The sequence below is a fragment of the Cellulomonas wangsupingiae genome, from assembly GCF_024508275.1.
Taxonomy (GTDB): Bacteria; Actinomycetota; Actinomycetes; order Actinomycetales; family Cellulomonadaceae; genus Cellulomonas; species Cellulomonas wangsupingiae.
The window spans coordinates 3,213,638-3,327,968 of sequence record NZ_CP101989.1 but is presented as its reverse complement, the minus strand read 5'-3'; the positions used below and the strand labels follow the sequence as shown (position 1 = coordinate 3,327,968).

Sequence of the window (114,331 nt, the reverse complement as noted above, 5' to 3'; positions counted from 1 at the left end):
CCGTCGTGCAGTACCGCTACGACGCGGCCGACCGGCTGCTCACCGTCCGCGGCCCCGACGCCACGGGCGACCAGCAGGTGCTGACGTACACGTACGACGCCAACGGGCAGGTCAAGGGCCGTCGCGACCCGCTGGGGCACGAGACGAAGCTCGAGTACGACCGCGCCGGACGCACGGTCGCGTCGACCGACGCCATCGGACGGCGCCGGGAGTACGTGTACGACGCGAACTCGAACCTCACACAGCTCGTCACGGCGCGCGTCGTCGAGGGCGACCCGCGGCTCGACCCGAACCGCGAGGCGCGCACCGTCGCGATGCAGTACGACACGCTCGACCGGCTCGTGAGCCGCAAGCTCGGCACCGAGGGTGAGCTCTTCACGTTCGGGTACGACGCCAAGAACCGGCTCGTCTCGATGGCCGACCCGCGCGGCGTGCGGGAGCACGAGTACGACACGACCGGCCGCCTGGCCGGGGTGACGCGCACCGACGTCGGCGGCGCGGTGGAGAAGTTCACCTACGGCTACGACGACCAGGACAACCTCACCGAGCGGACGTACCCGGACGGCACCAAGATCACGGCGTCGTACGACGTCGCGGACCGGCTGACGTCGCTCACGGCGGCGGGCGCGGGTCGCTCGGCGACCTACGGCTTCGGCTGGGACGTGGCCGACCAGCTCACGTCGATCACGTTCCCGGAGTCCACCGGGCTGACGGAGGCGCGCGAGTACGACGCCGCCGGGCGCATGACGCGCGTCGCGACGACCCGCGCAGGGGGCGAGGTCGTCTCGGCGCACGACGTGGTCCGCGACGCGGTCGGCAACCCGACGCTCATCACGCAGACGCGCAACGCCGGCGGACCGGAGGTCGTCGAGGCGACGTCGTACGCGTACGACAAGGCGCACCGTCTGACGTCCGCCTGCTACGGCGCCCAGAGCTGCGCACCGGGGGCGCCGGCCGCCGAGCGGTACGACTACGGCTACGACCTGGTCGGCAACCGCACGTCGCACGCGGTCACCACGGCGACGGGCAAGGCCACGACCACGGCGACGTACGACGCGGGCGACCAGCTCACCCGGGAGCAGACGACCGTGACCGGGACGCTCACCGGGATCCCGGACGTGAAGGCCGGGACGCGCGAGTTCACCTACGACGCCGAGGGCAACCTGACGTCGGACGGTGAGGAGACGTACGAGTACCACCTGGACCGCACGCTCGCCTCGGCGACGTCGGACGGGGTGCCCACGACGTACGCGTACGACGCGGCGGGGATGCGGTTGTCGTCGACGAGCACGGACGAGGCCGGCGCGACCGGGTCGACGGCGTGGGCGTGGGACGTCAACGGCGGGCTGCCGACGATCGCGACCGAGACGCGGACCGGAACGGACGGGGAGGGCACGACCTCGTTCCTGTACGCGCCGGACGGCTCACCGTTGGGTCTGGCCGAGGGCGGGGAGCAGTTCTCGCACTACGTGCGGGACTGGCTGGGCGGGACGTCGGCGGTGGTGTCGGCGAGCGGTGAGGCGCAGTGGTCCTACGACTACGACCCGTTCGGTGGAGCACGCGGCACCGACCTGGAGGCCGGTGGCCAGCAGCTGGCCGAGGACGCGCCGGGCAACCCGATGCAGTTCACCGGTGGGTACCGGGACGACACGCAGTCGGGTCGGTACCACCTGCGGGCGCGCAACTACGACACCGGGACGGGGCGGTTCGACTCGGTGGACCCGGTGGTGGGCTCGGGGCAGGTGACGGCGGTGTCGTCGTACGCGTACGCGTCGAACCGTCCGACGGCGATGACGGACCCCACGGGGAGGGAGCCGCGCCCGCACCACCTGAACGGGGCGCCGCAGCCGGAGGCGACCGATCCGTACGTGACGCAGCGTGCGGCGGCGAAGAAGGCGGTGGCCGAGGCTGAGGCGTTCGTCGCGCAGATCGGTGACGAGATCGTCGGGCTGGTGCTGGACCTGATCGGGTTCACCGATGCGAAGAAGTGCATCAGTGAGGGTGATGTCGGGGCGTGCATCTCGACGGCGTTGAACGCGGTGCCGTGGGGAAAGATGTTCAAGGCCGCGAAGGTCGCGATCAAGGCGATCGGTGTGGGCAAGCGTCTGGTCGAGGGGTACTCCAAGCTCAGGGCCGCGAGCAAGGCGTTGGCGGACATCCCGAAGTGGAATCCGAAGGTCGTGCCGGACTCGGCGGCGTTGAAGCAGGCGAACACGGCTGCGGAGCAGGCGAAGGCGGCGGCGAACCAGTCGCGCACGGTGGCGTCTCGCACGTCGCGGGAGGTCGATTCGGCGAAGCAGGCGAACGCACAGGCCAAGAAGCAGGCGGACAACAAGAGGCCCGAGTCCTGCAAGACGAACTCGTTCGTGCCGGGTACCGGTGTGGTGATGGCTGACGGGTCGGTCAAGGCGATCGACGACGTGGCCGTGGGCGACACGGTCGTCGCGGTGGCCGCGGACGGGACCCGCACGCACCGGCAGGTGGTCGCCACGATCACCGGTCACGGCGCGAAGGACCTCGTCGGGCTGACCTTGGTCGGATCAGGCGGTGGTGGGCCGCCGGCGGGCGAGACGATCACCGCGACCGGCGGTCACCTGTTCCTGACCGCCGGTGGTGAGTGGGTGCCGGCTGAGGATCTGCAGGTCGGGGACCAGCTCGTCGACCCCGACGGCACTCCGGTCACGATCGGGGCGGTCGAGCACGACACGGTCGTCGCGACGGTCCACAACCTGACGGTCGACACCGACCACACCTACACGGTCGTCACCACCGACGGCACCGACGTCGTGACCCACAATGAGAAGCCGAACATGCGCGGCGCCGTGGGACGGGCGCAGGACCACTGCAACGTGAACCCGGTGACGAGGTCGCAAGCCGATGACATCGCGACGCACCTCGGGTATACAAAGACGAAGCAGCGGTCAGCGACTGGAGCCGCCGTGTGGGAGAACAAGAAGGCAGGTGCGGGGCAGCCCAGGTTCATCACATGGGATCGAAACGGGCATAAGGGCGGGATATTCAAGGGATCCGACGACAGGAATCCCTTCCAGACCACGTCCAAGGCCGGTCGAGATGGGACATTTGACGTCGACATTGACGACATCGGGAACTTGAGAGGATTGACAAGGGTGGGTAATTGATCGAGGTCACCGTCGCTCCGAGCGACGAGGAGGTTGGGCTCGGCTTGTCGGAAGCTAGTGGTTGGGCCGCCTTTGAGCGCGACCTTCGACGGTTCCTCGCTGAATTCGCGTCCGTCATCCACGTGGACGGACTGGAAGTCACCGAACTGTTCGCAGGGGAACCGGTGGAGAGCACCTTCGCGAATGTTCGCAACGGCCTGATTGTTCCACTCGGCGCGGGGATCGACTGGGTGGTCCGGATGTGCTCCGGGCGTGGGCCATATTGCATCCTTGTTTCATCCATGTTGAAGATCGAGTGCACATGGGATGGCGTCGTCGTCCTGACCACAACGGAACGTGACGTGGCTGCGAGTGTAACGACAGGGCCCAGTCTCGATGTGCGCTTACGTGAGCTCCCAGGAGAGGCCGAACGGCCGCTCCGATCGGTCGAGACAGTTGCAGACGAGGCGTTTTGGTCATCCGTGGCAGAAGCCCCGGCCAAGGTCAAGTTGCTGCGAGAAAGATGGGCGTACGGGAAATTCGGGACGCACTGGTTCGACATCAACGGCGAGCTGGCACCCAGGGTGGGCCTATTGGTGCAGCCGCGGTCGATGGTGAGCGTCCTGATCGATCCGCGACTCGAGCTGGATCACCTTCACCTTGACGGACCTTTTACCGCTCTGGGTGATCTCAGTGGAAGCGTGGAGGTTCTCCACGAAGATTTCCCGTTCGGCGTCGACTCCATCGACGACATCAAGAAGGAAGGGTGGCGCTTCGGGGTCGACGAACGCGAGACATGGCGATGGGTGGCTGTCGTGCCCGACCCGGACGGGGTTGTGCGGGGACGCTGGCCCGTGCCGGACTGACGGACGTCCACAGGGTGGCGACTCCAGCAACTGGCGACGCCTATCGTGCAGCACCACCGGAGACATCTACGTGGAATACGAAGTGCCAACAGCGGTGCTGCGGCCGCACAGCCAAGGGGCGTCGATCATCTATGGCCCCGACTCGCTTCAGGCGCGGCTCCCTGGGCGGGCGCAGCCTGGTCCAGCCGCCTTCGGAACATCTCGATACCTGGCTGACGGAAATGGAAAAAGCCCCCTGCGGTCTTGTCGAAGCTGTCGTTGAGTGGTGCGATGAGCAAAGAGAACGTCTAGACATGCATTCGATCGAGATTCGACAGACAGGTCCCACGTCCGGGCGGCTAAAGAATTCGATCACTCTGGAGCTCATATCATCCGAGCGGCTCGTCGCGGTCACCATCTGGGAATCTGGTGAATCGGAGGTGATTACGGCACGGATCGGATCCGCAGATGACCCATCCGTTTCTCTCGCGCAGCTGAGAACCGTCAATGACGTCGCAGAGCTGCTCACGCGTGTCGCGATGACGATGTCAGAAGACGAGGTCTGACTGCGGGCGCGGAACCACGACACCGGGACGGGTCGGTTCGGCTCGGTGGACCCGGTGGTGGGGTCCGGGCAGGTGACCGCGGTGTCGTCGTACGCGTACGCGTCGAACCGTCCGACGGCGATGACGGACCTGACGGGGGATGGAGCCCTACCCGCACACGTGGCGCAGCCGCCGACCGGGTCGGCGAGCGACCGTACGTGACGCAGCGTGCGGCGGCGAAGAAGGCGGTGGCCGAGGCGGAGGCGTTCGTCGCGCACGCCCGACGGCACGTGGGTGCCGGCCGGCGAGCTGGAGACCGGTGACCTGCGGGTCGACCCCGACGGCGCACCAGTCACAATCGCGGCGGTAGAGCACGGCACGGTGCTCGCGACGGTCCACAACCTCACGGTCGAAACCGACCACAACTACGTCGTTGCCACGAGCGGTAGCGAGGTGGTCGTCGCGCGGCGCGGCAGGTGCTCCGGTGCCTCGGCGACGAGCACGCCCGGTACGTCGTCGCGGGGGAGAGGTGACCCGGGTGGACATGAGGGTGCGCAACCGGCTGACACGTCTGCGGCAACCCGTCACGCAGCGGTTGGCGGACCCGGACCCGCAGACGTGCGCGTGGATCTGGGTCCTGCCCGTCCCGGACGGTCGGGTCCGCGTCGCCCGGGTCGACGTGCCGCGCCGGTTCGTCGGGTCGGGGGAGTGCTCCGGTGAGGACGACCACGTGACGTCCGTGCCCTGCCTCGTCGACGTGGACGAGGTCGACGAGGCGGTCCGTGCGTGCGGTGGTGAACCGCTGTGCCTGGAGTCGCCGTGGCGGAACGAGTTCCCGCTGTGATCGAGCCACCACATCTCAGCGTCTTCGCCCTGCCAGGGGTCCCCCGGGACGTGGCCCTGATCCGGTGCTGGGACGAGCTGGAGCGTGCCGGGTGCACGTTCAGCGGTGACGTCGTCGTCACACGGAGCGCCTCGCCCTTCCGGTCCGTGACGGACGTCGAGCGCGACGCCATCTCGTACCGGGGCGCGGCCGCGCTCCTCGTCAGGGAGCACCGGGTGCTCGCCGTCGGTCTGCGGCACGCACGGTTCGGTGCGGTCTCGCTGTCCGTCGCGTCGACACGCGACGAGGACGAGCGGCACCCCCTGGAGATCACGGTGTACGCGGGTGGGCTCGCGTTCCCGGCCGCGCTCCGGTCGAGGGGGCAGAAGGGTGACGCGCGCACGCGGTGGCGCTGGGCGCAGAGCCTGCTCGTCGCGGCGTCCCTGCGGACCGAGGCCGAGTACGGAGCGGCCGGCGTCGAGGTGGTCTTCCCGTCATCCCGTGCGCTGGGTGGCGCGGTGGCGCAGCGGGTCCTGCGTCCCTCCACGTGGTTCGTCCCGGCGTCCACGGACGACCGGGCTGCCGACGAGCGTGTGCTGGCGGCGCTGCCGCAGTCGTCCCTCTCGCGGGGGCCGGACGGGTACGCGCGGGGGTCGCCGTGAGGCGACCCCCGCGCGTGGCGCGACGTACGTCAGGCGGGACGTGCGTCAGACGGTCCCGGTGAGGCGGTCGAGCTCCTCGGCGGTCAGCTCGAGGTCGACCGCGAGGACAGAGTCCTGGATCGACGCCGGCCGGGATGCGCCGGGGATCGGGACGACGACGTCGGCCTGCGCGAGCTCCCACGCGAGCGCGACCTGCTGCGGGCTGACGCCGCGCGCCTGCGCGACCTCGGCGAACGGCGCGAACCGGTCGCCCAGCTCACCGGCCCGGGCGATCCCGCCGAGCGGGCTCCACGGCAGGAAGGCGATGCCGAGCTCGGCGCACAGGTCCAGCTCCGGCTGCGACGAGCGGAACGCCGGGGAGTACTGGTTCTGCACCGACGCGAGGCGCCCTCCCAGCACCTCCTGCGCGAGCCGGATCTGCCCCGGGTTCGCGTTGGAGATCCCGGCGAGGCGGATCGTGCCGGCGTCGAGCAGGTCCGCGAGCGCGCCGACCGACTCCTCGTACGGCACCTGCGGGTCCGGACGGTGGAACTGGTAGAGCCCGATCGCCTCGACACCCAGCCGGCGGGCCGACTCCTGGGCGGCCTGCTTCAGGTACTCGGGCCGGCCGTTCAGCGTCCAGGACCCGTCGCCCGGGCGCAGGTGGCCGCCCTTGGTGGCGACGAGCACGGCGGAGGCGTCGCCGTGCCAGGTGCGCAGCGCCTCGGCGACGAGCTCCTCGTTGTGGCCGACCTCATCGGCGTGCAGGTGGTAGGCGTCCGCCGTGTCGATGAGCGTGACGCCCGCGTCGAGCGCGGCGTGGATCGTGGTGAGCGAGCGCTCGCGGTCGGGGCGGCCCTCGATGGACATGGGCATGCCGCCGAGGCCGATCGCGCTGACGGGGACGTCGGCGATGTGTCGTGTCTTCATCCGCCCATGAGACGCGAACAGGCGCGGGCCCGCACGCCGACGCGCCCGGACGCGTCGGCGTAGCGTGGCCTCATGGGCACCTCGTGGACCCCGGGCGACGCCGAGGACGCTCGCGTGCGCCTCGTCGGGATCGTCGAGAGCCCGCCGGACGCTGACGTCGCGCCCGACCCGGGCGCCCGACCCGCCCTCGACCCGTGCCGCGATCCGGGACGCCGACCACCCGGGCCCGCCGACGTGCGACGCTGGTCCTGAACCTGCCGCACAGATCCCCCAGGAGCCTCACGTGGTCGACCTCGCCTACGTCATCGCCGGATCCGAAGCCACCGGCGGCGCCGGCATCCAGGCCGACCTGCGCACCTTCCAGGAGCTGGGAGCGTTCGGTCTGGGGACGGTCACGTGCATCGTGTCGTTCGACCCCGCGAACGACTGGGGCCACCGCTTCTTCCCTGTCCCGCCCGAGGTGATCGCCCAGCAGGTGGAGGCGGCCACGGCCGCGTACGACCTCGACGTCGTCAAGATCGGCATGCTCGGCACGCCGGCGACCATCGAGGTCGTCGCCGAGGGGCTGCGGCGGCAGCCGTGGCGGCACGTCGTGCTCGACCCGGTGCTGATCTGCAAGGGCCAGGAGCCCGGTGCCGCGCTCGACACGGACAACGCGCTGCGCGAGCACGTCGTCCCGCTCGCGACGGTCGTCACGCCGAATCTCTTCGAGACCCGCGCGCTGTCCGGCATGGAGACCATCGAGACGGTCGAGCAGCTCACCGAGGCGGCGCGGCGCATCCAGCAGCTCGGCCCGCGCTACGTCGTCGCCAAGGGCGGGGTCGAGCTGCCCGGCGAGGACGCCGTGGACGTGCTCGTCGACGGCGACGAGGTCACGGTGCTGCGCACCCCGAAGGTCGGGCGTGAGCGCGTCGCCGGTGCCGGGTGCACCCTGGCCGCGGCCATCACCGCGGAGCTCGCGAAGGGCGCCGAGGTCGGTGCGGCCGTCGCGCGCGCCAAGGACTTCGTCACGGCGGGCATCGAGGGCCGCGTGTCCGGGCGGGCCCCGTTCGAGGTCGTCCGCCAGGGCGCCTGAGCCGCGTGCTCGTCCGGTCGACGCCCGACGCGCCCTGGCTGCCCCCGGGCGGCCGTGCCGACGTCGTGCGGTCGCCCGTGGCACCGGCGCCCGCCGGCCTCGTCCGCCTGCTCGTCCGCGACGGCGACGCCGTCTTCTGCGCACGGCGTGACGACGGCCGCCTCGACCTGCCCACGCGCGCCGTCCCCGCCGACGACCCCGACGGCAGCGCGACCGCTGCCCGGCTGGCGAGCGACGTCCTCGGTCCCGGTGCGCGTCCCGTGCCCGTCGGGTTCGTGCGCAACGTCGTGCCCGTGCCGCGCGCGGGCTACCCCTGGCCGACGCCGCTCGCGCACTTCACGGTGTGGAGCGCCACTGGGCGGCCGCTGTGCGAGGGGGACTGGTGCGACGTGCGCGACCCCGGCAGCGTGCTGCGCGACCGTCACTGGTGGCCGCTGACCGGCGTGGAGTGACCGGCGTCGTCAGCCCGCCCGCTCCCACGTCTCCACGTCCCCCGGCACGACGACGAACAGCGGGTGCGGCGTCGGGCCGCCCGCGCGCTCGGCCGCGGCGTACCGGTCGGGGGAGCGGACGGCGAGCTTGCGCAGCAGGTGGTGCCACTCGAGGTCGAGCTGGCCGTCGGTGACCGGGATCCGCGGCGTCGCGCGCGTCCGCGGGGAGTCCGGCACGTCCACGCGCGTCCTGTCGAAGCGGTAGCCGCGGGCACGGGCCTCGTCGGCCACCGGGTGCAGGTACGCCGCGACCGCGACCAGCGGCTCCGGCTGCTGCTGGAACCGCACGAGCTGCGGGTGCTGCGTGTACCCCCGCGTCCGGCCTGCCAGGACGGCCTGTGCGAGCAGGCCCTCGCGCCAGCACGCCGTCAGGCCCTGCCGGTCCAGCGACGACGGGTGCAGGGACCACAGCCTCACGCGCGCACCTGGCCGAGGACGGCCGCGGCGACGTCGGAGGGCCGGTGCTCCGGCAGCCAGTGGCCGACGTCGAGGTCGACGCGCGTGTACGGCGCGTCCACGTGCCCGGCCGTCGCCGCGACCGACGCGGGTGCGAAGAACGGGTCGCGGCGTGCCGACACGTACGTCGTGGGGACGCGGACCCGTCCCGTGCTGCCGCTGCTCGGCACGCCCAGCGCGCGGTACCAGGCCAGCGCGGCGGTCAGCGCGCCGGGGCGCGACATGCGCGCGACGTAGCGGTCCGCGCGGTGGGGCGCGAGACCGGTGCGGACCAGCGCGTCCCGCAGGCGGGCGCCGTCGTGCGCGAGCAGCGCGCGCTCCGGCAGGCGCGGGAGCTGGAACGCACCCACGTACCAGGAGCGCAGTGCCTGACCCCGCAGCAGGCCGGCGCGCATCGCCGCGGGATGCGGCGTGCCCAGGGCGGTGAGCGACGCGACCCGCCCCGGGCGCCGCGCGGCGAGGGCCCAGGCGACCGCGCCGCCCCAGTCGTGGCCCACCACGTGGGCCTCGGCCACGCCCGCGGTGTCGAGCAGCGCGACGACGTCCGCCACGAGCTCCGGCACGACGTACGGCCGTCGCCCGGGCGGGCGGGCGCGCGGGCTGTAGCCGCGCTGGTCGGGGACGAGCACGCGCACGCCCGCGTCGACGAGCAGCGGCACCACCGCGTCGTACGCCGACCCGTCCTGCGGGAACCCGTGCAGCAGCACCACGACCGGCGCGCCGTCGGTGGGGCCCTGGTCGCGCACGTCGAACCAGAGGGCGTCGCGCAGGTAGCCGTCCATCCCCGCAGCACAGCACGCGGGAGTCGGGCCGGCGAGCGGGGGCGCGGCCCTCGCAGGCGAGGTCGGCTCGACCGCCCGGTCGGGCGTCCCGCGCCCGCGCTGCGCGTGGGCGAAACACCCCTTACTGTCGGAAATGAGCCCCGTGTCCTACGGGGTCGCACTCAGCGGGGGGGCTGAACATGGTCACGAACACGCGTCGAGCCAAGCGGCACGAGGGTGAGCCCGAGGTCGTCGAGCTCAATCCGGTCTTCGCCCGGCCGGGGGAGGCCACCGCCATCCCCAAGTTCGACTTCCCGGCCGACGAGGCGCTGCCTGAGACGGCCTACCAGATCGTCCACGACGAGGCGATGCTCGACGGGAACGCGCGGCTGAACCTCGCGACGTTCGTCGGCACGTGGATGGACGAGCACGCGTCGCGGCTGTACATCGAGGCCGCCGACAAGAACATGATCGACAAGGACGAGTACCCCCAGACGGCCGCCGTCGAGACGCGGTGCTGGACGATGCTCGCCGACCTGTGGCACGCCCCGGACCCGCGGAACACGATCGGGACGTCCACCATCGGCTCCTCCGAGGCGGCGATGCTCGGTGGGCTGGCCCTCAAGCGTCGCTGGCAGCACGCGCGCCGTGAGGCCGGCAAGCCGACGGACAAGCCCAACCTCGTGCTGTCCAGCGCGGTGCAGGTCTGCTGGGAGAAGTTCTGCAACTACTTCGAGGTCGAGGCCCGCTACGTGCCGATCTCGCTGGAGCACAAGGTGCTCGACGGGCACGACCTGGAGAAGTACGTCGACGAGAACACGATCGGCGTCGTCGCGATCATGGGCGTGACCTACACCGGCATGTACGAGCCGGTCGCGCAGATCGCGGCGGCACTCGACCGCATCCAGGAGTCGACGGGCCTCGACGTGCCCATCCACGTCGACGGCGCGTCCGGCGGCATGATCGCGCCGTTCGTCCAGCCCGACCTGGAGTGGGACTTCCGCGTGGCGCGTGTCGCGTCGATCAACACCTCGGGCCACAAGTACGGCCTGGTGTACCCCGGGCTCGGCTGGGTGGTGTGGCGTGACCTCGAGTCGCTGCCCGAGGACCTGGTCTTCCGGGTGTCGTACCTCGGTGGCGACATGCCGACGTTCGCGCTGAACTTCTCGCGGCCCGGCGCCCAGGTGCTCCTGCAGTACTACCTGTTCATCCGGCTCGGCCGCGCGGGGTACGAGGCGGTGCAGCGGACGTCGCGGGACGTCGCGCTCTACCTCTCGGGCGAGATCGCGAAGATGCCCGCGTTCGAGCTGTGGAACGACGGCTCGGACATCCCGGTGTTCGCCTGGCGGCTGCGCGAGGGGCACACGGCCAACTGGAACCTCTACCACCTGTCCGAGCGGCTGCGGACGAAGGGCTGGCTGGTGCCCGCGTACCCGATGCCCGACGACCTCACGGGCCTCACCGTCCAGCGCATCGTGGTCCGCAACGGGTTCAGCCATGACCTGGCCTCGGCCTTCCTGGACGACCTGCGCGACGAGGTCGCCTACCTCGACGCCCTCACCGGTCCCATGCCGGCCGAGGGCCACCGCTCCGGCTTCCACCACTGAGCCAGGACAGGCAGGGGGAGACCTATGTCTGCGCAGAGCAGCACGCCCGCATCCGGTGGCACCGGTCCGCACGTCCGGGCTGACGGCACGCACGCGCCGTCCGCCGACCACGTCAAGCCGCACCCGTTCGGCAAGCCGGGCGCGCGCACGCCGCCCGATCACACCGGCCCCGCGATCGGCGCGCCGGCCGTCGGCCCGGCCACCTACATGTCCGTCCTGCAGCTCGCGATGCTCACCGTCGTGGTGGTCGCGTCGCTGCGCTCCCTCCCGGCGATCGCGACCTACGGGCTCGGGTCCGTGACGCTGTTCATCATCCCCGCGATCGTGTTCCTCGTGCCCACGGCCCTCGTCGCCGCCGAGCTCGCCACGGGCTGGAAGGGTGGCGTCTTCACGTGGGCGCGCGAGGCGTTCGGCGAACGCGTCGGCTTCGTCGCCATCTGGCTGCAGTGGATCCAGAACGTCGTCTGGTACCCGACGCAGATCGCGTTCATCGCGGCGAGCCTGTCGTTCGTCATCAACGACCAGGGCCTGGCGAACAACGGCCTGTACACGGCCGTGGTCATCCTCGTCCTGTACTGGGGGTCGACCCTGATCACGCTGGCGGGCGGCAACCTGTTCGCCAAGGTCGGGTCGTGGAGCGGGATCTTCGGCACGCTCCTGCCTGCGGTCCTGCTCATCGCGTTCGGCGCGATCTGGCTGGGCACCGGCGAACGGTCGGAGACGCCGCTGGAGGCGTCCGCCGTCATCCCGCCGTGGACGGGCATCGCGTCGATCGTGCTCATCGTGTCCAACGTCCTCGCGTACGCGGGGATGGAGGTCAACGCCGTGCACGCCAACGACATGAAGAACCCCGGCCGCGGGTTCCCCCGGTCGATCGCGATCGCGACCGGCCTCATCCTGCTGGTGTTCATCCTGCCGACCATCGCGATCTCCGTGGCCGTGCCCAAGAAGGAGCTGGGCGTCACCAACGGGATCAACCTGGCCTTCCAGGAGTTCTTCGACCACTGGGGTATCCCCTGGGGGACGCCGGCGATCTCCCTGCTGATCGCGCTCGGGGCGTTCGCGTCCGTCGTCACGTGGATCGCCGGCCCGTCGCGCGGTCTGCTGGCCGCGGCCCGCACCGGTCTGCTCCCGCCGGCGCTCCAGCGCCGCAACAAGGCCGGGGTGCAGGTCGGCATCCTCGGCGTCCAGGGCCTCATCGTCACGCTGCTGGCGCTGCTGTTCGTGCTGGTGCCGAACGGGAACACCGCGTTCATCGCTCTCGTCGACATGGCCGCCGCGCTGTACCTGATCATGTACATGCTCATGTTCGCCGCGGCGATCCGTCTGCGTCGTACGCAGCCGGACGTCGTCCGCACGTACCGGACACCGGCGATGAAGCTCGTCGCCGGCGTCGGCCTGGCCTTCAGCGCCATCGCGTTCGTGCTCGCGTTCATCCGGCCGTCGGGCTTCACCGGCCTCTCCGAGGTGGGGTACCCGCTCGTCGTGGGACTGGTGGTCATCGTCCTCGGCGGCCCACCGCTGCTCTTCTACGCGCTGCGCAAGCCGGCGTGGGACAAGCGCACCGCGGAGGAGCGCGCGACCACTGACAGCGTGCTCGTCAACCCCGCACCCGCGGGGTCGGCACCCTCCTCCGCGGGGTCGTCACCCCCGCCTCCGGGAACTGGGCAGCCGGGCACCGGCCGGCCCGCGACGAGCTAGCGGACGGCCGGACGCCGGGGACCCGTGACACGGGTCCCCGCCGTCCGGCACGTCGTCGGCCGACGGGGTCACGCGTGCACCCGGCCTCGAGACCGTCGAACAGCTCGCGCCGAGGAGTTCGTCACGGCCGGCATCGAGGGCCGGGTGTCCGGGCGGGCCCCGTTCGAGGTGGTCCGCCAGGGCGCCCGACGAGCGCGTCAGGTCGCCCGCTCCCACTCCTCGACGTCACCCGGGACGACGACGAGCAGGGGGGTGCGGTAACGGCTGGCCGGCCTGCACCGACTGCGTCCACCGCTCGGGCGAGCGGACCTCGAGCTTGGCGAGCAGGTGCCGCCACTCGAGCGCGAGCTGCCCGTCGGTCACCGGGATCCGTGGTGTGGTGCCGATCCGCTCGGATGCGGTGGCCTCGATGCGGGTCGTGTCGAAGCGGTAACCGCGGGTCTTCGCCTCGTCGGCGACGGCGTGCAGGTACGCGGCGATCGCGACCTCCGGCTCGGGGTGCGCACGGAACCGTGCGAGCTGCGGGTGCCGGGTGTACCCACGGGTGCGGCCCGCGAGGACGGCCTGCGCGAGCAGCGCCTCGCGCCAGCACGCGACGAGGCCGGCGCGGTCGAGGAGCGCCGGGTGCAGCCACAGCCTCACGGGCACACTCGCCCGCGGACGGCGACGTCGCCCGGTCGGTGCTCGGGCAGCTCCGTGCGTAGACGTCAGGCGACGTCGAGCCGACCGAGCCGTGGTCGGTCGGGGAGGTGCCGGCCGGGGTGACTGCTCGGGACGTGCAGGCCCGCGCGTCGAGCCACTCGGCCGCGGCCGAGAGGAAAGCCCCTCCACCCGCGCGAGAACTAGGACCTTCGGGCAGGAATCCGACCCTGGGGCCAGGCATATCGTGAAAACACGGGCTCGCGCCCGCGAGCTCGTAGCTCACAGGGGGAACCACCATGGTTACGAACACTCGCCGAGCGGCTCGTCGCCACGACGAACCCGACGTGGTCGAGCTGAACCCGGTCTTCGCCCGTCCGGGCGAGGCCACGGCTGTCCCGAAGTTCAGACTGCCGGACGAGGAATCACTACCGGCCACGGCCTACCAGATCGTCCACGACGAGGCGATGCTGGACGGCAACGCTCGCCTCAACCTCGCCACGTTCGTGGGCACGTGGATGGACGAGTACGCGTCGCGGCTGTACCTCGAGGCCGCCGACAAGAACATGATCGACAAGGACGAGTACCCGCAGACCGCGGCCGTCGAGACGCGGTGCTGGACGATGCTCGCCGACCTGTGGCACGCGCCTGACCCCGAGCACACGATCGGGACCTCGACGATCGGCTCGTCCGAGGCCGCGATGCTGGGCGGTCTGGCGCTCAAGCGGCGCTGGCAGCACGCGCGGCGTGCCGCCGGGAAGCCCACGGACCGGCCCAACCTCGTGCTGTCCAGCGCGGTGCAGGTGTGCTGGGAGAAGTTCTGCAACTACTTCGAGGTCGAGGCGCGCTACGTGCCGATCTCGTGGGACCACAAGGTCCTCGACGGGCACGACCTGGAGAAGTACGTCGACGAGAACACGATCGGTGTCGTCGCGATCATGGGCGTGACGTACACGGGCATGTACGAGCCGGTGAAGCAGATCGCCGCCGCGCTCGACCGCATCCAGGAGGCGACGGGCCTCGACGTCCCGATCCACGTCGACGGCGCGTCGGGTGCCATGGTCGCTCCGTTCGTCCAGCCCGACCTGGAGTGGGACTTCCGCGTCGAGCGGGTCGCGTCGATCAACACCTCCGGCCACAAGTACGGCCTGGTGTACCCGGGTCTCGGGTGGGTGGTCTGGCGTGACCTGGAGTCGCTGCCCGAGGACCTCGTCTTCCGGGTGTCGTACCTCGGCGGTGACATGCCGACGTTCGCGCTGAACTTCTCGCGGCCCGGTGCTCAGGTCCTGCTGCAGTACTACCTGTTCCTCCGCCTCGGCCGGGCCGGGTACACGGCGGTCCAGCAGACGTCGCACGACGTCGCGCGCTACCTGGCGGACGAGATCGCGAAGATGCCGGCGTTCGAGCTGTGGAACGACGGCTCGGACATCCCGGTGTTCGCCTGGCGGCTGCGCGAGGGGTACACGACGAACTGGAACCTCTACCACCTGTCCGACCGTCTGCGCACCAAGGGCTGGCTCGTCCCGGCGTACCCGATGCCGGACGACCTCCCCGACGTCACGGTGCAGCGGATCGTGGTGCGCAACGGGTTCAGCCACGACCTGGCCTCGGCCTTCCTGGACGACCTGCGTGAGGAGGTCGCCTACCTCGATGCCCTCACCGGACCGATGCCCACCGAGAGGCAGCGCTCCGGCTTCCACCACTGACGCACGGACGGAGGCTGTCATGTCCACCACCCGCAGCGTCCCCGTGCCCGGGGACGCTGGAACCTACGTGCGTGCCGACGGCACGCACGCCCCCAGTGCTGATCACGTCACGCCGCACCCCTACGGAGAGCCCGGGGCGCGGCAGCCCGCCGGTCACTCCGGACCCGCCATCGGTGCGCCCGCGGCCGGCCCCGCGACGTTCATGTCCGTGCTCCAGCTCTCGATGCTCACGGTCGTGGTGGTGGCGTCCTTGCGGTCGCTGCCGGCGATCGCGACGTACGGGCTGGGGTCGGTGACCCTCTTCGTCCTCCCCGCGATCCTGTTCCTCGTGCCGACCGCGCTCGTCGCGGCCGAGCTCGCCACGGGGTGGAAGGGCGGGATCTTCACCTGGGCGCGCGAGGCGTACGGCGAGAGGGTCGGATTCCTCGCGATCTGGCTGCAGTGGATCCAGAACGTCGTCTGGTACCCCACGCAGATCGCGTTCATCGCGGCCAGCCTGTCGTTCGTCGTGGGCGACCAGCGGCTCGTCTCCAACGGTGTCTACACGGCGGTCGTGATCCTCGTCCTGTACTGGGGCTCGACCCTCATCACGCTCGCCGGAGGCAACCTGTTCGCCAAGGTCGGCTCGTGGAGCGGCATCTTCGGCACGCTGCTGCCGGCGCTGCTCCTGATCGTCTTCGGCGGCATCTGGCTGGCCACCGGCGAACCGTCGCAGACCCCGCTGGAGGCGTCGGCGGTGATCCCGCCCTGGACGGGCATCGCGTCGATCGTGCTCATCGTGTCGAACGTGCTCGCGTACGCCGGCATGGAGGTCAACGCGGTCCACGCCAACGACCTGAAGAACCCCGGCAAGGGTTTCCCCCGGTCGATCGCGGCCGCGACGGTCCTCATCCTCCTGGTGTTCATCCTGCCGACCATCGCGATCTCCGTGGCCGTCCCGAAGGGCGACCTCGGGGTGACCAACGGCATCAACCTCGCCTTCCAGCAGTTCTTCGACCACTGGGGCATGGCCTGGGGCACGCCGGTGGTCTCGCTGCTCATCGCGCTCGGGGCGTTCGCGTCGGTCGTCACGTGGATCGCGGGACCCTCGCGCGGGCTGCTCGCCGCGGCCCACACCGGCCTGCTGCCCCCTGCCCTGCAGCGGCGCAACAAGGCCGGGGTGCAGGTGGGCATCCTGATGGTGCAGGGCGGGATCGTCACGCTGCTGGCGCTGCTGTTCGTCCTCGTGCCGAACGGCAACACCGCCTTCATCGCTCTCGTCGACATGGCGGCGGCGCTCTACCTGATCATGTACATGATCATGTTCGCGTCGGCGATCCGGCTGCGTCGGACCCAGCCGCAGGTGGTGCGGACGTACCGCACGCCCGCGATGAAGCTCGTCGCGGGTGTCGGGTTCGTCGCCTGCGCCGTCGCGTTCGTGCTGGCGTTCATCCGTCCGTCCGGCTTCACCGGGCTGTCGGAGGTCGCCTACCCGCTCGTCGTCGCGGCCGTCGTCATCGTGCTCGGCGGTCCGCCGCTGCTGTTCTACGCGCTGCGGCGCCCCGGGTGGGACCGCCGTACGACGGCTGAGCGGGCGACGAGCGACAACGTGCTGGTCAATCCCGTCGCGGACCCCGTCACACCCGGCGGGACCCCGACGCCGACGGGCACGACCGCCGGAGGCTGACCTCCGGGCGGTGGTCGTGATGTCATGCCGACCGCCCCGACCGATCGTGGTCGGTCGGGGCGGTCGCGTGCCTGCGGGGACGGCCGCTCGGGACGTGCGGGCTTCAGGCACGCACCTGCCCGAGCACGGCCGCGGCGACGTCGGCCGGCCGGTGCTCGGGCAGCCAGTGGTCGGCGTCGAGATCGACGCGCGTGAACGGGGCGTCGACGTGGCGCGACGTCGCCGCGACCGACGCCGGTGCGAAGAACCGGTCCCGACGGGCCGAGACGTACGTCGTCGGGACCCGGACGGCACGCGCGGTCCCCGACCCGGCGAGCGGGAGCGCGCGGTACCAGGCGATCGCGGCGGTGAGCGCGCCGGGCGCCGTCGTCGGCGAGCAGAGCGCGCTCGGGCAGCCGCGGGACCCCGAACGCGCCGATGTACCAGGACCGCAGCGCCTGACCGCGCAGCAGCCCGGACCGCATCGCGGCCGGGTGCGGGGTGCCGAGCGCGGTGAGCGAGGCGACGCGGTCCGGCCGGTGCGCGGCGAGCGCCCACGCGATCCCGCCGCCCCAGTCGTGCCCGGCGACGTGCGCGTGCTCGGCGGCGTCGAGCCGCGCCACGACGTCCGCGACGAGCTCGCGCACCGCGTACGGCCGGCGCCCGCGCGGGCGGGCGCCGGGGGAGTAGCCGCGCTGGGCGGGCACGAGCGTGCGCACGCCGGCGTCCGTCAGGAGCGGCACGACGGCGTCGTACGCTGACGCGTCCTGCGGGAACCCATGGAGCAGCACGACGACCGGCGTTTCACCCGGCCCGTGGTCGCGTACGTCGAAGGCGAGACCGTCGCGCCGGAAGCCGTCCACGCGGGCAGCACAGCACGGCTGCGCCCCGGGCGCGACCGCGCCGGCTCGCCGGGCTCGTCGCCGAGCTCCCTGGCGCCGTGCGGTCGTGACGTCCGATCGGGCGACGCCGCGACGGGCCGTGTCGCCGCGTGCGTGAGGATCGACGTCATGGACCCCACCTACGGCTACACCCTGCCGACGCTGCTCGAGGTGGGAGCCCCACCCGCGCCCGCCGACCTCGCGGAGTTCTGGACGGGCCGGTACGCGCAGGCGCGGGCCGTCGCCCCGGCACCGACGACGCGGCCGAGCGCCGACACGATGGCGGGCTTCGACGTGTTCGACGTCGAGTACACCTCGGTGGGCGGCGTCCGCCTCGGTGCGTGGCTGGCGGTCCCGGTCGACGGCCCGGTCGAGCGCGGTCTGGTCCACTCCCACGGGTACGGCGGCCGGCTCGCGCCGGAGGCCGTCGTCCCGGTGGAGCGGGCCGCGGTGCTGTTCCCGGTCGCGCGGGGTCTGGGGTCGCGCGGCCTGGTCGAGGGGATCCCGTCGACCGCCGAGGCGCACGTCCTGCACGGCATCGCGTCCCGCGAGACGTACGTCCACGGCGGCTGCGCGGCCGACGTGTGGTGCGCCGTCACGGCGCTGTGCGAGCTGGTGCCCGCGGCGGCCACGCGCGTCGACTACCTGGGCGGCAGCTTCGGTGGCGGGATCGGCGCGCTCGCCGCGCCGTGGGACCCGCGGATCGCGGCCGTGTGCCTGTCGGTGCCGAGCTTCGGGAACCACCCGCTGCGCGTCACCCTGCCGTGCACGGGCAGCGGGGAGGCCGTCCGCGCGCACGTCGCGGACCATCCCGAGGCCCTGGAGACGCTCCGCTACTTCGACGCCGCCGCCACCGCGCGCCACCTGCGGGTCCCCACGCACGTCGCGGCCGCGCTCGCGGACCCCGCGGTGCCGCCGCCCGGCCAGTTCGCGATCCACAACGCCGTGGCCGGGCCGCGCGAGCTGTACGTGCGCGAGTACGGGCACACCGAGCACCCGGGCATGGCCGACGCCGCGGCGGCGCTGCTGGCGTCGCAGCGCGCGTTCCTCGCGCGCGGCTGACCTCCCGTCAGCGGACGGCGGCCACGTCCGTCCCGTAGGAGGCGCGGGCCAGGAACCGTGCGGGCAGCTCGCAGCGCTCGGGGTCGGTGGGCCGGCCCGCCAGCTCCGCGAGGAGGATCTGCCCGGCCAGCGCGCCGAGCTCGACGTAGTCGCAGTCGATCGTCGCCAGCTGCGGCGACAGGTAGGTGCCCAGCGGGATCCCGTCGAAGCCCGCGACGGCCACGTCGGTCCCCGCGGCGAGCTGCAGCTCGGACATCACGCGCATCCCCGCGGCGGCCATGACGTCGTTCGCGTAGAAGATCGCGGTCGGGGGCTCGGCCGCGGTCAGGAGCGCCCGGGTGGCCTCGACCGCACCCGCCTCGGTGAAGCCGCCCACGGCCAGGGCGTCGGTGGGCAGGCCGTGCCGCTCCAGGGCGCGGGCCCACACGTCCCGACGCCGCCGGCCGTGCTGCAGGGCCGGGTCGCCCATGACGTGGCCGATGCGGGTGTGGCCGCGGGCGACCCACCCCTCGACGACCTCGTCGATGCAGTCGTCGGAGGTGTGGAACACGGCGGGCCGGTGGACGTCCGCGGGCGGCTCGCCGATGACGACCGCCGTGCCGCCCAGGTCGTCGAGGAGGGCGAACCGGGGGTCGTCGTCCCGCAGGTCGGAGACGATGAACGCGTCGACGCGCCCCTCGGCGACCCAGTCGCGGTAGCAGCGCGCCTCCTGCGCCTCGTCGGCGACGAAGCGGATCGTGATGCTGTACGCGTTGTCCGAGAGCACGCGCTCGACGCCGGCGAGGAAGAGCGGGAAGAACGGGTCGATCCCCAGCAGGTCCGGGTCGCGCTGCAGGACGAACCCGATCGTGTGCGCGGGCGCGCCCTTGATGGCCCGGGCCGCCGCGTTGGGACGCCAGCCGAGCTGCTCGGCGGCGTCGTGGATGCGCTGGACGGTGCTGGCGGGCAGGCGCTCGGCACCGTTGAACGAGCGTGACACCGCACCCTTGGACACGCCGGCGAGCTCGGCGACGTCCTGGATGGTCACGCGTCGGCGCTTCGCGGGCGGCATGGCGTCAGAGTAGCGGCCGTGGCTGGGCGAACCGGGCGTCGGCCCTGGTGACCAGTAGTCGGTGGGGAGGGGGGTGTCGGGGTGACCACTGGTCAGCTGGGAGGGGTGCCGGGCGCGGTGGGGCGCCCCAAGTGACCAGTGGTCACGGGGAGTCGTGCCCAAGTGACCACTGGTCACTGGGGCGGGAGCCGCTGGCACCCGGGGTTGGCACTTTGCGATGAGTGCAATATGGTCGCCGGATGCTGACGACGGGGTTGGACATCCTGCGCATCGTCGCGGAGGCGGAGTCCCCGCTCACCGCCACGGCGATCGCCCGCCGGGTCGGGCTGCACGTCTCGAGCGTCTCGCGCACGCTCGCCGTCCTCGTGCGGCACGGCTACCTGCGCAAGCCGACGTACCACTCGTTCGCCGCCGACCTCGGGGTCCTGGCGCTCGCGGGGCAGGCCGTCACGCAGCTGCCCGCCGTGGCGCGCACGCGCGGCGCGATCGAGGCGCTCGCGGCCGGGACCGGCATGCAGGCGACCCTCGCGGCTCTGCACCACGACGAGGTCCTCTACCTGCACCGCAGCCAGCGCTCCGAGACCATCACCGGCGTGGCCGGCGGGTTCCCGCTGCACCTGTCGGTCGTCGGTCTGCGGCTGCTGCTCGACCTGCCGCCCGCCGACGCGACGGCCGCCCTGGAGCGCGCCGAGCGGCGCTACGGCTGGGAGCGCCCGACCCCGGCGACCCCCGCCGGCCCGGCGGAGTGCCTCGCCCGCGCCCGCGAGCGGCTCACCGACGGGGTCCTGCGCATCGACGCCTGGGACGCCCCGGGCGTCCTGGGTGCCGCCGTGCGCGTCGACGTGGCGGGCAACGCCCCGCTCGCCCTCGCGCTCGTCGGACCGGCACCCGCCGGCGCCGACGCGTTCGCCCGGACCCATCTCGACCGCGGCGCCGCCGCCGTCCGTACGGCCCTCGAGGAGCAGATGTGAGCAAGCGGATCGAGCAGTCCTTCGACGTCGTCGTCGCCGGCGGGGGCATGGCGGGCGTGTGCGCGGCGATCGCCGCGGCTCGCGGCGGCGCGCGCGTGTGCCTCGTCCACGAGCGGCCCGTCCTGGGGGGCGTCGCGTCGAGCGAGATGCGGGTGACCGTGCACGGCGCCGGCCACAACCACGCGTTCGCGCGCGAGACGGGCATCGTCTCGGAGCTGCTGGCGGAGGAGCGCAGCCGCAACCACGAGGACGTCAACGAGAACGGCTGGACCAACTCGGTCTTCGACCAGGTCCTCTACGACTGGTGCCGGCGGGAGCCGAACCTCACGCTGCACCTCAACACGACGGTCCTGGCGGTCCGCATGGAGGGCGGCGGGCAGGCCGACGTCGAGCCGCACACCGACCGCGGCTACTACCTGCGCGAGGCGTGCGCGCCCAGCCGGCGCATCGAGGCGCTCGTCGCCCGCACGCTGTCCGCCGAGGTCGAGCTCGTCCTCGAGGCGCCGCTGTTCGTCGACTGCACGGGTGACGCCGTCGTCGCCGACCGCGCCGGGTGCGAGTGGCGCATGGGCAGCGAGTCGCGCGACGAGCACGGCGAGCCGCACGCGCCGGCCGTCGCGTCGACGGCCACCATGGGCAGCTCGATCCACATCCGTGCGCGGGACGTCGGCCGCGACGCGCCCTACACGGCTCCGGAGTGGGCGGTGCGGCACGAGGACGCGTCCTACTTCTACGAGCAGGGGCGCGTCCCGTCGGACCCGCGCGGCGGGTTCTGGTGGATCGAGATCGGCGTGCCGTGGCACACGATCCACGACAACGAGACCATCCGCCACGAGCTGACGCGGCACGCGCTGGGCGTGTGGGACTGGATGAAGAACCGGGACCCGCTCATGAAGGAGCGCACGCGCACCTACGCCCTGGAGTTCGTCGGCCAGGTGCCGGGCAAGCGCGAGAGCCGTCGGGTCGTCGGGCGGCACTGGCTGGTCGAGGGGGACCTGCAGGAGCGCCGCGTCTTCCCCGACGCCGTGTGCCACGGCGGCTGGGGCGTGGACCTGCACACCCCCGGTGGCCTGCTCGCCGCGACGTCCGAGCCCGCGGCCGCCGAGAACTACCGGGAGGACTCCGGCTACGCCGGCGAGACGTACCTCAAGCCGTACGGGATCCCGCTGCGCAGCCTCATGGCCCGGGACGTCGACAACCTGTTCGTCGCCGGGCGCTGCATCTCCACGACGCGCGCCGCGCTCGGCTCGGTGCGCGTCATGGGCACCACCGCACTGATGGGACAGGCCGTCGGGACCGCGGCCGCCCTGCTGCGCCGCCGCGGCCTGACACTGCCCGCCCTCGCCGAGGACGCTGCTGCGGGAGGCTCCCTCGTGGGCGAGCTGCAGCAGCAGCTGCTGCGCGACGGCGTCCACGTGCCCGGGCTGGTCAACGCCGACCCGGCGGACCTGGCGCGCACCGCGCGGGTCACGGCCTCCTCGACGCAGCCGTCGGTCGGCCTGTCGCCGCAGGACCGCGCGCCGTTCGACGGGCTCGTCGGCGTGCCGCCGCGCGAGCGGTCGGGGCTGGACGTGGCGCTGGGCCAGCACCTGTGGTGCAGCGGACGGCTGGACCGGGTCGACCTGTGCCTGGACAACGACGGGGACGCGCCGGCGACGGTGCGGCTGCGCCTCGTGCGCGTCGACGGGATCTGGGACAGCCGCAAGGGCGGCGAGGAGGTGCTCGCCGAGGGTGCCGTCGTCGCGCTGCCGGGTGCCGGCCGGTGGGCGACGTGGGACGTCGGGCTGGACGCGGGCGCGCCGGGGTGGCTGCGGATCGAGACGGCCGAGCCGCTCGCCGACGTCTCGTGGCGCGCGGCCCGCGGGGTCCTGCCCGGGCACTTCGGCGTCCGGCACCTGTCCGCGACCCGCTGGCGCGACGTCCACGGGTCGTTCGCGTACCGCCTGCACCCGGCGCAGCAGGCGTTCGCGCCGGGGGAGGTGCTGTCGGGCACGACGCGGCCGCAGGCCAGTCCGAGCACGTGGCGCAGCGACCCGGGCCTCGGGCTGCCGCAGTGGCTGGAGCTGACGTGGCCGCAGCCGCAGCGCGTCGCGTGCGTCGAGCTGACGTTCCCCGGCACGCTGCTGCGCGAGGTGCACGGCACGCCGCCGTTCTACGTCGAGCCGCAGACGCCGCGGGACTACGTGGTGGAGGCCGACGGGGTGGAGGTGGTGCGCGTCGCGGGCAACACCGCATGGCGCCGGAGCCACCGGCTGGACGTGCCGGCGGACGTCCGTGCGCTGCGGGTCGTGGTGCTCGCGACCAACGGCGACCCGGCCGCCTCCCTGGTCGAGGTGCGCTGCTACGCGGTGTGAGAACGGGCCCCGGACTGCGGTGCGCACCGGTCGGCGACGGTCGTTGACACCCCTAGGTATACCGATTAACCTCGCCGCTGTCAGCGTGGACGACCGGGGCGACGTACCGCCCCCCACCCGTGCACTGGTGCTCGGGTGCCCCAGGAGGAGAACAGCATGAGCGTGAATCGGTGGCGGTGGGCGGCCCCGGTCGCCGTGGTGGCGACGGGCCTGCTCGCGGCGTGCAGCGGCGGCGCGGACCCGGCCCCGGCGGACAGCCCGGAGGCCTCCGGCCCGGCCGAGCCGGTCACCATCGAGTACTGGTCGGGTCTCCAGGGCACCGACGCGCTGGTCGACGAGTGGAACGCGGCGAACCCGGACATCCAGGTGAAGCTGTCGACCTCGGACGGCTCCTGGGCCGAGCAGTTCGCCAAGCTCATGGCCGCGCAGCAGGCCGGCGACGCGCCCTGCATGATGCTCATGCCCTACGACTACATCCCCTCCCTGCTCGTCGCCGACGCGCTCGCGCCGGTCACCGAGGCCGTCGCCGAGTACGAGGACGACTACCTCGCCAGCACGTGGGAGCTCGTCAACTACGCCGGTGAGACCTACGGCGTGCCGTCGGGCAGCGGCCCCATGGCGATGTACTACCGCGCCGACAAGTTCGCCGAGCTCGGCATCGAGGTCCCCACGACGTGGCAGGAGTTCGAGGAGGCCGCCAAGACGGTCACCCTCAAGGCGCCCGGCACCTACCTCATCGGGCTCGGCGGCGACTCGCACACCGACTTCGTGTCCCTGACCGCGCAGAAGTCCAGCCCGTGGTTCGAGATCACGGACGACTCGTGGAAGGTCGACGTCACCAACGCCGACTCCCGGGCGGTCGCCGAGTACTGGCAGGGGCTGCGCGACGAGGGCCTGCTCAACCTCACCAACCGGTGGGACCCGACCTTCTACAACGACCTGAGCGAGGGGCGTCAGCTCTCCGTCATCGGCGGGGCGTGGCAGGCGCCGCTCCTCGCGGCGAACGTCAGCGGCGGCGCCGGCCAGTGGGCCATCGCGCCGATGCCGAACTGGGAGGAGGGCGACGTCGCCACCTCCATGAACGGCGGCGGCGCGCAGCTGTCCATCAAGGGCTGCGAGCACCCGGCCGAGGCGATGAAGTTCGCCAACTGGCTCACCACGGACATGGACGCGATCCTCAGCCTCAAGAGCTTCCCGGCCATGAAGACCGACGCGATGACGACGCCCGACGACGTCAAGGCGTTCTTCGGCGGCGCGGAGATCAACCAGGAGCTCGCCGAGTACGCGCTCGCGATGCGCCCCTGGCGGTACTCGCCGACGTGGACGGCCGGCATGACGACGCTGGGCGACTCGATGTCCGCGTTCAAGGACGGCACGGGCACGCTGACCGACCTGCTCGAGACCCTGCAGGCGCAGCAGATCGAGTCGATGGAGGACCTCGGCATCACGGTCACCACGCCGTGACACGTCGTCCCACGGGCGGGGCCGCCACGCGGCGGTCCCGCCCGGTCCTTGCCATCTCCGTCCTCGCCGGACCGTTCGTCCTGCTCTTCACGTGCGTGTACCTCGTCCCGCTGGCCTACTCGCTGGTGCGCAGCCTCTTCCGCAAGCAGAGCTCCGGCATCGGGATCGGGCCGCAGACCGACGTGTTCGTCGGGCTGGCCAACTACGCCGAGGTCGTCACGTCGTCGACGTTCTGGACGGGCATCGGCCGCGTCTTCGGGTACGGGCTGTTCCAGATCCCCGTGACGCTGCTGCTCGCGATGGCGATCGCGCTGCTCATCGACTCGCGCGCGTCACGGGGACGGGCCTTCTTCCGGCTCTCGTCGTTCCTGCCCTACGCGATCCCGGGCATCGTCGCCTCGCTGCTGTGGGCGTACCTGTACGTCCCGCAGCTCAGCCCCGTGGTCCAGCTCGTGCACTCCTGGGGCTGGGAGGTCGACCTCCTCGGCAACACGTGGGTGCTCTTCTCCATCGCGAACATCGCCGTCTGGTCGTGGGCCGGCTACAACATGGTCATCTACACCGCGTCGCTGCAGTCGATCCCGCGCGAGATCATCGAGGCCGCCCAGGTCGACGGCGCGAACGAGTGGGTGCAGGCCGTGCGGATCAAGGCGCCGCTCATCCGCGGCCAGATCGTCCTGACCGCCCTGCTGTCGACCATCGGGTCGATCCAGCTCTTCAGCGAGCCGACGATCCTGCGGACCGTGACCACGGCCATCAGCGCCGAGTGGACGCCGATGATGCTCGCCTACAACCAGACCTTCGGCGCCAACAACTTCGAGCGTGGCTCCGCGGTGTCCGTGGTGATCGCGGTCATCGCCGGCGTGCTCGCCACGATCTACCACAAGCTCGAGACACGAGGAGCACGGTCGTGATGCGCGGTCCTGGATGGGGCAGCCGCCTCGCCGTCAACGGTGCGCTGGTGCTCACCGCGATCTACTTCCTCTTCCCGGTGTGGTGGCTGCTCGTCTCGGCCACCAAGTCGAACCCCGACCTGTTCTCGACGAACGGGTTCTGGTTCGCGGAGATGAACCTCGTCGAGAACGTCAAGGACGTCTTCGTCCGCGACTCCGGCCTCTACCCGCGGTGGTTCGGCAACTCCGTCGGCTACGGCGTCGCCGCGGCGATCGGCGCCACGCTCACGTCCGGCGCGTGCGGCTACGTGCTCGCGAAGTTCCGCTTCCCCGGCGACCGGCTGATCTTCGGCTGCGTGGTCGCCGGCCTGCTGATCCCCGGCGCGCTGCTCACCGTGCCTCTCTACCTGGTCGCCGCGAGCGTCGGGCTGACCAACACGATCTGGGCGATCATCATCCCCTCGCTCGTCAGCCCGTTCGGGGTGTTCCTGTGCCGGGTCTTCGCGCAGGGCGCGGTCCCGGACGAGATCATCGAGTCGGCGCGCATGGACGGCGCCGGCGACCTGCGGATCTTCGGCGTCATCACCGCCCGGATCATGTCGCCCGCGCTCGCGACGGTCGCGCTGTTCAGCTTCGTCGGCGCGTGGAACGGCTTCATGCTGCCGCTCATCATGCTGACCGACAAGACGCTGTACCCCGTCACGCTGGGGCTCTACGCGTGGCAGGCCGACAAGGGGCAGGCGACCTACAACCTGATCCTCGCCGGGTCGCTCGTCATGGTCGTCCCGCTGGTCATCGGCTTCTTCCTCATGCAGCGGTTCTGGCGTACCGGGCTGACGCTCGGCGCGGTCAAGGGGTGACGACGTGATCCGGTACGGCTGCGACTACAACCCCGAGCAGTGGGACGCCGCGACCATCGAGGAGGACGTGCGGCTCATGGCCGAGGCCGGGGTCGACCTGGTCACCCTCGGGGTCTTCGCGTGGGCGGAGCTCGAGCCGCGTCCCGGGGAGTACACGTTCACGTGGCTCGACGACCTCCTCGACCGCCTGGGGGACGCCGGCATCGACGTCGACCTGGCCACCGCCACCGCGTCGACCCCGGCGTGGCTCGGGGACGTCGACGACGAGCTGGGGTCGGTCGACAGGTGGGGTCGCCGGCGCGCAGGGGGCGCCAGGGGCCACCACTGCCCGACCTCCGAGGCGTACCAGGTGGCGTCGCTGCGGCTGACGTCGGTGCTCGCGGAGCGGTACGCGCGGGACCCGCGCGTCGTCATGTGGCACTCCGGCAACGAGTACGGCGGGCCGGAGTCGTGCCGGTGCGACCGCTGCGGCCGCGCGTTCGTCGCGTGGCTGCGCCGCCGGTACGGCGACCTGGACGCGCTCAACGCGGCCTGGGGGACGGCCTTCTGGTCCCTGCGGCTGAGCCGGTGGGAGCACGTGCACCCGCCCCGTGCGACGTCGGACCTGCACAACCCCGCGCACGTGCTCGACTGGGACCGGTTCCGCTCCGACCTGCTGCGCGCCCAGTTCCGGGCCGAGCGTGACCTCATCAAGGCGGTGAACCCCGATGCCCCCGTGATGACGAACTTCATGGGCCTGTTCCCCGACCTCGACTACTGGGCGTGGGCGCGCGACGAGGACCTCGTCACCGACGACACGTACCCCGACCCGGCGGACCCGCGCGGCGCGCAGGACAACGCCCTGCACCTGGACCTCATGCGCTCGCTGGGCGAGGGCAAGCCGTTCCTCGTGCTCGAGCAGGCGGTCGGCGCCGTGCAGTGGCGGGACGTCAACACGCCCAAGCGGCCCGGTCAGTACCGGCTGTGGTCCTGGCAGGCCGTCGCGCGCGGTGCGCAGGGTGTCTGCCAGTTCCAGTGGCGCGCGTCGGTCCGCGGGGCCGAGACCTTTCACTCCGCGATGGTCGGCCACGCCGGCGCGACGGGCCCGCGCTGGCAGGAGGTGGTGCGCCTCGGCGGCGAGCTCGCGGCGCTGGACGTCGGCGCCGACGAGCGCGTCGACGCCGACGTCGCGATCCTGCTCGACTGGCACAGCCAGTGGGCGCGGCGCGCGGCGCACACGCCCGACGACGACGCCCCGGACGCCGAGCTGCGCCGGTGGCACGCCGCCTTCTTCGAGCTCGGCATCCCGACGGACTTCGTGTCCGTCGACAGCGACCTGTCCGGCTACCGCCTGCTCGTCCTGCCCAGCCACTTCCTCGTCTCGCAGGCCACCGCTGAGCGGATCACCGCGTACGTCGAGCAGGGCGGGCACGTCGTGGGGACGTACCTCACGGGCGTCGTCGACGACACGCAGGGCGTGCACGCCGGTGGCTACCCGGGCCCGCTGAGCGAGCTCTTCGGGGTGCGGGTGCTCGAGCACTGGCCGCTGCCCGTGCAGGCACCGCCGCCGGTCCCGGCCGCGGCCAGGATCTCCACCGCCGTCGGCGCACCACAGGCGGGGCGCGTGGTGTCGTGGCAGTGGGGCGAGCTGGAGTACGCGCGGTTCGTCGAGCGCACCGAGCTGCTGGCGGCGGACGGGAACGACGCGGCGCTCGCGCTCGCGGCGTTCGTCGACGGCGACCTGGCCGGGTCCCCGGCGGTCGTCACGCGTCCCCGGGGCGCCGGCCGCGCGACGTACGTCGCCCTCTCGCTGGCCGAGGAGGCGCTGCTCACCGTGGCCGGCGCGCTCGCCGCCGACGCGGGCGCGCACCCGACGGTGCCGGGCCTGCCGCCCGGCATCGAGGCGGTCCGGCGCGGCGACCGGCTGTACCTGCTCAACCACGGCGACGCGGCCCGGACGGTCGCGCTGGCCGGCCTGACGCCGGCGGACGCCGACGCGTCCGACGTGCTCGTCGGCCCGCGGGACGTCCGCGTCGTCGAGCTGGCGCCACGGTGAGCGCCGCCAGCCCGCCGCCCGCGGACCCGCGCGACGGTCGGCACGAGGAGACGACGGACGCGCACGTGACGCGCGTGACCCGAGAGGAGAGCGCCGTGGCCGCGGACTGCAGGTTCGGCGTCAACTACATCCCGTCGAAGGACTGGCTGTACAGCTGGGTCGACTGGGACGCCGACTCCGTGCGCCGCGACCTCGAGGCCATCGCGTCCCTGGGGCTGGACCACGTGCGCGTGCAGTGCCTGTGGCCGTACTTCCAGCCCAACCGCAGCTTCGTCAGCCCGGTGATGCTGGCCCGGCTCGCGGAGCTGACCGACATCGCCGCGCGGTGCGGGCTCGACGTCGTGGTGTGCGTCCTCAACGGGTGGATGTCCGGGACGTACTTCCGTCCCCTGTGGCAGGGGGAGTCCGTCAGCGTCTTCACCGACGCCGACGCGCTGGAGGCCGAGCGGTCGCTGATCGCGGCCGTGGCCGGGGCGGTGGCGGACCGGCCGAACGTGCTGGGGATCGACGTCGCCAACGAGCCCAACGCGATGGCCTCGTTCGTCGGCAACGACGTCACGCGGGCCCAGGGGGACGCGTGGGTGCGGACGATGCTCGGGCACTGCGACCTCGTCATGCCCGGCGGCCTGCACGGCGTCGGCGTGGACCACGTGCCGTGGCTGCACGACGACGGCCCGTTCAGCCGCGACGTGCTCGCGACCGATGGCGCCGTCTCCACCGTCCACTCGTGGGTCTACTTCACCGGCGCGCTCGAGCGCTACGGCGTCGACGGGGTGGGCACGCACCACCTCGCGCGGTACCTCGTCGAGCTCGCGCGGGCGTACGGGACCTCGCGGGAGCGCCCGGTGTGGCTGCAGGAGATCGGCGTCTCCTCGCAGTGGGTCCCGGAGGCCGACCTGCCCGCGTTCGCCGCCTCGATCCTCACCAACGCGCTGGCCGCACGCCCGTGGGGCATCACCTGGTGGTGCTCGCACGACATCGACCGCGCCCTGGCCGGCTTCGACGAGCTCGAGTACGACCTGGGGCTGCTCACGGTGGACAACGAGGTGAAGCCGATGGGGGCCGCGATCGCCGCGGTCGTCGCGGCGTACCGCCGGGGTGAGGCCGGGGACGACCGTCCCGACGGCGAGCGCCCGCGCCTCGTCGTGCCGGCCGGGCAGGTCCCGGACCTGGACTTCGCCGACCGCTACTTCGCGCTCGTGGCCGCCGGTGAGGACCCGATGGTCGTGGTCGAGGGCGCCGCACCCGTCACGGCGGCCGCGGCGGGCGTGAGTGAGCTCGTCACCGACTGAGAGACGGGCGGTGCGGCACGGGACGGCCGGCGGGTCCTCCGAAGCGGCCGAGGCGACAAGTTGCTGATCTATCCGGTCGGGCAGGCTCAGCCGAGCGAGTCCTGGACTGTGGTCAGCTGGACCAGCAGAGCCGGGATCACGTCATGCGCCGTCGAGACGAGAACGTCGGTGTCGGTCGACCAGTACCCGTGCACGATCCGGTTGCGCAGTCCCGCGGCGCGGCGCCACGGCACATCGGGATGCCGTTCCCGCGTCTCCTGGGAGACTTGCTTCGCCGCCTCTCCGAGGACGGTGAAGTTCCACAGCAGCGCCTCACGCACCGTCGCGTCCTGGTCGACGGCGTGCGCGTCACGGTCAGCGCTCAGCGTGACGATGCGTGTCGCGGCGTCGATCATCTCGGCGACGAACAGCACGTCAGGCCGCATAGAGCGCCCGAGCCTCTGTCTCGATCCGCTCCCGCAGCAGCGGGTGCACCGCCCTGCGTGAGACGAGGTCCACCGGACGTCCCAGGATCTGCGACATCTCCTCGGCGGCATCGATGATCTCCCAGGTCACATGCCGCCCGGGGAGCAGGTCGTAGAGCACGTCGATGTCGGAGTCCGGGCGCTCCTCGCCACGAGCTACCGACCCGAAGACGTCGAGCCTAGCGAACCCGAATCTCGCGCACAGGTCGACCAGCGCGCGGTACTGGCGCTCGTCGACGTGGATCATGGCGAAAGGCTAGCCGTCAGCCAGCCGCGGCGGCAGATCCGTGCGCGCGACCCCACCCTGCCGGCCGAGGCGACTCCGGTCGCCCCTGCCGTCGCGACGTGCGACGCCGGCCGGGGCGCACCCCGACCGGCGTCACGTGCCGTCAGCGCAGCGTGAACGTGACGGTGCTGCTGTTCCCGGCGACGTCGTGCACGACCAGGGTGTTCGTCCCCGTGACAGCGCCGAACGCCCCCGGCACGACGTGGTTGAGGTCGGACCAGGCGTCGTCGACGACGTCCTTGATCGTGCCGTTGAGCTCGAGCCGCGCGACCTTGCCCGCGTCGTGCAGCTTGAAGCTGACCTTGTCGTAGCCGGCCTCGCTGCCCACCGTGAAGCCGTCACCCGTCTTGACCGTGACGGTGGGTGGCGTCGTGTCGACGTGGAACACGAACGTGCCGGTCCGCGAGACGTTGCCCCCGGTGTCGTGCGCGTTGTACCGGACGGTGTACTCCCCGTCGGGCAGGTCGACCGTGGCCCGGTGCGACGCGGACGTGGCCCCGTCCACCGCGGTCTGCGTGCTCCGCACGAGCGCGCCGTCCCGGTAGACGTTCGCGACGACGCGGGCCAGCCCGCGGTCGTCCGTCGCATCGACGTGCAGCTCCACCGCGCGCAGCGGGCCCGCCGCCGTCGGGGCGGCCAGTGTCGCCTCCGGGCGCACGGTGTCCGGCGCCGGGGCGGGGGTCAGCGTGTCCCACGCCCGCACGTAGTCGACCGACAGCGTGCTCGGCACCGTCGGCGCCTGCGCGTTCGACGCCGCCAGGTTGAGGATGAGGTACTGCCGGTCCGTCGTCCCCAGGTAGTGCGTCGCGAGGTACGCGCCGTCGTAGTAGAAGTCGACGTTGCCGTCGGTGCGCCAGAACGCGCCGTACGTGTGCCAGGCGTCGGCGGTCACGTCGAGGCACTTGCGCGCGTTGATGTCCGGTCCGTGCACGGACGCGCACGCCCGGCCCGCCAGGCCCTCCATCACGTCGATCTCACCGGTGTGCGGCCAGTTGTGGCTCTCGCCGTTCAGCCAGAACGCCGGCCAGTTGGCGATCCGCGTGCCCGTCCCCTGGGTCCGCAGGCGTGCCTCGACGTAGCTGCCGGGGGCGACCGCGAACTTCTTCCAGCTCTGGATCATGGCGCCGGCGTAGTCGTAGCTGAAGGTCTCGCCCCGCCGGGAGCACTCCGTGGCCTGCTGCGTGTAGTTCAGCTGCAGGGTGCCGTCGGCCAGCGCGATGTTCGCGGGGTCGTAGCACTGGACCTCGGTGTTGACGTTGACGGGTGTCGTCAGCTCGCCGTCGACGCCGTCGACCCAGCCGCGGTTCCACACCGTCCGGTCGAGCTCGTCGCCGTCGAAGTTGTCGTTCAGCAGCACGGTCGTCATCTGCTGCGCCACGTCGGCGGGCGCGACCGGCAGCGGGTTCTCGTCGTCGCCCCCGCCGCCGGGCGGGCACGCGAGCGGGGTGACGTCGAACGTCCAGCGCGTCTGCGCCCCCGAGGTCAGCGTGTGGCCGGGCAGGGCGCTCGCGGTGACCGTCACCTGGTTCCCGTCGCGCTCCTGCTGGTAGGCGACCCCCGCGACGTCCGGGACGCTGATCCGTGGCTCCACGCCGCACGCGGCGGCCTCGCGCACCGGCGCGGCGGGCGTGACCTCGCGGACCATGTCCCAGGCGCGCACGTAGTCCACCGCGAAGCGGCTCGGGGCCACCGTGCGGCCCGGCCAGGCGGCGACGTTGAGGATGGGGTACATCGGGTCGGTGGTCCCGAGCTCGAAGCTCGAGCGCAGCGTCCCGTCGTAGTAGACGTCGACGGTGCCGTCGACCTTCCAGTGCGCGCCCACGGTGTGCCAGGCGTCGGTCCGGAGGTCGGCGCACCGCTTCTGCGTCGCCCCGTCGGCCCGGGTGACGGCGCTGCACGCGCCGGCGGGCTCGCCCTTCATGACGACGACGGTGCCGTTGCTGGGCCAGCTGAGGCTGCGGCCCTGCATCCAGACCGTCGGCTCGTTGGCGATCCCGGCCTCGCCGGCCGGCAGGAACACGCGGGCCTCGAGGTAGCTGCCGGGCCGCACCGTGAACTTGCCGTACGAGGTGATCATCCCGCCCGCGTACCGGCGCTCGACGCCGGCGCACGTCACGGTGCGCTGCTCGAGGTCGAGGCGCAGCTCGCCGCCCTCGAGGGTGGCGTTCGCCGGGTCGTAGCACTGGGCCTGCCCGGCGTTGACCGGCGCGGTGGGCGTGGTGCCGTTGCCGAACCAGCCCCGGGTCCACCGGGTCGCGTCGAGGGTGTCGCCGTCGAAGCCCTCGTCCATCAGGAGGGACGTGACGGCGCCCGCCACGTCGGCGGGTGCGTCGGGCAGGGGGTCGGTGGGGGTGTCGTCGGCCGTCGCCGGGGGCGCGAACAGCAGTCCGGCCAGGACGGTGGGGGTGATGAGCGCAGCCAGCAGCTTGCGTGAATGCCGCACAGTGGCGTGTCCTCTCGCGTCGTTGCGGAGATCGACCATCGGGGGTCGCGGAACGCGGTCGGTCCCTCGCGACGTTGCGCGGGCCGACCTCGTGACAGGCAGGTTAACCGTTATACCTGTGGAGGGTCAACGACGGGTCGAAGCGTTGGTGTGCGGCTGCGGGCAGCGGTGGGCGGGGCATGCCGGTCGTCGCGCCCGGCGGGACGCCGACCGTGCGCGGGCTCTCGTGCGGGCAGCGCGGCTGCGCGGGCGGCGAGGACGGCGGGACGCGGCGGGTGCGCGTCCGGGGGAGCGGTGGGGCTCAGGCGTGCCGCAGCATCCACTCGTGGTCGGGGTCTCGGCCGCCGTCGGGGTCCGGCACGGGCCTCACGTCGACGCTGGTCACCGTGTCCTCGAGCGCGACCGGCTCGGGGAGCCGGCGGAAGTCCCGCGGCTCGGGCTCCGGCAGGTGTCCGGGCTCGGTGCTCGACATCGCGTGTCCCTTCGTCGGGTGCACGCAATCTGCCACCCGGCGGACGCCGTGTCCACGGTCACCGGGCCGCACGGCGGTACGGTCGCGGCGTGGGTGCGCGCGCGGTGGGTCGGGGTCGGGCGGGACGGGGTGCTGTCGCGTCGCGTGCCGCGACCGTGTGCGTCGTCGTGGCCGTGGTGACCGCCCTCGCAGCCGCGTGCGGCGCAATCGCCGATGCGCCGGCGGGACCGTCGACGCCGGTGGTGACCACGCCGCCGCCCTCGTCCGCCGGCTCGTCCGCCGGTGCAGGCCCGGTGGTCCCGGACGCCGGGACGGTCCTGCAGGACGGGGCGCCCCTCGCCGACGCCGCGCGGCTCGGCCACGACGCCGGGTCGCTGCTGCCCGCCGACGGCGGCGGGCTGCAGGTCGTCGACCAGGGCGACGGCTCCATCCTGGCGACCGCGCAGGCGCCTCCCGGCACCCTTGGCTGGGTGGCGCCACCGCCCGGCGGCCGCGTCGAGGTGCAGACCGACGGGTCGCTGACCCTGCACGACGAGGCCGGCACGGTCGTCGCCGCGCTCGCGGCCCCCGTCGCGGCCGACGGGACCCGGGGCGCGTGGCGTCCCGAGGGCGACGTGGTCGCGCTCGACGGGCCGACGGGGTCGGCGTCGTTCGTCGTCGGGACCGTGCCGCTGGAGAACGCGACGTGGGGCGAGGCCGAGGGTGGTCGGTCGCTCGCCGTCGTCCCGGCCCCGTGGGTGCGCACCGGCAGCCTGGCCGCACAGCAGGCGCTCGCGTCCCGGCTCGCCGTCGCCGAGCCGGAGGCCGCGTCGCCGTCGATGCAGGCGCAGCTGTGGTGCCACGTCCTCGGGGCGCGCGACAAGGCGTCGTGGAACCTCGAGCCGTGGCGCCCGGAGGTGGGCACGGCGACCATGCTCACGACCCGCTGCAACCCCACCGACGACGACCTCTGACCCGCCCGCCCCACGTACTGGATTGCTCTCTCACGGCACGACTGGACTGCTCTCTCACGGCACGACTGGATTGCTCTCTCACGGCATGGGGGTGCTGGCCCCCCGGTGGCCCGGACCCGGGTGACAGAGCAATCCAGTCCACCCCCGGGCGTGACAGAGCAATCCAGTCCACCCCCGGGCGTGAGAGAGCAATCCAGTCGCACCGGGCTCGCCCACCAGGTCCATGGCCGAAGCCGGGGCGACCGGGCGCGGACACCGCCCCGGCGGGCGGGCGCGCGCCGGTACGCTGGCCTGCGTCTGCCGACTGCGGCGCGGGACCTGCGCGGGCGAGCGCCCCTGCGGACCCGGCCTCCACCGAGGGAACCGATGACCACCGCACCTGCGCGCCCCGACGTCCCGTCCGCCCCGCACACGTCCGACACCGTCGAGCACGCCGCGGCCACCCCGGACGTCGAGCAGCCGTTCGCCGAGCTGGGGCTCAAGCCCGACGAGTACCAGCGGATCCGCGACATCCTCGGGCGGCGTCCCACCGCCGCCGAGCTCGCGATGTACTCGGTCATGTGGTCCGAGCACTGCTCGTACAAGTCGTCGAAGACCCACCTGCGGCAGTTCGGCGAGAAGACCACGCCGGCGATGAAGGAGCACCTGCTCGTCGGCATCGGCGAGAACGCGGGCGTCGTCGACATCGGTGACGGCTGGGCCGTGACCTTCAAGGTCGAGTCGCACAACCACCCGTCGTACGTCGAGCCCTACCAGGGGGCGGCGACAGGCGTCGGCGGCATCGTGCGCGACATCATCTCGATGGGTGCGCGTCCCGTGGCGGTCATGGACCAGCTGCGGTTCGGAGACCCCGCGCACCCGGACACCGCGCGCGTCGTGCACGGCGTCGTCGCGGGCGTCGGCGGGTACGGCAACTCCCTCGGCCTGCCGAACATCGGCGGCGAGCTGGTGTTCGACTCCTGCTACCAGGGCAACCCGCTGGTCAACGCGCTGTGCCTCGGCGTCCTGCGCCACGAGGACATCCACCTGGCCAACGCCTCGGGCGTCGGCAACAAGGTCGTCCTGTTCGGTGCGCGGACCGGCGGCGACGGCATCGGCGGGGCGTCGATCCTCGCGTCGGAGACGTTCGACGACACCAAGCCGTCCAAGCGCCCGTCCGTGCAGGTCGGCGACCCGTTCATGGAGAAGGTGCTCATCGAGTGCTGCCTCGAGCTGTACGCGGCGCGCGTGGTCGAGGGCATCCAGGACCTGGGTGCGGCCGGCATCTCCTGCGCGACGAGCGAGCTCGCGTCCAACGGTGACGGCGGCATGCACGTCGACCTGGAGAACGTGCTGCTGCGCGACCCGACGCTGACGGCCGGCGAGATCCTCATGTCGGAGTCGCAGGAGCGCATGATGGCCGTGGTCCGGCCCGAGAAGCTCGACGCCTTCCTCGCGATCACCGGGAAGTGGGACGTCGAGACGGCCGTGATCGGCGAGGTCACCGGCACCGGTCGCCTGACGATCGACCACTTCGGGCAGCGGATCGTCGACGTCGACCCGAAGACCGTCGCGCACGACGGCCCGGTCTACGACCGCCCGTACGCGCGTCCGGCCTGGCAGGACGGGCTCGTCGCGGACTCCGTCAGCACCCCCGAGGGCGCGGCCCGCTACGCGCGCCCGGAGGGCGGCGAGGAGCTGCGCGCCACGCTGCTGCGGCTGCTCGCGTCGCCCAACCTGGCCTCGCCGGCGTGGGTCACGGACCAGTACGACCGCTTCGTCCAGGGCAACACCGCGCTCGCCCAGCCGGACGACTCGGGCGTCGTGCGCGTCGACGAGACCACGGGCCTGGGCGTCGCGCTGGCCACCGACGCCAACGGCCGCTACACCAAGCTCGACCCGTACACCGGTGCGCAGCTCGCGCTCGCCGAGGCGTACCGCAACGTCGCCACGGTCGGCGCGCGGCCGCTGGCCGTGACGGACTGCCTCAACTTCGGCAGCCCCGAGCACCCCGACACCATGTGGCAGCTCGTCGAGGCGATCCGCGGGCTGGCCGACGCGTGCCGGACGCTCGAGGTGCCGGTCACCGGCGGCAACGTCTCGCTCTACAACGGCACGGGGGAGCCCGGTCAGATCGACTCGGCGATCCACCCCACGCCCGTCGTCGGCGTCCTCGGCGTGCTCGACGACGTCGCCGACGCGGTCTCCTCCGGGTGGACCGCGCCGGGCCAGGCCGTCTACCTGCTCGGGACGACGCGCGCCGAGCTCGACGGGTCCGCGTGGGCCGACGTCGTGCACGGCCACCTCGGTGGCGTCCCGCCGCGGGTCGACCTCGAGGCCGAGCGTCGGCTCGCGCAGGTGCTCGTCGCCGCCGCGCGTGACGACCTGGTCGACGCCGCCCACGACCTGTCCGAGGGCGGGCTCGCGCTCGCGCTCGTCGAGTCGAGCCTGCGCTACGGCGTCGGCGTGCAGGTCGGCCTCGACGCGCTCTGCGAGCGCGACGGCGTGACGCCGTTCGAGGCGCTGTTCTCCGAGTCGCAGGCCCGGGCGATCGTCGCGGTGCCGCGCTCGGAGGAGGTGCGGCTGCTCGACCTGTGCACCGCGCGCGGCGTCCCGGCGCTGCGCCTGGGCGAGACGGCGGAGACGTGCACGCCGGGTGCCGGCACTCCGGCCGACGACACGGACCACACCCACGAGGCGGCCGTCGAGGTGCGCGGGATGTTCACCCTGCCGCTGACGGAGGCCCGTGCGACCTGGGAGGCGACGCTCCCGCGGCTCTTCGGCTGACACCCGCCGCCCGGGGGAGCCTCCGGCGCCCGAGAGGTCGATCCAGCCCGCGGACGCGTGACTGGATCGACCTCTCGCGGGCGGTGGGGCGCGCGGGTCAGGCGGGGCGCGTCAGGCGGTGGTAGACGCGGTCGCGGTAGATGAGCGGGTGCGCGTCGGTGACGCCGTGCGCGAGCGCCCGCAGCGAGACCAGGTAGCTGTCGCCGACGGGCGTGCGCTGGACGACCCGTCCCCGGACCCACGCCTGCGCGCCGTCGATCACCGGCTCGCCGCTGGGCAGGGCCGTCCAGCCGCCCGCGGCGAAGCGGTCGACGCCGGACGTGGCGAACCGGGTCGAGACGTCCTCCTGGCCCTCGGCCAGGAAGGAGACGGCGACGGTCGCCGCGCGTGACAGCGCGGGCCACGACGACGAGCCGGACGCCAGCGAGAAGGCGAGCAGCGGGGGCGCGGCGGACACCGAGATCACGGAGGTGGCCGTGAAGCCCACCGGGCGTCCCTCGTCGCGCAGCGTGACGACGGCGACGCCCGCGGCGTGCCGGCGGAACACCTGCTTGTACTGCTCGGGCGTGAGCGCCGGCTCGTCGTGCTCGGCGAGCGCGCGCTCGAGGTGACGCAGGTCGTGGGTGCTGGTGCTCATCGGGCCGCCTCCAGCAGTGCGTCGGCGCGGGCGCCGACGGCCCGGCGCAGGGGCCGTTCGGCGCGCACCCACCAGCGGTCCACGGCGGGCGCGAGGTCCGCGAGCTCGGTGTCCAGGACCGTCAGCGAGCGGGTCGGCACGCTCGCGCCGAGCTCGACGAGCACGGGCCGCAGGTGCACCTCGCCGACGAGCGCGTGCGCCGCGGCGGCCGACACGACCAGCGGGACGGCCGTGACGCCGTCGAGCCCGTCCGGGCCGTACAGGTCGAGGAACGACTTCAGCAGGCCGGTGAAGGACGCCTTGTGGACGGGGGTCGCGACGACGAGGACGTCGGCGCCCGCGACGGCCGCGAGCGCGGCGTCGAGCTCGGGGGTGCGGGGGTGCGTGTGCAGGGCGGGCGCGAGTGCGGCGACGTCCACGACGGTGGGCTCGTCACCCGCCAGGCGGTCGGCGAGGGTGGCGGCGAGCGTGGTGGCCGCGCCGAGGGTGCGGGAGCCGGGGCGCGGGTTGCCGACGAGGGCGACGACGCGTGCGGTGTCGGGTCGGGTCATGGGTCTCTCCGGGGTGCTGCGGGTGGGCGGGCGGAGGCGCGCGGGACCGGCCCGCCGGTGTCACGACGGGGCGGGGGTCCGCGGGGCGGGACGCGGGCGCCGGGGCGGCGGGCGCGGACCCGCGACGCGGACATCGACGGCCGGCGGCGGGCGGGGCGGTGGTGCTCACCGTGCGTCTCCCGTCGGTGGCCGGGCGGGCGGCCCGGGGCGCGTGCTCCTCTCGGAGGCTAGGCGCGTCACCGGTAAAAGACGACAAGATCGATCTGCTTTCTTGCCTGGTGAGACGGGACCGCAGGTGGCGGGCTGTCGGCGCGCGTGCGCGGACGGTCCGGGTCGCGGGCGGCGGGGCGGTACGGCCGGTCCCGCCCACGTGACCACCGGTCACCTGCGCCGTTGCCGTCGTCGGCGCCTACAGTCGTCCCGTGCCCGGCCGCCCCGTTCGTCTCCTCGTCCCCTCCGACGCCGCCACGGTCGCCGTGCGCGACGGTCTCGACGCCCTGCGGGCGGAGGTCGAGCTCCCCGTCGACTACCCCCACGACGCGCTCGCCGAGGCGGACGCCGCGGCCCGTCGCGGCCCCGACGACACCCGCCTGCCCGGGACACGGGCCGACCGCACCGACGTGCCGTTCGTGACGATCGACCCCGAGGGGTCGACCGACCTCGACCAGGCCGTGCACGTGGCACGACGCGACACCGGGTGGCGCGTGCAGTACGCGATCGCCGACGTCGCGGCGTTCGTCGCCCCGGGCGGTCCGCTCGACGCCGAGACCCACCGCCGCGGGGCGACCTGCTACAGCCCCGACGGCCGCGTCCCGCTGCACCCGACCGTGCTCTCGGAGGGCGCCGCCAGCCTGCTGCCCGACCAGGTGCGACCGGCCGTGCTGTGGCGCGTCGACCTCGACGCCGACGGCGAGCCCGTGGACGTCCACGTCGAGCGGGCCCTGGTCCGCAGCCGGGCCCAGCTGTCCTACGCGCAGGCCCAGGCGAGCCTCGACGCGGGATCCGCCGACGACCTGCTCGAGGCGCTGGCGGCCGTGGGCCGGCTGCGCGAGGCGCGCGAGCGGGAGCGCGGCGGTGCGTCCCTCGACGTCCCCGAGCAGGAGGTCGTGCGCGCCGACGACGGCACGTTCGACCTGCGGTTCCGCGCGACGCTGCCGGTGGAGGGCTGGAACGCCCAGATCTCGCTGCTCACCGGCATCGTCGCCGCCCGGCTCATGCTCGACGCCGGCGTCGGCGTGGTGCGCACCCTGCCGCCGGCCGACCCGCGTGACGTCGCGCGGCTGCGCCGCACCGCGGCGGCGCTCGACATCGCGTGGCCCGACGACGTGCCGTACCCGGACCTGCTCGCGGGCCTCGACTCCCGCCGCGGCCCGCACGCGGCGTTCCTGCGGGAGGCGACGACCCTGTTCCGTGGTGCCGGCTACCGGTCCTTCGGGGCGGTGGACGCACCCGTGCCCACCGGTGACGACGCCGAGCACGCGGCCATCCGGGCGCCGTACGCGCACGTCACGGCACCCCTGCGCCGCCTGGTGGACCGGTACGGCACCGAGGTCTGCCTCGCGGCCGTCGGCGGGCACGACGTGCCGGCCTGGGTGCACGACGCGCTGCCCGGCCTGCCGGCCACGATGGCCCGCACCGGCCGCCGGGTCGCCGCGTTCGACCGCGGGGCGCTCGACCTCGTGGAGGCGGTCGTCCTGGCGCCGCGCGTCGGGGAGACGTTCACGGGGGTCGTCGTGGACGTCGACGAGCCCCGCGACGGGCGGGCGCGCGGTGCGCTGCAGCTGCGGGACCCGGCCGTCGTCGCCCCGGTGCTCGGCGCCGGCCCGGCTGCGCTGCCCCTCGGGGAGGCGCTCGACGCTCGGCTGGACGAGGTGTCCGTCGTCCACCGACGGGTGACGTTCGTCGCCCGGTGACCGGTTCCTCCCTTTTCGCCCTACCATCGCGTCCATGACCCCCCGCCCGTGGCGCAGCGTCGTGCTGGCCGTCGTCGTCGTCATCGGGGTGCTGGGGGTCGGAGGCGCGGCGACAGGGCTCTGGATCGAGCTGGCCGGCAACGACGCCACCCGGTTCCAGGGCCTGACCGAGGTCGTGCCGTGGGACGAGGCCCTCGTCGCCCCGACGCACCTGGCGCAGCCGTCCGCCACCCCGGCGGCCGAGCCGGCGCCCGCACCCGAGCCTGCTTTCGACCTCGCGCAGCACTCCACGAGCGACCCGGCGAGCCCGTGGGTGATCGTCAACAAGCAGCACCCGATCGCGCAGGACCACGAGCCGGCGGACCTCGTGGACGTCGGCCGGGCGCGGGTGCGTGCGGTGGCGGCACCCGACGTGACGGCCATGGTCGACGCCGCGCAGCAGGCGGGGGTGCGTCTCGTCGTGCGCAGCGGGTACCGCTCGTACGTCGAGCAGGCCGGTGCGCGCGCCGAGATCGAGGCGCGCCGCGGCTTCGCCCACGCCGAGCGCTACTCCGCCCGGCCGGGATTCTCGGAGCACCAGACGGGTCTCGCCGTCGACTTCGACTCCGGGAGCGACCCGGCGTGCAACCTGCAGACGTGCTTCGCCCGCACGGCCGAGGGCGTGTGGCTCGCGCAGCACGGCTGGGAGTTCGGGTTCGTCGTGCGGTACACCGAGCAGAACACGGCCGTCACGGGGTACGCCCCGGAGGGCTGGCACCTGCGGTGGGTCGGCCGTGACCTGACCGCCTGGATGCACGAGCAGGGCACCGGGTCGCTCGAGGAGGCCCTCGGCGTCGCGGGGGGAGCGGAGTACCCCGGCTGACGCGTCCGCGGCGCCCGGCGCCCGGCGAAAATGCCGTGCTCCCGACGGCGGGCCCGACCTACCGTCGACGGGTGACCGAGCCCGCCGCACCACCCCCCGTCGACGACGGCGGGCTGCTGCGCGCCCGCGTCGTGCGGGCCGACCGTGGTGCGCTGCTCGTCGTCCCCGACGACGACCTGGGGGCGCCCGCGCACCGCACCGAGCTGCCGCGCGACGGCCTCCTGCCGCTGCCCGACGGCTCGCGCGTCCCGCCGACCGTCGGTGACGTCGTGGACGTGCGCGTGGGCGACCCGTGGCACGCGGTGCACCTGCACGACCGGCGGAGCGCCGTCGTGCGCGACTCGGCGGGACGCACGTCCCTCGAGCAGGTCGTCGCGGCGAACATCGACGTCGTGCTCGTCGTCGAGCACCTCGACCCGGATCCGGACCTCGGACGGGTCGAGCGCCTGCTCACGCTCGCCTGGCGCTCGGGTGCCCGGCCCGTCGTCGTGCTCACCAAGGCGGACCTCGTGCCCGACCCGCAGGGCATGGCGGCGGAGGTCGCGCAGGTGGCGATCGGGGTGGACGTGCACGCGGTCAGCGTGCTCGACGGCGCAGGCCTCGACCCGGTGCGTGCGCTGCTGGCCCCGGGGGTCGCGCTCGTGGCGGTCGGCCCGTCCGGGGCCGGCAAGTCGAGCCTCGTCAACGCGCTCGCGGGGCGCGAGGTCATGGCGACCGCCGCGAGCCGGGCGGACGGGCGCGGCCGGCACACCACGACGCACCGTGAGCTCGTGCCCCTCGCGGGCGGCGCGGTGCTCGTCGACACGCCGGGCGTGCGCGGCGTGGGTCTGGTCGCCGCGCCCGACGCGCTCGACGCGACCTTCGCGGACGTCACGGCGCTCGCGGCCCGGTGCCGGTTCGTCGACTGCGCACACGCGGCCGAGCCGGGGTGCGCCGTGCGGGAGGCGGTCGAGAGCGGGGACCTGCCGGAGCGACGCCTGGCGAGCTGGCGCAAGCTCGCGCGCGAGGCCGCCTACCAGGCGCGGCGCGCCGATGCGCGGCTCGCCGCCGCGGAGCGGGCGCGGTGGAAGCGCGTGACGCGCGACTACCACCGGGGACTGCGAGGGCCGGGCGCACCCCGACCGTGACGGCCGGCGCGGGGGACCGCGTCCGGCCCTCGCGATGGTCTCGCGGGACCAAAACGATTTAGGGGCCGCCGTCCGCTCGCCACGGCCGCTCGGACTCGGGTGTGATCAGCCAGTCGTCCGGGGACGGCGTCGGTGACGGCGCGTCCCTGGGGGTGCGGGTCGGCGTCCGTCGGCCGGTGCGCCCTGGCCGACCCGACCCGAGGAGAGTCCATGTCCCCCCGCACGAAGGTGGCGTTCGCCACCGGGCGCAAGGTGCTCGCGGCCCTGGCTGCCGGCGCGGTCGTGGCCGCCGGTGTCACGGCGCTGACGTCCACCGCGGCGCAGGCTGCCCCGGGCTGCCGCGTCGACTACGCCGTGACCAGCCAGTGGCCTGGTGGCTTCGGTGCCACCGTGACCGTGACGAACCTGGGTGACCCGTTGTCGTCCTGGGACCTGCGCTGGGCGTTCCCCAGCGGTCAGTCGATCCAGCAGCTGTGGAACGGGACGGTGTCGTCGTCCGGTGCGCAGGTGGCGGTGACGAACGTGCCGTGGAACGGCTCGTTGGGGACGAACGCGAAGGTGCAGGTCGGGTTCAACGGGTCGTGGAGCGGCAGCAACGGTGTGCCGACGTCGTTCACGTTGAACGGCACGACGTGCACGGGCTCCGTCGCCGGCCCCACGTCCAGCCCCACCCCGTCCGTCAGCGCGAGCCCCCGGCCGAGCACCAGCCCGAGCCCGATCCCCACCATCGTCCCGTCGCCCACGCCGGTGACCAGCGGCGACTTCTACGTCGACCCCCAGACGGCCGCGTACGCCGCGTGGCAGGCGGCGAGCGGCACGGACAAGGCGCTGCTCGAGAAGATCGCGCTGACGCCGCAGGCCCTGTGGATCGGTGACTGGGCCACGGCGTCCGTCACCCAGGAGCAGGTCCGCGACTACACCGGCCGCGCCCGCGCCGCCGGCAAGACGGCGCAGATCGTGGTCTACGCGATCCCGGGCCGCGACTGCGGCTCGTATTCGGGCGGTGGCGTCTCGACGTCGGAGTACGCGCGCTGGATCGACACGGTGGCGGCGGGCATCCAGGGCAACCCGTGGGTGATCCTCGAGCCCGACGCGCTCGCGCAGCTCGGCGACTGCCAGGGCCAGGGTGACCGCGTGGGCTTCCTGCAGTACGCGGCGAAGTCGCTGACCGCCAAGGGCGCGCGCGTCTACATCGACGCCGGCAACTCGGCGTGGCTCTCGGCCTCCGAGGCGGCCAACCGCCTCAACCGGATCGGGTTCACCGACGCCGTCGGCTTCTCGCTCAACGTCTCCAACTACCGCACGACCGCGGAGGCCAAGGCCTACGGCCAGGAGATCTCGCGGCTGACCGGTGGCAAGACGTTCGTCATCGACACCTCCCGCAACGGCAACGGTGCGACCGGCAGCGAGTGGTGCAACCCGAGCGGACGTGCACTCGGCGAGCGTCCCACCAAGGTGAACGACGGCAGCGGGCTCGACGCGCTGCTGTGGGTCAAGCGGCCCGGCGAGTCGGACGGGACCTGCAACGGCGGCCCGACCGCCGGTGCCTGGTGGCAGGCGATGGCACTGGAGCTCGCGCGCAACGCGAAGTGGTGACACGCACCCGGTCGGTGGCGCGTCGGTGACGGCGCGTCCACCCGCCGGTGCCGGGCGGCGCGCCGATGCGCCGTGAGGCACCGGGGACGAGGCCGCGGACGCCCCGGACGGGGGAGTGTCCGCGGCCTCGTCGCGTCCCGGACGGCGCGAATCGATTAGGCGGTCGCTGACCGCTCGCCACCGCCTGTGGCGGTCGGGTGTGATCAGGAGGTCGTCCGGGGACGGCGTCGGTGACGGCGCGTCCCTGGGGGGTGCGGGTCGGCGTCCGTCGGCCGGTGCGCCCTGGCCGACCCGACCCGAGGAGAGTCCATGTCCCCCCGCACGAAGGTGGCGTTCGCCACCGGGCGCAAGGTGCTCGCGGCCCTGGCTGCCGGCGCGGTCGTGGCCGCCGGTGTCACGGCGCTGACGTCCACCGCGGCGCAGGCTGCCCCGGGCTGCCGCGTCGACTACGCCGTGACCAGCCAGTGGCCTGGTGGCTTCGGTGCCACCGTGACCGTGACGAACCTGGGTGACCCGTTGTCGTCCTGGGACCTGCGCTGGGCGTTCCCCAGCGGTCAGTCGATCCAGCAGCTGTGGAACGGGACGGTGTCGTCGTCCGGTGCGCAGGTGGCGGTGACGAACGTGCCGTGGAACGGCTCGTTGGGGACGAACGCGAAGGTGCAGGTCGGGTTCAACGGGTCGTGGAGCGGCAGCAACGGTGTGCCGACGTCGTTCACGTTGAACGGCACGACGTGCACCGGTGGCGTCGTGGGCCCTACGTCGAGCCCGACCCCGTCGGCGTCCCCGTCCGTCAGCCCGAGCCCGAGCGTCAGCCCGTCGCCGTCGGTCAGCCCGACCCCGAGCGTCAGCCCGACGCCCCCGCCGGTGACCGGCGACTTCCACGTCGACACCACGAACCAGTCGTACGCCGCGTGGCAGGCAGCCAGCGGGACCGACAAGACGCTGCTGGCGAAGATCGCGCTGACGCCGCAGGCCTACTGGGTCGGCAACTGGAACGACGCGCAGCACGCCCAGCAGGAGGTGCGGGACATCACGGGCGCGGCCCGGTCCGCGGGCACGACCGCCGTCCTCGTGGTGTACGCCATCCCCGGGCGTGACTGCGGCTCGCACTCCGGCGGTGGCGTCGGGGAGTCCGAGTACGCCCAGTGGATCGACACCGTCGCGCAGGGCATCCAGGGCAACCCGTGGGTCATCCTGGAGCCCGACGCGCTCGCCCAGCTCGGTGACTGCTCCGGTCAGGGCGACCGCGTGGGCTTCCTGCAGTACGCGGCGAAGTCGCTGACCGCCAAGGGCGCGCGCGTCTACATCGACGCCGGGCACTCCGCGTGGCTGTCGACGAGCGAGGCGGCCAACCGCCTCAACCGGATCGGGTTCACCGACGCCGTCGGCTTCTCGCTCAACGTCTCCAACTACCGCACGACCGCGGAGGCCAAGGCCTACGGCCAGGAGATCTCGCGCCTGACCGGTGGCAAGACGTTCGTCATCGACACCTCCCGCAACGGCAACGGCCCCGCCGGGTCCGAGTGGTGCAACCCGCGCGGGCGTGCGCTCGGCGAGCGTCCTACCAAGGTGAACGACGGCAGCGGGCTCGACGCGCTGCTGTGGATCAAGCTGCCGGGCGAGTCGGACGGCGCGTGCAACGGCGGCCCGTCGGCCGGCGCGTGGTGGCAGGAGATCGCCCTGGAGCTGGCGCGCAACGCGAAGTGGTGACACGGGTGGCGCGCCGGTGACGGTGCGCCACCCACCGGTGGGACGGGCCGGCGCCGACGAGGCCCCCGTGCACCGGAGGACGAGGCCGCGGGCGCCCCGACGAGGGGAGCGTCCGCGGCCTCGTCGGTCGACGACGGCGCCGTGAGCGCGTGCCCACGGGTCGGACGTCCCGGCATCCCTCACAGCGAGCCGACCTACGCTTGAAACGATTCCCGTCCTCGCTGAGCAGAGCGGAGCCGACCCATGCAGGTCCAGCTGGAGCGTGTCCTCGAACAGGTGCTCGCCCGCAACCCCGGTGAGCGTGAGTTCCACCAGGCGGTGACCGAGGTCTTCGAGAGCCTCGGCCCCGTCCTCGACCGCAATCCGCACTACGTGGACGCGGCCGTCCTCGAGCGGCTGTGCGAGCCGGAGCGGCAGATCATCTTCCGGGTCCCGTGGGTCGACGACGCCGGGCAGGTCCGCATCAACCGCGGGTTCCGCGTCGAGTTCAACTCCGCGCTCGGCCCGTACAAGGGCGGCCTGCGCTTCCACCCCTCGGTGTACCTGGGGATCGTGAAGTTCCTCGGCTTCGAGCAGGTCTTCAAGAACTCGCTGACCGGCATGCCCATCGGCGGCGGCAAGGGCGGCTCCGACTTCGACCCGCGCGGCCGGTCCGAGGGCGAGGTCATGCGGTTCTGCCAGTCGTTCATGACCGAGCTGTACCGGCACATCGGCGAGTACACCGACGTGCCGGCCGGTGACATCGGCGTGGGCGGACGGGAGATCGGCTGGCTCTTCGGCCAGTACAAGCGGATCACCAACCGCTACGAGTCCGGTGTCATCACGGGCAAGGGCGTGACGTGGGGCGGGTCCCTCGTGCGGACCGAGGCCACGGGCTACGGCACGGTGCTGTTCGCCGAGCGCATGCTCGCGACGCGCGGCCTGTCCTTCGACGGCATGCGCGTCGTGGTGTCCGGCGCCGGCAACGTCGCGATCCACGCGATCGAGAAGGCGCAGGCCCTCGGCGCGCACGTCGTGGCCTGCTCGGACTCGCACGGGTACGTCGTCGACGAGGCGGGCATCGACCTGGAGGTCCTGCGGCAGGTGCGTGACGTCGAGCGCCTTCCCGTCGCCGAGTACGCGGCCCGCCGCCCGGGCGCGCACTACGTGCCGGCTGCCCGCGTGTGGCAGGTCGACGCGCAGGTCGCGCTGCCGTGCGCCACGCAGAACGAGCTCGACGAGAGCGACGCCAAGCGGCTGGTCGACCACGGGCTGCTCGCCGTGGCGGAGGGCGCGAACATGCCGCTGACGCCCGAGGCGGTCGCGCTGGTGCAGTCCGCGGGCGTCCTGTACGCACCGGGCAAGGCGGCCAACGCGGGTGGTGTCGCGACGTCCGCGCTCGAGATGCAGCAGAACGCGAGCCGCGACGCGTGGTCGTTCGAGCACACCGAGGAGCGGCTCGCCACGATCATGGCGCGCATCCACGACAACTGCGCGGCCACGGCCGAGGAGTACGGCGAGCCGGGCAACTACGTGCTCGGCGCGAACATCGCGGGCTTCACCAAGGTCGCCGACGCGATGATCGCGCTCGGCGTGGTCTGAGCCCTCCTTCCGGCACGCGAGAGAGCGATCCAGCACGCCGGTCACGGCGCGGTGCTGGATCGCTCTCTCGCGTCCGGGTGGGGTGGCGGCCGCGTCAGGTCAGGGCGGGCGCCGGCACGGCCGGTCCGGTGGCGTCCTGCACGGCCGGGGTCCCACGCCGTGCCGCCCGCGGCCAGACGCGCCCGCCGAGCAGCGTGAGGATCCCCGGCAGCAGCACCAGCCGGACGAGCGTGGCGTCCACGAGGATCGCCACGGCCAGCACGACGCCCATCATCTTCAGCTCGAGCATGCTCAGCGTCGCGAAGATCGCGAACACCGACACCATCACGGCGGCGGCGCTGGTCACGACGCCCGCGGAGTCCGCGATGCCCTCGCGGACGGCGGTGCGCGGCTCCACGCCCCGCTGGACGCGCTCGCGCACGCGGCTCAGCACGAAGACGTGGTAGTCCATCGACAGCCCGACGAGGACGACCATCACGAACAGCGGGATCCAGTCGATGACGAACCCGGGGCTCGTGAACCCGAGCGGACCGGCGAGCCAGCCCTCCTGGAAGACCATCCGCAGCACGCCGAACGCGACGCCCACCGACAGCAGGTTCAGCCCCGTCGAGATCAGCGCGACCGGGAGGCTGCGGAACGACGCGGCCATCATCACCAGGGTGAGCAGCAGCACCGCCCCGATGACGAACGGCATCCGCTCGGACTGCCGCTGGGTGTAGTCGAGCTGGTAGGCGGGCCCCCCGCCGACGGCGGTCTCGACGTCGAGGCCGTCGAGCGCCGCGGGCACCAGGTCGGCGCGCAGGTCGCGCACGACGTCGTCGAGCGCGGGGTCGGACTCGGCCAGCGGGACGGCGAGGGTCAGGACGTGCGTGCGTCCGTCGGCCGCGACCGCACGTGCCGGGGCCCCCGGGTCCTGGAACCGGCCGGAGGCCAGGGCGTCCCGTGCGAGGCCGTCGAGCGCCGCGGCGACCTCGTCCTGCGCGTCGGCCGCACCGCGCACGACCACGTCGAGCGTCGAGCCGTCGGACGGGAAGGTCGCGGCCACCTGCTGCAGCGTGCGCACCTCGGCCAGGTCCTGCGGGAGGGTGTCGAGGTTGGCGCCGTGCAGCCGCAGGCCCAGCGCGGGCGCCGCGACGACGCCGCACACCAGGCCCGCGGCCACGACGGCGACGACGGGACGACGCGTGACGGGCCCGAGCACGCGGCGGCTGACGCCACCCGGCCCGACCCGGCGGCCGATCCGCCACAGCAGCGGCACCCGCGGGCGGTCCACCCAGCGACCCAGCGTCACGAGCAGCGCGGGCAGCACGGTGATCGAGCCGACGACGGCGACGGCGACGACGACGATCGCGCCCGTCGCGAGGGAGTCGAACATCGCGAGCTGCAGCAGGTAGAGCGCCGCGAGGGACACGACCACGGCCACGCCGGACACGACGATCGAGTGGCCGGAGGTCGCGGCCGCGATCTCGACCGCGTCGACGGTCGTGCGGCCACGGGCGCGTTCCTCGCGCTCCCGCTTGAGGTAGAAGAGGGTGTAGTCGACGCCGACGGCCATGCCGATCAGCGCGATCATGCTCGTCACCGTCGGCTCGGCCGGGACGACGTGGGACAGCGCGGCCGCGATGCCGAGCGTCGCCAGGACGCTGGTGGCGGCGAGCAGCACGGGGATGCCGGCCGCGATCAACGCACCGAAGGCCAGCACCATCAGCACGACCGTCACCGGGAGGGCGACCGCCTCGGCCCCGGCCAGGTCCTGCGCGACGCGCTCGTCGATCGCCGCGTCGACCGACGCGTCGCCGGCCTGGGCCAGCACCAGCCCGGGGTGGTCGGCGGCGACGTCGTCGACGACACCCTGGATGCCGGACACGTCGTCGGCATCGACGGCCAGCTCGATCGCGACCATCGCCGCAGCCCCGTCCGGTGCCAGGACCGCGTCGCCGACCCCCGCCACGTGCTCCTGGCCCGCGAGTGCGTCGCCCAGGTCCTGCGCGACGGCGTCCGCGTCGCCCGGGTCCAGGTCGCCACCGCCCGCGGCCGTGACGAGCACCAGCTCGTGGTCCGCCTCCGTCAGGCGGGCCTCCTCGATCCACGCCTCCGCCCGGCCCGACTCGCCGACGCGGTAGTCGTCGTCGTCCATCGCCTGCGTCGGGACCAGCACGGTCAGCGACGTGCACACGACGACGAACACCACCCACCCCCCGATCGCCCACCAGGGGTGGGTGGCGCTCCAGCGGGCGGCGCGCAGCGGGATCTGGGACACGGACCGGGTGCGGGGTGGTGCGGCGCTCACGGTGACCTCCGAGGTCGGCGGGACGATGCGGTCCACCGTCGTCCCGGGGCGGTGCCCCGGTCAGGAGCGCCAGGACCCGCCCGGTCGGTGGTGCTGGCACCACCGACGTGCGGCCCCGTCCCGGCCACCATGGGCGCATGACACGCCGTCGCTGGGCCGGGACCGGGAGGTCCGCCGTCCTCGTGCTGCTCGCGGTGCCGTGCGCGCTGCTCGCGCTGGTGGTGCTGCTCGGGCTGGTCCTCAGCCTCGTGGGCGTCGGGATCGGTCTGCTCGGGGCGGTGCTCCCCGCGGTCCGGGGCGTGGCGCGCGCGCACCGGCACCTGGCGGAGGGCGCCCTCGCCCGTCCGGTCCCGCTCCTCGAGCTCGACCGCGGCCCCGACGCCGGCCCGCCGTGGTGGACGCTCGGGGACACCGCGGCACTGACCGCGCCGTCGTCCGAGGACCTCGCGCGCCTCGGCCTCGCGCCCTTCCGGGACGGCTGGCGCTGGCTGCAGGACCCGGAGGCGTGGCGCCTGCTGGGCTGGCTCGCGTTCGCCGTCACGGGTGGCGTCCTGCTGTCGGCCGTCACCTTCCTGCTGCTTCCCGGCGCCCTGGCGGCGGTGGTCCTCGCGATCGTGCTGCCCCTGACCGTCGGCACGCCCGCGGCGGGCGTGCTCGCGCTGGCGGCGGGCGCGGTGCTGCTCGGCGCGCTGTGGTGGAGGGTCGGCGACGGGCGGCTGCGGGCGCGTGCCGACGCGGCGCTGCTGCGCCCGGGCCGGCACGCGGTGCTCGAGCAGCGCGTCCACGACCTCGCGGAGTCGCGCTCGCAGACCGTCGACCACGCGGCGGCGGAGCTGCGACGGATCGAGCGGGACCTGCACGACGGCGTGCAGGCGCGGCTCGTCGCGCTGGGCATCGACCTCGGCCTCCTCGCCGACCTGCTGGACAGCGACCCGGCCGCCGCCCGGACACTGCTCGCCCAGGCCCGCCGCACGCACGTCGCGGCGCTGGCGGACCTGCGCGGTGTGGTGCGTGGCATCCACCCGCCGGTCCTCGCCGACCGCGGCCTCGTCGGAGCCGTCGAGGCGCTGGTCCTCGACCTGCCCCTGCGGGTGACGCTGGTCGACCGGCTGCCCACGCGGCCGTCGGCGCCGATCGAGTCCGCGGTGTACTTCGTGGTCGCCGAGCTGCTGACCAACGTCGTCCGGCACGCGTCCGCCGCCCGGGCGTGGGTCGAGCTCGGGGCGACCGGCGACACGCTGCGGGTCGTGGTGGGCGACGAGGGTGTGGGAGGTGCCGACCCGGGTTCCGGGTCGGGCCTGCGGGGCGTCGCGGCACGGCTGGCGGCGTTCGACGGCACGATGGGCGTCGACAGCCCGCCGGGCGGTCCTACCGTCATCACCGTGGAGGTGCCGTGCGTCTGGTCGTCGCCGAGGACCTCGCCCTCCTCCGGGACGGCCTGATCCGGCTGCTGACGGCGTACGGCCACGAGGTGGTCGCCGCGGTCGAGGACGCTCCGGGGCTCGAGGCGGCGCTGGCCGACCCGGGCGTCGACGCGGCCGTGGTCGACGTGCGGCTGCCTCCCGGGCACACCGACGAGGGCCTGCGCGCCGCCGTCGCGGTGCGGGCGCGCCGCCCCGGCTTCCCGGTGCTCGTGCTCAGCCAGTACGTCGAGCAGCTCTACGCGCGCGAGCTGCTCGCGAGCGGTGAGGGCGCCATCGGGTACCTGCTGAAGGACCGCGTCGCCGACCCGTCGGACTTCGTCGACTCGCTGCACCGCGTCGCCGCGGGCGGCACGGTCCTCGACCCCGAGGTGGTCCGCGCGATCATCGCCCGCCGGCGCGAGTCACCCCTGACGCGCCTCACGGCGCGCGAGCGCGAGGTGCTGGGCCTCATGGCCGAGGGCCGGTCGAACGTGGCCGTCGCCGGCGCCCTCGGCGTCACCGAGAAGGCCGTCGCCAAGCACATCAACAGCATCTTCACCAAGCTCGACCTGCCCGTCGACTCCGACGACCACCGGCGCGTGCGGGCCGTCCTCGCCTGGCTGCGCGAGGGCTGAGGACCGTCAGGACGTCTGGCGCATCGCCCGGCGCACCACGGCGAGCGTCGCGTCGGCCAGCTCGGCCGCCCGTGCCGCCCCGCGTGCCAGGACGTCCCCCACGACGTCGGGGTCCCGTGCGAGCTCGGCACGGCGTGCGCGCAGCGGCGCGAGGTGCGCCACGAGGGCGTCGGTCACGTAGCGCTTGAGGGCGGCGGCACCTGCACCCCCGATCTCGTCGGCGAGGTCCTGGGGAGTGCGGCCGGAGGCGAGCGCGCCGAGCAGCAGCAGGTTCGCGACCTCGGGGCGGCGGACCGGCTCGTAGCTGATCGTGCGCTCGGCGTCCGTCCGGGCGGCGCGCACGGCGGCGGCGGTGGCGTCGGCGTCGGCGCGCAGCTCGATGGCGTTGCCGCGGCTCTTGGACATCTTCGCGCCGTCCGTGCCCAGGACGAGGGGGGCGTCGGACAGCATGGCCGTCGGTGCGGTGAAGACGTGCCCGTAGCGGTGGTTGAACCGCCGCGCGACGGTCCGCGTCAGCTCCAGGTGGGGGAGCTGGTCGCGCCCCACGGGGACGAGCGTGCCGCGCACCGACAGCACGTCGGCCGCCTGGTGGACGGGGTACGTCAGCAGCAGGCCGGACAGCGCGCGCCCCGACGCCGCCTGCTCGGCCTTGACCGTGGGGTTGCGGTCGAGCTCCGCGACCGAGACGAGGGACAGGAACGGCAGCATGAGCTGGTGCACGGCGGGCACCGAGGAGTGCGTGAAGATGGTCGTCGCGTCGGGGTCCAGGCCGGCGGCCAGGTAGTCGAGCACCACCTCACGGACCGTCCCGGGCAGGTCCCCGGTGTCGTCGCGGTCCGTGATGACCTGGTAGTCGGCCAGCACCACCACCGTGTCCACGCCGTGGCGCTGCAGGGTCACGCGGGTCGCGAGCGTCCCGAACAGGTGGCCGACGTGCAGGGGGCCGGTGGGGCGGTCACCGGTCAGCACCCGGTACGTGCCCGGGTCGGCGCCCAGCACGTCGTCGAGCGCGACGACGTCGGGGCGGGCGGACGCGTCGGGCGTCGGCAGGACGGGCATCGGGGCTCCTTCGGTGAGGAGCTGTCGCACGGCTGTGCGGGGACCGCGTGGACCCGCCGAGCCGCGTGAGCAGCTCGGCGGTCGGGGGACCTACGGCTGCCTCAGGGCAGCCACCACCGCGCCAGGTGCGCGCGGGTCCGGGTCATGTCGCGGGAGCCTAGTGAGGCACGCCGCCGGTGTCATCACCCCTCGGCGGTCGCGGGCGGCGCCGGTGGGGGAGGATGAGGACGTGCCACCGCGTCGTCGTACCGATCCCGCCGACGGCCGCGCCGCGCTCCGGGCGTGGCGCGCCGACCCCGACGGCACGCCCGTGGCCGTGCGGCGCACGGCCGTGCGGTTCGCCCTCGAGGAGCTCGCCGAGGTGGCTCCCGGCAACTCCGTGGAGGTCCGGGTGCCGCCGGACGGCGCCGTCCAGGCCGTCGAGGGGCCGCGTCACACGCGCGGCACGCCGCCGAACGTCGTCGAGACCGACCCGGGGACCTGGCTCGCGCTCGTGACGGGCGTCCTGACGTGGGACGACGCGCTCGCGACGGGACGGGTCCACGCGTCGGGCGAGCGCGCGGACCTCTCCGGCCTGCTGCCGCTGCAGGCGGCACGCACGCGCCGGACCTAGGATCACGGGGTGCCCGACCTTCCCCGCCCCGAGCAGCCGCGCCCCGAGGCGCCGTCGACCGACGGACCGACCACCGGCGCGACGCCCGACGAGGCGGAGCTCGCCCGCGTCGCCACACCGGCGACCGTGCGTCGCGCGCCGAGGTACGGCGCGTTCATCGTCGCCGGCGCCGTCGTCGGCGTGCTGGCCGGGCTGGTCCTGGCCGTCGCGACGGCCGGCGACAGCGGCGTGACGGGTGCGGACGGCGGCGTGCTGCCGTTCCTCTCGGGCCAGAACGGTGTGCGCTGGATCCTCGCGCTGGGCCTCGGCGTGCCCGGCGCGTTCGTCGGTGGCGCCCTCGCGGTCCTCGCGGACCGCCGCAGCACCCGGCGTCACGGGGCCGGCGGACGCTGACGTCGCGCCCTCGCGGAGGGCAGTCGCGCCGCCGCCGGACGGCCCGCGAGACGCCGGGCGAGGGCTGCGGACGGTGTGCAACCATGGTGCCGTGGCCCCCCGCGCAGACGGACGTCTGAACCACGACCTTCTACCCGGCGAGCAAGGCCCGCAGGACGCCTGCGGAGTCTTCGGCGTCTGGGCACCCGGCGAAGAGGTGGCCAAGCTCACCTACTTCGGCCTCTACGCGCTGCAGCACCGCGGGCAGGAGTCGGCGGGCATCGCGACGTCGAACGGCTCGCAGCTGCTCGTCTACAAGGACATGGGCCTGGTCTCCCAGGTCTTCGACGAGACGGCGCTGAACGCCCTGCAGGGGCACATCGCGATCGGCCACACGCGCTACTCCACGACCGGTGGCTCGACGTGGGAGAACGCCCAGCCGACGCTGGGGGCGACCGCGGCCGGCACGGTCGCGCTGGGCCACAACGGCAACCTCACCAACTCCGCCGAGCTCGTCGACCTCGTCGCCGAGCGGTACGGCAGCCAGCGTCGCGGGGAGCTCGCGCGCGGCAACACGACCGACACCGCCCTCATCACCGCCCTGTTCGCCGGGGACCCGGACCACACGCTGGAGGCGACGGCCCTCGAGGTGCTGCCGCGGCTGCGCGGCGCGTTCTGCCTGGTCTTCATGGACGAGCGCACGCTGTACGCCGCGCGCGACCCGCAGGGCGTGCGCCCGCTCGTGCTCGGCCGCCTGGAGCGCGGGTGGGTCGTGGCCTCGGAGACGTCGGCCCTCGACATCGTCGGTGCGTCCTACGTGCGCGAGGTCGAGCCCGGGGAGTTCATCGCGATCGACGCCGACGGCCTGCGCTCGACGCGGTTCGCGCCGATCGACCGCGCCGGCTGCGTCTTCGAGTACGTCTACCTCGCGCGGCCGGACACCACGATCAACGGTCGTTCCGTGCACGCGGCGCGCGTCGAGATGGGCCGCCGGCTGGCCGTCGAGCACCCGGTCGAGGCCGACCTCGTGATCCCCGTCCCCGAGTCCGGGACGCCCGCCGCCGTGGGGTACGCGGCGAAGTCGGGCATCCCGTTCGGCCAGGGGCTGACGAAGAACGCCTACGTCGGGCGCACGTTCATCCAGCCGTCGCAGACGCTGCGCCAGCTCGGCATCCGGCTCAAGCTGAACCCGCTGAAGGACGTCATCCGCGGCAAGCGCCTCGTGGTCGTGGACGACACCATCGTCCGGGGCAACACGCAGCGCGCGCTGGTGCGCATGCTGCGGGAGTCGGGGGCCGCGGAGGTCCACATCCGGATCACGGCGCCACCGGTGAAGTGGCCCTGCTTCTACGGCATCGACTTCGCGTCGCGCGCCGAGCTCATCGCCAACGGCCTGGGGGTGGAGGAGATCGCCCGCTCGCTGGGCGCCGACTCGCTGGGCTACCTGTCCGAGGAGGGCATGATCGCCGCCACCGAGCAGCCTGCGTCGCAGCTGTGCACCGCCTGCTTCAGCGGCCGGTACCCCATCGAGCTGCCGCCCTCCGAGCGGTTGGGCAAGCACCTGCTGGAGCAGAACCAGCTGCCGTTGGGGCAGCCCGAGGACGGTCTGCTCAGCATCGTCCCGGCGGCCGGTGGCGCATCCGCGCTGGAGCACCCGTGAGCGCGCCGCAGCCGGTCACGTACGCGTCCGCGGGCGTGGACACCGATGCGGGGGACCGGGCGGTCGAGCTCATGAAGGGCGCCGTGCGCGCCACGCACGGACCGCAGGTCCTCGGCGGCGTCGGCGGGTTCGCCGGCCTGTACGACGCGGCGGCGCTCACGGCGTACCGCCGGCCGCTGCTCGCGACGTCCACCGACGGCGTGGGCACGAAGGTCGCGATCGCGCAGGCCATGGACGTGCACGACACCATCGGGTTCGACCTGGTGGGGATGGTCGTCGACGACATCGTCGTGGTCGGCGCGCGCCCCCTGTTCATGACGGACTACATCGCGTGCGGCCGGGTCGTCCCCGAGCGGATCGCCGACGTCGTGCGCGGCATCGCGGCCGCCTGCTCGGTGGCGGGCACCGCCCTCGTCGGGGGCGAGACGGCGGAGCACCCCGGGCTGCTGGGCCCCGACGAGTACGACGTCGCCGGTGCCGCGACAGGGGTCGTCGAGGCCGACGAGCTGCTCGGCCCCGACCGCGTGCGTGCCGGTGACGTGCTCGTCGCGCTCGGCTCGTCCGGGCTGCACTCGAACGGGTACTCGCTGGTGCGCCGGGTGGTGCAGGTCGCGGGCTGGGGCCTGGACCGGCACGTGGACGAGCTGGGCCGCACGCTCGGTGCCGAGCTGCTGGAGCCGACGCGGGTCTACGCGGCGGACTGCCTGGCGCTCGTGGAGCAGTTCGGTGCGGACCGGGTGCACGTGTTCAGCCACGTGACGGGCGGCGGACTGGCGGCGAACGTCGCGCGCGTCCTGCCCCCGGGCCTGGTCGCCGACGTCGACCGCGCGGCGTGGGTGCTGCCGCCGGTGTTCTCCCTGGTGCAAGGGCTCGGCGCCGTCCCGTGGAGCGACCTCGAGAACACCCTCAACCTGGGTGTCGGCATGGTGGCGGTCGTGGCCCCCGAGGTCGCGGACGACGTGCAGCGCGCCGCCCGTGCGCTCGGCATGCCGGCGTGGGTGCTCGGGACCGTGCGGGACGCACGCGACGACGACGCGACGGCACCGGGCGTCGTGGCCGGCACCAAGGGCGTCCAAGGCGGCGCGGTGCGCCTGCACGGGAGCTACCGCACGGCCTGAGCAGGGACCGCGCGCCCGTGCGCACGTCCCGCCCGCGTCCCGGAAGGACGTGGTCGGGACGCGGGCATGCTTCGCGGACGACCGCGCGGGGCAGATCGCCCGCGACGGGCCGCCCGGTACGGCGCAACGAGCCTCAGGCGCTCGACGGTGGCCGGGACGAGTCTCCCGAAGTGCTCAGATCTCTCGGAGCGCTCAGAACTCGTCGTCCTTGGGCCAGCGATCCCAACCGGCGGGGTCGTCGTCGTCCGTGCTGACCGCGCTGCGGCGGCTGTCCGTGACGACATCGTTGCGGCTGCTCGACGCGAGCTCCTGCTCGAGGGCTCGGTAGTTGGTCTCCGGGCTGAAGTACTTCAGCTCCCGGGCCACCTTCGTCTGCTTAGCCTTCTGACGGCCGCGCCCCATGGCATCGACCCCCTCTGACGTGGAAGCGGGGCGGCTCCGTGCTGACACGTGCGGCCCCGGGGTGCTGTTCAGTCTCTCTTCGTGTGGCAACGCTACATGGTCACGATCCATTCCGACCACCTGCGGCGCGGTGGGCTCGGCCACGTCGCCAGGGTGTGCACTGCACGCGTGACTGAGATGTTCTGACATGTGACTCCGAGCACCCGTCTGCGCGTGCCGATCTGTCGGGTTCGGGGGTGAATGTCCGTCCTGGGCCGTGGGGTTGCTCACATCATGAGACAAAGGCGGGGAGAAGCCGCGCCGCGAGCACCAGGGACGTTGGTCCCGGGTCGCCGCCGGGCCGCGCTGCGCCGCATTTGTCCAGGTCAGAGCCACGGATGCCGCGAACGGGAGGAAACCGCGCGGATGCCGACACTCCGCCATCGACCGCCGACCTGCGGCGAGAGGGGGAGGAGGTGTGTCCAGGTTCGGACGGGTTTAGGCTGGAGGGTGAAAGTGGCGCCCCAGGGACGTGGCGGCGGCCGCCGCGCTCCGGATCGGCGCGCAGGCGACCGGACGCACGTGCACCGGGGTGTCCTGAGGTGCCCGATGTGTCAGATTCAGTGCACGACCGCAGCGCCCCGCAGGTTCACGATCCAGCCAGGTGGGTCCGTCGGGGCGGGTCGCGACAAAGAAGGAGGTATCCCGTGTCCACCACGCACTCGTCAGAGGCTGAGGCACTCCTCACGCCGTCCGAGGTCGCCACGTTGTTCCGGGTCGACCCCAAGACGGTCACCCGCTGGGCGAAGTCCGGCAAGCTGTCCTCGATCCGCACGCTCGGCGGCCACCGCCGCTACCGCGAGTCCGAGGTCCGCGACCTGCTGAACGGCGTCCCGCAGCCCAGGACGACACCGCAGGAGTCGTAGCTCACGACCGGTCGGGGCCGACCGGTGGGTCAGGCGTCACGCGCGCCGCGGGGGAGCGCGCGAGACGTCGATGGTCCGCGGCGGTGCCGCCGGGTGCCGCGCCACCACGGTGGCGAACGACGGCCGCGGCAGGTCCTTCCGGGATGGCCCGGGAGCACCTGCTGCGGCCGTCGTGCTGTGCGTCCGCCGTGCCGTCGGGCGGACGCGTCGAAGGTCAGTGCCGGGTCGCCTTGCGCACGATGCCGGCGACCACCAGGACGACGACGACCCCCGCCACCGCGACGATCTTGCGGGCGCGGGCCCGGTCCTCCGGCAGGGCTGCCGGGTCGGTCGCGTCGAACATCAGGCGCCGGCCACGGGCGGCGGCCCGTGCGGCCTGGCGGCGCGGATCGACCTGCTCGACCAACGCGTCCACCGTCGAGGCGAGCTGCTCGCGCGTGAGGACCACCTCGGCCTCGAGCGCGACGATCTCGGGCGACGGCGTGGTCTCCTTCTCGCTCACCGGTGCAGCCCCTTCTTGACGGTGTCGACGTCCTCCTGGACGTTCTCCATGGCGCGCTCCGGCACCGGCGGGACCCCCTTCTTGACGTGCTTGAGCCCTACGAACGCGAGCACCGCGACGACCACGAGCAGGACCAGGGAGACGATCAGGGCGGCGAGCCACGGCGCGACGACCGTCGCCAGCCCGAGGATCGCGGTCGTGATCAACGTGGCCAGCAGGTACAGCGCGAGCACGGCGGCACCGGCCAGCAGGCCGGCTCCGATGCCCGCCTCCTTGGCCTTCGCCGTCACCTCCGCCTTCGCGAGCGCGATCTCCGCGCGCACGAGACGAGATGCCTGCTCGGTCACGTCGCTGACGAGCTGACCGAGAGATCGGGGGTCCTCGGGGGCATCGGGACGGGTGTCGCTCCCCCAACCGGAGTGCGTGACCATTCGACGACCTTCCTCACCTGCAGAGACGGTTGCTGCCGGAGGACTTCAGTCTGCAGGTCCGCCCGCCCGCGCGCGAGGGCGGGGCCCGGCGGGTCGCCGTCGGGTGGTCGTCTCAGGGGCTCAGTCGGCCCAGGGGTGCACGAGCTCCTCGGCCGGGTGCGTGCTCGACGGCACGGGGATCACCGGGTTGCCGGACGGCAGCTTGGCGCGGCCCCATGCTGCCGCCCCGGCGGCCGCGAGGATGAGCGCGACGCCGACGACGAGCGCGGCGAGCCAGGTCGGCATCGCCAGCGCGAGGCCGGCGACCGCACCGAACGCGAACAGCGCGATGCCGATGACGGTGAGCAGGGCCGCCGCGCCGAAGGCGATCGCGGAGGGCCGGATGCGGACCGCGCGCGTGCGGACGCTGCGCCCCACGGCGTCGAGCTCGTGCTGCACCGCGGCCCGGACCTTGTCCTCCGCCCGTTCGATCCGGTCACGAGCGCGCTCGGCGAGCGGGTCGGTCAGGCGGTCGATGATGCTGGGGCGGTGGCGGTCGGTCGTCGTGGTCACGGGGGTGTCCTCGGTCGGCGGGTGCTGTACGTCCACGGTAGGTGCGCAGGGGTCGCCGATGAGCGGGACGATGGGCCCGAGTCGGACGCCTGACCGGGTGAGACGCCGACGCCGGGGGTCGAGCAGGCAGCGGCCGGACGACGCCCGCATCGTGGTGCCGGCCGGGAGCCGGAGCGCGGCCCGGGGCGTCGAGACCTGGGGCGTCGAGACCCGGGGCGTCGAGGTGAGCGGCGAGGGCGTGGGGTGTCGGCTCAGGCGCCGGACATGGCGACGGCCCCGGCGGGCGTCCCGCGGGGCCGTCTGGTGTGGCTCCGACCGGCGTCGATCCGGTGACCTTTCGATTTTCAGTCGAACGCTCTACCAACTGAGCTACAGAGCCTCGCAGCGAGATACCGACCTCTCGGTCGGCCCTCGCAGCGACCCCGACGGGACTTGAACCCGCGACCTCCGCCGTGACAGGGCGGCGCGCTAACCAACTGCGCTACGGGGCCTCGTGGTGGCCGGAGCCACCCTGAAGCTTTCCTGCTGTACTGCTCGTACCCCCAACGGGATTCGAACCCGTGCTACCGCCGTGAAAGGGCGGGGTCCTAGGCCGCTAGACGATGGGGGCGGGTTGTCCGCCCCTGACGTCGAGGCGTCGGAAGACCGGTGATGAGCATACGGTCTGGGGGCCGGAACTCCAAAGCGGGGGTGATCCCGCAGGTCAGGCGGGTGGTGGAAGGGCAGGATGGTGCCGTGGTGGAGATGACGCGCGAGGAGTTCGAGGACGCGGTGCGCGACGCGCTCGACGAGATCCCCGAGGAGCTCGCGGCGATGATGGACAACGTCGTCGTGCTCGTGGAGGACGAGGCACCGCCCGACGAGCCCGACCTGCTGGGGCTGTACGAGGGCACCCCGCTCACCGAGCGCGGGGAGTTCTGGGCGGCGGGGTCGCTGCCCGACCGGATCTTCGTCTACCGCCTGCCGACGCTGGCGATCTGCGAGGACCGCGACGAGGTCGTCGAGGAGGTGGCGATCACCGTGGTGCACGAGATCGCGCACCACTTCGGCATCGACGACGAGCGCCTGCACGCCCTCGGGTGGGGCTGAGTGGTGCGACGGGTGGCGCGCCGTACCCCCGTAGGCGCGCCACCCGTCACCTCCGGCCGTCGGACGGGACGGGCCGGGTGAGCCCTCGGCCGGGTGCTCGGCCGGGGGCGGGACCGTGGCGGGCGTCGCCGCCCGCCGTCGGGCCTCAGCTCGTGACGAGCCGCAGCCCGTACGCCTGCAGGATCTCCCCGACGGGCTGGAAGTACGTCGTGCCGCCCGTGCGGCAGTTCCCCGAGCCCCCGGACGTCACACCCTGAGCCTGCGTGCCCGCGAGAAGCGAGCCACCCGAGTCCCCGGGCTCGGCGCACACGGTCGTGCGGATCAGCCCGCTGACGGTGCCCTGGGAGTAGCGGACCGTCGAGCCGTAGGCCTGGACCGTGCCGCACCGCCACCCCGTCGTGCTGCCGGACCGGCACACGTACGCCCCGACGGCGGCCTGCTGGGAGCCGGTGACGCGCACCGTCCCGCCCGAGTAGTTGTTGACCAGGCCGCGCGGGGTGTTGCCCGCGGCGACCTGCACCCAGCCGTAGTCGTTGCCGGGGAAGGACGAACCGCGGAAGGTGCCCGTCGGCGACGTCGTCGGTGCGCCGACCGCGCCGCAGTGGCCTGCGGTGACGAAGCCGCCCTGGACCGCGAAGCCCACCGAGCACCGCGTGCGCGAGCTGATGTAGTACGCGTTGCCCCCGATGACGTCGATGAACGTCCGGGGGGCCTCGGGTGCCGCGGCCAGCGTCACGGCGTCGGCGGGCAGGCCCGCGGCCGCGACGAGCTCGGCAGCGGCGCCGGTGCCGCCGACGGCCTCCACGACGAGCTTGTTGGTCGGCACGTCGACGTACCAGGTGGCGACGGTGGCGGGCAGCCCAGCGGCGTCGAGGGTGGCGCCGAGCTGCTCGAGCTGCGCGAGGCTCCGGTCCACCGTCACGGTGGTGACGCCTGCGGCCATCGGCCCGCGGACCTTCGACGGGGTCGTCGTCGCGACGTGCACGGTGCCGGCGGCGGGGTCCACCCACGCGCCGGCGTAGGAGGTTCCGAGCGCCTGGGTCAGGGTGCGGACCCGGGTGGCCGCATCGGCCTGGAAGCTCAGGCGCTGCACCGCCTCGGCCCGGGGCACGCCCAGGTCTCTCTCGAGCGCGTCGACCATGCCCTCCGGGACGTCGCCGGCGGGTGCCGCCGCTGACGCCCCTCCGCCTGCGGCGAGGGGACCGACGAGCAGGGCGAGTGCGGCGAGCGCGACGGTGGCGGCGCGGCGGGTGCGTACTGCGGACGTTGTCATGGTCGTCCCTCCCGATCGGTGCGAGGCCAGTCACGCTAGCGTGTGACGCCAGTCAGAATCTAGAGGCGGGGCCAGTCAGGTAGCGGACCTGCTGCCGTGGTGCCCGGTCCGCCGCGGGTAGCGTGGCCGCATGGTCCGGATCGGTGTGGTGCTGCTGCCCCAGGAGCGCTGGGCGACCGCGCGGTCGCGCTGGCGCGCCGCGGAGGAGATGGGCTTCGACCACGCGTGGACGTACGACCACCTCGCGTGGCGCGACCTCGCGGACGAGCCGTGGTTCGCCACCGTGCCGCTGCTCGCCGCGGCCGCCGCCGTCACCGACCGCATCGGGCTCGGCACGTGGGTCGCGTCGCCCAACTTCCGTCACCCCGTGCCCTTCGCCAAGGACGTCATGGGCCTGGACGACGTGTCGGGCGGACGCTTCCTGCTCGGCGTGGGCGCCGGCGGCGAGGGCTGGGACGCGGGCGTGCTCGGCCCGGCACCGAGCCGCGCGGAGCGCACGCAGCGGTTCGCCGAGTTCCTCGGGCTGCTCGACAAGCTGCTCACGCAGGAGGTCACGGACCACGACGGCGCCTTCTACCAGGCCCGCGGCGCCCGCATGGTGCCCGGGACCATCGCCCGGCCGCGCACGCCGTTCGTCGTCGCCGCCAACGGCCCTCGCGCCATGGCGCTCGCCGCGCGGTACGGCCAGGGGTGGGCGACGTTCGGGCCCGGCACCGGTGTCGGCGACGGCGCCGACGCCGCCGCGGCGCAGGAGGCGTGGTGGGACGGCCTCGCGCGGATGGCCGACGCGTTCGACGAGGCGGCCGACGGCCGCGACGTCGGGCGGTGGCTCAGCCTCGACGGTGCGCCGCGGTTCTCGCTGACGTCCGCCGCGCTCGCCGTCGAGGGGGTCGAGCGGGCCGCCGCGCTGGGCTTCGGCGACGTCGTCGTGCACTGGCCGCGACCGTCGGGGGTCTACGCGGGCGACGAGCGCGAGCTCGAGCGGTTCGCCGCCGAGGTGCCGCGGCTGCAGGCCCTGGAGCCCGCCGCCCGCTGACCCGCCGGACTGGATTGCTCTCTCACGGGTTCGGCGGGGAGGGCTGGATCGTTCTCTCGCGCCCTGGGATGAGGGTCAGGGGGTGGGGCGGCGGTGGGCCTCCCAGGCGCTGGCGACCATCTGCTCGGGGGTGTGGCGCATGACCCAGTCGAGGTCGCGCGCGGCGGCCCGCCCGGAGGCGACGATGCGGGCGGGGTCGCCCGGGCGGCGCGGCGCGACCTCCGGGGTGAAGTCGATGCCGGTGACCTGCGCGACCGTCGTCATGATCTGCGCGACCGACAGCCCGTCGCCCGAGCCGAGGTTGTAGACGGGCGCCAGGGGCCGGCCGTCGGCCAGTGCCCGGGCGGCGGCCACGTGGGAGACCGCGAGGTCGGCGACGTGCACGTAGTCGCGGACGCACGTGCCGTCGGGTGTCGGGTAGTCCGTGCCGTTGATGCGCGGCGTGCGGCCCGCGGTCAGGGCGTCGAGGACCAGCGGGAAGAGGTTGTGCGGGCTCGAGTCGTACAGGTCCGGCGCGCCGGAGCCCACGACGTTGAAGTACCGCAGCGACGTGTGGCGCAGGCCCGTGGCGACGCCCTGGTCGCGCAGCAGCCACTCGCCGACGAGCTTGGACTCGCCGTAGGGCGACTCGGGGGACGTGGGGGTCTCCTCCGTGACGACGTCGACGTCCGGGGTGCCGTACACCGCCGCCGACGACGAGAACACGATCTGCCCGACGCCCGCGTCGGCCATGGCCTCGAGCAGGTGCGCCGTGCCGGTGACGTTCTGCTCGTAGGTGTGCAGCGGGCGCTGCACGGAGACCCCGGCGTACTTGAAGCCGGCGAGGTGGACGACGCCGGTCACCCCGTGCTCGACGAGGGCGGCGCGCACGGCGTCGGTGTCCACGACGGACGCCCGGACGAACGCCACGTCGTCCGGCACGAAGTCGCGGTGCCCGCTCGACAGGTCGTCCAGCACGACGGGCTCCAGCGTCGCGTCGCCCGTGCGGCGCGCCGCGTCCTGGAACGCGCGCACCACGTGCGCCCCGATGTACCCCGCCCCGCCCGTCACCAGCCATGTCATGTCCGGCAGCATAGTGAAGACAGGCGCCATTTCCAACACAATCGAACACGGTCGAACACAACCGCACGCTCCATCGGGTCGGCGTGATCGGCACGGGGTTTCGGGGGGTGTGCCCACGGGTGCGCGCGTACGCTCTGGGAACCCGCTTGCAGAGGTCCGGCGCCGGCGGGCGACGACGGGCGCCGCACGTCCGGCGGGGGGACGACGACGGGACGGTACGCGTGGGGCGGACGGCAGGGATGACGGCGCAGCGCCGGTACGACACCACCGCGGCGCGGGCCAGCCGGGCGGTGCTGCGGACGTACTCCACGTCCTTCGGCATCGGCACGCGCCTGCTGCCGCCGCGCTCGCGGACCGACATCGAGGCCGTGTACGCGCTGGTCCGCCTGGCGGACGAGGTCGTGGACACCTACCGCGGCCCGGACGCGGCCGCCGAGCTCGACCAGCTCGAGGCGCAGACGGCGCGCGCGCTGGTCACCGCGTACTCGACCAACGTCGTGGTCCACGCGTTCGCCCGCGCGGCGCGCCGCACCGGCATCGGGCACGGCGAGGTCGACCCGTTCTTCGCCTCCATGCGCGCCGACCTGTCCGTGCGCGAGCACGACCGCGCGTCGTACGACCGGTACGTCTTCGGCTCGGCCGAGGTCGTCGGCGTCATGTGCCTGAAGGTCTTCCTGTCCGCCGACGCCCGCCCCGGGCGCCCGCCGGTCGAGCCGCCGGACGACGCCGTCGCCGGCGCCCGTGCGCTGGGTGCCGCGTTCCAGAAGGTCAACTTCCTGCGCGACCTCGGCGCCGACCACGGCGACCTCGGGCGCTCGTACCTGCCCGGCGTCGACGCCGACCGGCTCACCGACGGCGACGTCCACGGGGTCCTCGACGAGGTCCGTGCCGACCTGGCGACGGCCCGCGCGGCGCTGCCGCTGCTGCCGCCGCGCGCCCGCGTGGCCGTGGAGGCCACCACGGCGCTGTACGACCGGCTGCTGGCCGACCTCGCGGTCACGCCGCCGGCCGAGCTCGCGCGGCGCCGCGTGCGCGTCCCCGGACCCGTCAAGGCCGCCGTCGTGGGCCGGGTCGTGGCTGCGGCCCTGGTGCGCGAGGCCGGTCAGCGCGCGCGCCGGGTGGTCGGCGCGTGAGCGGAGCACGTCGCGACCGGCCGTCCGAGCGGCGCGAGGGACCGGTGCGCGTCGTCGTCGTCGGCGGGGGCGTCGGTGGGCTGACGACCGCGGCGCTGCTCGCGCGCGGAGGTGCCCACGTCACCCTGCTGGAGCGGCACGACCAGGTCGGGGGACGCACGGGCACCTGGCACTCCGACGGCTTCCGGTTCGACACCGGGCCGTCGTGGTGGTTCATGCCCGAGGTCGTCGAGCACGCGTTCGCGCTGCTGGGCAGGCGCCTCGCCGACCACGTCGACCTGCAGCGTCTCGACCCCGCGTACCGGCTGTTCCCCGAGCCCGGGTCCGGCGTCGACCCGTTCGACGTGGTGGCCGACCCGGCGGTGAACGCCGCGACGTTCGACCGGCTCGAGCCGGGGGCGGGCGCGGCGATCGGGCGCTACGTCGCCGACGCGGGCGAGGCGTACCGGACGGCCCTCGACCACTTCCTGTACACGACGTTCGAGCGCCCCGACCGGGCGGTGTCCCGCGACGTGCTGCGCCGCTCCGGCACGCTGGCGGGACTGCTCACCCGCACGCTCGCGGACCACGTCGCGCAGACCGTCGAGCACCCCGTGCTGCGCCAGGTGCTCGGGTACCACGCCGTGTTCCTCGGCTCGTCGCCCTACCGCGTGCCGGCGCTCTACTCGCTCATGAGCCACCTCGACCTCGGCGACGGCGTGCACTACCCGCGCGGCGGCATGTACACGCTGGTGGAGGCGCTGGAGAAGGCCGCGGTCGAGGAGGGCGTCGTCGTTCGCACGGGCGCCGACGTCGTCGCCGTCGAGGTCGAGGACGCACCGCGCACGCGGCGGCACCCGCGCCGCCGCGGCGTCGCGCGCGGTGTGCGGCTCGCCGACGGCACGGTCGTCCCCGCGGACGTCGTGGTGTCCGGCGCCGACCGGCACCACACCGAGACCGCGCTGCTCGACCCCGCGCACGCGGACCTGCCCGCGGACGTCTGGGACCGGCGTGGTCCCGGGATCTCGGCGCTGCTCGTCATGGCGGGCGTCCGCGGCGAGCTGCCGGAGCTGGCGCACCACTCGCTGTTCTTCACCCAGGACTGGCCGGGCAACTTCGACGCGATCCTCGGCGCCGGGCGCGCGACGCCGCCGGACGGGCTGCGCGTGCCCGACGCCGCGTCCGCGTACGTCTCGCGGACCACCGCGACGGACCCCACCGCGGCGCCGCCGGGGCACGAGAACCTGTTCGTGCTCGTCCCGTTCCCCGCGGACCCGTCGATCGGCACCCGGCCCGGCGAGCTCGACGCGCACGCCGACCGCTACCTCGACCAGGTGGGCGCGTGGGCGGGGGTCCCGGGGCTGCGCGAGCGCGTCGTCGTGCGGCGCGTCGTGGGGCCGGCCGACTTCGCGCGGGACCTGTCCGCGTGGCGCGGGACCGCCCTCGGCATGGAGCACACGCTGCGCCAGTCGGCGATGTTCCGGCCGGGCGTCGCGTCGCACCGGGTGCCGAACCTGCTGCACGTGGGCGGGGGGACGGTCCCGGGCGTCGGGCTGCCGATGGTGCTCATCGGCGCCGAGCTCGTGGCCAAGCGGCTGCTGGGGGAGACGTCGTCGCGGCCGCTGCCGGCGCCCCTGCGGCCCGGGTACCTCGCCTCGGCGCTGCCGCGCGGGCTGTGGTCCGACGTCGTGGCGGGGCGTGCATGACGGCCCTGGTGTACCTCGGCGCGCTGCTGGTCTCGATCGGCGGCCTCGCGCTCATCGACCGCCGGTTCGGCCTCGCGTTCTGGTACGACGCCCGCCGGTCGGCGTGGACCGTCGGCCTCGGCGTCGTCGGGTTCCTGCTGTGGGACGTCGCCGGGCTGCTCCTCGGCATCTTCGCGCGCGGGGACTCCCCGCACATGACCGGGCTGCTGCTGGCGCCCGAGCTGCCGGTCGAGGAGGCCTTCTTCCTCACGCTGCTGTGCTACGTGGGGCTGCTGGCGTGGCGGTGGTTCGACCGGACGGCCGCCGGGCGCACGGCGCACCGGGAGGACGCATGACGAACATCGTGCTCAACGTCCTCGTGCTGGTCGCCCTGACCGTGGTGTCGTGGCCGGTGCTGCGCCGCATGCGCGGGTGGCCGCTGCTGTGGGCGACCGTGCACCTGTGCGTGCTCACCGCGGTCTTCGACACGATCATGATCGACGTCGGCCTGTACGTCTTCGACCCCGCCAAGATCCTCGGGGTCCACGTGTGGGGCGCCCCGCTGGAGGACTTCGCGTACGCGATCGCGGCCGCGGTGTTCGTGCCCGTGCTCTGGCGGGTGCTGGGCCGCTCGCCGCGGACGGCGTCACGCCCGGACGGCACGCACGACACCGAGAGCGCCCACGGCTGATGCGCGAGGTGCTGGCCGCGTCGCGGCCGTTCTCCTGGGTGAACACCGCCTACCCGTTCGCGGCGGGGTGGCTCATGGCCACCGACGGCCGCGTCGACGTGCGCCTGGTCGTCGGGACCCTGTTCTTCCTGATCCCGTACAACCTGCTGATGTACGGCGTCAACGACGTGTTCGACTACGCGTCCGACCTGGCCAACCCCCGCAAGGGCGGGATCGAGGGCGGGCTGGTCGACCCGTCGCGGGCCCGCGCGGCGCACCGGCGCATCCTCGTGGCCTGCGCGGTCACGACCGTGCCGTTCGTCGTGTGGCTCCTGGCCCTCGGCTCGCCGCTGGCGGGCGTCGTGCTGCTGCTGGTGCTGTTCGACGTGGTCGCCTACTCCGCGCCCGGGCTGCGGTTCAAGGAGCGGCCGGTCCTCGACTCGTTCTCGTCGGCCGTGCACTTCGTCGGGCCGCTGCTGTACGCGCTCGTGCTGGCCGGCGCGGACCTCGGCGCGCGCACCACGTGGCCCGTGCTCGTCGCGTTCCTGCTGTGGGGCACGGCCTCCCACGCGTTCGGCGCCGTGCAGGACGTGCGCGCGGACCGCGCCGGCGGCATCGCGTCCGTCGCGACCGTGCTGGGTGCGCGCCCGACGGTCCTCGCGGCCACCGCGGCGTACGTCGCCGCCGCGGCCGTGCTGCTGGCGCTGCCCTGGCCGGGCGTCCTGGCGGCGCTGCTGGCGCTGCCGTACGCCGTGAGCACGTGGCGCTTCCGCGACGTCACCGACGAGGACTGCGAGCGGGCCAACGCCGGGTGGCGGACGTTCCTGTGGCTCAACCTGCTCACGGGGTTCCTCGTGACGATGCTGCTCCTGGCGATCGCCCTGACCTGACGCGCCCGCGCGGTCCGCACCGCGCGGCCCGACCACCTTCAGCCGAGCAGGACGTCGCGCACCGTCGGCGCGTCGGGCGCGCTGTGCTCCACCACGACCGCGTCGCCCGCGCGCACCGACCCGCGCTGCACCACCCGCAGGTACGCGCCCACGCGGCCCTCGTCGCGGAACCGCCGCACCCAGCCGCGCTCGTCGTCCCCGCCGACCCACCGGGCGAACGTCGCGCACGGGGTGCGCGGCCCGGTCACCTCCAGCACGACGCCGTCCCCGACGCGCCACCGGTCGCCGATCCGCGCCGCGTTCGGGTCCAGGCCCTCGACGCGCAGGTTCTCCCCGAACCACCCCGGCGGCAGCTCGCGGCCCAGCTCGCGGGCCCAGTGCTCCGCGTCGTCCTGCCCGTACGCGTAGACCGCCTGGTCCGCACCGCCGTGGTGCTTGCGGTCGGCCTGCACGTCGGCGCGCAGCCCGTACGGCCCGACGCGCACGGGTCCGTCGACGGCGCGCTTGTCGATCGCGGTCACGCCGACGGGACCGGAGTCGGGGCGCAGGGCGTGCACGACGCAGACGGCGAGGATCGAGGCCACCGGACCAGGGTAGGCAACCACGGGAGCGGTGTTGCCGCCTCCGCACCGGACGGTCGCGGCCGGCGCGGCGGCCGGGCGCCGGCGGGATACCGTGCGGGCCGTGCGTCCCACCGACAGCCCTCCCCGCCGGCAGCCGGCCCTCCGGCGCCTCGTGACGCGGGCGGGACGGAACGTCGGGCTGCTCGTCGTGGGGCTCGTCGTCGGGGTGCTCCTCGCCCCGATGATCCGGGACTACGCCCTGCTGGGGGTCGTCCTGCTGCCCGTGGCGCTGTGGACGCTGGCCAACCGCTCGGCGCTCGCCGCGACGGGCGGACGCGGCTTCGACCTGTCGCGCGCGCCGACGGCGGACCTGGTCGCCATGACGATCGGGGTGCTGCTGGCGGTGCCCGCCGCGGCGGCGGCCGTCGACGGCCCGCCGTGGCGCGCCGCGGCGCTCGTGGTGGTCGTCGCCGTGCTGGGCTTCGGCGTGCTGGGGTACGCCGACGCCATCGCGCAGGGCGCGGCCCTGGGCCCGGCGGCCCGGCTGCGCAGCGCGCGCGCCGTGCGGCTGGTCGACGCGTCGCTGCGCGGGCTGCGCACGAGCTCGGGGCTGACGAACCTGTACCTCGCGGCGGTCGGCACGTGGCTGGCGTTCCCGCAGGCGTCGGACTGGTGGCCGGTCGCCGCGGTGGCCGTCACGGCGGTGCTGCACTCGGTGCTCGACGGTCGTCGGCACGCGCCGCGCGCCTCCGTCACACCCTGAGGGCTCGGAGCCGCCCGCACGGCGGGTGCCGGCCGCCTCGCCGTGCGGCGGGCACGGCGCCGTCGTACCGTCGCGACGGAGCCGGCGTGCGGCGCCGGGACGGGGGCGCGGCGTGGGGGGAGCGACGAGGTCGCACGCGGCGCGCGCGCTGCTCCGGGGCCCCGGCGGCGCCGTGCGGCTGGCCGGGCTGGTCTGCCTCGTCGTCGCGGTCGTCTGGCGCGGGCCGGTGGACACCGCGCTGTTCTCGCTCGTCCTGGCCGGCCTGGTCGTGCCGCTCGCGGCGGGTGCGCCGCGCGGCCTCGACGCGGCGTACGGCGTCGGCCTGCTCGCCGCGGCGTGGTGCGGTGCGCTCGACCTCTACCAGGCGGTGGGCTGGCTCGACGTCGTGATGCACCTCGTGGTCACCGGGCTCGTCGCCGCCGTGGCGCACCTGCTGCTCGCCCGCCGGACCGGGGCCGTCGCCTGCCCCGCGCGCACGAGCGGCGGCGCCGAGCGCGTGGGCGCGATCGCCGTGACGACCGCGCTCGGCCTCGCGCTGAGCGTCCTGTGGGAGGTCGGGGAGTACCTGGCGAACACGTACGTCGACCCCACCATCTACGTCGGGTACGCGGACACCGTGGGGGACCTCGTCGCCGGCGGTCTGGGGTCGGCCGTCGCGGGGGCGTGGCTGACGGCGGCGCAGGGGGCCGGCCGGTCGTCGGACGACGGGCGCGCTCGACGCCCCGGCCCATCTTCTGGCCGCGCGGTCCCGCACGGCCCGACGTAGCCTGCGGGCGTGACCGACCGGCCGGCCGCGCGGGCTCCTGCGCCACGCCACGCACGGCCCCACCCCGGACGGGTGCGGGCCGCCGTGCTCGTGCTGTGCGCCGTGCTGTCGGTCGGCAGCGGGGCGCTCGCGGCCGCCGGTGCGGGGGAGGAGTCACCGGACGCCGGCGGGTCGGCCGCCGCGCCACGCCGGGTGGTGCCCTCGCCCACGCCGTCACCCGCACCCACCTGCTCGCCGGCGCCGCTCGAGGCGCGTGCCGCCGCGACGCTCGTCGTGGGCCTGCCGGGCGTGGTGCGCGCCGACGAGCCGCTCGCGCGGGACGTCGTCGCGCTCGGGGTCGGCGGGGTGTTCCTCTCGGAGACGAACGTGCGTGACGCGCGCCAGGTCGCCGCCCTGTCCGCAGGGCTGCGCGCCGCGGCGGGCCGTCCGCTCCTGGTCTCCACGGACGAGGAGTCGGGGCGCGTCGCGCTCATGCGCGACGTCGTCGGTGCCGGCCCCTCGCCGCGGCGGCTCGCCCAGCGCGAGTCGCCCGAGCAGGTCCGGGCGAGGGCCGCCGCGACGGGGGAGGCGCTCGCGGCCGTGGGCGTGGACCTCGACCTGGCTCCCGTGCTGGACCTCGACGCAGGGCCGTCCGGCGGGGTGATCGGCGACCGGTCGTTCAGTGCCGACCCGGGCGTCGCGTCGCGCTACGGCCTGGCGTACGCCGCGGGCCTGGCCGACGCGGGCGTCACGCCGACCGTCAAGCACTTCCCCGGGCACGGCCGCTCGCGCGTCGACTCGCACCGCGAGTCCGACGTCGTGGCCGCAGGCCTCGACGAGCTGGCCGCGACCGACCTGGTGCCCTTCCGCGACGCGATCGCCGCCGGTGTCCCCGTCGTCATGCTCAACCACCTGCAGTACGCGGCCCTCGACCCGGACCTGCCGGCCTCCCTGAGCCCGCGCGCGTACGCGCTCCTGCGGACGATGGGGTTCACGGGTGTCGCGATCACGGACTCCGTCGGCATGGGCGCGGTCAACCTGCGCTGGGACTTCCCCGAGGCCGCGGTGCACGCGATCGCGGCGGGGGCCGACGCCGTCCTGGCCACCGACGGTGCCCAGGCGGTGCGGATGCGCGACGCGCTCGTCGAGGCCGTGCGCAGCGGCCGGCTCCCCGAGGCGCGGCTGTCGCAGGCCGCGGCCCGCGTGACCGCGCTCGCGGGCGGGGACCCCGTCGCGATGTCGTGCCTGGACGTGGAGCTGCCGACGCCGTCCCGCTGACGGGTCAGTCCTGCTTGGCGGCGCCCCAGCCGTGCCAGCGGTCGACCTCGACGCGCACGCTGACGCGCGGCCGGTCCCGCACCGGGTAGGGCTTGCCGCCGTAGTGCGTCGACAGGCGGTCGATGTCCACGAGGTCGACGTCGTCGCTGATCTCCACGACCCGGCCCTGCAGGCTGACGTGCGTGTACCAGCTCTCCTCGCTCAGCGCCGTCAGCGAGACGTGCGGGTTGGTCCGCAGGTGCGCGAGGCGCGCCCGCGACGCGTCGAGGTTGAGCAGCACGCGGCCGTCGTCCTCCAGCAGGTACCAGGTGGCGACGGTGACGGGGTACCCGTCGGGGTGGACCGTGCCCATGACCGCCGGGTTGGGGCGGGCGAGCAGCGCGGCGACGGCGTCGGGCAGGGGAGGCTTCGGCACGGGTGGACCTTTCGACGAGGGCGGGTGCGGGGTCCAGCCTGCCGCGCGGCGACGGGACCGCGCACGCTGAGGGCTCGGGTTCGGCCGGTTCAGGCGAGCAGCGCGCGGGCGCGGTCGTACTGCCGGGGGAGCGGCAGGTCGGCGCCCAGCGCGACGGCCGCCCGGTGCGGCCAGAACGGGTCGACGAGCAGCGGGCGGGCCAGTGCGACGGCGTCGGCGGACCCGTCGGCGACGACCCGCTCGGCCTGCACGGGGTCGGTGATCGCGCCGACCGCGATCGTCGGCATCCCGCTCTCCGCACGCACGCGCGCCGCGAACGGCACCTGGTAGCCCGGCTCGACGGGCACGTGGACGCCCGGCAGGTTGCCGCCCGTCGAGACGTGCACCATGTCGACGCCCAGCGGCGCCAGGTCCCGAGCGAGGCGCACGGTGTCGTCCGCCGTCCACCCGGCCGGCTCGACCCAGTCGGTCGCGGACACCCGGACCAGCACCGGCATCGTGTCCGGCACCGCGGCGCGGACTGCCGACGTCACCTCGCGCACCAGGCGCGTGCGGTGCTCGAACGGTCCGCCGTACGCGTCGTCGCGCACGTTGGAGTCCGGGGAGCAGAACTGGTGCAGCAGGTACCCGTGGGCGGCGTGCACCTCGACCACGTCGTACCCCGCGGCGACCGCGCGGCGGGCGGCGGCCGCGAACGCCGCCACGACGTCCGCGACCCCCTCGGTCGTCAGCGCGGTGGGCGTCGGGTGGCCGTCGGCGAACGGCACGGCGCTGGGGCCCACGACCGGCCAGCCGCCCGCGCCGGGAGCCAGCGGGCCGCCGCCGTGCCACAGTGCGTCGGTGCTCGCCTTGCGCCCGGCGTGCGCGAGCTGGATCCCGGCCGGCACGCCCTGGGCGTGCAGCAGGTCGACGACCCGGCGGTGCGCGGGGACCTGCGCGTCGTCCCACAGCCCCAGGTCGAAGGGGCTGATCCGGCCCTCGGGCACGACGGCCGTCGCCTCGACGATGACGAGGGCCGCTCCGCCCGCGGCCCGTGCGCCGTAATGCTGCACGTGCCAGTCCGTCGGTGCCCCCGCGTCCGGGCCGTCCGCGGCGGCCGAGTACTGGCACATCGGCGCCATCCACACGCGGTGCGCGAACGTCGTGCCGCGCAGGGTCAGGGGGGAGAACAGGGCCGAGGGCATGGGGTCCTTCTGCGTCGGTGCGGGCGTCGGATCGGCCCTCGACGTTACGCGACGCGGGTCCCGCGGTCGGGCGCCCGTCACACGTCCTGCAACGCCCCGGGCACACCGAGGTCGTGGCGGGCGGGACGGCGCTCCTCGGGCTGGCGGGGACCTCGCTGACGTTCGGGCTGTGGTGGGCGTACCACGTGATCCCGAGCGAGCTGGTCGGTCACCGGCACGACGAGCGGGTGCTCGCCGCGATGTAGCCGGGTGCGGCCTGCGTGCTCAGCATGCGGGAGCCGGCTCGTCGATCCGTGGGGTCGCCGCGCCGTCGGCCGGGTAGACGCGGGTGATGGACAGCACCGCCGGTGCCGTGGTCACGTTGCTCACGTGGTGCGCGCCGACCTCGGTGAAGGCCTCACCCGGGCCGAAGGTCTCCGACGTGCAGCCGGACTGCCGGACGACCTCGCCCGACCGCACGACGGCGATGACGATGCCCGGGTGGGAGTGCCACCCGGAGAAGCTCCCCGCCGGGTAGGTGAGGTCGAAGGTCGTCACGTTCGTCGGCCCGTGGCCCGTGAGCCTGACGCCGTCCTGCTGGGCCTTGAACGGGCGGCGCCCGTCGCTGTCGTCGAGCAGGCCGGTGACGGAGCCCGTGCTCACGGTGTTCCCGGATCCCGGGGTGGCGACGGCGGTGGTGACGACGGCGACGGCGCCGGTCGTGAGGAGGGCGGTGGCGGTGACGACGAGGGCGGTCCGGGTGCGCATGGCTGCTCCTGGTGCGGCGACGGTGCCACGGCCGCGCGCGCGGCGGCCTGAGGCCACCGTCCTCCTGGCGGTCGGCGCGGGTCAAGGCCGGTGCTGCCACGCGTCGAGGAGCGTCAGCGCCCTCGTCCTGGGCCTTGACAATAAATCTTGTCAGGAGGAGCGTGGGCGACATGCAGGACATCGAGGTCATCGAGAGCGTGGACGCCGCCGCCGCGGCGCTGGACCCCGTGCGGGCCCGGCTGCTCGGCGAGCTGACCGTCCCGGCGTCCGCCGCCGGGCTCGCCGCCCGCGTCGGCATCACGCGCCAGAAGGTCAACTACCACCTCAAGGCGCTCGAGGCGCACGGCCTGGTGGAGCTGTCCGAGGAGCGTCGGCACGGCGGCATCACCGAGCGGGTGCTGCAGGCGTCGGCGGCGAGGTACGTCGTCTCGCCCGCGGCGGTGACCGCGTCGGCCGCCGACCCGGACGCCACCGCCGACCGGCGGTCGGCGGGCTACCTGGTGGCGCTCGCGGGCCGGGTCGTGCGCGAGGTCGGCGCCCTCGCGCGCCGGGCCGGCACGTCCGGCGAGCGGCTGCCCACCTTGACGATCGACACGCGGATCGGCTTCCGGTCGGCGGCCGACCGTGCCGCCTTCGCCGACGACCTCACCGCCGCGGTGCTCGACCTGGCCGCTCGCTACCACCACGACGACGGGGAGCCGTACCGGCTCGTCGTCGCCGCGCACCCCGTCCCCGAGGAGGAGAGCTCATGAGCACCGCACCGCACGTCCCGTACCGCCTGCAGTTCAGCGTGGAGGTCCCCGGCACCCCGGAACAGGTGTGGGAGGCGATCGCCACAGCGAAGGGCATGAGCGCCTGGTTCCTGCCGACCGACATCGAGGAGCGCGAGGGCGGGTCCCTGCACGTCTCGATGGGCCCGGGAATGGGCTCGGACGGCCACGTCACCGGGTGGGAGCCGCCGCGCCGCCTCGTGTACGAGGAGGACTGGGCCGCCCTCATGGGCAAGGACCCCGACGATCTGAGCCCCTTGACGTCGGAGTTCGTCGTCGAGGCGCAGTCCGGCGGCACGTGCGTCGTGCGCGTCACCACCAGCGGCTTCGGTACCGGCGCCGACTGGGAGCAGGAGTGGTGGGACGACATGGGCACCACCTGGCGACCGTCCTTCGACGTCCTGCGCCTCTACCTCGCGCGCTTCGCCGGCCAGGAGGCCGCCCCGCTCGAGGTCAGCGCCTCCCACGCCGGCGACGAGCGCACGGTCTGGGCCGCGCTGCGCGGAGCGTTCGGGCTGGGGGACGTGGGCTCGACGGTCGAGGTGCGCGGTGCCACCGGGACGCTGGAGAGCGTCGGGGAGCGGCACGCCGTCATCGGGCTCACGGCGCCCGTGCCCGGGATGCTCAGCGTCGGCGTGTACGGCGAGGGCGAGGGGAAGGCCGGCGCGTTCGTCCGGGGTCACCTCTTCTCGCCGGACGCCGCGCAGTACGTGCGGCGCGAGGGGCCGGGCTGGCAGGCCTGGCTCCAGGGGCTGCCCGTCCCGGCCTGACCGGTCGCGTCGCTCAGGCGGGCGGCAACCGCATGACGACCCGCCGGGCGCCGCCCACCGTCGACCGGGTGTCGGCGACCTTGACGAAGCCCGCCCGCTCGAACATCGACCGCAGGCCGGGGTACGTGAAGATCGCGTCGACCTTGCGGTCGGTGTCGAGCGGGTACGCCTCCACGACGTCGGCCCCGTTGTCGCGCGCGAACGTCACCGCGCCCTCGAGGAGCTGCTGGCCGAGTCCCCGGCGGCGGCGGCCGGCCCGCGTGCGCAGGCAGAAGACCGCCCAGGGGTCGGCGCCGTCCACCCGGGGGTACACCGTCTCGTCGTCCAGCTCGGCCACCTGCGACCGCAGGGCGACACCGGCCCACCCGACGACGTCCGGCCCGTCGTACGCCAGGACGCCGGGGGCCGGGGTCCTGCCGCACAGCTCGAAGACCCGCGCGCGGCGTTCGTGCGCGTCGAGCCGTGCGGCCGTCGGCGCCCCGAGGCGGTAGGTGAGGCACCAGCACGCCGCGGCGTCGGGGCGGCGTCGCGGGCCGAGCATCTCCACGACGTCGTCGAAGACGTCCTGGGTCGCCGGCGCGAACCGCAGGCTCACAGCTCCATCGGGGTCAGGACCCCGATCTGCCACCCGTCGGGGCCGTCGAGCAGCTGGTAGACGTAGCGCTCCTGCTCCCGCCCGCCGTACGACCAGGTGACGTCCGCCCAGACGCTGTGCCGGGTGGCCGCGACCACCTGGACGCGCGGGTCGGCCTCGGTGACGCCCTCGTACGCCGACCAGCTGTCGGCGAACGACTCGCGGGTCTGCTCCCTGTCGCCCACCGCGATGCTCCGGCCGGGGAACGCGATGAGCGCCGGCACCGCGTACATGTCCGCGATCGCGTCCGCGTCGCGGGCGAGCAGCGCCCGGGCGTACCGCGCGAAGAAGTCGTCCGTGCCCTCGTGCATGGGTCGTCTCCCTCCTGTCGTGCCCTCGACGCTAGGGCCCTTCACCGACACGCCTGCGACGGTGTTGAGTCGGGGGATGGACGCTCGTCACACGCTCGCTGCCGCCTCCCGCGACGGGCACCTCGCGTTGCGCCGGGTGGAGCGCCACCACCGCATCCTCGAGCTGCTCGGCCACGGCGGGACCCTGACGGCACGCGTTCTCGCGGACCGGGTCGGCGTGTCGACGCGGACCGTGGAGCGCGACGTCGAGCGGCTGCGCGACGCCGGCGTGCCGTTCACGACCCGACCGGGACGAGGAGGCGGGATCGCCCTCGCGCCCGCGCGCCGGACCGCGGTGGTCGAGCTCGACGCCGGCGAGATCGCGGCGCTCGTCTCGGCGATGGCCGTCGTCGGCACGACCTCGAGCCCGTCGGCCGGGTCCGCGACGGCCAAGCTGGTCACCGCCCTGCGCTGACCGCGCCGCCGAGGTCGGCCCGGGATCGCGGGCAGCGGCGACAGGGGCGTCGTGGCGTCCGTCGCGGTCACCGGACCAGCCGGACGCGGGGGTCGTCCTCTGGGCGACGTACCCACTGGCAGGCTCCCGGTGGGCTGTGCGGTCGGGAGCTCGGGCGCGACCCTCGCACCGAAATGCCTCGAACCCTCCCGAGGGCGAATGGCACTGTGCGGGCATGACCACGACCGACGCCACCGACGCCGTGACCCTCGCCGCGGCGCACGGGCTGCACCTGGACCCCGCCACCGTGGCCGTCAACGACGCGGGCCTCGACTACCGCGTCGTCATGGCCGACGACCGGGCCGGGCGCCGCTGGGTCCTGCGCCTGCCCCGTCGCCCGGACGTCTCCGCAGGCATGTCAGCCGAGGTGCGCATCCTCGACCTCGTGCGCCCGGTGCTGGCCGACGACGGGGTGGCCGTCCCCGACTGGCAGGTCCGCGCGCCCGGGATCGTGGCGTACCCCGCGCTGCCGGGTGCGCCCGGCCTCACGCTGTCGGACGCGGGGGAGCCCGTCTGGCACATGGACCCCGCGTCGCCCGACTACGCCCTGCGGCTGGGCCGGCTGCTCGCGCGGCTGCACTCGGTGCGGGTCGAGCAGGCCGCGGTCGCGGAGGTGGAGGTCCGCACCGCCGCGCGGGTCCGCCAGGTGTGGCGGGACGACGTCGCCCGGGTGTGCGACGAGTTCACGGTCGCCCCCGCGCTCGTGGACGCGTGGCAGGCGTGGCTCGACGACGACGTCTGCTGGCCGGACCACACGGTCATGACGCACGGCGAGATCTACCCCGCGCACGTACTGCTCGACGACGACGGCGTCATCACCGGCGTCCTCGACTGGACCACGGCCCGCGTCGACGACCCCGCACGCGACTTCTCCGCCCAGTACGGGGCGGGCGGCGAGGAGATGCTCCGCGTGAGCCTCGCGGCGTACGAGGAGGCGGGAGGACGCGTGCACGCCGGCCTCGCCGCGCAGGCCCGGCACCTGTGGGAGGCGTTCCCGGTCGTGTACGCACTGTTCGCGCTCACCACCCGGGCCGAGAAGGACATGGAGGCGGCCGCCGCCATGCTGGACCCGGATCAGACCGACTGACGGGGGTCGGCCGCTCGGCGGGGCAGGCGCGGTCTCGCGGGAGCACCGCGCGGGTGGGCCCCGTGGGGATCGAACCCACAACCCGCGGATTAAAAGTCCGCTGCTCTGCCAGTTGAGCTAGAGGCCCGGGTGATGAGGGGTTTCATTCGTGGAAACCACGGGACAACACCCGTGTCGTCCGCGTGCGGCGGTGAGGGCCGCTGCGGCTGACGAGGTCGACGGTACAGGCTGGTCAGAGCCGGTGGCGGAGGCCTCGTCGGGATCGTGTGGCTGCCGACCGCCCTGCGACCCCGCCGGCTGCGCATGCTGCTCGCCGACCCCCGGCTCCAGGCACGCAACCGCGGTCCACGACGCAAGGGGCCCGACGACGACGGCGTCGACCTGCCCGCGCCGACCGGTCCGACGGAGGTGCGCACGCCGGCCACCCCGGCGCTCGTCGCGGCGCAGGCGCCGGCTGGGCACGGTTGTCAGGCGGGGAGCACGTACCGGTACATCAGCAGGTAGTGCAGCACGGAGGCGAGCACCACCAGCACGTGCCAGATCTCGTGGAAGCCGAGCACGCCGGGCAGGGGGTTGGGCCGCTCGACGACGAACACGACGAACCCGACGCTGTAGACCAGCCCACCGGCGGCCATCAGCACGTACGCCCCCACGGGCAGGGCGACACCGGCGCCGACGAGCACCACCGGCATCCAGCCCATCGCGATGTACAGCGTGTTCGTCACGTACTTGGGCAGCTCGCGCAGCGCCGACCGCAGCGCGATGCCGATGGCGGCGACCACCCAGACCGCTCCCAGCACGGCCCAGCCGTACGCGTTGCGGAACAGCACCAGCACCAGCGGCGTCACCGACCCGGCGATCAGGACGAACACCGACGCGTAGTCGAGCGTCCGCAGCACGCCGTTGACGCGCGGCCCCCGGTCGATGCCGTGGTGCAGCGTGCTGGCGACGAACAGCAGGAGCACGGACGCGGCGTAGACGCTGAGCCCGACGACCTTCCAGAGGTCGCCCTCGGTGACCGCCTGGGCGACGAGCACGGCGCCCCCGACGAGCGCGAAGCAGCTCGCCGCGAGGTGCGTGACGGTGTTGACCCGCTCGTCGGTGACGTGCACGCTGCCGTCGCGGCTGAGCCGCGGTGGTGGGGCCGTCCCCGGCGTCGGCGTGGTGCGTGCGGACGTGGTCTCCACCGTTCGTTCCTCCTGGTCAGCCGTCGACTCGGCTCGTCCGGGAGCCTACCCGCGCGGCCCGACCGCAGCGGCGGTACACGTCCCGCTCCGGGGTGGGCGGTTCGTCACAGCGCGACGAGGCACGCGTCCCGCTCCGGGCCCTTGGCCCTGTGGATCGTCGTCACCTTGAGGTGTGAGGCACGCCACTCCAGGTTAGGGTCGGGTCGACCATAAATTGCTTGACCTCGTCAGACCCGAACACCATAATGGTCAACATGACCACAATGACGACGGCGGCCGCGACCAGCACCGCGATGCTGACCGACCACTACGAGCTCACCATGCTCCGCGCCGCCCTCGCCGACGGCACCGCTCACCACCAGGCGGTCTTCGAGGCCTTCGCCCGCCGCCTGCCCGACGGGCGCAGGTACGGCGTCGTGGCAGGTCTCGGCCGCATCGTCGAGGCCATCGAGAGCTTCACGTTCGACACGCACCGGGTCGCCTGGCTCCTGGACACCGGCGTCATCGACGGGCACACCGCCGACCACCTGCTCGGCTACCAGTTCACGGGGAACATCGACGCGTACCGCGAAGGTGACATCTACTTCCCGAACAGCCCCGTCCTGACGGTCTCCGGGACGTTCGCCGAGTGCGTCATCCTCGAGACGCTGATCCTGTCGATCCTCAACCACGACAGCGCGATCGCCTCCGCCGCGGCCCGGATGGTCAGCGCTGCCGACGGCCGACCGCTGCTCGAGATGGGCAGCCGGCGCACGAACGAGAGTGCCGCCGTCGCGGCCGCGCGAGCCGCCTACCTCGCCGGGTTCGCCTCCACCAGCAACCTGCAGGCCGGGTTCCAGTACGGCGTGCCCACCCGCGGCACCGCCGCCCACGCGTTCACCCTCGGGCACACCAGCGAGCGCGAGGCGTTCGCCTCCCAGGTCGCGGCCCTCGGGACGGGGACCACGCTGCTGGTGGACACCTACGACATCCCGCAGGGCATCCGTACCGCCGTCGAGGCTGCCGGGACGAACCTCGGCGGCATCCGCCTGGACTCCGGGGACCTGGGTGACGAGGCACGCAGGGCCCGCGCCCTGCTGGACTCCCTGGGTGCCACGAGCACGAAGATCTCGGTCACCTCCGACCTGGACGAGTACACGATCGCCGCGCTGGCCGACGCACCCGTCGACCTGTACGGCGCCGGGACCAGGCTCGTCGGCGGGTCGGGTCACCCGACCGCCGGGATGGTCTACAAGCTCGTCGCGGTCGCCGACGAGCCCGGCCCGTACGCCCCGATGCGTCCGGTCGCGAAGAAGGCCACCAGCAAGGGCAGCGTCGGTGGCCGCAAGGTCGCCTACCGGTCCCTGGACCACCAGGGTCACGCGACCCGTGAGGTCGTCGTCGTGCGGCACCTGCCCGGCGCCCCGGAGACCGGACCGGGCCGCGCGCTGCAGGTCGCGGTGATCCGCGACGGGCACGTCGTGCACCACCCGTCTCTCGCCGAGATCCGCGCCCACCACCGCGGCGCGAAGGCCGAGCTGACCGCGCTCGACCTGGACCTCGCACCCGGGACCCCGCGCCTGGTCGCGGACCCCACCGCCCTCGGCAACCTGATCGGAGCCGGCGCATGAGCCCCCTGACCCCCCTCCTCGGAAGGACCGCAGCATGAGGACCGCACTGATCGTCGTGGACGTGCAGAACGACTTCTGCGAGGGCGGCACGCTCGCCGTGACCGGCGGCGCGGCCGTCGCCCGGCAGATCAGCGACTACCTCGCGCGCACCGGGGCCCGGTACGACACCATCGTCGCGACCCGCGACTGGCACGCCCCGCTGCCGGACACCAACGACGGGCACTTCGCCACCGACGGCGACCCGGACTACGTGAGCACCTGGCCGGTGCACTGCGTCGCCGGCACCCCGGGCGCGGACTACCACCCGGACCTCACCCTGCCCGAGCGGACCGTGCACGTCGTCAAGGGTGAGTCCCGGCAGGACTACTCGGGGTTCCAGGGCCGGATCGTCGACCCGGTCGACGGCCGCGAGCGCCTGGCGGACCTGCTGATGGAGCGGAACATCGCTCACGTGGACGTCGTGGGGATCGCGACGGACTTCTGCGTCAAGGCGACCGCGCTGGACGCCCGCCGCCACGGTCCGACGACCGTGGCGGTCCTGACCGACCTGACCGCTGCGGTCGGTGCCGCCACCGCGAGCAAGGCGCTGACCGAGCTGGCCCGCAACAAGATCATCCTGGACGAGTCCCGCTGACCTCGCGGCCCTCGACAGAACGACACACCGCCGTGCCCGACGCCACGGCCCACGAAGGGAACGCACCGATGACCACCCACGCGCAGGCGCCCGAGGGGTACGACCCGCACGACTACCCGCCGTTCGCCGTCACGGTCGACCTGTGCATCTTCACGGTCCGTGACGGTGCGCTCAAGGTGCTGCTGATCGAGCGGGCCGACGACCCGTACGCGGGCGCGTGGGCGCTGCCCGGCGGGTTCGTGAACATCGACGAGGACATCGCCGACGCCGCGTGGCGCGAGCTGGCCGAGGAGACCGGCGTCGAGCAGTTCGCCGGGCACCTCGAGCAGCTCGGCACGTACGGCACGCCGGGACGTGACCCCCGCATGCGGGTGGTGTCCGTCGCCCACGTCGCGTTCGCGCCGAACCTGCCGGACCCGCAGGCGGGATCCGACGCGCGCAACGCGCGCTGGTGGGACGTGTCCGACCTCGACCTGCCGGGCCTGACCGGCGGGAACGACGACGGTGACGCCCCCGAGCTCGCGTTCGACCACGCCCGGATCCTGGCCGACGCCGTGGACCGTGTCGCGGCGAAGATCGAGTACACGCCGCTGGCGACGGCCTTCGTCCCCGAGCACTTCACCCTCGGCGAGCTGCAGCACGTGTACGAGGCGGTGTGGGGAACCCGCCTGGACCGGTCGAACTTCCGCCGCTGGGTCAAGGGGACCGAGGGGTTCGTCCGTCCGACGTCCGGCACCGAGCGTCGCCTCACGGGCGGCTCGGGACGCCCGGCCGCCCTGTACACGGCCGTCACCGACGGCCCCACGACGCTGACGCCGCCACTGATGCGCCCGGACGACGCCCGCGCGCTGAGCACCCACGAGAAGGACCGATGACCGCACTTCGAGTCGCCCTGGCGCAGCTGCCCGTGCGTGTCGGTGACATGGCGGGCAACGCCGCCGCCATGGCGCACGCGGTGTCCACGGCCGAGTCGCTGCACGCGGACGTCGTGCTGACCCCGGAGATGGCGGTGTGCGGCTACCCCGTCGAGGACCTGCTGGCCGAGCCGGAGTTCGTCCGTGCCGCCATGGACGCGACACGTCAGGTCGCACGGTCCACGGACCGCACGGTCGCCCTGCTCGGGGCACCGTGGGTCACCGGCTGCCTGCCGGTGGCCGGCGGTGCACGGCCCACGGGGTGGATGACCGACGCGCAGTCCCGCTCGCTGCGCAACGTCGCCGTGGTCGCCCAGCGGGGGACCGTGCGTGGCGGGCACGCCAAGACGCTGCTGCCGACGTACCCGGTCTTCGACGACGCGCGGCACTTCGAGGCCGGTGCGAGGCAGCAGGACCTGTACCAGGTGCAGACCCCGGACGGTCCGGTGACGTTCGGCGTGCTGGTGTGCGAGGACGTGTGGAGCGACGAGCTGGTGCAGGAGATGCGCCGGGGCGGTGCGCAGGTCGTCGTCGTGCTGAACGCCTCGCCGTACCACGTCGGCAAGCAGCAGCTCCGCGAGGCGACCGTCGCGGCCGCGGCGAGGAACGCACGCGTGCCGATCGCGTACGTCAACGCCGTCGGCGGGCAGGACGAGCTCGTGTTCGACGGCGGTTCGTTCGCCGTGGACGGTGACGGCGACGTCATCGCTCGTGCACGGTCGTTCGAGACCGACCTCATCACCGTCGACCTCCCGGTCGCACCCGAGGTCGACCCTGGGCGGTCGTGGGACGTGGTGGACCTCGGCGCCACCCACACCCGGCGGTGCACACTGCCCGCGCCGCCCCTCACCGCACCGCGCGAGGTCGACGACGAGGTGTACACCGCGCTGGTCACCGGGTTCCGGGACTACTGCACACGCGTCGGTCTGCCGAAGGTCGTGCTCGGCCTGTCCGGCGGGATCGACTCCGCCCTGGCGGCCACGATCGCCGTGGACGCGCTGGGGCCGGACGCGGTGTGGGGGATCGGGATGCCCGGCCCGTACTCCTCGGACGGGTCCGTCACCGACGCACGTGCGCTGACGGAGAACCTCGGCATCCGGTTCGACGTCGTGCCGATCACGGACGCCCACCTCGAGCGCGAGCAGGTGCTGGCCCGGCTGCTGACCGACAGGACCGGCGACACCGGGCACCCGGTCGCCTGGGAGAACCTGCAGGCACGGCTGCGGGGGACGACCCTCATGACGATCGCGAACGCGACCGGTGCGCTGGTCTGCACGACCGGTAACCGCTCGGAGAGCGCCGTCGGCTACTTCACGCTCTACGGGGACTCCTGCGGCACGGCTCCCAACCCGCTGGGCGACCTGCTGAAGACCACCGTCACCATGAAGGACGGCGCGGTCCTGCCCGGGGTCTACGGGCTCGCGCAGTGGCGCAACGACCGCGCCGACGCTGCCGGGCTGGTGCCTCCGATCCCCGTCTCGACGATCACCAAGCCCGCGAGCGCGGAGCTGGCCCCCGGGCAGCAGGACAGCGACTCGCTGCCGGAGTACCCGGTCCTGGACCGTCTGCTGCTCGCGTTCCTCGAGGACCACGCCAGCGCCGGCGAGCTGGCCGACACCCTGGTCGCCGACGGGTGGGACCGGCAGGTGGCGGCGAGCACCGTCAACCGTGTGCTGACGCTCGTGGACCGCAGCGAGTTCAAGCGGCGGCAGGTGCCGATCCGGATCAAGATCTCCACGCTCTCGTTCGGGCGGGACCGGCGGATGCCGCTGGCGAACCACTGGTCGCACGCGACCGCCGAGCCACGTCCAGGTGAACTGCAGCCGACGGGGTCGGTGCCGGACGTCGGAGTGCCCGGTGCGCCGTAGGGTCGGCGGATGATCGTGGAGTCGAGCGTCGACGTGCCCGTGCCGCCCGACGTGGCGTTCGCGGTGTCGCAGACGACAGGAGCCACCCGGCTGCGCTGGGACCCGTTCATCCGACGGCAGTCGTTCCTCGACGGCGCGACGGTCCCGGCCAAGGGTGTGCGGACGCTGACGCACCACCGCTCCGGGCTGCGGATGGTCAGCGAGTACGTCTCGTACAAGCCGCCGACGAACGTCGGTATGAAGATGGTCGAGGGGCCGTGGTTCTTCGCCGTCATGGCCGGCGGGTGGCGCTTCACCCCGCTGCCGGACGGCGGGACGCGCGCCGTCTGGCGGTACAGCTTCACGTGCCGGCCGGCGTGGCTGGCGCCGGTGGCCGAACGGATCGGGCGGGTCGTGCTGCAGCGGGACGTCGACCGCCGGATCGCGGGGTTCGCACGCGGCTGCGCGGACGCGCACGTCCTGGATGCGGTGGGCCGGGACGGATCCGCCCGCGGATGACGACCCGCCACCCGGACGTCGGCTCCCGCCCGGGGTGCGTCCGCCGTGTCGGCCTGCGGGCGGACCTCGTGTGTGCCGCGCGTGGGTGAGGCGCGCCGGCGCCGCGGCCTCGTCCGGCGAGGGGCGCTGCCTGCGCTGTGGGGGTGCTGTGCGTACCTGATGGTCGCGGGGCTCGCCGGGGTGCCGGGGGCTCTGGCGGAGCGGGACCTGGCGCAGGACCTCGTCGCCGACGGGCGGCCGGCGGTGGCCACGGACGCGCGTGTGCTCGTGAAGGTGCAGTCCCGCGCCCGGTTCCTCGTGTCCGAGGTCGAGGTGTCGTTCGAGACGTCGGACGGACGCGCGGTGACCGCGCCGCTCGCGGGGCCGGTGCGCGAGCGGGTGGAGGACGTGTCGGGGGGATGGCAGGCGCCGCCGCCGGGGTCCGTGTACGCGCCGCCGCTGCCGGTGCGGTACCTGGCCGCGGCACCGCACGTGGTGATGGGTGAGCGGGAGCTCGCCGCGGCCGACGGGCGGTGGGTGCGCCAGACGGTGACGGTGGCGGCCGCCGGAGGCGTCCCGACCGTGCTCGGCGCCGCGGTGTGGGTGTCGAGGCGTCGGGCGCACCGGAGCGGCGGCGGACGTCCCTCCGGTGGCCGATCCCGTCAGGTCGACGGCACGAAGGTCGGCGGGCTCCCCGACCGCGAGGAGGACGCGGTCGCGGCCGGTCGCCGGCTCGCCGAGGAGCACCACGTCCACGCGGCCGACGGCACCATCGCCGACACGAGCTCCCACGGCAACGACCCGCGGGACATCCCGGCCTGACACGCTCGGCGGGTCGCGGTCGTCACCGCACCGCCCTGGCCTACCTCTCGGCCGCCGGCGTCGTCCCCGCCAGCACCGGCAGCACGTGGTGCTCGAGCAGCGGCGCGAGGTCGTCGGGCAGGTCGCCGGCGGGGTCGAGCCAGCGCAGCTCCTCGATCTCGCCCGCGGGTGCGGTCGTGCCGACGAGCGGGTGCTCGAAGACGGTCCCGACGACCTCGTGACCGGCCTCGTTGGCCGCGGCGGCGCGGAACGTCCCCAGCTCGTGCAGCCGGGCCTCGTCGAGCACGACCCCGACCTCCTCGTACGCCTCCCGCACCGCCGTGCGTGCGGCGCTCTCCCCGGGTTCCGGCTTGCCGCCGGGGAGCATGAAGCGGTGCGTGCCGCGCTTGCGCACGGTGAGGACCTCGCCCGACGCCCGACGCAGGACGACGGCGCTCACGTGGATGACAGGGGTGGGCGGCACGTGCCGGATCGTACGACGCACCGCTGGGAAGGTTGCGCGCGATCGGTCGCGATGGGGCCCGCGGGGCGACGGCGGCGGCGCTGCGGCATCCCGCCGACGTGCTGCACAGGTTGCACGGACCGCGTCGCCACCTGTGAACCCAGGCCACGCGCGGGCCGGGCGGGCGTCGCCCGCGGGGCACCTCGACGACACGTGAACCCGCAGTCCAGGACGCCGAGGGGTCGTCGACGGGGCGACCTGCCGGGGCGCTCCGGGGCGGCCGCGCCCGGTTGCCTGAGTCATCTACCATCGATGGCCACTTCGCGACCCAGGAAGAGGGCGAATCGGTGGTGAGCGAGATGCGCACCGGATCGACCGGAAGCCAGTCCGGCCGTACCTCGGCCGACCAGCGCGCACGCGCTGCGCGGATCCTCCAGGAGGTCACCTCTCCCGGCACCCTCGGCAGCCCGCACCCCGCGCTGCTGCCGGGGATCGGTGTCGAGCAGACGCACCTCTCGTTCCGGATCGACAGGGTGGTGTTCGCCGTCGCGGCGGCCGTCGTGCTCGCCGTGATCGCCTGGGGCCTGCTGCTCCCGGCCGGCCTGGCAGAGTTCGCGGGCGCCGCCTTCGAGCTCGTCACCGTGGACTTCGGGTGGTTCTTCGGCGTCCTGACCGTCGTCGTGCTGGTCTTCATGATGTGGCTGGGCTTCGGTCGGCACCGGGCCGTCCGCCTGGGCCAGGACGACGAGGAGCCCGAGTTCTCCACGATCTCCTGGGTGACGATGCTGTTCTCGGCGGGCATCGGGATCGGGCTGCTGTTCTACGGCCCGCTGGAGCCGATGTCGTTCTTCCTCGACCCCCCTCCCGCGTTCACGGGCACCGAGCCGGGCAGCGGCCAGGCCATGCACGTCGCACTCGCGCAGACGGTGTTCCACTGGGGGCCGGTCGCGTGGGCGTTCTACGCGCTGGTCGGCGGCGCCGTCGCGTATGCGGCGTACCGCAAGGGCCGCAGGCCGCTGATGTCCGCGCTGCTCGAGCCCGTCTTCGGGGAACGCAGCCACGGCATCCTCGGCAAGGTCGTCGACGTGTTCGCCATCGTGGTGACGCTGTTCGGCACCGCCGTCTCGCTGGGCATCGGCGCACTGCAGATCGGCCGCGGGGTCGAGATCGTGGGCGGCGTCGGTCGCCTCGGCAACGCGGTGCTCGTCGGCATCATCGCCGTCCTCGCCGTCGCGTTCATCCTCTCGGCGGTCTCCGGGCTCAAGCGCGGCATCCGCGCGCTGTCCAACATCAACATGGCCCTCGCCGGCCTGCTGGGACTGTTCATCCTGGTCGTCGGCCCGACGGTCCTCCTGCTGAACCTCGTGCCCGGCGTCCTCATGACGTTCGTGGCCGAGCTGCCGGTGATGATGGGCCAGTCCGCGGCCACGTCGCCCGACGCGCAGGAGTTCATGAGCGCCTGGAGCACGTACTACTGGGCGTGGTGGGTGTCGTGGACGCCGTTCGTCGGGATGTTCATCGCCAAGATCAGCCGCGGCCGGACGCTGCGGGAGTTCGTCACCGCCGTGATCGTGGTGCCGAGTGCGGTGTGCCTGGTCTGGTTCACGGTGGTCGGCGGCACGGCCATGTGGCTCGAGCAGACCAGGTCGGCCATGAGCGCGAGCGAGTCCGGGGAGGACATGCTGTTCGCGCTGCTGCGTGAGCTGCCGTTCGGCGCGGTGACCTCGGTGCTCGCGATCGTCTCGATCGTCATCTTCTTCGTCACCAGCGCCGACTCCGCCTCCATCGTCATGGCCAGCCTGTCCGAGCAGGGCAACCCGACCCCCCGGCGGTGGACGACGGTGGTGTGGGGGTCGGCGCTCGCGGCCGTCGCCGCGGTCCTGCTGGTCGGGGGCGGCGAGGTCGCGCTCTCGGGTCTGCAGAGCCTCATGATGGTCTCGGCCCTGCCGTTCGCCGTGGTGCTCATCTTCGTGATGGCCGCGTGGGCCAAGGACCTGGCCCGCGACCCGCTGACGCTGCGGCGCCGGTACGCGCGCGAGGCTCTCGACCAGGGCGTGCGGGCCGGCATCGAGGAGCACGGCGACGACTTCGTGATCGGTGTCGTGGCGACGGCGCCGGACGAGGGCGCAGGCTCCTGGCTCGACACGGAGGACCCCGCCCTCAGCGACTGGTACCGGCCGGACGAGGGAGACGCCGAACCTCCGCCGGACCCGTCCACACCGCCGTCCGCGCCTGCGCCCCGCGAGTAGGCGCCCCGACCGCGGGTCGCCGGAGGGTGGTCCGGGGCCGAGACGACCAACGGAGGAGGAGACATGTCGACGCTGTCCCAGCCCGTCGCCCAGGCGCTGAGCGCGCTCGTCGACGCGCATCTGAGCGCGTTCGGCAAGACCTACCTGAGGGCGCGGACGCGCGACGTCGCACCGCGCCACGCGTACGCACTCGGCGCCGTGGTCGCGCTCGGCCTCGTTCCTGCACCCACCCTGCGGGGCCCGCGACGCGAGTGGGCCGCGGCGTGCGAGGAGGAGCTCATGGTGCGCCGGGCCTCCAGCATGCTCGCCTGAGCGCTCGGAGCTGCCGCGCCGGGGCGGCGCCCGGCTACCGCGCGCCACCCACCCGCAGCACCTCACCCAGCCGCTCGCGACGCCGCAGCGACGACTCGGCGACCACCAGCACCGCGACGGTCAGCCCGACGACGAGCGGCGGTGCCGCCGCCCACAGCGACAGGGCCGGCGTCGGGTCGGTCGGCTGCCCGGTGACCAGGCGCAGCGCGAGGGGGCCGACGACCACCGCGGTCAGCGCGGTGCCCAGTGCCGCGCCGCCCACCGAGGCCAGCAGACTGCCCGGCAGCAGTTCGCCCGCCGTGACCAGCCGCGCGTCGCTCCCGTCGAGGCCCAGGGTCCGCAACGTCGCGAGGGTGACGCCGCGCTGCGGTGCGGTGGTGGACGCGGCCAGCACGACGACGAGCGCGGCGAGCGCGAGCAGCGTGACGGTCGCCGCGGCGGCGAGCCGCTGGACCCCCACCGTGAGGGGCTCCGCGCGGTGCGAGGTCAGCCACGCGCTGCGCGTCGTGACGCTCGCCCCGTCGAGCCCGGGTGTCGTCGCGACGGCCGTGCGCGCGCCCGGGCCGACGACCCACAGCCGGTCCGGCGCCACGGGCTCGCCGTGGGCCGCCCCCAGCGCCGCCGCGTCGACCACCACGGCGTCCTCGCCCCGCGTCAGGCTGTCGGGTGCGGTGCCGACGGTCGTGAGGTCGACGCGGTCGCCGTCCCAGCCCAGCACCAGGTCCGCGTCGCCGTCGGTGCGCAGGCCCGCGCTGAGCAGCGCGGTCGGTCGGCCGCGGGCGTCGGCGCCGAGCGCTGCGAGCCCGGGCGCGTCGGGCAGCGGCGTGGTCGCGAGCAGGTCGGCGTAGTCGGCGGCGGGCAGCACCACGACCCGCGCCGGCTCGTTGCCCCACGGGCCGAAGAGGTCGACGTGCTCCTCGACGCGCCCGGGCAGGGCGTGGTCCACGCCCTCGCGGGAGCGCAGGTACGCCGCGAGGTCCTCGAGCGCGGGGTCCGGGGCGGACGTCAGCGTGAGGTCGGCGCCCACGGCGAGCCACGACGCGTCGACCTCGCCCCGCTCGACGGTCGTCACGAACGTCGTGCCCAGCGCCACGAGGCCCGCGGCGACCGTCAGCGTGAGGAACGTCAGGCCGTCACGCGACGCGTCGTGCGCGCGGGCGGCGGCGAGCACCGGCACGGCCCGCGGCGTCCGGGCCGCTGCCGCGACGCCCCGGCGCAGCAGTGCCGGCAGCACGCGCAGCAGGAGCACACCACCGGCGACCACCCCCAGCGTCGGGGCCAGTGCCAGCAGGGGGTCGCTCCCGGACGTCCCGCCGACGGCCGCCCGGTCCGCCCCGGTGCCGCCGACCCCGACGACACCCCTCGCCTGCAGCGCCGCGAGGGCGCCCGCAGCGAGCAGCACCACCGCGACCTCGGTCGCGAGGCGGGCTGCGTGCCGGTCCTTGGCGGCCGACGCGCGCTCGGTGCGGTCGGCCGCGACGCGTCGCCCACCCGCGCTGCGGGCCGCGAGCCGCACGCCCAGCGCCGGTGCGCCGAACGCCTGCACGACGACCACGGGCAGCAGCCACGCCCACGGCACGGGTCCGGACGTCACGACCCCGGCGGCGAGGACGCCCGCGGCCGTGCCGACCGCCGTGAGCGCCACGGACTCCACGCCCAGCTCGGTCGCGATGCCGGGCAGCGTCGCGCCGCGCGCGCGGAGCGTCGCCAGGGTGGTGGCGCGGCGCCGCACCAGCAGGGTCGCGGCGACCAGCAGCGTGAGCAGCGTGACGCTCAGGACGCCCGCCAGCAGCACCGACGTCTGGGCGAGCGCGGCGCGGTACCGGTCGCGGGCGTCGAGCAGCACGCCGTCGAGCGTCGTGCCGACGTACGTGCGTGTCCCGGCGGCCGGTGAGTCGGCCCCGGCGCGCAGCCCGGCGATCTCGGCGGCGACGGCCGCGACGTCGGACTGCCCCAGCGCGGCGGTCCGCGGGGGGAACGTGACCTCGCGCCGCGCGACGTCCGGCGGCATGGCGAGCACGGCGGCGGGCAGCGACGCGTCGGACAGCAGCCCTGCCAGCTGCGTCTGCCGCGTGAGGAACGTGCCGACGACCCGCGGCTCGAGGAGACCGGGGACGGCCGACCACGCGGCGTCGGCGGGGTCCTGCGCCCGGAACACGCCGCTGACGGTCGCGTCGAGCGCCACGGTCCGGCTCTCGTTGCGGGTCGTGAGCACGTCGCCCACCCGGACCCCCAGGGCGGCGGCCACGTCCTCGGACAGGCCCACCTCGACCGGGACGGCCGCGCCCGGCTCCCAGCCGCGCGCGTCCTGCGCGGTGAGGGTCGCGCGTGCGGGGCCTCCGGCGAGCCAGGTCACGGCGGGCGGGCCGTCGCGGTCGACGAACGCCGTGCGCAGCACCGGACCGGCGGCGTCGGCGTCGGGTGCCACGACCTGCAGGGGCAGCGTGGCGACCGTGGTGACGGGCACGTCCAGGACGGTCCCGAGCGCCGGCGCCAGCGAGTCGCGGACCGTCGTGGTCCCGGTACGCGTGGTCTGCGCGAGGTCGACCTGCAGCGCACGGGCCTCGTACGGGTTCTCGTCGATCGTGCGGGCGAACGTCAGGTCGGCGCCCGGCCCGGCGGCGCGCACGGCCCAGCGCAGCGCGTCGTCACCCGTGGCGGCGACGAGCCGCGGGGCGACGACGGCGAGGAACGCCGCGACGGCCACGACCAGGCCCGTCAGCGCGAGCGGCCCGCGGTCGACGCGCGCCCGCCCGGCCGTGGCCGCGACGCTGACAGGAGGCAGCCACCTGCGCCGCGCGGCTGCGTGCCGGCGGCTCACTGCCCGCCCTCCATCCGCAGGTGCGCCACGGTGGCGCGGCGAGCCAGGCGCGCCGCCACCGGGGCGACGACCGCCGTGCACGCGACCAGCAGCACGGCGAGCAGCAGCGCCTGCGCGGGCCAGGGCCACACCCCGACGGGGGCGGGCACCGGCACCTCGCCCGTCGCGGAGACGACGAGCCGCGGGCCGACGACGAGGGCGGTGACCGCACCGACGACGGCACCCCCCGCGACGACCAGCAGGGTCACGACCCCGTGCTCGACGAGGAGCGTGGCGACGACCACCCGGCGCGGGACCCCCATGCCCTGCAGCCGTGCGACGTCGACGGCGCGCGCGTCGAGCGCCGCCGTGGTCTGCACCACCGTGCCGGCGACCGCGAGCACCAGGGCCGCGACCACCAGCAGCCCGAGCGCGAGCTGCACGCCGACCCGCAGCGGGTCGTCGCGCAGGTGCGCGGCCAGGTCGGCGCGCGTCACGGGGTCGCCGAGCCCGGCGGCGTCGACCTGCGCCGCGGTCGCACGGGGGTCGTCGACCCCCGCGAGCCACCACACGTCGACCACGTCCGCGGGCGGGCCGTGCGCGACGACGGCCCGCGCCAGGGCGTCGTGGTCGGCGACGATGCTCGCGCCACGGGGCAGGGCCGCGTGCCCCGGCGCGACGCCGACGACGCGCGCCACCAGCGTGGCGGACCCCAGGTCCAGGCTCAGCGTGTCGCCCGGGACGGCGGCGATGCTCCCGGCCAGCTCGCTGCCGAGCAGCACCGGCACGTCGGCAGGTGGCCGGAAGGCCGTGAGGACGAGGTGCGCCGGGCCGTCCACCAGGGCGGTGGCCACGAGCCCGACCCGCCCCGTGACGGCCGCGCCGGTGCCGGCCCGCCGGACGGCGACGTCGCCGGGCGCGCGCAGGGCGTCGAGGCTGTCGTCCGCGACCCCGCCCGACCAGCCGCCGGACGGTGCCGTCACGGCGCCCGTGCCGGGCGGGGTGAGGGTGACGGTCAGCTCGAGCGGGCGGGACTCGGTGGGCTGCGCGAGGACGTCCGCCTGCGAGCCTGCCGCGACCTGCAGGTCGATCGCGACGACCTGCAGCGCGGCGTCGGACGGCAGCGGCAGCACCTGCGGGTGCGGGGCGCCGTCGAGCGGGACGGGCGCGCCCGCGACGCTCTGGCGCGCGCCGCCGGCGGTCTCGACGACCACGCTCGGCGCGACCGTCAGGTGCGGCACCGGCCGGCCGCCCGCGACGACGCCCGTGACCGCGACGTCGAGGCCCTCGGCGCTCGCGGGCAGCGCGATCCCGCTCGCGGGCGCGTCCGGTGCCAGACCCGCCGTGAGACCGGCCCACGTGGTGCCGGCGGGCAGCCGCCCGCGCACCAGCTGGGCGTCGTGCCCGGTGTCGATCGCGGCCAGGCGCGTCACGGGCGTCGCGGGTCCGGGCCCGGCGACGGGCCCGAGCGCCACCTCCCGGTCGGTCACGGGGACGGCCACAGCGCCCGTCAGCGCGGTCAGCGCGGCCGCCTGGGCGACCGGCGAGGCGGCCGTGCGCCCCACCGCGAGGTCGGCGCCCACCCGGGTGTCGGCCTGGTCCTGCGCCGAGGTCGCCCACGTCGCCCCGAGCGACGTGCCGAACGTCGCGGCGGCGGTCGCGAGCACGAGCAGCAGCGCCGCGCCCGTCGAGTGGCCGCGCCGCGCGACCTCCCACGAGGCCAGCGGCAGCACGAGCCCGGGGGAGCGGCCCGCGCGGACCTCGGCGCGGCGGGCCACCCACGGCACCACCCGCAGCGCCACCACCGAGCCCGCGACCAGGCACAGCAGCGGCACCGCCACCAGCAGCGGGTCCGCGCCGCCACCCGCGGCGAACGGCCGCCCGCGCAGCTGCAGGCAGCCGACCACGGCGAGCGCCACCAGCAGCGCGTCGGCCGCGGCGCGGCCCACCCGGCCCCGCACGCTGCGCCGCGACGGCCGGCGGTGGTCCGGCGCTCGCACCGCGGGCGCGACGAGGACCGCGACGAGCGCGAGCGTGCCCAGCGCGACGCTCAGCACGAGCGCGCGCGTGGGCCCGACGTCGCTGGTCAGGCCCGCGTCGGCGAGCAGCGGCAGCCGGGTGAGCGCGCGGTACAGCGCGAGCGCGAGCGGCACGGCCACGACGGCCGCGACCACCGCCAGCACCAGGCTCTCGGCCGCGGCCCGCGCGACCAGCTGCGACGCGGCGGCACCCCGCGCCACGAGCAGGCGCGTCTCGGCGTCGCGTCGCACTCCCACGAGCCGGCCCGCCAGCGCGAGGGCCGCGGCGGCGAGCGCCCCGCCGAGCAGGGCGACCACCACGACGACCGAGCGCGTGACGCGCTCCTGGGTCTCGGCGGCGGCCAGGACGCCGCCCAGCCCGGTGCGCACCCGGACCCCGGTGACGGGGTCGCCGAGCGTCCTGCGCAGGTCGGACGTGAGGCTGCCGACGTCGCGCCGGACGTCGGCGCGGTCGGCAGGGCCGCGGCCCGCGAGGTCGGGCCGTGCGACGAGCGAGGCGCGGTCGACCGCGACCGCCGAGGCCGCGAGCGCCGACGGTGCGGCGGCGAACGGTCCGTACGTCGGCGCGGCGCCGGCCACGGTGCCCGCCCCTGCGCCGCGCAGCAGGTCGCGGTCCCACGGGCCGTCGGTGTGCGGCACCGGCGTGAACGTGCCGACGACGACGAGCGTCACGTCACCCGATCCCGGCACGGGCTCCCGGGCACGTCCGTCGCGCCGCTCTCCGAGCACCACCTCGTCGCCCACGCCGAGGCGCAGGGCGTGCGCGACGTCGCCCGGGACCGCCACCTCGACCGGGCCGTCCTGGGTCGCTCCCGGCCACCGGCCCGCGGTCAGGTCGGCGTGCGCGGCCAGCGCGTCGGCCGCCACGACGTAGCCGTGCGCGCCGGGCACGGACGCGACGCCCAGCGGGCGGACCGCCGAGGTCAGCCACACCGACGTGGTGGGCCGCACGGGTGCGAGCGCGTCGGCGAGCACCCGGCCGGCGTCGTCGACGACGCCCGGGTCGGCGCCGTCGAGCCGGAACGTGACCTCGACGGCGACGTCCTGCGGGTCGGCGCGCCGGAGCGCCGCGTCGAGCGCCTGCTCCTGGCCGGTGGTCAGCAGCAGCGAGCAGGTGCCCAGCAGCACGGCCCCGGCGACGACGACGGCGAGCACCGCCGCGAGCAGCCCGGCCTGCGTGCCGCCGCGGCGCACCAGCTCCGCGAGGGCGGCCGTGGGCCGGGCCCTCCTCGGGACGGCCTGGTGGCTAGGCATCCGCCGGTACCGGCACAGCGGGGCTGCGGGCGGCCGTCGCGGCCCGCCGGTACCACCAGACGCTGACGCAGTACAGCGTGGCGCCGAGCGTGATCATCACCGTCACGACCGGCCACGCCCACGCCGCCGGCACGTGCAGGGCCAGGAACCACGACCGGGTCGTCGGGTCGCCGCCCCGCAGGACGACCGCCGGGACGATGCCCTGCGGGAACAGCATGAGCGTGCCCAGGATCCCGGCACCGAGCACGACCGACTGCTCGCGCCCCGTCAGCTCGACCGGTCGCCGCCCCGGCACGGCGCCGGGTGCGCCGACGGTCGGGCGGCGCCCGTGCCGCAGCAGCGCGAGCAGCTCGACGCCCTGCTCGTCGAGGTGCCGCAGCGCGACCCGCGTCAGCAGGTAGCAGCACAGCGCGCCCGTGGCCACGCCGGCCACCGCACCCCACCAGCCGGCGAGGCGCGCGACAAGCAGTGCCGGCAGGGTCAGCCCGACGACCAGGGCCATCGTGAGGTAGGTGGTGCCGGTCTCGCGGGCGTCACCACCCGAGGCGAGCACGTCGCCCCCGCGCCGGTGCGGGTCGGTGGTCGGGACGGCGGCGAGCACGGACATCGCGGCGGTCACGCCCGTGCCCGCACCCAGGGCGGCTGCCAGCGCGGCGGCCAGGTAGGGCCAGGTGCTCGCCGGGGTGCCGGCCGCCGCGACGAGGCCCGCGGTGAGGACGAGCGCGAGCGGGCCCGTGGCGAGCAGGAACGTGCCCTGGCGCGCCAGCAGGTCGATGCGCCGCGCGCCCGGCGTCACGAGCTGCAGCCACAGGGCCGTCCCGTCGCGCCCGTACTGGTTGCTCCACACCATGGCGGCCATGACGACGAAGACGGCACCTGCCCACGGCAGCATCCCCGTCCAGCCGACGAGGAGCGGCAGCGCGCAGAAGAACAGGCCGTACGCGAGCGCGAACGCGAACCGGTTGACCTGCACGAGGTCGCGCGCGGACGAGCGCAGGTGCGCCCGGACGGTCGCCCCCGCGGGACCGCGCGCGGACAGCAGACGCCGTGGCCGGATCGCTGCGGCGCGCCGGGTGGTCCGACCCTGCAGGAGCACGCACCACAGGGCGAAGGTGCTCGCCGCCAGAGCGAGCAGCGCGACGACGGCGCCCACCGCGAGCGCCCAGTCACCGCGGCCGGCCGCCTCGGCGGCGGCGAGCCCCCAGCCCGACGGGGCCACGCGCGTCGCCACGGCCAGGGCCTGCGTCGCGTCCCGCGCGGCCAGCGCGGCGACGAGCGCCCAGCCCTGGGAGGGCAGCGCGAGCGCGAGCCCGGTGACCGCGCCCGCGAGGACGGCACCGGCCCGGTACCGCACGAGCACACCGACGACGCCCACCGCGACGCGCGAGACCGTCAGGAGCACGGCGAGCTGCGCGGCGGCCGCCACGACCGCGAGCAGCGTCGCGAGGACGCCGCCGCGCACGCCGACCGCCACCACTCCGAGGACGGCCACCGCGGAGACGACCGGCGCGACACCGACCACCGAGGACGTCAGCAGCGCCCAGCCCAGTCGCCAGCGCGAGAGCCCGGTGGCGACGAACATCTCCGCCCGCAGCGCCTCGTCCCCGCCGGAGACCAGTGGCCCGACGACCCACCCGAGCATCCACGCGGCGAGCAGCGCGGCACCGAGGTCGGGGTCGAGCGCGCACGCCACGACCGTGCCGAGTGCGAGCAGGAGCCCGCACCCGCCCGCGAACCAGATCCAGAACGCCCGGTCGGTGTCCCGCAGCGCGTGCCGCAGCAGCGCGACGCGCATGCGCACCATCACGGCCGGGGCACCGACGCGCCCCGCCCCGTCGGGCACCTGCTCGTGCGGCGGCGCGGTCGGTGCGCCCGTCAGAGCCACGACAGGCCGACCGGCTCGGCCGTGAGCCCGACCAGCGAGGTGAACCGCTCCTCGAGGGACGCGCCGGCGCGGACCTCGTCGAGCGGTCCGGCGACCAGCAGCCGGCCCTCGTCGACGACGGCCACGTGGTCGCAGATCTGCTCGACCAGCGCCATGACGTGGCTGGAGATGACGACGGACCCGCCGCCCGCGACGAAGTCGGCGAGGATGCGCCGGATCGTGCGCGCGGAGACGGGGTCGACCGCCTCGAGCGGCTCGTCGAGCACGAGCAGCCGTGGGCCGTGCAGCAGCGCGACGGCGAGGCCGAGCTTCTTGCGCATGCCCGTCGAGTACTCCGCGACGAGGCGCTCGCGCCCGTGCGGCAGCTCGAGCGCGTCGAGCAGCTCGCCCCGGCGCTCGCGGACCACGGGCTCGGTGAGCCCGCGCAGCAGCCCCAGGTAGGTGAGGACCTCCTCGCCGGTGAGCCGCTCCGGCATCCCCAGCCCGTCGGGCAGGACGCCGAGCAGGGCCGTGGCGCGCGGCGCGTCGGTCCACACGTCGACACCGAAGACGCGTGCCGTGCCCGCGTCGGGACGCAGGAGGCCGGTCGCCATCGAGAGCAGCGTCGTCTTGCCGGCGCCGTTGACGCCGACCATGCCGAAGCACGAGCCCGCGGGGACGGTCAGCGCGACGTGGTCGACGGCGACGTGGTCGCCGAACACCTTGCGCAGCGCGTCGATCTCCAGCGCGGGTACACCGGTGGCGCTCGTCATCGCACGCATCACGTCCTGGCTGGTCGGGGCGGTGGGGGACAACGTGCCAGAAAGGACCGCCCGGGTGAAGCCCCGGAGCGCGACGGGTGGGCGAGAGCCCGACCTCGCCGTCGCCGGGCGCACCGCGTCCCGCCCGATATCGGAGAATTCTCGCCGCGCTTTCCGCACGGCCGTGTCCCGGGCGTTTCCAGTCGTGACCTCGTTACCCGAACGGGACGTTCGTGTGACAGTCCCGTGCTGGCCGCGGGGCTCACCGCCCGCCACGCTTCAGGCCTCGAACAATGGAGGAGAAATGATGCGCGGTCGATCACCGGTGGGGCCCCTTCTCGCGTCGACGGCGCGTTCTCGGGCGACGAGCCGTGGGCATGCGTCGGGTCGAGCGGTCGGCGCGGTGGTGGTGATCGCGCTGTCGGGCGTGCTCGCAGCGTGCAGCGCGGGCGGTGCGAGCAGCGACGGCATGACCCAGGAGATGGGCTACGAGGCCCAGGTCGCGCCGGAGGAGTGGCGCGACGTCCCGGTGGAGCCGCAGGAGGAGTACGACGACTCCCCGGAGCAGCCGTTCCAGGACGTGGCGACGAGCCCGCTGTCGACGTTCGCGTCCGACGTCGACACCGCCTCCTACAGCAACCTGCGCCGTCAGCTCCGGCAGGGCGTCGCGCCCGAGGGGGTGCGGATCGAGGAGCTCGTCAACTACTTCGACTACGACTACCCGGCGCCGGCGCCCGACGCGGCGGACCCCTTCACCGTGACGACGCAGGTCGCGGACGCGCCGTGGGCGCCCGGCCACCAGCTGGCGATGATCGGCGTGCAGGCCACGGATGCGACGCCCACGAGCCGCGGCAACAACGTCGTGTTCCTCCTCGACGTCTCCGGCTCCATGGACGACCCGAACAAGCTGCCCCTCCTCGCGGAGTCCTTCGAGCTGCTCGTCGAGCAGCTCGACGAGCGGGACACGGTCTCGATCGTCACCTACGCCGGCAGCGACCAGGTCCTCGCCGACTCCGTCCCGGGCGACCGGCGCGACGAGCTGGTGCGGACCCTGCGCGATCTGCGGGCCGGAGGGACGACCGGTGGTGCGGCGGGCCTGCGGACCGCGTACGAGCTGGCGGAGAAGAACTTCGTCGACGGCGGGAACAACCGGGTCGTCCTGGCGACCGACGGCGACTTCAACGTCGGCCCGTCGACTCCCGAACAGCTCACCGAGCTCATCGAGGAGCACGCGCGTTCCGGGGTCTACATCTCGGTGCTCGGATTCGGGATGGGAAATCTCAAGGACAGCACCATGGAAGCCATCGCGGACCACGGAAACGGCAACTACGCCTACATCGACACGATCAACGAGGCGCGCAAGGTGCTGGTGGACGAGTTCGACTCGACGATGTTCGTCGTCGCCCAGGACCTCAAGGTCCAGGTCGAGCTCAACCCGGCGACCGTGTCGCGGTACCGGCTGCTGGGCTACGACAACCGGCGCCTGGAGGACGAGGAGTTCGACGACGACACCAAGGACGCCGGCGACGTCGGCGCCGGCCACGCCGTCACCGCGTTCTACGAGCTGGTCCCGGCCGGCGACGGCCCGCAGGACGACGGCCTGGCGTACCAGGACGTCGAGGCCGGGGACTCCACCGACTTCATGACCGTCCACGTGCGCTACAAGCAGCCGGGCGCCGCCACGAGCGCGGAGGTCGTCTTCCCCGTCGGGCCCGACGCCTACACGACCCGCCCGACGAGCGACTTCCGGTTCGCGTCCGCCGTCGCCGAGTTTGGCCTCGCGGTCACCGGCTCGGCGCACGCCGAGGGCGCCGACGCGGGCCGGGCGCGCGAACGCGCCCAGGCCGCCACGGGCGAGGACCGCTACGGCCTGCGGGCGGAGTTCGTCACGCTGGTCGACACGTACCGGGAGATCACCGGCTGACCGCGCACGACGCGTCGTCGCTCCGACGGGCCGCGGCAGCCGCGGCCCGTCGGGGTCAGACGTTCTCGGCGAACGCCTCGCGGAGCTTCTGCTCCTCCTGCGCGGAGAGGTTCGTGTGGATGAGCTCGCCCCGGATGTCCTGCTCCTTCAGCGCGGCGACGACCTTGTCCGGCACCGCGTCGGAGCTCAGCAGGAACAGCGCGGACGTCCCGGGCGTGACCTTGCTGCGCACGGAGGCGATGAAGTCGTCGTCGATGCCGACGTCCGTCAGGGCACCGCCCAGCGCGCCCGCCGCGGCGCCGATCGCGGCACCCAGCAGGGGGACGAAGAACAGCAGGCCGAACAGCATGCCCCAGAACGTCCCCCCCAGTGCGCCCGCGGCCGCCAGGTTGTGCGCCTGCCGCGTCTTGGGCTTCTTGGCGCTCGGCTCCCACGACACCGTCGCGGCGTCGTGGATCTGGATGAGCTCCTGCTTCTGCAGCCCGATCAGGACCTGCTCGGCGCGTGCCGCGCCCTCAGGTGTGTCGAACTTCCATGCGCTGAGAGTCGCCACCGTCGTCCTCCTCGTCCACCGGCCGGTTCCGTGCTCCACATCGTCGCGGCGGCGGCGGTGCCGCCGCCTCACCCAGCCGGGATGACGCTCCTCGGGCCGACGACGGCGCCGCCTCGCCTCACAGGCGCGCGGCGAGCGCGTACGCGCCGTTGACCGCCTCGCCGACCTTGGCCGGCTGCACGCAGTCGCCGACCGCCTCCGCGGCAATGCCGGCGGCCGTGAGCTCGGCGAGCAGGTCGGTGCGCGGCCGGCTGCCGAGCGCGAGGACGACGGTGTCCGCCGGCAGCGTCGCCACGCCGTCGGGACCCTCCACCTCGACGCCGTCGTCGGCGATCGCCCGCACGCGGGTGCTGGTGAGCAGGCGCACCCCGGCCTCGTCCAGGCGGCGCAGCAGCGTGAGGCGGTTGACGACGAGCATGTCCCGGGCGATCTCGTCGAGCATCTCCACGACCGTGACGTCGTGCCCCTCGTTCGCCAGCTCGAGCGCGGCGTCGCAGCCCGACAGCCCGCCACCGACCATGACGACCCGGTGCCCCACGGGCGCACCCTGGTGGAAGCGCAGGACGTCGACGACGTCGTCGCGGTCCGTGCCGGGGATGCTCGCGGGGACCAGCTGGACCGAGCCCGTCGCGACGACGACCTGGTCGGCGTCGCGCAGCTCGGGGGAGTCCGCCGTGATGCGGTGCCCGAGGTGCAGGGTCACCGGCAGGCCGGCCATCTGCCCCTCCCACCAGTCGACCATCCGACGCAGCTCGCTCTTGAAGTCCGGCGTCGCGGCGGGCCACAGCACCCCGCCCGCGTGGTCGGACTCGTCGTAGACGTCGACGCGGTGCCCGCGGGTCGCGGCGACGCGGGCGACCTCGAGACCGGCCGGTCCCGCACCGACGACCACGACGTGCCGCTGCTCCTGGGCGGGTCCCGGCAGGTGCCCTTCGATGCCCACCTCGGGGTTCACGGCGCAGCCCAGCGGCTGGCCCTGCAGGATGTTGCCCACGCACAGCTGGTTGCAGCGGATGCACGGGCGCACGGCCGTGGGCTGTCCGCCGGCGAGCTTGCGGGGCAGCTCGGGGTCGGCGATGAGGGCGCGCCCCATGCCGATGAAGTCGACCTCCCCGCTCGCCACCGCCCGTTCGCCGATCTCCGGGGTCATGTTCCCGGTCGCCATCACCGGGACGTCGACGACGCGCTTGACCGCCGCCGCGCCCGGCAGCAGGGGCGCGTCGCCCATGTAGTACGGCGGGAAGATCCAGTCGACGGTCTCGAACGCGCCGTCGTCGACCATGAGCAGGTCGACGCCCGCGCCCGCGATGAGCGGCGCCATCTGCAGCGCCTCGTCGAGCTGCCGGCCGCCGGGCATGTGGTGGTCGACGGTGAGGCGGAACGTGATGGCCAGGTCCGGCGCGGCGGCACGGGCGGCCGCGATGATCTCCAGCGGGAACCGCAGGCGGTTCTCCAGCGAGCCTCCGTACCGGTCGGTGCGCTGGTTCCACTGGCTGCTCATGAACTGGTCGATGAGGTACCCGGTGTGGGAGTGGACGTCGACGGCGTCGAAGCCGGCGGCGGCGAGGCGTGCCGCGGCGGGCCCGTAGTCCGCGACCAGCTGCTCCACCTCCCCGGTCGTCAGCTCGCGGCACGTGCGCGACGGGTCGTTGAGCCACGGCGTGGGCGACGCGGAGACCGGGACGTCACCACCGGGCTCGGCCGGGCCCACCCGACCGGACCCGGGCGTCAGCTGCCCGGCCAGCAGCGCGCCCTCGGCGTGGACGGCGTCGGCGAGCCGCGCCAGCTCGGGGATCGCGCCGTCGTCCTCGACCTTGGGCCACCCCTCGTTGTCCTCGAACCGCGAGGTCGTCGTCATCGTTCCGGTGATGATCAGCCCCACGCCCCCCGCGGCACGCGCCGCGAAGTACGCGACCTCCCGCGCGTCGACATGTCGGCCGAAGCCGACGTGCATGGGTGGCATGACGATGCGGTTGCGAGCCTCGAGCCGACCGATCCGGCCTGGGCTGAGCAGGCTGTCGAACATGGCGCCCCCTTGCGTCGACCAACACGCTCGACGCTACGTCCGTGCCTGCCGGGCCGCACCTGGGGCTCACCGTCCCAGTGGTCGACCACGCGCTCGAGCAGGTCGTCGACGAAGGCGGGTGTCGCGGGCGGGCGGTGCGCAGCGCCGCAGATCGACGGAGTCCCGGACGAGGTCGAGCCGCGTCAGCCTGCGGCGCGGATGTCCGTCGCCACCGCCTGTGCCGGTGCGGTGAACGCGGCGTACGCGGCCTCCGCGGCGGCCTGAACGCCGGCGAGGTCCCCGGCCCGCGCGCGCCCCTCCAGGTCGCGGCGCGCGTCGGTCGTGTCGAGCGCGGCCGGCGGCCCAGGGGTGACGACCACGTCGATCTCGACGTCACGCGTGCGCACGTGGGCCCCGACGCCGGACGGCGCCCACACGTCGAGCGTCCCGGTGTGGTCGGTGACGCGCAGGCGGCGTCCGCCCGGGCCCATCATCGCGGTGGCGGCGTGCGCGAGCAGCGTGCCGCTCACCCCCTCGCCGGCCGCGGCCGCCGCCAGGAGCTGCGCGACCGTGGCCGTCGCGCCGCGCAGCGCGGCTGGCCCGTCGGGCAGTCCGTCGGCGCGGCGCCAGTGGGGCGGCCACGCGTCGGGGGACTCCTCGATCTGGGGGGTCGTGATGCGCGGGTGGGGCGGTCGCTGGGCGAGACGTTCCTCGGCCGCGGCCCCCCACAGGTGCTCGGGGTCGAAGTGGATCCAGCTGCGACCGTCGTGCTCGCGGCGTTCGTAGCGGCACTGCTCCACGAAGTGCGCCGTGAGGTCCAGCAGGTCCACGATCGACGCGTGCTGCCGGCGGAAGGGCTCGCCGCCGTAGCCCCAACGGAACAGGTGCCCGCCGCCGCCGCCGTCGTCCAGCTCGACCAGCACGAACGAGTGGCTCGCGTAGCAGAGCGGGAACAGGATGCGTGGGCACATCCCGGGCTCGTCGCGGTGCATCCGCCACCCGTCCAGCGCGAAGGCCAGCCCCGACGGCTCAGGCCAGGGGGCGACGCGCAGCGTTCCCGGATCGACCAGCCGCCAGAACTCCTCGATCTCCGGCGGCAGGCGCAGCGGCGCGATCTCGGCCCGGACACGCGCGATGGCGTCGTCGACGTCCTGCGCGGGCTCCGGTGGTTCGATGCCGGCCAGCCGGCAGGCTGCCGCGAGGCGCGCCACCGCCTCCGCGACCGTGCTGCTCGTCGTCACCACGCCGCAACGGCATGTGCGTGGACGCTCTTGAGTGCGAGCCGCTCCTCGACCGCGGCCTCGTCGGCGGCGCGGCCCGCCGCGAGGACCTCCGTGGCATGCGCCGGATCGCGTCCGGTCAGAGCGCGACGAGGCGGGTGTCCGCCGCCACGGTCCGCCGCCCGGCCGACCCGAAGTCCACGGTCACCTTGCCCGCCCGCACGTCGACGACCTTGCCCAGCCCGTGCCGGTCGTGCGTGACGCGCTGACCGGTCGCGAACCGTTCCGCCGCCGGGTGGACCACCGTGCGCGGACCGACGTCCCTGGTGCGGCGGGCAGCGGAGGGCTCGAACGCGTCCAGGTACGGCGACCGGCGGGCCGGGCGGCCGCCCGGCCGCCCCGCCGCCCACGTCGCGACCAGGTGCCGGCGCGCGCGCGTCACCGCGACGTACGCCAGCCGACGCTCCTCGGCGAGCTCGGCGCCCGTGGTCGCGTACACCGAGGGCAGCGACCCGGCGGTCGCGCGTGCGAGCAGGCACGCGTCCCACTCCAGGCCCTTGGCCTTGTGGATCGTGGTGACGGTGACGGCGCCCCGGCCGGGCGGGACGTGGTCCTCGGCCGCGCGCCGGTCCAGGTCCGCCGACAGTGCGCCCAGCGTGCGGGTCAAGGGCTCCGGGAGTGACTCGACGAGGGCGCGCAGCGCGTCGAGGGCGTCCCAGCGCTCGCGGGCCGCGCCGGTGCCGTCGGGTGGGGCGCCGGGGTCGTAACCCGCCCGGGTCAGTGCCTCGTCGAGGACCCCGGCCGCGTCGTCGTGCGGGGCCTGGGCCGCGCGTCGCCGCAGCAGCGCGAGCACCTGCGCGACCTCACGGCGGGCGAAGTAGGCCGACCCGTCGCCGGCGACCACCGGGATGCCGGCGTCGCGCAGCGCTGCCGTGAGCTTGACGGCCTGGGCGTTGAAGCGGTGCAGGACCGCGATCTCCTGGGCGGCGACGCCCGCGTCGAGCCATCCGCGGACCGTCGCGACGACCTGCGCGTCCTCGTCGTCCTCGTCGTCGCACCGCACCACGCGCGGGGCAGGCCCGTCGCCCAGCATGCCGACGAGCGCCGGGCCCGTCGCCTCGGGCCGGCCCGCCATCAGCCGGTTCGCGGTGTCGACGACCGGGGTGGTCGACCGGTAGTCCCGGACCAGGTCCACCGTCACGGCGCGCGGGAACCGCGCCGTGAAGCCCGTGAGCAGCGACGTGTCGGCGCCCTTGAACCCGTAGACCGCCTGCCGGGCGTCGCCCACGACCGTGAGGTCGTCGCGCCCACCGAGCCACGCGTCGAGCAGCCGTTGCTGCGCCGGGTCGGTGTCCTGGTACTCGTCGACGACGAACGACGCGTACTGCCGCCGCACCTCGGCCGCGACCTCCTCGTGCTCCTCGAGCATGCGCGCGCACACGGCGAGCAGGTCCGCGAAGTCGAGCACCCCGGCGGCGCGCTTGGCGGTCGAGTACCGGCGCATGGCCCCGGCGACGGTGGCGAGCGCCATGCCGGGCCGGCGGCCGGCCGCCTCGGCGGCGGCGGTGTACTCGTCGGCCGTCAGGTCGCGCGCGGCCGCCCACGTCAGCTCGGTCGCCAGGTCGGTCACCAGCGCGGCGTCGAGGTCACCGGCGGACGTGCGCAGCGTGACGGCGAGCGCGCCGCGCAGGTAGCGGTAGTACGCGCCTCGCCCGTCGACGTCGAGCAGCACCGGCCCGTCGCCCGGCAGGCCCGTCGCCCGCCAGAAGTACCGCAGCTGCCGCATCGCGGCGGCGTGGAACGTGCGCGCCTGCACGTTGCCCGTGCCGAGCCGCGCGAGCCGGTCGCGCAGCTCACCTGCGGCCTTGGCCGAGTGCGTCACCGCGAGCACCACGTGCGCCGGGACCGCCCCGGTGAGGTGCTGGTACGCGATGCGGTGCGTGACCGTGCGCGTCTTCCCGGTCCCCGCGCCCGCCATGACGCGCACCGGGCCGGGCGGTGCGAGGACCGCGGCGGCCTGCTCGTCGTCCAGGCCCGCGAGGGCACGGTCTGCTGCTGCGTCGGTCACCGCGTCTCCTCCCGTGCGCTCGTCCACCCCGGGACATCGTGCCTTGCGCCCGCGGGGAAGCCGGAACCTCGGCGCCTTGGCCGGGGCCGAGTGACGCTCGCCCCGGGGGCCGCGGCGATGGACCGGACGCCTGCGCAGGACGGCGCTGGCTCGTGCGATCCAGGGCTCGAACAGCATCGAGGGCTACCGCGTCGAGCTCGACGACGCCGATGCCGCGCTCGACGACGAGGAGCCGCTGAGCGCCGACGAGCGGACATTCGCCGAGATCAGGGGGTACCGGCAGGCGCTCGGCTACGTCCTCGCGATGGCGGCCGACGAGCACTTCGACCTGGATGCGTCCGCGCTCCGCTCGATGCACTACATGATGCTCGCGCACGATCTCGCGAAGAGCCCGGGCCAGTACCGGCGCGGGGAGATCGTCGTCCACGACGACCGCACCGAGCAGGTCGTGCACACCGGACCAGCTGCCGACGACGTCCCGGGGCTCATGTCGGAGCTCGTCGACTCGCTGCGGACGGACCGCGGGGTCGACCCGCTGGTGCAGGCCGCGATGGCGCACCTCGACCTGGTGATGATCCACCCGTTCCGCGACGGCAACGGGCGGATGGCGCGCGCTCTGCAGACGCTGGTGCTCGCCCGGCGCGGTGTCGCCGCACCGGAGTTCGCGAGCATCGAGGAGTGGCTCGGGGCGAACACCGACGACTACTACCGCGTGCTCGCCGTCACGGGGCGCGGACGGTGGGCACCCGAGGGCGACGCCCGGCTGTGGGTGAGCTTCAACCTCCGCGCGCACCACATGCAGGCCCAGACGCTGCGGAGCAGGCTGGCGCGCGCCCAGCGCACCTACGAGGTCCTCGACGACGTGCTCGCGGCGCAGCGGATCCCCGACCGCGCGCTCGACGGGTTGTACACCGCGCTGATCGGTTTCCGGCTGCGGCGCTCGACCTACGTCGAGCAGACCGGCATCGACGAGCGCACCGCGAGCAGGGACCTCAAGGCGCTGGCGGACGTCGGGTTGCTGCGGGCGGTGGGGGAGACGAAGGGTCGGTACTACGTCGCGGGTGACGCGCTGGCGGAGGTCGGCCGGATGGTCGGCCCGTCGGCGCCGATCGAGGACCCGTACCCGTCGATGCGGGCAGAGCTGATGCGCCTCGCCACGGACGCGCCCGTGCTCGGGTCGCCCTAGCCCGTCTGCCGGTCGCCTCTCACGGCCGGACGACGCGTCGCGCCGCGCGCAGGTTCGCCTCCAGCCGCGCCACACCATGCAGTTGTTCGTGTCGAGCACCTCAACCCGATCCTGTACTCCGCCTCGAAGGCCGCGGCCTCGATGCTGATGCTCCGGTACGCGAAGGCCGCGCAGGGCATCCGGTTCACGGCGGTCGAGCCCGGGTGCACCGCGACGGAGCTGACCGCGTCACTCGAGGGTGGGCGCGCGCCGCACGAGAGCGCCCGGGTCGTCGTGCGTTCCCGCAGCAGCGGTGTCCGGGCGTCAGCCGAGGACCCTCACTCGGGTCGTCCCGGTCGTCTCGTCGTGGGCGGCGGCGATCAGCAGGTGCAGGTAGCTCTCGAGGGAGTCCGTGCCGTCGGGCAGGGCGCTGCGCCACCGCTCGCTGCCGTCGACGGGGTCCAGCGCGACCAGCTGGGGGCCCGCCTCGCCGCGCGTCGGCTCCACCAGGGTGAGCAGGTGCCGGCCGTCGGTGACCACGGACGTCGTGGTCGCGTCGGAGCGCCACAGCTCCTCACCTGTGCGCGCGTCGAGCGTGACCAGGGTCGCCCCCGACGTGAAGTGCAGCCGGCCGTCGAGGAGGATCGCTCCCCAGGGAGCCGCGACGGCGGCCGACCACAGGCGGCGACCGTCCCCGCCCCAGCCCTGCAAGGCTCCCCCGTCGCTCGTCAGGACGAGCCCCGGCACGCTGCCGTCGTCCAGGTCGACGCCGACGGGGTCGCCCGTCAGCTCGACGACACCCTCGGGACGCACCACACCGCCGCGGGCCTCGACCGACGTCCCGTCCGTCGCCCCCTCGTCGAACTCCGGCACCAGGAGGACCACCCCGTCGACCCACCACGACGGGGCCAGCCCGTCCGGGACCGGGACGTCGCGGACGGGGCGTCCGGTGGCGTCCACCAGCCGCACCACGGTCGGGGTCACGATCGCGATCAGGTCGTCCAGCGCGGTGGCCTGGACGTAGGCGTCCTCGGCGGTGGTGGCGCCCGGCGCCGGGAGGTCCCACCGGCGCGCGCCGTCGGTGGTCACCGCCCGCACGCGTGCCCCGGGCCCCGCCGTGGTGAGCACGAGGTCGCCGACGACGGCGAGGGCCGAGGCGCTCGTGGGGACGAGCGCCTCGGACAGGTCCGCGGCGACCGACCCGTCGCGGGTGTCGAGGAGGACGACTCGCGCCACCGTGGACGGCACGGTCTGCCAGCCGTCGTCGTCCACCACCGCCATGCCGTCGTGCACGAGGCAGACGACCTGATGCTCCTCGCGGGGGAGGCCGGCACAGGCCCCGGAGGTCGCCACGAGCTCGCCCGGCACGGAGTCGGGTGCCGGGCGCGTCGTCCCGTCGACGAGCTCCACCTCCCAGACCACGTCACCGGTGCGCGGGTCCCGGCCGACCACCAGGACCGGCCCCTCGGTGCTGGCGCGCACGCCGACGAGGGTGCCGTCCGCGGCCCGCGCGTCGACACCGAACTGCCTGTCCCGGGCCGTCTCCCACAGCACCTGCGGAGGGCCGGCCAGCGGCGCCACCGCGCCGGGCAGGGCCGCGACCGCCGCGATCCGCGCGTCCTCACGGCGGTCGGCGACGACTTGCGCCGCCACCGCCCCGGTCACGAGGACCGCGAGCACCGCTGCACCGGCCGTCAGCGCCCGTCGGTGACGACGGCGCGCAGGTGCGGCGGAGGGGGCGGGGTTCGGGTCGAGCTCGTCGTCGTCGACGACCTCGACGTCGTGCAGGGTCGGCCGGCGCACCATCGTCGCAGGTTAGCGGCGCACGCACGCCCTGGGGAGAGGAGGACGAGCACCAGACCAGCCCCGGGTGGTGCACGCCCTCCCAGGTGGTGCACGCCCTCCCAGGTGGTGAGAGAGCAATCCAGTCGTGCGGGGTCGTGCTGGATGGCTGCCGTCGTGAGCAGCACGAAGGCAGCCGCGCCGCCGCGGTGAACCCGATGCCTGCCCAGTCGATCCTCACCGGCATGCCCGACCCGGAGTGCAGGAGCGGTGGGCTGGATTGCTCTCTCACCCCTGGGGGTGGGCTGGATTGCTCTCTCACCCCCTGGTGAGAGAGCAATCCAGCCCGTGGGCCGGGCGGGCCGAGTGTCGCCCGGCCCACGGGCCCTGGGTGCGCCCTACCGCTGCATCGTCAGCAGGCCCGGGCGGTACGGCAGGCGGCCGTAGTCGCCACCGGAGCTCGGGGAGCGGCCCTGGTAGAGCAGCTGCAGGTTGCACGGGTCGACCGTCATGGTCTGGTCCGCGCTGGTGCGCAGCAGCTCACCGTGGCTGATGTCGTTCGTCCACGTCGCACCGCTGTTGGCCTTGCCCGCGAACGGGTTGCTCTCGGACGCGGCCTGCGGCGTCCACGTGCCGCCGAGGCTGGTGGCCGTGAAGGACCGGAAGTAGCGGCCCTGCGACCCGATGGCCTCGACGATCATGAGGTACCGCTGCTGCCCGGCGAGCTTGTAGACCTGCACGGCCTCGAACAGGTTGTTCGTCGAGTCGGTCATGATCGTCTCGTAGCTCGACCCGAAGCTGCCCGGGAAGTTCCCGATCGGCATGCTGGCCCGGTAGATGCGGCCGTTGTCCCCGGCGAAGAACAGGTACATGTTCTGGTCGTCACCGATGAGCGCCTGGTCGATCGGACCGGTCCCGGAGTTGTTGATCGAGCCGGTGAACAGCGTCTGGTGCGCCGACCAGCCGTTGACGTTGTCCGGGTTGGTGGACGTCCGGTACGAGAACGCCGGGCCGCCCCACTGGTAAGCCAGCACCCAGATGTTCTTCGGGGCGAAGTAGAACAGCGACGGTGCGACGGCCGTGAACGGCATGGAGTTCTGGCTGGCCGACGCCATCTGCGAGTAGTTCGTGAACAGCCCGAACTTCATCGAGCCCCACGACTCGCCGTTGTCGTGCGTCGTGGCGTACACGAGCTGCTGGCCGTTGTACGGCGCGACGGTGAAGTCCTTGAGCGACGCCCATCCGGAGCGCGGCTGCGCCAGCACGCCGGAGTCCCGCCAGCGGTACGACGACGGCAGGGAGCACGTGCCCGTCGGCGGCGGGCTCGGTGAGGCGGTCGGACCGGGCGTGGGTGACGTGGTCGGGGTCGGGGTGGAGCCGCCGCCGAGCTGCACGAGCTGCCACTGCTGGTTGGTCCCGCCCCAGCTGGAGTACTGCACGATGTTCGCGCCGTCCGCCGTCGAGGCGCCCTGGACCTCCACCGCCAGCCCGGAGTGCACGCTGATGAGCGTGACGTAGCCGCCGGCGACGTCCTGCAGGCGGAACTGCTGGTTGGCCTGGTTGCGGTCGGTGTACTGGACGATCGCGCCGCCGTTGGAGGTCGACCAGTTGCTGACGTCCAGGACCTTGCCCGACAGTCGCGACTTGATCCGGTAGGCGCCGTTGCCCGAGTCGACGAACTGCCACTGCTGCTGCGAGCCGTCGTTGCGGCTCCACTGCGTGATGCGGGCGCCGTCGGCCGTGGACAGGTTGTAGACGTCGAGGGCCTTGCCGCTGCCGCGGTTGACCAGCACGTACGAGGCGTTGGGGTCGACGGTCGCCGCGGACGCCGCGGGGGCGACGGCCAACGAGATCGCGACGGCCGACGTGGCCGTCGCTGCGGCCACGAGCGCGGACGCCCACCGGCGTCGGAGTCCTGGCACCGGGCGGGGCCCGGATGCGCGTGCTGGTCTCATGCTGCTCTCCTTCGAGTCACGGGATCGAGCGGGGGACTGCTGTGACGTCACAGCGCCGGGTCGGCCTCGTCGTCGCCCGGCGCTGCGGTGGCGATTGTGAACCTTCACATTGCCACGCGGTGCCCGTCGGACTGAAGGGGTGCAGAGACGGCTTAAACGTTTCGCCAGCCCTTCGGGGGCCAACTTGTCGCGTCTCGCGGTAAGCGGTCGCCCGCCCGTCGTGGTGCGCCGGGCGTCACGCGCCGGCGAGCGCGCCGCCGGGGCCGAACGCCAGACGCGCGAACCGCTCCCCGACGACCCGGTGCGTCGCGGCGTCGGGGTGCAGCGCGTCGGGCAGCGGGTGGGCCGCCGCGTCGTCGGCGCCATACAGCTCGCGCCCGTCGAGGTAGCCCAGCAGGAGGTCCTCCTGACGGCGCTGGGCGACGATGCGGCGCAGCTCGTCGCGGACGACCGTCAGCGTCAACCTGCCCGCGGGCACCTCGGCCGGGTCGCCCGTGGCCATGAACCGCACCGGACCCGAGCCGAAGCTGCTCGGGTCGAACGCCCCCGGTCCCGGGGTGTCCTCGTGGATCGGGCACAGCAGCGGGGACACCACGAGCAGCGGGGTGCGCGGGTGCCCGTCGCGGATCGTGTCGAGGAACCCGTGCACCGCCGCGGTGAACGCCCGCAGCCGCATCGTGTCGCCGTTGACGATGTTGATGCCGATCTTCACGGAGACCAGGTCGGCCGGGACGTCGCGCATGGTCCGTGCGGTCTGCGGGTCCAGCAGCGCGCTGCCGCCGAACCCGAGGTTCACCAGGTCGACCCCCGCGGCGCGCGCCGCGAGCGCCGGCCAGGTCCCCGTCGGCGTCAGCGCGTTGGAGCCGTGGCTGATGGACGAGCCGTGGTGCAGCCACACCGGCCGGCCGTCGGCGGGGACGGGCTCCACGGGGGCGTCGGCACGCAGCCCGACGAGGGTGGCGAGCTCGTTGTGCGGCAGCCACAGCTCGACGGTCTTGTCCCGGTCCGGCAGGTCGGCGAACGTCACCGTGCCGGGTGCACCCGGGCGGACCTCGCGCGCGCCGGTGGTGGGGTCGATCGCCAGCACGTCGCCGCCGTCGACGGTCGCCCGGCCCGCGGGCGCGCCGTCGACGAGCAGCTCGTACACGCCGTCCGGCCGTGCCGGGGCGCCGACGTAGGTGACGCGCGTCGGCAGCGAGTCGAGCTCGATGCGGGTCGCGCGCGTGCGGCCGACCAGGCGCACGCCGGACGGCTGCGCCTCGGCCATGAGCAGCTGCGGGTCCGGCAGCTGGCGGCGTGCCCAGCCGGGCAGCCGGTGCGGCTGGACGCCGCGCCCGGTCCGCTCGAGCTCCAGGGCGCCGCGGAACAGGTCGTCGGTCAGGGGGATGGTGAGCAGGGGGGTGGTCATCGTCGTCCTCGTGGTGCGGGGGTGGTCAGTGGTGGGGCCAGGCGTCCAGCGCGGCGTCGAGGGCGTCGACCGTCCGGGCCCAGGACGTCTCGGCGTCGGGTGCCGAGTGGTCGAAGCCGCCGACCGCCTGCAGGTGCAGGAACCCGTTGACGGTGCTCCCGACGAACCTGACCGCGTGCGGGCGCTCCGCGGCCGGCAGCCCGTAGCCGTGCAGCGCCCCGGCGGTCAGGGCCGAGATGCGCGTGCCCGCGGCGGCGGCCTGCGTGTAGTCGACGCGCACCTGCGTGGCGGCCCAGCGGCCGGGGTGCTCCCGGGCGTAGTCACGCATGACGTCGACCAGGGCCTGCAGCGCCTCCCGGCGGGCGCGCCCCGCCAGTGCCACCGCCAGCCGGTCGCCGAGCTCCTCGAGGGCGAGCACGCTCACCTTCGTGCGCAGGTCGTCCGATCCGCGCAGGTGCGCGTACAGGCTGGCCGGCTGCACGCCGACGCGACGCGCGACCGCGGACACGGTGACCTGATCGAAGCCCAGGTCGTCGGCGAGCTCGGCGGCGGCGGTGGTCAGGAGAGGCACGGTCAGTCCGGCACGGGTGGCCATCGGGAGCTCCTCGCTACAAGACGAAGGCCCCAGCCTATACCCCGTAGGCACGGCTCCCGGACGGGCTCCTCCTCCCACGGGAGGAGGAACCCACCCGCCGCTTCTCGTCCACCGGCAGGTGCTGGCACCCCGGTGCGTCTCCGTAGCGTCGCCGACGGCAGCCCGGCACGGGCCGGACCGACACGGAGGAGACGTCATGATCGAGGTGGAGGCGCTGACCAAGCGCTACGGCAGCACGACGGCCGTGGACGGGCTGACGTTCGCCGCGCGGCCCGGGACCGTCACCGGGTTCCTCGGGCCCAACGGCGCCGGCAAGTCGACGACCATGCGCGTGGTCGTCGGGCTCGAGCGCCCCACGGCGGGGACCACCCGCGTCGACGGGCGCCGGTACGCCGACCTGCCGGCGCCCCTGCACGCCGTGGGCGTCATGCTCGACGCCCGCTCGGTGCACCCGGGCCGCACCGCGTACAAGCACCTCCTGGCGATGGCGCAGACGCACGGCATCGGCAAGGCCCGCGTCCGTGAGGTCATCGCGCAGACCGGCCTGGAGCCGGCCGCGCACCGCCGCGCGGGCACGTTCTCTCTCGGCATGGGCCAGCGGCTCGGCATCGCCGGCGCGCTGCTGGGCGACCCCACCACGCTCATCCTCGACGAGCCGGTCAACGGCCTGGACCCCGACGGCGTGCTGTGGGTACGGCGCCTGGTCCGCGAGCTCGCGGCCGAGGGGCGCACGGTGCTGCTCTCGTCGCACCTCATGCACGAGCTCGCGCTGTGCGCCGACCGGGTCGTCATCATCGGCCGCGGTCGGCTGCTCGCGGACGCGACGGTCCAGGAGATCGTCGACCGGTCCGCGCGCGCCGGCACCGTGCGGGTGCGCACCACCGACCCGGAGCCGCTCGCCCGCGAGCTGCTCGCCGCCGGCGCGCAGGTCACGCCGCAGGCAGGCGGCGTGCTGGAGGTCCGCGGCGCGTCCGTCGACGACGTGGGCACCGCCGCACGCCGGTGCGGGGCGACCGTCCTCGAGCTCGGCACCGAGGCCGGCTCGCTCGAGGAGGCGTACCTGCAGCTGACCGACCACGCCGTCGAGTACCGCACGGCCGACACCCGCGGAGGTGCCCGATGAGCGCCGCGACCACGGCTCCGCAGGCGCCGAAGGTGGCTCCGTCCACGCGCTCCGGCCCGACGTTCGGACGCGTCCTGACGGCCGAGTGGACCAAGATCGTCTCGCTGCGCTCCCCGTGGTGGATCGCCGCGGTGACGGTGGCCGTGGCGGGACTCCTCACCTACGTGAGCGCCCAGGCGTCGTCGGTCGACCCCGGCTTCCGCCCGGTCGGCGACCTGTCGTCCGGTCTGCTCCTGGCCCAGCTGGGCCCGCTGGTGCTGGGCGTGCTCGTCGGTGCGGGCGAGTTCCGCACGGGCGTGTTCCGCACGACGTACACCGTGGTCCCGCGACGGTGGCCCGCGCTCCCTGCCCAGACGCTCGCCCTGGCGGCGTTCGCGCTGGTGGTCGCCGTGCTGACGACGGTCGTCTGCGTCCTGGGCCTCCTGCCCTCGGCGGGCGCGCGCGGCATCCCGCTCGACCTCGCGAGCGGCCACACGCCGGGCATCCTGCTCGGGATGGTGCTGCTCCTCGTCGGCCTGGCGCTCTTCGGGCAGGCGATCGGCGCGCTGCTGCGCCGGACCGTCCCGGCCATGGTGACGGCGCTGTTCCTGGCGGTGCTGCTGCCCTTCTCGGTGATGTCGGCATTCCCTGCGGCCCCGACGGTGCCGGGCGAGGCCGCCCCGGACACCAGCGTCGCCGGCATGATCGCGGTGCTCAGCCCGGGGGCTGCCCAGACGATGGTGGTCGAGCCCTCGGTCGCGAACATGGCGGGCGACGGTGTGCCGGACCTCAGCCAGGTGGACGGCGGCCTGGTGCTCGCGGCCTGGATCCTCGTCCTGCTCGCGGCGGCGGTCCTGCGGCTGCGGACCCGGGACGTGCGGTGAGGACCGTCGCACCCTCACCGGCGCGCGCCGCGCGCGGGGCGGCTCCCGGCACGCGTGCGACCTTCACCCGCGTGCTCGTCGCGGAGTGGACCAAGCTCGTCAGCGTGCGGTCGAACGGCTGGCTGGCGCTCGGCACGGTCGTGGTCGCGGCGGTCACCGCCTACGGCCTGGGCCTGTTCGTCAGGCCTGACGACGGTCGGTCGGGGTCGTGGGTCGTCACCTCCGGCTTCGTCCTCGCCCAGATCGGGTTCCTCGTCCTGGGTGCGCTGGTGGGGACGTCGGAGTACACGACCGGGACGGCACGGACGACCTTCGCCACCGTGCCCCGGCGGCTCCCCGTCCTCACCGCGCAAGCCCTCGTCACGGCGGTGGCCGCGTCCGTGACGGCCCTCCTCGCCCTCGCCGGCTCGTACCTCGCGACGGCGGGCACCCTCGGGGGCGACGCCCCGGCGCTCGACCTGTCCGTCCCGGGCGCGGCGCGTGCCCTGCTGGGGTTCGTCCTGGCGTGCGCCGCCGTCGCGCTGCTCGGCCTCGGTCTCGGTGCGCTGCTGCGGCGGCCCGCCGACGCGATCGTCGGCGGCATCGTGCTCCTCGTCCTCGGCGACCAGCTCCTGTCGCGGAACCCCGGTCGCGTCACCGACACGATCCGGGCGTTCCTGCCGTCGTCGGGTGTCCGGCTCACGCAGGACGACGCCGCGGTCGCGGCGCTG

102 protein-coding genes, 4 tRNA genes and 1 pseudogene (2 of these 107 cut by a window edge) are annotated in these 114,331 nt (G+C 74.3%); 63 read left to right on the top strand and 44 right to left on the bottom strand.

Going from position 1 to position 114,331, the window contains the following annotated elements; translation table 11 throughout:
• The 6 genes from NP075_RS15385 to NP075_RS15365 all read left to right on the top strand — a co-directional run.
• Positions 1–3,140, top strand: partial view of a toxin C-terminal domain-containing protein gene (locus NP075_RS15385; RefSeq protein WP_227566555.1) — the 3' portion only. It extends 3,001 nt beyond the left edge of the window; 3,140 of the gene's 6,141 nt are visible here — the last part of the coding sequence; the start codon falls outside the window, past its left edge; it ends in the stop codon at positions 3,138–3,140.
• A complete protein-coding gene (locus NP075_RS15380) occupies positions 3,137–3,985 on the top strand; it encodes a hypothetical protein (protein ID WP_227566556.1) in 849 nt (282 codons plus the stop codon). The genes NP075_RS15385 and NP075_RS15380 overlap by 4 nt, the downstream gene beginning before the upstream one ends.
• Positions 3,954–4,247, top strand: coding sequence for a TreTu family toxin (locus NP075_RS19150; RefSeq protein WP_431355607.1), 294 nt, complete (start codon positions 3,954–3,956; stop codon positions 4,245–4,247). The genes NP075_RS15380 and NP075_RS19150 overlap by 32 nt, the downstream gene beginning before the upstream one ends.
• Before the next feature lie 31 nt (positions 4,248–4,278).
• Positions 4,279–4,530 carry a hypothetical protein gene (locus NP075_RS15375; protein ID WP_227566557.1) on the top strand — a complete coding sequence of 84 codons (252 nt, stop codon included), beginning with the start codon at positions 4,279–4,281 and terminating at the stop codon, positions 4,528–4,530.
• A 517-nt stretch (positions 4,531–5,047) separates the two neighbouring features.
• A complete protein-coding gene (locus tag NP075_RS15370; protein ID WP_256791182.1) occupies positions 5,048–5,353 on the top strand; it encodes a hypothetical protein in 306 nt (101 codons plus the stop codon).
• A gap of 50 nt (positions 5,354–5,403) precedes the next feature.
• Complete coding sequence (locus tag NP075_RS15365; protein WP_227566559.1) at positions 5,404–5,994, top strand: hypothetical protein; 591 nt, start codon at positions 5,404–5,406, stop codon at positions 5,992–5,994.
• 45 nt (positions 5,995–6,039) lie between these two features.
• On the opposite strand, the gene NP075_RS15360 is transcribed toward NP075_RS15365, so the two are convergent.
• A complete protein-coding gene (locus NP075_RS15360; protein ID WP_227566560.1) occupies positions 6,040–6,903 on the bottom strand; it encodes an aldo/keto reductase in 864 nt (287 codons plus the stop codon).
• Between the two features lie 283 nt (positions 6,904–7,186).
• Here NP075_RS15360 and thiD point away from each other — a divergent pair, with 283 nt between their 5' ends.
• Together thiD and NP075_RS15350 are read left to right on the top strand one after the other, a co-directional pair.
• Positions 7,187–7,978 (top strand): bifunctional hydroxymethylpyrimidine kinase/phosphomethylpyrimidine kinase, encoded by a 792-nt coding sequence (gene thiD, locus NP075_RS15355; protein ID WP_227566561.1) that lies wholly within the window; start codon positions 7,187–7,189, stop codon positions 7,976–7,978.
• Positions 7,979–7,983: 5 nt separating this feature from the next.
• Positions 7,984–8,430, top strand: a complete 447-nt coding sequence (locus NP075_RS15350) for an NUDIX hydrolase (protein ID WP_227566562.1) — start codon at positions 7,984–7,986, stop codon at positions 8,428–8,430.
• 9 nt (positions 8,431–8,439) lie between these two features.
• Here NP075_RS15350 and NP075_RS15345 read toward each other — a convergent pair whose 3' ends face one another.
• Positions 8,440–8,886 (bottom strand): pyrimidine dimer DNA glycosylase/endonuclease V, encoded by a 447-nt coding sequence (locus NP075_RS15345; protein ID WP_227566563.1) that lies wholly within the window; start codon positions 8,884–8,886, stop codon positions 8,440–8,442.
• A complete protein-coding gene (locus tag NP075_RS15340; protein ID WP_227566564.1) occupies positions 8,883–9,707 on the bottom strand; it encodes an alpha/beta hydrolase in 825 nt (274 codons plus the stop codon). Before NP075_RS15340 ends, NP075_RS15345 begins: the two co-directional genes overlap by 4 nt.
• Before the next feature lie 179 nt (positions 9,708–9,886).
• Here NP075_RS15340 and gad (NP075_RS15335) point away from each other — a divergent pair, with 179 nt between their 5' ends.
• Together gad (NP075_RS15335) and gadC (NP075_RS15330) are read left to right on the top strand one after the other, a co-directional pair.
• Entirely contained in the window at positions 9,887–11,293 is a 1,407-nt protein-coding gene (gene gad / locus NP075_RS15335) for a glutamate decarboxylase (protein ID WP_227566565.1), read from the top strand.
• Between the two features lie 24 nt (positions 11,294–11,317).
• Entirely contained in the window at positions 11,318–12,994 is a 1,677-nt protein-coding gene (gene gadC / locus NP075_RS15330; protein WP_227566566.1) for a glutamate/gamma-aminobutyrate antiporter GadC, read from the top strand.
• 225 nt (positions 12,995–13,219) lie between these two features.
• Here the strand turns inward: gadC (NP075_RS15330) and NP075_RS15325 are convergent, their stop codons facing one another.
• A complete protein-coding gene (locus NP075_RS15325) occupies positions 13,220–13,636 on the bottom strand; it encodes a pyrimidine dimer DNA glycosylase/endonuclease V (protein ID WP_372456751.1) in 417 nt (138 codons plus the stop codon).
• Positions 13,637–13,932: 296 nt separating this feature from the next.
• On the opposite strand from NP075_RS15325, the gene gad (NP075_RS15320) reads away from it, so the two are divergent.
• The gene (gene gad / locus NP075_RS15320; RefSeq protein WP_089798188.1) at positions 13,933–15,339 is read left to right on the top strand and encodes a glutamate decarboxylase; all 1,407 of its coding nucleotides are present in this window, start codon (positions 13,933–13,935) and stop codon (positions 15,337–15,339) included.
• A gap of 19 nt (positions 15,340–15,358) precedes the next feature.
• Positions 15,359–17,005, top strand: coding sequence for a glutamate/gamma-aminobutyrate antiporter GadC (gene gadC / locus NP075_RS15315; RefSeq protein WP_207370142.1), 1,647 nt, complete (start codon positions 15,359–15,361; stop codon positions 17,003–17,005).
• 275 nt (positions 17,006–17,280) lie between these two features.
• On the opposite strand, the pseudogene NP075_RS19100 reads toward gadC (NP075_RS15315), so the two are convergent.
• Positions 17,281–17,727, bottom strand: a pseudogene (locus tag NP075_RS19100) (alpha/beta fold hydrolase); the annotation flags it as partial.
• A 267-nt stretch (positions 17,728–17,994) separates the two neighbouring features.
• On the opposite strand from NP075_RS19100, the gene NP075_RS15305 reads away from it, so the two are divergent.
• A complete protein-coding gene (locus NP075_RS15305; RefSeq protein ID WP_227566567.1) occupies positions 17,995–18,927 on the top strand; it encodes an acetylxylan esterase in 933 nt (310 codons plus the stop codon).
• Positions 18,928–18,934: 7 nt separating this feature from the next.
• On the opposite strand, the gene NP075_RS15300 is transcribed toward NP075_RS15305, so the two are convergent.
• The gene (locus tag NP075_RS15300) at positions 18,935–19,978 is read right to left on the bottom strand and encodes a LacI family DNA-binding transcriptional regulator (RefSeq protein WP_227566568.1); all 1,044 of its coding nucleotides are present in this window, start codon (positions 19,976–19,978) and stop codon (positions 18,935–18,937) included.
• A 239-nt stretch (positions 19,979–20,217) separates the two neighbouring features.
• Here NP075_RS15300 and NP075_RS15295 point away from each other — a divergent pair, with 239 nt between their 5' ends.
• From NP075_RS15295 to NP075_RS15265, 7 genes are all read left to right on the top strand, one after another.
• Positions 20,218–20,949 carry an IclR family transcriptional regulator gene (locus NP075_RS15295; RefSeq protein WP_227566569.1) on the top strand — a complete coding sequence of 244 codons (732 nt, stop codon included), beginning with the start codon at positions 20,218–20,220 and terminating at the stop codon, positions 20,947–20,949.
• Positions 20,946–23,303 carry an FAD-dependent oxidoreductase gene (locus NP075_RS15290; protein ID WP_227566570.1) on the top strand — a complete coding sequence of 786 codons (2,358 nt, stop codon included), beginning with the start codon at positions 20,946–20,948 and terminating at the stop codon, positions 23,301–23,303. The genes NP075_RS15295 and NP075_RS15290 overlap by 4 nt, the downstream gene beginning before the upstream one ends.
• A gap of 156 nt (positions 23,304–23,459) precedes the next feature.
• Positions 23,460–24,767 carry an ABC transporter substrate-binding protein gene (locus NP075_RS15285; RefSeq protein WP_227566571.1) on the top strand — a complete coding sequence of 436 codons (1,308 nt, stop codon included), beginning with the start codon at positions 23,460–23,462 and terminating at the stop codon, positions 24,765–24,767.
• Positions 24,764–25,681 carry a carbohydrate ABC transporter permease gene (locus NP075_RS15280; RefSeq protein WP_227566572.1) on the top strand — a complete coding sequence of 306 codons (918 nt, stop codon included), beginning with the start codon at positions 24,764–24,766 and terminating at the stop codon, positions 25,679–25,681. Before NP075_RS15285 ends, NP075_RS15280 begins: the two co-directional genes overlap by 4 nt.
• Complete coding sequence (locus NP075_RS15275; RefSeq protein ID WP_227566573.1) at positions 25,681–26,520, top strand: carbohydrate ABC transporter permease; 840 nt, start codon at positions 25,681–25,683, stop codon at positions 26,518–26,520. Before NP075_RS15280 ends, NP075_RS15275 begins: the two co-directional genes overlap by 1 nt.
• Positions 26,521–26,524: 4 nt before the next feature.
• On the top strand, positions 26,525–28,555 hold the full coding sequence (locus NP075_RS15270; protein WP_227566574.1) for a beta-galactosidase: 2,031 nt from the start codon (positions 26,525–26,527) through the stop codon (positions 28,553–28,555).
• On the top strand, positions 28,552–29,847 hold the full coding sequence (locus NP075_RS15265; RefSeq protein ID WP_227566575.1) for a glycoside hydrolase 5 family protein: 1,296 nt from the start codon (positions 28,552–28,554) through the stop codon (positions 29,845–29,847). Before NP075_RS15270 ends, NP075_RS15265 begins: the two co-directional genes overlap by 4 nt.
• Positions 29,848–29,933: 86 nt before the next feature.
• Here NP075_RS15265 and NP075_RS15260 read toward each other — a convergent pair whose 3' ends face one another.
• The 4 genes from NP075_RS15260 to NP075_RS15245 form a co-directional block, all read right to left on the bottom strand.
• Complete coding sequence (locus tag NP075_RS15260) at positions 29,934–30,260, bottom strand: HepT-like ribonuclease domain-containing protein (RefSeq protein WP_227566576.1); 327 nt, start codon at positions 30,258–30,260, stop codon at positions 29,934–29,936.
• A 1-nt stretch (position 30,261) separates the two neighbouring features.
• A complete protein-coding gene (locus NP075_RS15255; RefSeq protein ID WP_227566577.1) occupies positions 30,262–30,558 on the bottom strand; it encodes a nucleotidyltransferase family protein in 297 nt (98 codons plus the stop codon).
• Between the two features lie 142 nt (positions 30,559–30,700).
• Complete coding sequence (locus NP075_RS15250; RefSeq protein WP_227566578.1) at positions 30,701–33,040, bottom strand: glycoside hydrolase family 16 protein; 2,340 nt, start codon at positions 33,038–33,040, stop codon at positions 30,701–30,703.
• Between the two features lie 301 nt (positions 33,041–33,341).
• Positions 33,342–33,512 (bottom strand): heme biosynthesis protein HemY, encoded by a 171-nt coding sequence (locus NP075_RS15245; RefSeq protein WP_227566579.1) that lies wholly within the window; start codon positions 33,510–33,512, stop codon positions 33,342–33,344.
• A 239-nt stretch (positions 33,513–33,751) separates the two neighbouring features.
• Here NP075_RS15245 and NP075_RS15240 point away from each other — a divergent pair, with 239 nt between their 5' ends.
• Positions 33,752–34,465 (top strand): DUF2599 domain-containing protein, encoded by a 714-nt coding sequence (locus NP075_RS15240; RefSeq protein WP_227566580.1) that lies wholly within the window; start codon positions 33,752–33,754, stop codon positions 34,463–34,465.
• 366 nt (positions 34,466–34,831) lie between these two features.
• Positions 34,832–37,231, top strand: coding sequence for a phosphoribosylformylglycinamidine synthase subunit PurL (purL, locus tag NP075_RS15235; RefSeq protein ID WP_227566581.1), 2,400 nt, complete (start codon positions 34,832–34,834; stop codon positions 37,229–37,231).
• A gap of 97 nt (positions 37,232–37,328) precedes the next feature.
• Here the strand turns inward: purL and NP075_RS15230 are convergent, their stop codons facing one another.
• On the bottom strand, positions 37,329–37,868 hold the full coding sequence (locus NP075_RS15230) for a flavin reductase family protein (RefSeq protein ID WP_227566582.1): 540 nt from the start codon (positions 37,866–37,868) through the stop codon (positions 37,329–37,331).
• A complete protein-coding gene (locus NP075_RS15225; RefSeq protein ID WP_227566583.1) occupies positions 37,865–38,419 on the bottom strand; it encodes an NADPH-dependent FMN reductase in 555 nt (184 codons plus the stop codon). Before NP075_RS15225 ends, NP075_RS15230 begins: the two co-directional genes overlap by 4 nt.
• 422 nt (positions 38,420–38,841) lie before the next feature.
• On the opposite strand from NP075_RS15225, the gene NP075_RS15220 reads away from it, so the two are divergent.
• From NP075_RS15220 to gdhA, 6 genes are all read left to right on the top strand, one after another.
• Positions 38,842–40,332, top strand: a complete 1,491-nt coding sequence (locus NP075_RS15220; protein WP_227566584.1) for an RNB domain-containing ribonuclease — start codon at positions 38,842–38,844, stop codon at positions 40,330–40,332.
• Positions 40,333–40,366: 34 nt separating this feature from the next.
• Entirely contained in the window at positions 40,367–41,194 is an 828-nt protein-coding gene (locus NP075_RS15215; RefSeq protein WP_227566585.1) for a M15 family metallopeptidase, read from the top strand.
• Between the two features lie 71 nt (positions 41,195–41,265).
• Positions 41,266–42,321, top strand: coding sequence for a ribosome small subunit-dependent GTPase A (rsgA, locus tag NP075_RS15210; protein ID WP_227566586.1), 1,056 nt, complete (start codon positions 41,266–41,268; stop codon positions 42,319–42,321).
• Positions 42,322–42,531: 210 nt separating this feature from the next.
• Positions 42,532–43,917 (top strand): glycoside hydrolase family 6 protein, encoded by a 1,386-nt coding sequence (locus NP075_RS15205; RefSeq protein ID WP_256791174.1) that lies wholly within the window; start codon positions 42,532–42,534, stop codon positions 43,915–43,917.
• A gap of 309 nt (positions 43,918–44,226) precedes the next feature.
• Positions 44,227–45,627 (top strand): glycoside hydrolase family 6 protein, encoded by a 1,401-nt coding sequence (locus NP075_RS15200; protein ID WP_227583379.1) that lies wholly within the window; start codon positions 44,227–44,229, stop codon positions 45,625–45,627.
• A gap of 243 nt (positions 45,628–45,870) precedes the next feature.
• Positions 45,871–47,208, top strand: a complete 1,338-nt coding sequence (gdhA, locus tag NP075_RS15195) for an NADP-specific glutamate dehydrogenase (RefSeq protein WP_227565164.1) — start codon at positions 45,871–45,873, stop codon at positions 47,206–47,208.
• Between the two features lie 94 nt (positions 47,209–47,302).
• Here the strand turns inward: gdhA and NP075_RS15190 are convergent, their stop codons facing one another.
• Positions 47,303–49,498, bottom strand: coding sequence for an MMPL family transporter (locus NP075_RS15190; RefSeq protein ID WP_227565165.1), 2,196 nt, complete (start codon positions 49,496–49,498; stop codon positions 47,303–47,305).
• A gap of 137 nt (positions 49,499–49,635) precedes the next feature.
• Between NP075_RS15190 and NP075_RS15185 the strand changes: the two genes are divergently transcribed.
• Together NP075_RS15185 and NP075_RS15180 are read left to right on the top strand one after the other, a co-directional pair.
• Positions 49,636–50,940, top strand: coding sequence for a sensor histidine kinase (locus NP075_RS15185; protein WP_227565166.1), 1,305 nt, complete (start codon positions 49,636–49,638; stop codon positions 50,938–50,940).
• The gene (locus tag NP075_RS15180) at positions 50,892–51,536 is read left to right on the top strand and encodes a LuxR C-terminal-related transcriptional regulator (RefSeq protein WP_227565167.1); all 645 of its coding nucleotides are present in this window, start codon (positions 50,892–50,894) and stop codon (positions 51,534–51,536) included. Before NP075_RS15185 ends, NP075_RS15180 begins: the two co-directional genes overlap by 49 nt.
• A 6-nt stretch (positions 51,537–51,542) precedes the next feature.
• Here the strand turns inward: NP075_RS15180 and trpS are convergent, their stop codons facing one another.
• Complete coding sequence (gene trpS / locus NP075_RS15175; protein ID WP_227565168.1) at positions 51,543–52,595, bottom strand: tryptophan--tRNA ligase; 1,053 nt, start codon at positions 52,593–52,595, stop codon at positions 51,543–51,545.
• A 229-nt stretch (positions 52,596–52,824) separates the two neighbouring features.
• Here trpS and NP075_RS15170 point away from each other — a divergent pair, with 229 nt between their 5' ends.
• From NP075_RS15170 to purM, 4 genes are all read left to right on the top strand, one after another.
• On the top strand, positions 52,825–53,208 hold the full coding sequence (locus NP075_RS15170; protein WP_227565169.1) for a sterol carrier family protein: 384 nt from the start codon (positions 52,825–52,827) through the stop codon (positions 53,206–53,208).
• A gap of 9 nt (positions 53,209–53,217) precedes the next feature.
• On the top strand, positions 53,218–53,601 hold the full coding sequence (locus tag NP075_RS15165) for a histidine kinase (protein ID WP_227565170.1): 384 nt from the start codon (positions 53,218–53,220) through the stop codon (positions 53,599–53,601).
• A gap of 91 nt (positions 53,602–53,692) precedes the next feature.
• A complete protein-coding gene (purF, locus tag NP075_RS15160; RefSeq protein ID WP_227565171.1) occupies positions 53,693–55,240 on the top strand; it encodes an amidophosphoribosyltransferase in 1,548 nt (515 codons plus the stop codon).
• Positions 55,237–56,358, top strand: coding sequence for a phosphoribosylformylglycinamidine cyclo-ligase (purM, locus tag NP075_RS15155; protein WP_227565172.1), 1,122 nt, complete (start codon positions 55,237–55,239; stop codon positions 56,356–56,358). The genes purF and purM overlap by 4 nt, the downstream gene beginning before the upstream one ends.
• A gap of 192 nt (positions 56,359–56,550) precedes the next feature.
• Here the strand turns inward: purM and NP075_RS15150 are convergent, their stop codons facing one another.
• Positions 56,551–56,760 (bottom strand): DUF3073 domain-containing protein, encoded by a 210-nt coding sequence (locus NP075_RS15150; RefSeq protein ID WP_227565366.1) that lies wholly within the window; start codon positions 56,758–56,760, stop codon positions 56,551–56,553.
• 686 nt (positions 56,761–57,446) lie between these two features.
• On the opposite strand from NP075_RS15150, the gene NP075_RS15145 reads away from it, so the two are divergent.
• Positions 57,447–57,665, top strand: a complete 219-nt coding sequence (locus tag NP075_RS15145) for a BldC family transcriptional regulator (RefSeq protein WP_227565173.1) — start codon at positions 57,447–57,449, stop codon at positions 57,663–57,665.
• A gap of 214 nt (positions 57,666–57,879) precedes the next feature.
• On the opposite strand, the gene NP075_RS15140 is transcribed toward NP075_RS15145, so the two are convergent.
• The 6 genes from NP075_RS15140 to NP075_RS15115 all read right to left on the bottom strand — a co-directional run bounded on the left by NP075_RS15140 (position 57,880) and on the right by NP075_RS15115 (position 59,760).
• A complete protein-coding gene (locus tag NP075_RS15140) occupies positions 57,880–58,167 on the bottom strand; it encodes a DUF3618 domain-containing protein (RefSeq protein WP_227565174.1) in 288 nt (95 codons plus the stop codon).
• Entirely contained in the window at positions 58,164–58,598 is a 435-nt protein-coding gene (locus tag NP075_RS15135) for a phage holin family protein (protein WP_227565175.1), read from the bottom strand. The genes NP075_RS15140 and NP075_RS15135 overlap by 4 nt, the downstream gene beginning before the upstream one ends.
• A gap of 120 nt (positions 58,599–58,718) precedes the next feature.
• The gene (locus NP075_RS15130) at positions 58,719–59,150 is read right to left on the bottom strand and encodes a phage holin family protein (RefSeq protein WP_227565176.1); all 432 of its coding nucleotides are present in this window, start codon (positions 59,148–59,150) and stop codon (positions 58,719–58,721) included.
• 306 nt (positions 59,151–59,456) lie between these two features.
• Positions 59,457–59,529 (bottom strand) — tRNA-Phe (locus NP075_RS15125).
• Between the two features lie 38 nt (positions 59,530–59,567).
• Positions 59,568–59,641 (bottom strand) — tRNA-Asp (locus NP075_RS15120).
• 46 nt (positions 59,642–59,687) lie between these two features.
• A tRNA-Glu gene (locus tag NP075_RS15115) sits at positions 59,688–59,760 on the bottom strand.
• A 134-nt stretch (positions 59,761–59,894) separates the two neighbouring features.
• On the opposite strand from NP075_RS15115, the gene NP075_RS15110 reads away from it, so the two are divergent.
• Positions 59,895–60,239, top strand: coding sequence for a metallopeptidase family protein (locus tag NP075_RS15110; RefSeq protein WP_227565367.1), 345 nt, complete (start codon positions 59,895–59,897; stop codon positions 60,237–60,239).
• Between the two features lie 145 nt (positions 60,240–60,384).
• Here the strand turns inward: NP075_RS15110 and NP075_RS15105 are convergent, their stop codons facing one another.
• Complete coding sequence (locus NP075_RS15105) at positions 60,385–61,512, bottom strand: S1 family peptidase (protein WP_227565177.1); 1,128 nt, start codon at positions 61,510–61,512, stop codon at positions 60,385–60,387.
• 130 nt (positions 61,513–61,642) lie between these two features.
• Between NP075_RS15105 and NP075_RS15100 the strand changes: the two genes are divergently transcribed.
• On the top strand, positions 61,643–62,548 hold the full coding sequence (locus tag NP075_RS15100) for an LLM class flavin-dependent oxidoreductase (RefSeq protein ID WP_227565178.1): 906 nt from the start codon (positions 61,643–61,645) through the stop codon (positions 62,546–62,548).
• Between the two features lie 75 nt (positions 62,549–62,623).
• Here the strand turns inward: NP075_RS15100 and galE are convergent, their stop codons facing one another.
• On the bottom strand, positions 62,624–63,610 hold the full coding sequence (galE, locus tag NP075_RS15095) for a UDP-glucose 4-epimerase GalE (RefSeq protein WP_227565179.1): 987 nt from the start codon (positions 63,608–63,610) through the stop codon (positions 62,624–62,626).
• Between the two features lie 239 nt (positions 63,611–63,849).
• Here galE and NP075_RS15090 point away from each other — a divergent pair, with 239 nt between their 5' ends.
• The 5 genes from NP075_RS15090 to NP075_RS15070 are packed head-to-tail and all read left to right on the top strand — an operon-like array spanning position 63,850 to position 67,967.
• On the top strand, positions 63,850–64,743 hold the full coding sequence (locus NP075_RS15090) for a phytoene/squalene synthase family protein (RefSeq protein WP_227565180.1): 894 nt from the start codon (positions 63,850–63,852) through the stop codon (positions 64,741–64,743).
• Positions 64,740–66,428, top strand: a complete 1,689-nt coding sequence (crtI, locus tag NP075_RS15085) for a phytoene desaturase family protein (RefSeq protein ID WP_227565181.1) — start codon at positions 64,740–64,742, stop codon at positions 66,426–66,428. Before NP075_RS15090 ends, crtI begins: the two co-directional genes overlap by 4 nt.
• Complete coding sequence (locus NP075_RS15080) at positions 66,425–66,763, top strand: lycopene cyclase domain-containing protein (protein ID WP_227565182.1); 339 nt, start codon at positions 66,425–66,427, stop codon at positions 66,761–66,763. Before crtI ends, NP075_RS15080 begins: the two co-directional genes overlap by 4 nt.
• Entirely contained in the window at positions 66,760–67,098 is a 339-nt protein-coding gene (locus NP075_RS15075) for a lycopene cyclase domain-containing protein (protein WP_227565183.1), read from the top strand. Before NP075_RS15080 ends, NP075_RS15075 begins: the two co-directional genes overlap by 4 nt.
• Positions 67,098–67,967, top strand: coding sequence for a prenyltransferase (locus NP075_RS15070; protein ID WP_227565184.1), 870 nt, complete (start codon positions 67,098–67,100; stop codon positions 67,965–67,967). Before NP075_RS15075 ends, NP075_RS15070 begins: the two co-directional genes overlap by 1 nt.
• Positions 67,968–68,005: 38 nt before the next feature.
• On the opposite strand, the gene NP075_RS15065 is transcribed toward NP075_RS15070, so the two are convergent.
• Positions 68,006–68,551, bottom strand: coding sequence for an MOSC domain-containing protein (locus tag NP075_RS15065; protein ID WP_227565185.1), 546 nt, complete (start codon positions 68,549–68,551; stop codon positions 68,006–68,008).
• A 100-nt stretch (positions 68,552–68,651) separates the two neighbouring features.
• Between NP075_RS15065 and NP075_RS15060 the strand changes: the two genes are divergently transcribed.
• The 3 genes from NP075_RS15060 to NP075_RS15050 all read left to right on the top strand — a co-directional run bounded on the left by NP075_RS15060 (position 68,652) and on the right by NP075_RS15050 (position 71,316).
• Positions 68,652–69,293, top strand: a complete 642-nt coding sequence (locus NP075_RS15060; RefSeq protein ID WP_227565186.1) for a hypothetical protein — start codon at positions 68,652–68,654, stop codon at positions 69,291–69,293.
• Between the two features lie 112 nt (positions 69,294–69,405).
• Positions 69,406–70,059 carry a DUF2238 domain-containing protein gene (locus tag NP075_RS15055; protein WP_227565187.1) on the top strand — a complete coding sequence of 218 codons (654 nt, stop codon included), beginning with the start codon at positions 69,406–69,408 and terminating at the stop codon, positions 70,057–70,059.
• Between the two features lie 9 nt (positions 70,060–70,068).
• A complete protein-coding gene (locus NP075_RS15050) occupies positions 70,069–71,316 on the top strand; it encodes a glycoside hydrolase family 3 N-terminal domain-containing protein (RefSeq protein WP_227565188.1) in 1,248 nt (415 codons plus the stop codon).
• A gap of 4 nt (positions 71,317–71,320) precedes the next feature.
• Here the strand turns inward: NP075_RS15050 and NP075_RS15045 are convergent, their stop codons facing one another.
• Complete coding sequence (locus NP075_RS15045) at positions 71,321–71,731, bottom strand: TIGR03618 family F420-dependent PPOX class oxidoreductase (protein ID WP_227565189.1); 411 nt, start codon at positions 71,729–71,731, stop codon at positions 71,321–71,323.
• A gap of 89 nt (positions 71,732–71,820) precedes the next feature.
• Positions 71,821–72,915, bottom strand: a complete 1,095-nt coding sequence (locus tag NP075_RS15040) for an NADH:flavin oxidoreductase/NADH oxidase (RefSeq protein WP_227565190.1) — start codon at positions 72,913–72,915, stop codon at positions 71,821–71,823.
• A 113-nt stretch (positions 72,916–73,028) separates the two neighbouring features.
• Between NP075_RS15040 and NP075_RS15035 the strand changes: the two genes are divergently transcribed.
• On the top strand, positions 73,029–73,160 hold the full coding sequence (locus NP075_RS15035) for a hypothetical protein (RefSeq protein WP_255630097.1): 132 nt from the start codon (positions 73,029–73,031) through the stop codon (positions 73,158–73,160).
• A 19-nt stretch (positions 73,161–73,179) separates the two neighbouring features.
• On the opposite strand, the gene NP075_RS15030 is transcribed toward NP075_RS15035, so the two are convergent.
• Complete coding sequence (locus tag NP075_RS15030; protein ID WP_227565191.1) at positions 73,180–73,662, bottom strand: cupin domain-containing protein; 483 nt, start codon at positions 73,660–73,662, stop codon at positions 73,180–73,182.
• A 170-nt stretch (positions 73,663–73,832) separates the two neighbouring features.
• Here NP075_RS15030 and NP075_RS15025 point away from each other — a divergent pair, with 170 nt between their 5' ends.
• A complete protein-coding gene (locus tag NP075_RS15025) occupies positions 73,833–74,414 on the top strand; it encodes an ArsR/SmtB family transcription factor (RefSeq protein ID WP_227565368.1) in 582 nt (193 codons plus the stop codon).
• Entirely contained in the window at positions 74,411–75,202 is a 792-nt protein-coding gene (locus tag NP075_RS15020; protein WP_227565192.1) for an SRPBCC family protein, read from the top strand. The genes NP075_RS15025 and NP075_RS15020 overlap by 4 nt, the downstream gene beginning before the upstream one ends.
• Positions 75,203–75,215: 13 nt before the next feature.
• Here the strand turns inward: NP075_RS15020 and NP075_RS15015 are convergent, their stop codons facing one another.
• Both NP075_RS15015 and NP075_RS15010 read right to left on the bottom strand, forming a co-directional pair.
• A complete protein-coding gene (locus NP075_RS15015) occupies positions 75,216–75,797 on the bottom strand; it encodes a GNAT family N-acetyltransferase (RefSeq protein WP_227565193.1) in 582 nt (193 codons plus the stop codon).
• Positions 75,794–76,147, bottom strand: a complete 354-nt coding sequence (locus NP075_RS15010; RefSeq protein ID WP_227565194.1) for a DUF6841 family protein — start codon at positions 76,145–76,147, stop codon at positions 75,794–75,796. Before NP075_RS15010 ends, NP075_RS15015 begins: the two co-directional genes overlap by 4 nt.
• 76 nt (positions 76,148–76,223) lie before the next feature.
• On the opposite strand from NP075_RS15010, the gene NP075_RS15005 reads away from it, so the two are divergent.
• Together NP075_RS15005 and NP075_RS15000 are read left to right on the top strand one after the other, a co-directional pair.
• Positions 76,224–76,601 (top strand): helix-turn-helix transcriptional regulator, encoded by a 378-nt coding sequence (locus tag NP075_RS15005; protein ID WP_227565195.1) that lies wholly within the window; start codon positions 76,224–76,226, stop codon positions 76,599–76,601.
• A 214-nt stretch (positions 76,602–76,815) separates the two neighbouring features.
• A complete protein-coding gene (locus NP075_RS15000) occupies positions 76,816–77,727 on the top strand; it encodes a macrolide 2'-phosphotransferase (protein ID WP_227565196.1) in 912 nt (303 codons plus the stop codon).
• Positions 77,728–77,781: 54 nt separating this feature from the next.
• Here the strand turns inward: NP075_RS15000 and NP075_RS14995 are convergent.
• Positions 77,782–77,854: transfer RNA gene (locus tag NP075_RS14995), tRNA-Lys, on the bottom strand.
• Positions 77,855–78,194: 340 nt separating this feature from the next.
• Positions 78,195–78,914 (bottom strand): PAQR family membrane homeostasis protein TrhA, encoded by a 720-nt coding sequence (trhA, locus tag NP075_RS14990; RefSeq protein ID WP_227565197.1) that lies wholly within the window; start codon positions 78,912–78,914, stop codon positions 78,195–78,197.
• Positions 78,915–79,159: 245 nt separating this feature from the next.
• Between trhA and NP075_RS14985 the strand changes: the two genes are divergently transcribed.
• The 6 genes from NP075_RS14985 (at position 79,160) to NP075_RS14960 (ending at position 85,239) form a co-directional block, all read left to right on the top strand.
• Positions 79,160–80,524, top strand: coding sequence for a nicotinate phosphoribosyltransferase (locus NP075_RS14985; protein ID WP_227565369.1), 1,365 nt, complete (start codon positions 79,160–79,162; stop codon positions 80,522–80,524).
• A gap of 34 nt (positions 80,525–80,558) precedes the next feature.
• The gene (locus NP075_RS14980; protein ID WP_227565198.1) at positions 80,559–81,158 is read left to right on the top strand and encodes an isochorismatase family protein; all 600 of its coding nucleotides are present in this window, start codon (positions 80,559–80,561) and stop codon (positions 81,156–81,158) included.
• A gap of 68 nt (positions 81,159–81,226) precedes the next feature.
• A complete protein-coding gene (locus tag NP075_RS14975; protein WP_227565199.1) occupies positions 81,227–82,033 on the top strand; it encodes an NUDIX hydrolase in 807 nt (268 codons plus the stop codon).
• Positions 82,030–83,940 carry an NAD+ synthase gene (locus NP075_RS14970; RefSeq protein ID WP_227565200.1) on the top strand — a complete coding sequence of 637 codons (1,911 nt, stop codon included), beginning with the start codon at positions 82,030–82,032 and terminating at the stop codon, positions 83,938–83,940. Before NP075_RS14975 ends, NP075_RS14970 begins: the two co-directional genes overlap by 4 nt.
• Before the next feature lie 9 nt (positions 83,941–83,949).
• A complete protein-coding gene (locus NP075_RS14965) occupies positions 83,950–84,438 on the top strand; it encodes a type II toxin-antitoxin system RatA family toxin (RefSeq protein WP_227565201.1) in 489 nt (162 codons plus the stop codon).
• 81 nt (positions 84,439–84,519) lie between these two features.
• Positions 84,520–85,239 carry a hypothetical protein gene (locus NP075_RS14960; protein WP_256791162.1) on the top strand — a complete coding sequence of 240 codons (720 nt, stop codon included), beginning with the start codon at positions 84,520–84,522 and terminating at the stop codon, positions 85,237–85,239.
• 40 nt (positions 85,240–85,279) lie between these two features.
• Here NP075_RS14960 and NP075_RS14955 read toward each other — a convergent pair whose 3' ends face one another.
• The gene (locus NP075_RS14955) at positions 85,280–85,702 is read right to left on the bottom strand and encodes an NUDIX hydrolase (protein ID WP_227565203.1); all 423 of its coding nucleotides are present in this window, start codon (positions 85,700–85,702) and stop codon (positions 85,280–85,282) included.
• 338 nt (positions 85,703–86,040) lie between these two features.
• On the opposite strand from NP075_RS14955, the gene NP075_RS14950 reads away from it, so the two are divergent.
• Entirely contained in the window at positions 86,041–87,930 is a 1,890-nt protein-coding gene (locus NP075_RS14950) for a BCCT family transporter (RefSeq protein ID WP_227565204.1), read from the top strand.
• Positions 87,931–87,993: 63 nt separating this feature from the next.
• Positions 87,994–88,242 (top strand): hypothetical protein, encoded by a 249-nt coding sequence (locus NP075_RS14945; RefSeq protein ID WP_227565205.1) that lies wholly within the window; start codon positions 87,994–87,996, stop codon positions 88,240–88,242.
• Between the two features lie 34 nt (positions 88,243–88,276).
• On the opposite strand, the gene NP075_RS14940 is transcribed toward NP075_RS14945, so the two are convergent.
• Genes NP075_RS14940 through NP075_RS14925 form a run of 4 tightly spaced genes read right to left on the bottom strand, consistent with a single transcriptional unit; the run spans position 88,277 to position 96,972 of the window.
• A complete protein-coding gene (locus tag NP075_RS14940; RefSeq protein WP_227565206.1) occupies positions 88,277–91,063 on the bottom strand; it encodes an FtsX-like permease family protein in 2,787 nt (928 codons plus the stop codon).
• Entirely contained in the window at positions 91,060–94,335 is a 3,276-nt protein-coding gene (locus NP075_RS14935) for a hypothetical protein (RefSeq protein ID WP_256791161.1), read from the bottom strand. Before NP075_RS14935 ends, NP075_RS14940 begins: the two co-directional genes overlap by 4 nt.
• Positions 94,328–96,220 (bottom strand): hypothetical protein, encoded by a 1,893-nt coding sequence (locus tag NP075_RS14930; RefSeq protein ID WP_227565209.1) that lies wholly within the window; start codon positions 96,218–96,220, stop codon positions 94,328–94,330. Before NP075_RS14930 ends, NP075_RS14935 begins: the two co-directional genes overlap by 8 nt.
• Entirely contained in the window at positions 96,211–96,972 is a 762-nt protein-coding gene (locus tag NP075_RS14925) for an ABC transporter ATP-binding protein (protein WP_227565210.1), read from the bottom strand. The genes NP075_RS14930 and NP075_RS14925 overlap by 10 nt, the downstream gene beginning before the upstream one ends.
• A gap of 457 nt (positions 96,973–97,429) precedes the next feature.
• On the opposite strand from NP075_RS14925, the gene NP075_RS14920 reads away from it, so the two are divergent.
• Positions 97,430–98,884, top strand: coding sequence for a vWA domain-containing protein (locus NP075_RS14920; protein WP_227583405.1), 1,455 nt, complete (start codon positions 97,430–97,432; stop codon positions 98,882–98,884).
• A gap of 55 nt (positions 98,885–98,939) precedes the next feature.
• Here the strand turns inward: NP075_RS14920 and NP075_RS14915 are convergent, their stop codons facing one another.
• From NP075_RS14915 to NP075_RS14900, 4 genes are all read right to left on the bottom strand, one after another.
• Positions 98,940–99,437 carry a DUF1269 domain-containing protein gene (locus tag NP075_RS14915; RefSeq protein WP_227565212.1) on the bottom strand — a complete coding sequence of 166 codons (498 nt, stop codon included), beginning with the start codon at positions 99,435–99,437 and terminating at the stop codon, positions 98,940–98,942.
• 118 nt (positions 99,438–99,555) lie between these two features.
• Entirely contained in the window at positions 99,556–101,463 is a 1,908-nt protein-coding gene (locus NP075_RS14910) for an oxidoreductase (protein ID WP_227565213.1), read from the bottom strand.
• A gap of 182 nt (positions 101,464–101,645) precedes the next feature.
• Positions 101,646–102,686 carry a hypothetical protein gene (locus tag NP075_RS14905; RefSeq protein WP_227565214.1) on the bottom strand — a complete coding sequence of 347 codons (1,041 nt, stop codon included), beginning with the start codon at positions 102,684–102,686 and terminating at the stop codon, positions 101,646–101,648.
• Positions 102,687–102,801: 115 nt separating this feature from the next.
• A complete protein-coding gene (locus NP075_RS14900; protein WP_227565215.1) occupies positions 102,802–104,730 on the bottom strand; it encodes an ATP-dependent helicase in 1,929 nt (642 codons plus the stop codon).
• 304 nt (positions 104,731–105,034) lie between these two features.
• Between NP075_RS14900 and NP075_RS14895 the strand changes: the two genes are divergently transcribed.
• Complete coding sequence (locus NP075_RS14895; RefSeq protein WP_227565216.1) at positions 105,035–105,916, top strand: Fic family protein; 882 nt, start codon at positions 105,035–105,037, stop codon at positions 105,914–105,916.
• 303 nt (positions 105,917–106,219) lie between these two features.
• Here the strand turns inward: NP075_RS14895 and NP075_RS14890 are convergent, their stop codons facing one another.
• From NP075_RS14890 to NP075_RS14875, 4 genes are all read right to left on the bottom strand, one after another.
• Entirely contained in the window at positions 106,220–107,701 is a 1,482-nt protein-coding gene (locus NP075_RS14890) for an outer membrane protein assembly factor BamB family protein (RefSeq protein ID WP_227565217.1), read from the bottom strand.
• Between the two features lie 374 nt (positions 107,702–108,075).
• Entirely contained in the window at positions 108,076–109,563 is a 1,488-nt protein-coding gene (locus tag NP075_RS14885) for a non-reducing end alpha-L-arabinofuranosidase family hydrolase (RefSeq protein ID WP_227565218.1), read from the bottom strand.
• A gap of 304 nt (positions 109,564–109,867) precedes the next feature.
• Positions 109,868–111,040, bottom strand: coding sequence for an SGNH/GDSL hydrolase family protein (locus tag NP075_RS14880; protein WP_227565219.1), 1,173 nt, complete (start codon positions 111,038–111,040; stop codon positions 109,868–109,870).
• Between the two features lie 25 nt (positions 111,041–111,065).
• Entirely contained in the window at positions 111,066–111,635 is a 570-nt protein-coding gene (locus NP075_RS14875; protein ID WP_227565220.1) for a TetR/AcrR family transcriptional regulator, read from the bottom strand.
• Between the two features lie 196 nt (positions 111,636–111,831).
• Between NP075_RS14875 and NP075_RS14870 the strand changes: the two genes are divergently transcribed.
• The 3 genes in view from NP075_RS14870 to NP075_RS14860 are tightly spaced (each overlapping or abutting the next) and all read left to right on the top strand, a layout consistent with a single transcriptional unit that may run on beyond the window.
• Positions 111,832–112,758 carry an ABC transporter ATP-binding protein gene (locus NP075_RS14870; RefSeq protein ID WP_227565221.1) on the top strand — a complete coding sequence of 309 codons (927 nt, stop codon included), beginning with the start codon at positions 111,832–111,834 and terminating at the stop codon, positions 112,756–112,758.
• On the top strand, positions 112,755–113,621 hold the full coding sequence (locus tag NP075_RS14865) for an ABC transporter permease subunit (RefSeq protein ID WP_227565222.1): 867 nt from the start codon (positions 112,755–112,757) through the stop codon (positions 113,619–113,621). Before NP075_RS14870 ends, NP075_RS14865 begins: the two co-directional genes overlap by 4 nt.
• On the top strand, positions 113,618–114,331 hold the 5' portion of the coding sequence (locus NP075_RS14860; protein ID WP_227565223.1) for a hypothetical protein. Its footprint extends 120 nt past the window's final position; 714 of the gene's 834 nt are visible here — the first part of the coding sequence; the start codon lies at positions 113,618–113,620; its stop codon lies beyond the right edge, outside the window. Before NP075_RS14865 ends, NP075_RS14860 begins: the two co-directional genes overlap by 4 nt.

What these genes read in the sequence shown, in the direction of transcription:
- NP075_RS14875 (WP_227565220.1), bottom strand. Translation starts at nt 111,635, where the DNA reads ATGGCCACCCGTGCCGGACTGACCGTGCCTCTCCTGACCACCGCCGCC.
- gadC (WP_207370142.1), top strand. Translation starts at nt 15,359, where the DNA reads ATGTCCACCACCCGCAGCGTCCCCGTGCCCGGGGACGCTGGAACCTAC.
- NP075_RS15205 (WP_256791174.1), top strand. Translation starts at nt 42,532, where the DNA reads ATGTCCCCCCGCACGAAGGTGGCGTTCGCCACCGGGCGCAAGGTGCTC.
- NP075_RS14925 (WP_227565210.1), bottom strand. Translation starts at nt 96,972, where the DNA reads ATGACGAGCGCCACCGGTGTACCCGCGCTGGAGATCGACGCGCTGCGC.
- gdhA (WP_227565164.1), top strand. Translation starts at nt 45,871, where the DNA reads ATGCAGGTCCAGCTGGAGCGTGTCCTCGAACAGGTGCTCGCCCGCAAC.
- gadC (WP_227566566.1), top strand. Translation starts at nt 11,318, where the DNA reads ATGTCTGCGCAGAGCAGCACGCCCGCATCCGGTGGCACCGGTCCGCAC.
- NP075_RS14980 (WP_227565198.1), top strand. Translation starts at nt 80,559, where the DNA reads ATGAGGACCGCACTGATCGTCGTGGACGTGCAGAACGACTTCTGCGAG.
- NP075_RS15040 (WP_227565190.1), bottom strand. Translation starts at nt 72,915, where the DNA reads ATGCCCTCGGCCCTGTTCTCCCCCCTGACCCTGCGCGGCACGACGTTC.
- NP075_RS15225 (WP_227566583.1), bottom strand. Translation starts at nt 38,419, where the DNA reads ATGACCCGACCCGACACCGCACGCGTCGTCGCCCTCGTCGGCAACCCG.
- NP075_RS15245 (WP_227566579.1), bottom strand. Translation starts at nt 33,512, where the DNA reads ATGTCGAGCACCGAGCCCGGACACCTGCCGGAGCCCGAGCCGCGGGAC.
- NP075_RS14890 (WP_227565217.1), bottom strand. Translation starts at nt 107,701, where the DNA reads ATGGTGCGCCGGCCGACCCTGCACGACGTCGAGGTCGTCGACGACGAC.
- NP075_RS15300 (WP_227566568.1), bottom strand. Translation starts at nt 19,978, where the DNA reads ATGCCGCCCGCGAAGCGCCGACGCGTGACCATCCAGGACGTCGCCGAG.
- NP075_RS14910 (WP_227565213.1), bottom strand. Translation starts at nt 101,463, where the DNA reads ATGTTCGACAGCCTGCTCAGCCCAGGCCGGATCGGTCGGCTCGAGGCT.
- gad (WP_089798188.1), top strand. Translation starts at nt 13,933, where the DNA reads ATGGTTACGAACACTCGCCGAGCGGCTCGTCGCCACGACGAACCCGAC.
- NP075_RS15100 (WP_227565178.1), top strand. Translation starts at nt 61,643, where the DNA reads ATGGTCCGGATCGGTGTGGTGCTGCTGCCCCAGGAGCGCTGGGCGACC.
- NP075_RS14965 (WP_227565201.1), top strand. Translation starts at nt 83,950, where the DNA reads ATGATCGTGGAGTCGAGCGTCGACGTGCCCGTGCCGCCCGACGTGGCG.
- NP075_RS14895 (WP_227565216.1), top strand. Translation starts at nt 105,035, where the DNA reads ATGGCGGCCGACGAGCACTTCGACCTGGATGCGTCCGCGCTCCGCTCG.
- NP075_RS15010 (WP_227565194.1), bottom strand. Translation starts at nt 76,147, where the DNA reads ATGCACGAGGGCACGGACGACTTCTTCGCGCGGTACGCCCGGGCGCTG.
- NP075_RS14985 (WP_227565369.1), top strand. Translation starts at nt 79,160, where the DNA reads ATGGTCAACATGACCACAATGACGACGGCGGCCGCGACCAGCACCGCG.
- NP075_RS15110 (WP_227565367.1), top strand. Translation starts at nt 59,895, where the DNA reads ATGACGCGCGAGGAGTTCGAGGACGCGGTGCGCGACGCGCTCGACGAG.
- NP075_RS15075 (WP_227565183.1), top strand. Translation starts at nt 66,760, where the DNA reads ATGACGAACATCGTGCTCAACGTCCTCGTGCTGGTCGCCCTGACCGTG.
- trpS (WP_227565168.1), bottom strand. Translation starts at nt 52,595, where the DNA reads ATGCCCGTCCTGCCGACGCCCGACGCGTCCGCCCGCCCCGACGTCGTC.
- NP075_RS15090 (WP_227565180.1), top strand. Translation starts at nt 63,850, where the DNA reads ATGACGGCGCAGCGCCGGTACGACACCACCGCGGCGCGGGCCAGCCGG.
- NP075_RS15305 (WP_227566567.1), top strand. Translation starts at nt 17,995, where the DNA reads ATGGACCCCACCTACGGCTACACCCTGCCGACGCTGCTCGAGGTGGGA.
- NP075_RS14950 (WP_227565204.1), top strand. Translation starts at nt 86,041, where the DNA reads ATGCGCACCGGATCGACCGGAAGCCAGTCCGGCCGTACCTCGGCCGAC.
- NP075_RS15135 (WP_227565175.1), bottom strand. Translation starts at nt 58,598, where the DNA reads ATGGTCACGCACTCCGGTTGGGGGAGCGACACCCGTCCCGATGCCCCC.
- NP075_RS15200 (WP_227583379.1), top strand. Translation starts at nt 44,227, where the DNA reads ATGTCCCCCCGCACGAAGGTGGCGTTCGCCACCGGGCGCAAGGTGCTC.
- NP075_RS14975 (WP_227565199.1), top strand. Translation starts at nt 81,227, where the DNA reads ATGACCACCCACGCGCAGGCGCCCGAGGGGTACGACCCGCACGACTAC.
- NP075_RS15295 (WP_227566569.1), top strand. Translation starts at nt 20,218, where the DNA reads ATGCTGACGACGGGGTTGGACATCCTGCGCATCGTCGCGGAGGCGGAG.
- purL (WP_227566581.1), top strand. Translation starts at nt 34,832, where the DNA reads ATGACCACCGCACCTGCGCGCCCCGACGTCCCGTCCGCCCCGCACACG.
- NP075_RS15230 (WP_227566582.1), bottom strand. Translation starts at nt 37,868, where the DNA reads ATGAGCACCAGCACCCACGACCTGCGTCACCTCGAGCGCGCGCTCGCC.
- NP075_RS14865 (WP_227565222.1), top strand. Translation starts at nt 112,755, where the DNA reads ATGAGCGCCGCGACCACGGCTCCGCAGGCGCCGAAGGTGGCTCCGTCC.
- NP075_RS15255 (WP_227566577.1), bottom strand. Translation starts at nt 30,558, where the DNA reads ATGATCCACGTCGACGAGCGCCAGTACCGCGCGCTGGTCGACCTGTGC.
- NP075_RS15070 (WP_227565184.1), top strand. Translation starts at nt 67,098, where the DNA reads ATGCGCGAGGTGCTGGCCGCGTCGCGGCCGTTCTCCTGGGTGAACACC.
- NP075_RS15000 (WP_227565196.1), top strand. Translation starts at nt 76,816, where the DNA reads ATGACCACGACCGACGCCACCGACGCCGTGACCCTCGCCGCGGCGCAC.
- NP075_RS15020 (WP_227565192.1), top strand. Translation starts at nt 74,411, where the DNA reads ATGAGCACCGCACCGCACGTCCCGTACCGCCTGCAGTTCAGCGTGGAG.
- NP075_RS15080 (WP_227565182.1), top strand. Translation starts at nt 66,425, where the DNA reads ATGACGGCCCTGGTGTACCTCGGCGCGCTGCTGGTCTCGATCGGCGGC.
- NP075_RS14870 (WP_227565221.1), top strand. Translation starts at nt 111,832, where the DNA reads ATGATCGAGGTGGAGGCGCTGACCAAGCGCTACGGCAGCACGACGGCC.
- NP075_RS15030 (WP_227565191.1), bottom strand. Translation starts at nt 73,662, where the DNA reads ATGCGCACCCGGACCGCCCTCGTCGTCACCGCCACCGCCCTCCTCACG.
- galE (WP_227565179.1), bottom strand. Translation starts at nt 63,610, where the DNA reads ATGACATGGCTGGTGACGGGCGGGGCGGGGTACATCGGGGCGCACGTG.
- gad (WP_227566565.1), top strand. Translation starts at nt 9,887, where the DNA reads ATGGTCACGAACACGCGTCGAGCCAAGCGGCACGAGGGTGAGCCCGAG.
- NP075_RS15275 (WP_227566573.1), top strand. Translation starts at nt 25,681, where the DNA reads ATGCGCGGTCCTGGATGGGGCAGCCGCCTCGCCGTCAACGGTGCGCTG.
- NP075_RS15375 (WP_227566557.1), top strand. Translation starts at nt 4,279, where the DNA reads ATGCATTCGATCGAGATTCGACAGACAGGTCCCACGTCCGGGCGGCTA.
- NP075_RS14945 (WP_227565205.1), top strand. Translation starts at nt 87,994, where the DNA reads ATGTCGACGCTGTCCCAGCCCGTCGCCCAGGCGCTGAGCGCGCTCGTC.
- NP075_RS15215 (WP_227566585.1), top strand. Translation starts at nt 40,367, where the DNA reads ATGACCCCCCGCCCGTGGCGCAGCGTCGTGCTGGCCGTCGTCGTCGTC.
- NP075_RS14880 (WP_227565219.1), bottom strand. Translation starts at nt 111,040, where the DNA reads ATGACCACCCCCCTGCTCACCATCCCCCTGACCGACGACCTGTTCCGC.
- NP075_RS15105 (WP_227565177.1), bottom strand. Translation starts at nt 61,512, where the DNA reads ATGACAACGTCCGCAGTACGCACCCGCCGCGCCGCCACCGTCGCGCTC.
- NP075_RS15285 (WP_227566571.1), top strand. Translation starts at nt 23,460, where the DNA reads ATGAGCGTGAATCGGTGGCGGTGGGCGGCCCCGGTCGCCGTGGTGGCG.
- NP075_RS15025 (WP_227565368.1), top strand. Translation starts at nt 73,833, where the DNA reads ATGCAGGACATCGAGGTCATCGAGAGCGTGGACGCCGCCGCCGCGGCG.
- NP075_RS15360 (WP_227566560.1), bottom strand. Translation starts at nt 6,903, where the DNA reads ATGAAGACACGACACATCGCCGACGTCCCCGTCAGCGCGATCGGCCTC.
- NP075_RS14935 (WP_256791161.1), bottom strand. Translation starts at nt 94,335, where the DNA reads ATGCCTAGCCACCAGGCCGTCCCGAGGAGGGCCCGGCCCACGGCCGCC.
- NP075_RS15005 (WP_227565195.1), top strand. Translation starts at nt 76,224, where the DNA reads ATGGACGCTCGTCACACGCTCGCTGCCGCCTCCCGCGACGGGCACCTC.
- NP075_RS15185 (WP_227565166.1), top strand. Translation starts at nt 49,636, where the DNA reads ATGACACGCCGTCGCTGGGCCGGGACCGGGAGGTCCGCCGTCCTCGTG.
- NP075_RS14970 (WP_227565200.1), top strand. Translation starts at nt 82,030, where the DNA reads ATGACCGCACTTCGAGTCGCCCTGGCGCAGCTGCCCGTGCGTGTCGGT.
- NP075_RS14920 (WP_227583405.1), top strand. Translation starts at nt 97,430, where the DNA reads ATGACCCAGGAGATGGGCTACGAGGCCCAGGTCGCGCCGGAGGAGTGG.
- NP075_RS15340 (WP_227566564.1), bottom strand. Translation starts at nt 9,707, where the DNA reads ATGGACGGCTACCTGCGCGACGCCCTCTGGTTCGACGTGCGCGACCAG.
- NP075_RS15150 (WP_227565366.1), bottom strand. Translation starts at nt 56,760, where the DNA reads ATGGGGCGCGGCCGTCAGAAGGCTAAGCAGACGAAGGTGGCCCGGGAG.